112 protein-coding genes, 1 tRNA gene and 5 pseudogenes (1 of these 118 cut by a window edge) are annotated in these 109,021 nt (G+C 63.5%); 50 read left to right on the top strand and 68 right to left on the bottom strand.

The window, feature by feature from the left end:
• Positions 1-149 carry the 5' end (the start) of a methyl-accepting chemotaxis protein gene (locus GWQ44_RS09510; protein ID WP_275927131.1) on the bottom strand. It extends 1,492 nt beyond the left edge of the window, so only the first 149 of its 1,641 coding nucleotides appear in the window; the start codon lies at positions 147-149; its stop codon lies off the left edge, out of view.
• A gap of 398 nt (positions 150-547) precedes the next feature.
• Here GWQ44_RS09510 and GWQ44_RS09505 point away from each other — a divergent pair, with 398 nt between their 5' ends.
• Positions 548-2,053, top strand: coding sequence for a diguanylate cyclase (locus GWQ44_RS09505; protein WP_275927130.1), 1,506 nt, complete (start codon positions 548-550; stop codon positions 2,051-2,053).
• Positions 2,054-2,076: 23 nt separating this feature from the next.
• Here GWQ44_RS09505 and GWQ44_RS09500 read toward each other — a convergent pair whose 3' ends face one another.
• Positions 2,077-2,238 carry a DUF2986 domain-containing protein gene (locus tag GWQ44_RS09500; protein WP_080963102.1) on the bottom strand — a complete coding sequence of 54 codons (162 nt, stop codon included), beginning with the start codon at positions 2,236-2,238 and terminating at the stop codon, positions 2,077-2,079.
• 308 nt (positions 2,239-2,546) lie between these two features.
• On the opposite strand from GWQ44_RS09500, the gene GWQ44_RS09495 reads away from it, so the two are divergent.
• Positions 2,547-2,687: a hypothetical protein gene (locus tag GWQ44_RS09495; RefSeq protein WP_003083582.1), complete on the top strand. Its 141-nt coding sequence runs from the start codon at positions 2,547-2,549 to the stop codon at positions 2,685-2,687.
• Positions 2,688-2,748: 61 nt separating this feature from the next.
• Positions 2,749-2,886, top strand: a complete 138-nt coding sequence (locus GWQ44_RS09490) for a hypothetical protein (protein WP_016966878.1) — start codon at positions 2,749-2,751, stop codon at positions 2,884-2,886.
• 89 nt (positions 2,887-2,975) lie between these two features.
• On the opposite strand, the gene GWQ44_RS09485 is transcribed toward GWQ44_RS09490, so the two are convergent.
• Entirely contained in the window at positions 2,976-3,449 is a 474-nt protein-coding gene (locus GWQ44_RS09485) for a hypothetical protein (protein ID WP_275927129.1), read from the bottom strand.
• A 239-nt stretch (positions 3,450-3,688) separates the two neighbouring features.
• On the opposite strand from GWQ44_RS09485, the gene GWQ44_RS09480 reads away from it, so the two are divergent.
• Both GWQ44_RS09480 and GWQ44_RS09475 read left to right on the top strand, forming a co-directional pair.
• Complete coding sequence (locus GWQ44_RS09480; protein WP_103741523.1) at positions 3,689-4,657, top strand: pyridoxal-phosphate dependent enzyme; 969 nt, start codon at positions 3,689-3,691, stop codon at positions 4,655-4,657.
• 122 nt (positions 4,658-4,779) lie between these two features.
• Positions 4,780-5,073 carry a hypothetical protein gene (locus GWQ44_RS09475; protein WP_275927128.1) on the top strand — a complete coding sequence of 98 codons (294 nt, stop codon included), beginning with the start codon at positions 4,780-4,782 and terminating at the stop codon, positions 5,071-5,073.
• Positions 5,074-5,171: 98 nt separating this feature from the next.
• Here GWQ44_RS09475 and GWQ44_RS09470 read toward each other — a convergent pair whose 3' ends face one another.
• Positions 5,172-5,417: a hypothetical protein gene (locus GWQ44_RS09470; RefSeq protein ID WP_016966874.1), complete on the bottom strand. Its 246-nt coding sequence runs from the start codon at positions 5,415-5,417 to the stop codon at positions 5,172-5,174.
• A 384-nt stretch (positions 5,418-5,801) separates the two neighbouring features.
• Here GWQ44_RS09470 and GWQ44_RS09465 point away from each other — a divergent pair, with 384 nt between their 5' ends.
• Entirely contained in the window at positions 5,802-6,035 is a 234-nt protein-coding gene (locus GWQ44_RS09465; protein ID WP_016966873.1) for a YceK/YidQ family lipoprotein, read from the top strand.
• 94 nt (positions 6,036-6,129) lie between these two features.
• Here the strand turns inward: GWQ44_RS09465 and fabF are convergent, their stop codons facing one another.
• Positions 6,130-7,398, bottom strand: a complete 1,269-nt coding sequence (gene fabF / locus GWQ44_RS09460) for a beta-ketoacyl-ACP synthase II (RefSeq protein ID WP_275927127.1) — start codon at positions 7,396-7,398, stop codon at positions 6,130-6,132.
• 113 nt (positions 7,399-7,511) lie between these two features.
• On the opposite strand from fabF, the gene GWQ44_RS09455 reads away from it, so the two are divergent.
• Positions 7,512-7,997, top strand: a complete 486-nt coding sequence (locus tag GWQ44_RS09455) for a helix-turn-helix domain-containing protein (RefSeq protein ID WP_016966872.1) — start codon at positions 7,512-7,514, stop codon at positions 7,995-7,997.
• Here GWQ44_RS09455 and GWQ44_RS09450 read toward each other — a convergent pair.
• From GWQ44_RS09450 to GWQ44_RS09440, 3 genes are all read right to left on the bottom strand, one after another.
• A complete protein-coding gene (locus GWQ44_RS09450) occupies positions 7,984-8,898 on the bottom strand; it encodes a hypothetical protein (protein ID WP_275927126.1) in 915 nt (304 codons plus the stop codon). The two genes, GWQ44_RS09455 and GWQ44_RS09450, sit on opposite strands and share 14 nt — an antisense overlap.
• Before the next feature lie 161 nt (positions 8,899-9,059).
• Complete coding sequence (locus GWQ44_RS09445; protein ID WP_047304857.1) at positions 9,060-9,752, bottom strand: HAD family hydrolase; 693 nt, start codon at positions 9,750-9,752, stop codon at positions 9,060-9,062.
• Between the two features lie 125 nt (positions 9,753-9,877).
• Positions 9,878-10,510 (bottom strand): TetR/AcrR family transcriptional regulator, encoded by a 633-nt coding sequence (locus GWQ44_RS09440; RefSeq protein ID WP_042941816.1) that lies wholly within the window; start codon positions 10,508-10,510, stop codon positions 9,878-9,880.
• A gap of 94 nt (positions 10,511-10,604) precedes the next feature.
• On the opposite strand from GWQ44_RS09440, the gene GWQ44_RS09435 reads away from it, so the two are divergent.
• Complete coding sequence (locus GWQ44_RS09435; RefSeq protein ID WP_016966868.1) at positions 10,605-11,213, top strand: NAD(P)H-dependent oxidoreductase; 609 nt, start codon at positions 10,605-10,607, stop codon at positions 11,211-11,213.
• A 642-nt stretch (positions 11,214-11,855) separates the two neighbouring features.
• Here the strand turns inward: GWQ44_RS09435 and GWQ44_RS09430 are convergent.
• Positions 11,856-11,978: pseudogene (locus tag GWQ44_RS09430) on the bottom strand (ATP-binding protein); the annotation flags it as partial.
• Positions 11,979-12,346: 368 nt separating this feature from the next.
• Here GWQ44_RS09430 and GWQ44_RS09425 point away from each other — a divergent pair.
• Positions 12,347-12,610 (top strand): DUF1652 domain-containing protein, encoded by a 264-nt coding sequence (locus GWQ44_RS09425; RefSeq protein ID WP_016966866.1) that lies wholly within the window; start codon positions 12,347-12,349, stop codon positions 12,608-12,610.
• 247 nt (positions 12,611-12,857) lie between these two features.
• Positions 12,858-13,076 carry a hypothetical protein gene (locus tag GWQ44_RS09420; protein WP_016966865.1) on the top strand — a complete coding sequence of 73 codons (219 nt, stop codon included), beginning with the start codon at positions 12,858-12,860 and terminating at the stop codon, positions 13,074-13,076.
• Positions 13,077-13,106: 30 nt separating this feature from the next.
• Here the strand turns inward: GWQ44_RS09420 and GWQ44_RS09415 are convergent, their stop codons facing one another.
• Positions 13,107-13,295 (bottom strand): hypothetical protein, encoded by a 189-nt coding sequence (locus GWQ44_RS09415; RefSeq protein WP_128573243.1) that lies wholly within the window; start codon positions 13,293-13,295, stop codon positions 13,107-13,109.
• A 145-nt stretch (positions 13,296-13,440) separates the two neighbouring features.
• On the opposite strand from GWQ44_RS09415, the gene GWQ44_RS09410 reads away from it, so the two are divergent.
• Positions 13,441-13,527: transfer RNA gene (locus GWQ44_RS09410), tRNA-Leu, on the top strand.
• A gap of 80 nt (positions 13,528-13,607) precedes the next feature.
• Here the strand turns inward: GWQ44_RS09410 and GWQ44_RS09405 are convergent.
• Positions 13,608-13,976, bottom strand: a pseudogene (locus tag GWQ44_RS09405) (tyrosine-type recombinase/integrase); the annotation flags it as partial.
• A 133-nt stretch (positions 13,977-14,109) separates the two neighbouring features.
• On the opposite strand from GWQ44_RS09405, the gene GWQ44_RS09400 reads away from it, so the two are divergent.
• From GWQ44_RS09400 to GWQ44_RS09365, 8 genes and pseudogenes are all read left to right on the top strand, one after another.
• Complete coding sequence (locus tag GWQ44_RS09400; protein WP_275927124.1) at positions 14,110-14,358, top strand: DUF1799 domain-containing protein; 249 nt, start codon at positions 14,110-14,112, stop codon at positions 14,356-14,358.
• 159 nt (positions 14,359-14,517) lie between these two features.
• A complete protein-coding gene (locus GWQ44_RS09395; RefSeq protein WP_181957013.1) occupies positions 14,518-15,048 on the top strand; it encodes a UDP-N-acetylglucosamine acyltransferase in 531 nt (176 codons plus the stop codon).
• Positions 15,049-15,253: 205 nt separating this feature from the next.
• A pseudogene (locus GWQ44_RS09390) lies at positions 15,254-15,585 on the top strand (phage holin family protein).
• A 329-nt stretch (positions 15,586-15,914) separates the two neighbouring features.
• Positions 15,915-16,331, top strand: a pseudogene (locus tag GWQ44_RS09385) (RHS repeat-associated core domain-containing protein); the annotation flags it as partial.
• 361 nt (positions 16,332-16,692) lie between these two features.
• A complete protein-coding gene (locus GWQ44_RS09380) occupies positions 16,693-17,049 on the top strand; it encodes a hypothetical protein (RefSeq protein ID WP_275927123.1) in 357 nt (118 codons plus the stop codon).
• Positions 17,050-17,058: 9 nt separating this feature from the next.
• A complete protein-coding gene (locus GWQ44_RS09375) occupies positions 17,059-17,292 on the top strand; it encodes a hypothetical protein (RefSeq protein WP_275927474.1) in 234 nt (77 codons plus the stop codon).
• Positions 17,293-18,161: 869 nt separating this feature from the next.
• Complete coding sequence (locus GWQ44_RS09370) at positions 18,162-18,410, top strand: hypothetical protein (protein WP_275927122.1); 249 nt, start codon at positions 18,162-18,164, stop codon at positions 18,408-18,410.
• An 880-nt stretch (positions 18,411-19,290) separates the two neighbouring features.
• Positions 19,291-19,587, top strand: a pseudogene (locus GWQ44_RS09365) (phage head morphogenesis protein); the annotation flags it as partial.
• Between the two features lie 13 nt (positions 19,588-19,600).
• Here GWQ44_RS09365 and GWQ44_RS09360 read toward each other — a convergent pair.
• Entirely contained in the window at positions 19,601-20,068 is a 468-nt protein-coding gene (locus tag GWQ44_RS09360; RefSeq protein ID WP_042941814.1) for a hypothetical protein, read from the bottom strand.
• Positions 20,069-20,176: 108 nt separating this feature from the next.
• Here GWQ44_RS09360 and GWQ44_RS09355 point away from each other — a divergent pair, with 108 nt between their 5' ends.
• Together GWQ44_RS09355 and GWQ44_RS09350 are read left to right on the top strand one after the other, a co-directional pair.
• Entirely contained in the window at positions 20,177-20,305 is a 129-nt protein-coding gene (locus tag GWQ44_RS09355; protein WP_275927473.1) for a hypothetical protein, read from the top strand.
• A 72-nt stretch (positions 20,306-20,377) separates the two neighbouring features.
• Positions 20,378-20,518 carry a hypothetical protein gene (locus GWQ44_RS09350; RefSeq protein ID WP_345894540.1) on the top strand — a complete coding sequence of 47 codons (141 nt, stop codon included), beginning with the start codon at positions 20,378-20,380 and terminating at the stop codon, positions 20,516-20,518.
• Positions 20,519-20,778: 260 nt separating this feature from the next.
• On the opposite strand, the gene GWQ44_RS09345 is transcribed toward GWQ44_RS09350, so the two are convergent.
• The 6 genes from GWQ44_RS09345 to GWQ44_RS09320 form a co-directional block, all read right to left on the bottom strand.
• Complete coding sequence (locus GWQ44_RS09345; protein WP_275927121.1) at positions 20,779-21,123, bottom strand: hypothetical protein; 345 nt, start codon at positions 21,121-21,123, stop codon at positions 20,779-20,781.
• 564 nt (positions 21,124-21,687) lie between these two features.
• The gene (locus GWQ44_RS09340; RefSeq protein ID WP_275927120.1) at positions 21,688-22,710 is read right to left on the bottom strand and encodes an XdhC family protein; all 1,023 of its coding nucleotides are present in this window, start codon (positions 22,708-22,710) and stop codon (positions 21,688-21,690) included.
• Positions 22,711-22,721: 11 nt separating this feature from the next.
• Positions 22,722-24,074: a cytochrome c gene (locus GWQ44_RS09335; protein WP_275927119.1), complete on the bottom strand. Its 1,353-nt coding sequence runs from the start codon at positions 24,072-24,074 to the stop codon at positions 22,722-22,724.
• A gap of 17 nt (positions 24,075-24,091) precedes the next feature.
• Positions 24,092-26,335, bottom strand: coding sequence for a molybdopterin cofactor-binding domain-containing protein (locus GWQ44_RS09330; protein WP_275927118.1), 2,244 nt, complete (start codon positions 26,333-26,335; stop codon positions 24,092-24,094).
• The gene (locus GWQ44_RS09325; RefSeq protein ID WP_016967300.1) at positions 26,332-26,790 is read right to left on the bottom strand and encodes a (2Fe-2S)-binding protein; all 459 of its coding nucleotides are present in this window, start codon (positions 26,788-26,790) and stop codon (positions 26,332-26,334) included. Before GWQ44_RS09325 ends, GWQ44_RS09330 begins: the two co-directional genes overlap by 4 nt.
• A gap of 88 nt (positions 26,791-26,878) precedes the next feature.
• Positions 26,879-27,811: an AraC family transcriptional regulator gene (locus GWQ44_RS09320; protein ID WP_047304841.1), complete on the bottom strand. Its 933-nt coding sequence runs from the start codon at positions 27,809-27,811 to the stop codon at positions 26,879-26,881.
• Between the two features lie 160 nt (positions 27,812-27,971).
• On the opposite strand from GWQ44_RS09320, the gene GWQ44_RS09315 reads away from it, so the two are divergent.
• The 3 genes from GWQ44_RS09315 to GWQ44_RS09305 all read left to right on the top strand — a co-directional run bounded on the left by GWQ44_RS09315 (position 27,972) and on the right by GWQ44_RS09305 (position 30,912).
• A complete protein-coding gene (locus GWQ44_RS09315) occupies positions 27,972-29,042 on the top strand; it encodes an NAD(P)-dependent alcohol dehydrogenase (protein ID WP_275927117.1) in 1,071 nt (356 codons plus the stop codon).
• Positions 29,043-29,059: 17 nt separating this feature from the next.
• Positions 29,060-30,256 carry an MFS transporter gene (locus GWQ44_RS09310; protein ID WP_275927116.1) on the top strand — a complete coding sequence of 399 codons (1,197 nt, stop codon included), beginning with the start codon at positions 29,060-29,062 and terminating at the stop codon, positions 30,254-30,256.
• Positions 30,257-30,528: 272 nt separating this feature from the next.
• On the top strand, positions 30,529-30,912 hold the full coding sequence (locus GWQ44_RS09305; RefSeq protein WP_275927466.1) for a cytochrome c: 384 nt from the start codon (positions 30,529-30,531) through the stop codon (positions 30,910-30,912).
• 85 nt (positions 30,913-30,997) lie between these two features.
• On the opposite strand, the gene GWQ44_RS09300 is transcribed toward GWQ44_RS09305, so the two are convergent.
• Positions 30,998-31,207, bottom strand: coding sequence for a hypothetical protein (locus GWQ44_RS09300; RefSeq protein WP_275927115.1), 210 nt, complete (start codon positions 31,205-31,207; stop codon positions 30,998-31,000).
• Between the two features lie 381 nt (positions 31,208-31,588).
• Between GWQ44_RS09300 and GWQ44_RS09295 the strand changes: the two genes are divergently transcribed.
• From GWQ44_RS09295 to GWQ44_RS09285, 3 genes are all read left to right on the top strand, one after another.
• Positions 31,589-32,188 (top strand): GNAT family N-acetyltransferase, encoded by a 600-nt coding sequence (locus GWQ44_RS09295; RefSeq protein WP_275927114.1) that lies wholly within the window; start codon positions 31,589-31,591, stop codon positions 32,186-32,188.
• A 194-nt stretch (positions 32,189-32,382) separates the two neighbouring features.
• On the top strand, positions 32,383-32,775 hold the full coding sequence (locus GWQ44_RS09290) for an MliC family protein (protein ID WP_103741538.1): 393 nt from the start codon (positions 32,383-32,385) through the stop codon (positions 32,773-32,775).
• Between the two features lie 224 nt (positions 32,776-32,999).
• Positions 33,000-33,158: a hypothetical protein gene (locus GWQ44_RS09285; RefSeq protein WP_177435124.1), complete on the top strand. Its 159-nt coding sequence runs from the start codon at positions 33,000-33,002 to the stop codon at positions 33,156-33,158.
• A 134-nt stretch (positions 33,159-33,292) separates the two neighbouring features.
• On the opposite strand, the gene GWQ44_RS09280 is transcribed toward GWQ44_RS09285, so the two are convergent.
• The 5 genes from GWQ44_RS09280 to GWQ44_RS09260 all read right to left on the bottom strand — a co-directional run bounded on the left by GWQ44_RS09280 (position 33,293) and on the right by GWQ44_RS09260 (position 38,873).
• Positions 33,293-34,933 carry an ATP-binding cassette domain-containing protein gene (locus GWQ44_RS09280; RefSeq protein ID WP_275927113.1) on the bottom strand — a complete coding sequence of 547 codons (1,641 nt, stop codon included), beginning with the start codon at positions 34,931-34,933 and terminating at the stop codon, positions 33,293-33,295.
• Between the two features lie 167 nt (positions 34,934-35,100).
• Complete coding sequence (modC, locus tag GWQ44_RS09275; protein ID WP_275927112.1) at positions 35,101-36,183, bottom strand: molybdenum ABC transporter ATP-binding protein; 1,083 nt, start codon at positions 36,181-36,183, stop codon at positions 35,101-35,103.
• Positions 36,184-36,186: 3 nt separating this feature from the next.
• Positions 36,187-36,867, bottom strand: coding sequence for a molybdate ABC transporter permease subunit (modB, locus tag GWQ44_RS09270; RefSeq protein WP_016965820.1), 681 nt, complete (start codon positions 36,865-36,867; stop codon positions 36,187-36,189).
• Entirely contained in the window at positions 36,868-37,635 is a 768-nt protein-coding gene (modA, locus tag GWQ44_RS09265) for a molybdate ABC transporter substrate-binding protein (protein WP_275927111.1), read from the bottom strand. It abuts the gene before it with no gap.
• A gap of 173 nt (positions 37,636-37,808) precedes the next feature.
• Entirely contained in the window at positions 37,809-38,873 is a 1,065-nt protein-coding gene (locus tag GWQ44_RS09260) for a nitronate monooxygenase (protein ID WP_275927110.1), read from the bottom strand.
• Between the two features lie 223 nt (positions 38,874-39,096).
• On the opposite strand from GWQ44_RS09260, the gene GWQ44_RS09255 reads away from it, so the two are divergent.
• A complete protein-coding gene (locus tag GWQ44_RS09255; protein ID WP_275927109.1) occupies positions 39,097-39,585 on the top strand; it encodes a GyrI-like domain-containing protein in 489 nt (162 codons plus the stop codon).
• On the opposite strand, the gene ada is transcribed toward GWQ44_RS09255, so the two are convergent.
• From ada to GWQ44_RS09230, 5 genes are all read right to left on the bottom strand, one after another.
• Positions 39,549-40,622 (bottom strand): bifunctional DNA-binding transcriptional regulator/O6-methylguanine-DNA methyltransferase Ada, encoded by a 1,074-nt coding sequence (gene ada / locus GWQ44_RS09250; protein ID WP_103741545.1) that lies wholly within the window; start codon positions 40,620-40,622, stop codon positions 39,549-39,551. The genes GWQ44_RS09255 and ada overlap by 37 nt on opposite strands.
• An 85-nt stretch (positions 40,623-40,707) precedes the next feature.
• Positions 40,708-41,388, bottom strand: a complete 681-nt coding sequence (gene alkB / locus GWQ44_RS09245) for a DNA oxidative demethylase AlkB (protein WP_103741546.1) — start codon at positions 41,386-41,388, stop codon at positions 40,708-40,710.
• The gene (locus tag GWQ44_RS09240; RefSeq protein ID WP_275927108.1) at positions 41,378-42,094 is read right to left on the bottom strand and encodes a 2OG-Fe(II) oxygenase; all 717 of its coding nucleotides are present in this window, start codon (positions 42,092-42,094) and stop codon (positions 41,378-41,380) included. The genes alkB and GWQ44_RS09240 overlap by 11 nt, the downstream gene beginning before the upstream one ends.
• Before the next feature lie 97 nt (positions 42,095-42,191).
• Positions 42,192-42,362 carry a hypothetical protein gene (locus GWQ44_RS09235; protein WP_016964154.1) on the bottom strand — a complete coding sequence of 57 codons (171 nt, stop codon included), beginning with the start codon at positions 42,360-42,362 and terminating at the stop codon, positions 42,192-42,194.
• A 32-nt stretch (positions 42,363-42,394) separates the two neighbouring features.
• Complete coding sequence (locus GWQ44_RS09230; protein ID WP_016964155.1) at positions 42,395-42,697, bottom strand: DUF1883 domain-containing protein; 303 nt, start codon at positions 42,695-42,697, stop codon at positions 42,395-42,397.
• A gap of 211 nt (positions 42,698-42,908) precedes the next feature.
• Between GWQ44_RS09230 and GWQ44_RS09225 the strand changes: the two genes are divergently transcribed.
• The 4 genes from GWQ44_RS09225 (at position 42,909) to GWQ44_RS09210 (ending at position 45,349) form a co-directional block, all read left to right on the top strand.
• On the top strand, positions 42,909-43,259 hold the full coding sequence (locus tag GWQ44_RS09225) for a hypothetical protein (protein WP_016964156.1): 351 nt from the start codon (positions 42,909-42,911) through the stop codon (positions 43,257-43,259).
• A 222-nt stretch (positions 43,260-43,481) separates the two neighbouring features.
• A complete protein-coding gene (locus GWQ44_RS09220) occupies positions 43,482-44,132 on the top strand; it encodes a c-type cytochrome (RefSeq protein WP_275927107.1) in 651 nt (216 codons plus the stop codon).
• Positions 44,129-45,049 (top strand): c-type cytochrome, encoded by a 921-nt coding sequence (locus tag GWQ44_RS09215; protein WP_016964158.1) that lies wholly within the window; start codon positions 44,129-44,131, stop codon positions 45,047-45,049. Before GWQ44_RS09220 ends, GWQ44_RS09215 begins: the two co-directional genes overlap by 4 nt.
• A gap of 69 nt (positions 45,050-45,118) precedes the next feature.
• Positions 45,119-45,349 carry a hypothetical protein gene (locus GWQ44_RS09210; RefSeq protein WP_016964159.1) on the top strand — a complete coding sequence of 77 codons (231 nt, stop codon included), beginning with the start codon at positions 45,119-45,121 and terminating at the stop codon, positions 45,347-45,349.
• 14 nt (positions 45,350-45,363) lie between these two features.
• On the opposite strand, the gene GWQ44_RS09205 is transcribed toward GWQ44_RS09210, so the two are convergent.
• Positions 45,364-45,645 carry a hypothetical protein gene (locus tag GWQ44_RS09205; RefSeq protein WP_253129916.1) on the bottom strand — a complete coding sequence of 94 codons (282 nt, stop codon included), beginning with the start codon at positions 45,643-45,645 and terminating at the stop codon, positions 45,364-45,366.
• Positions 45,646-46,111: 466 nt separating this feature from the next.
• Here GWQ44_RS09205 and galU point away from each other — a divergent pair, with 466 nt between their 5' ends.
• Both galU and gorA read left to right on the top strand, forming a co-directional pair.
• Entirely contained in the window at positions 46,112-46,951 is an 840-nt protein-coding gene (gene galU, locus GWQ44_RS09200; RefSeq protein WP_003182953.1) for a UTP--glucose-1-phosphate uridylyltransferase GalU, read from the top strand.
• Between the two features lie 132 nt (positions 46,952-47,083).
• Positions 47,084-48,442 carry a glutathione-disulfide reductase gene (gene gorA, locus GWQ44_RS09195; protein ID WP_275927106.1) on the top strand — a complete coding sequence of 453 codons (1,359 nt, stop codon included), beginning with the start codon at positions 47,084-47,086 and terminating at the stop codon, positions 48,440-48,442.
• On the opposite strand, the gene GWQ44_RS09190 is transcribed toward gorA, so the two are convergent.
• A complete protein-coding gene (locus GWQ44_RS09190; RefSeq protein ID WP_275927105.1) occupies positions 48,443-49,450 on the bottom strand; it encodes a DNA-binding protein in 1,008 nt (335 codons plus the stop codon). It lies immediately after the preceding gene.
• 180 nt (positions 49,451-49,630) lie between these two features.
• Between GWQ44_RS09190 and GWQ44_RS09185 the strand changes: the two genes are divergently transcribed.
• From GWQ44_RS09185 to ahpF, 3 genes are all read left to right on the top strand, one after another.
• Positions 49,631-50,569, top strand: a complete 939-nt coding sequence (locus tag GWQ44_RS09185) for a site-specific integrase (RefSeq protein WP_275927104.1) — start codon at positions 49,631-49,633, stop codon at positions 50,567-50,569.
• A gap of 151 nt (positions 50,570-50,720) precedes the next feature.
• A complete protein-coding gene (ahpC, locus tag GWQ44_RS09180; protein WP_011061677.1) occupies positions 50,721-51,284 on the top strand; it encodes an alkyl hydroperoxide reductase subunit C in 564 nt (187 codons plus the stop codon).
• A gap of 122 nt (positions 51,285-51,406) precedes the next feature.
• Positions 51,407-52,972, top strand: coding sequence for an alkyl hydroperoxide reductase subunit F (ahpF, locus tag GWQ44_RS09175; RefSeq protein WP_275927103.1), 1,566 nt, complete (start codon positions 51,407-51,409; stop codon positions 52,970-52,972).
• Between the two features lie 107 nt (positions 52,973-53,079).
• Here ahpF and gloA read toward each other — a convergent pair whose 3' ends face one another.
• Positions 53,080-53,601: a lactoylglutathione lyase gene (gloA, locus tag GWQ44_RS09170; RefSeq protein ID WP_016968669.1), complete on the bottom strand. Its 522-nt coding sequence runs from the start codon at positions 53,599-53,601 to the stop codon at positions 53,080-53,082.
• A 199-nt stretch (positions 53,602-53,800) separates the two neighbouring features.
• Between gloA and GWQ44_RS09165 the strand changes: the two genes are divergently transcribed.
• Complete coding sequence (locus GWQ44_RS09165; RefSeq protein WP_016968668.1) at positions 53,801-54,328, top strand: DUF4946 domain-containing protein; 528 nt, start codon at positions 53,801-53,803, stop codon at positions 54,326-54,328.
• A gap of 250 nt (positions 54,329-54,578) precedes the next feature.
• Here the strand turns inward: GWQ44_RS09165 and GWQ44_RS09160 are convergent, their stop codons facing one another.
• The 3 genes from GWQ44_RS09160 to GWQ44_RS09150 all read right to left on the bottom strand — a co-directional run bounded on the left by GWQ44_RS09160 (position 54,579) and on the right by GWQ44_RS09150 (position 57,702).
• Positions 54,579-54,944: a histone-like nucleoid-structuring protein, MvaT/MvaU family gene (locus tag GWQ44_RS09160; protein ID WP_047304821.1), complete on the bottom strand. Its 366-nt coding sequence runs from the start codon at positions 54,942-54,944 to the stop codon at positions 54,579-54,581.
• A 244-nt stretch (positions 54,945-55,188) separates the two neighbouring features.
• On the bottom strand, positions 55,189-56,727 hold the full coding sequence (locus tag GWQ44_RS09155) for an EAL domain-containing protein (RefSeq protein WP_275927102.1): 1,539 nt from the start codon (positions 56,725-56,727) through the stop codon (positions 55,189-55,191).
• 81 nt (positions 56,728-56,808) lie between these two features.
• Positions 56,809-57,702, bottom strand: a complete 894-nt coding sequence (locus GWQ44_RS09150; RefSeq protein ID WP_047304819.1) for a LysR family transcriptional regulator — start codon at positions 57,700-57,702, stop codon at positions 56,809-56,811.
• Positions 57,703-57,787: 85 nt separating this feature from the next.
• Here GWQ44_RS09150 and GWQ44_RS09145 point away from each other — a divergent pair, with 85 nt between their 5' ends.
• The 3 genes from GWQ44_RS09145 (at position 57,788) to hpaR (ending at position 60,624) form a co-directional block, all read left to right on the top strand.
• Complete coding sequence (locus tag GWQ44_RS09145; RefSeq protein ID WP_275927101.1) at positions 57,788-58,744, top strand: EamA family transporter; 957 nt, start codon at positions 57,788-57,790, stop codon at positions 58,742-58,744.
• A gap of 251 nt (positions 58,745-58,995) precedes the next feature.
• Complete coding sequence (hppD, locus tag GWQ44_RS09140; protein ID WP_016968663.1) at positions 58,996-60,072, top strand: 4-hydroxyphenylpyruvate dioxygenase; 1,077 nt, start codon at positions 58,996-58,998, stop codon at positions 60,070-60,072.
• A gap of 129 nt (positions 60,073-60,201) precedes the next feature.
• The gene (hpaR, locus tag GWQ44_RS09135) at positions 60,202-60,624 is read left to right on the top strand and encodes a homoprotocatechuate degradation operon regulator HpaR (protein WP_011061668.1); all 423 of its coding nucleotides are present in this window, start codon (positions 60,202-60,204) and stop codon (positions 60,622-60,624) included.
• Positions 60,625-60,675: 51 nt separating this feature from the next.
• On the opposite strand, the gene rarD is transcribed toward hpaR, so the two are convergent.
• The 3 genes from rarD to GWQ44_RS09120 form a co-directional block, all read right to left on the bottom strand.
• A complete protein-coding gene (rarD, locus tag GWQ44_RS09130) occupies positions 60,676-61,557 on the bottom strand; it encodes an EamA family transporter RarD (RefSeq protein ID WP_199011646.1) in 882 nt (293 codons plus the stop codon).
• 202 nt (positions 61,558-61,759) lie between these two features.
• On the bottom strand, positions 61,760-62,773 hold the full coding sequence (locus GWQ44_RS09125; protein WP_275927100.1) for an aldo/keto reductase: 1,014 nt from the start codon (positions 62,771-62,773) through the stop codon (positions 61,760-61,762).
• A gap of 226 nt (positions 62,774-62,999) precedes the next feature.
• Positions 63,000-63,899 carry a LysR family transcriptional regulator gene (locus tag GWQ44_RS09120; RefSeq protein ID WP_103741554.1) on the bottom strand — a complete coding sequence of 300 codons (900 nt, stop codon included), beginning with the start codon at positions 63,897-63,899 and terminating at the stop codon, positions 63,000-63,002.
• 100 nt (positions 63,900-63,999) lie between these two features.
• Between GWQ44_RS09120 and GWQ44_RS09115 the strand changes: the two genes are divergently transcribed.
• Both GWQ44_RS09115 and GWQ44_RS09110 read left to right on the top strand, forming a co-directional pair.
• The gene (locus GWQ44_RS09115; RefSeq protein WP_275927099.1) at positions 64,000-64,737 is read left to right on the top strand and encodes an SDR family oxidoreductase; all 738 of its coding nucleotides are present in this window, start codon (positions 64,000-64,002) and stop codon (positions 64,735-64,737) included.
• Positions 64,734-65,144, top strand: coding sequence for a hypothetical protein (locus GWQ44_RS09110; protein ID WP_016968659.1), 411 nt, complete (start codon positions 64,734-64,736; stop codon positions 65,142-65,144). The genes GWQ44_RS09115 and GWQ44_RS09110 overlap by 4 nt, the downstream gene beginning before the upstream one ends.
• A gap of 78 nt (positions 65,145-65,222) precedes the next feature.
• Here the strand turns inward: GWQ44_RS09110 and GWQ44_RS09105 are convergent, their stop codons facing one another.
• Complete coding sequence (locus GWQ44_RS09105) at positions 65,223-66,533, bottom strand: MFS transporter (RefSeq protein ID WP_275927098.1); 1,311 nt, start codon at positions 66,531-66,533, stop codon at positions 65,223-65,225.
• A 156-nt stretch (positions 66,534-66,689) separates the two neighbouring features.
• Here GWQ44_RS09105 and GWQ44_RS09100 point away from each other — a divergent pair, with 156 nt between their 5' ends.
• Together GWQ44_RS09100 and GWQ44_RS09095 are read left to right on the top strand one after the other, a co-directional pair.
• A complete protein-coding gene (locus GWQ44_RS09100; RefSeq protein WP_275927097.1) occupies positions 66,690-67,820 on the top strand; it encodes a sugar diacid recognition domain-containing protein in 1,131 nt (376 codons plus the stop codon).
• Positions 67,821-68,401: 581 nt separating this feature from the next.
• Entirely contained in the window at positions 68,402-69,544 is a 1,143-nt protein-coding gene (locus GWQ44_RS09095; protein WP_275927096.1) for a glycerate kinase, read from the top strand.
• A gap of 466 nt (positions 69,545-70,010) precedes the next feature.
• On the opposite strand, the gene hpaI is transcribed toward GWQ44_RS09095, so the two are convergent.
• The 8 genes from hpaI to GWQ44_RS09055 all read right to left on the bottom strand — a co-directional run bounded on the left by hpaI (position 70,011) and on the right by GWQ44_RS09055 (position 77,459).
• Entirely contained in the window at positions 70,011-70,811 is an 801-nt protein-coding gene (hpaI, locus tag GWQ44_RS09090) for a 4-hydroxy-2-oxoheptanedioate aldolase (RefSeq protein WP_047304809.1), read from the bottom strand.
• A gap of 10 nt (positions 70,812-70,821) precedes the next feature.
• A complete protein-coding gene (gene hpaH, locus GWQ44_RS09085; protein WP_275927095.1) occupies positions 70,822-71,625 on the bottom strand; it encodes a 2-oxo-hept-4-ene-1,7-dioate hydratase in 804 nt (267 codons plus the stop codon).
• A gap of 2 nt (positions 71,626-71,627) precedes the next feature.
• Entirely contained in the window at positions 71,628-72,935 is a 1,308-nt protein-coding gene (locus GWQ44_RS09080; RefSeq protein ID WP_275927094.1) for an MFS transporter, read from the bottom strand.
• 162 nt (positions 72,936-73,097) lie between these two features.
• The gene (locus GWQ44_RS09075; protein ID WP_275927093.1) at positions 73,098-73,487 is read right to left on the bottom strand and encodes a 5-carboxymethyl-2-hydroxymuconate isomerase; all 390 of its coding nucleotides are present in this window, start codon (positions 73,485-73,487) and stop codon (positions 73,098-73,100) included.
• Positions 73,488-73,622: 135 nt separating this feature from the next.
• Positions 73,623-74,474 carry a 3,4-dihydroxyphenylacetate 2,3-dioxygenase gene (gene hpaD, locus GWQ44_RS09070; protein WP_275927092.1) on the bottom strand — a complete coding sequence of 284 codons (852 nt, stop codon included), beginning with the start codon at positions 74,472-74,474 and terminating at the stop codon, positions 73,623-73,625.
• Between the two features lie 54 nt (positions 74,475-74,528).
• Positions 74,529-75,989 (bottom strand): 5-carboxymethyl-2-hydroxymuconate semialdehyde dehydrogenase, encoded by a 1,461-nt coding sequence (gene hpaE / locus GWQ44_RS09065; protein WP_275927091.1) that lies wholly within the window; start codon positions 75,987-75,989, stop codon positions 74,529-74,531.
• Entirely contained in the window at positions 75,990-76,790 is an 801-nt protein-coding gene (locus GWQ44_RS09060) for a fumarylacetoacetate hydrolase family protein (RefSeq protein ID WP_275927090.1), read from the bottom strand.
• 9 nt (positions 76,791-76,799) lie between these two features.
• The gene (locus GWQ44_RS09055; RefSeq protein WP_275927089.1) at positions 76,800-77,459 is read right to left on the bottom strand and encodes a fumarylacetoacetate hydrolase family protein; all 660 of its coding nucleotides are present in this window, start codon (positions 77,457-77,459) and stop codon (positions 76,800-76,802) included.
• 199 nt (positions 77,460-77,658) lie between these two features.
• On the opposite strand from GWQ44_RS09055, the gene hpaA reads away from it, so the two are divergent.
• Together hpaA and GWQ44_RS09045 are read left to right on the top strand one after the other, a co-directional pair.
• Entirely contained in the window at positions 77,659-78,588 is a 930-nt protein-coding gene (gene hpaA / locus GWQ44_RS09050; protein ID WP_275927088.1) for a 4-hydroxyphenylacetate catabolism regulatory protein HpaA, read from the top strand.
• Positions 78,589-78,702: 114 nt separating this feature from the next.
• Positions 78,703-79,794: a DUF1176 domain-containing protein gene (locus GWQ44_RS09045; protein WP_275927087.1), complete on the top strand. Its 1,092-nt coding sequence runs from the start codon at positions 78,703-78,705 to the stop codon at positions 79,792-79,794.
• Between the two features lie 9 nt (positions 79,795-79,803).
• Here the strand turns inward: GWQ44_RS09045 and GWQ44_RS09040 are convergent, their stop codons facing one another.
• The 5 genes from GWQ44_RS09040 to GWQ44_RS09020 are packed head-to-tail and all read right to left on the bottom strand — an operon-like array spanning position 79,804 to position 85,754.
• Entirely contained in the window at positions 79,804-81,465 is a 1,662-nt protein-coding gene (locus GWQ44_RS09040; protein WP_275927086.1) for a GMC family oxidoreductase N-terminal domain-containing protein, read from the bottom strand.
• A gap of 35 nt (positions 81,466-81,500) precedes the next feature.
• Positions 81,501-82,802 carry a carbohydrate porin gene (locus tag GWQ44_RS09035; protein ID WP_275927085.1) on the bottom strand — a complete coding sequence of 434 codons (1,302 nt, stop codon included), beginning with the start codon at positions 82,800-82,802 and terminating at the stop codon, positions 81,501-81,503.
• 51 nt (positions 82,803-82,853) lie between these two features.
• Positions 82,854-83,918: a 2,3-butanediol dehydrogenase gene (locus GWQ44_RS09030; protein ID WP_275927084.1), complete on the bottom strand. Its 1,065-nt coding sequence runs from the start codon at positions 83,916-83,918 to the stop codon at positions 82,854-82,856.
• A complete protein-coding gene (locus GWQ44_RS09025; RefSeq protein ID WP_275927083.1) occupies positions 83,915-85,186 on the bottom strand; it encodes an MFS transporter in 1,272 nt (423 codons plus the stop codon). Before GWQ44_RS09025 ends, GWQ44_RS09030 begins: the two co-directional genes overlap by 4 nt.
• Positions 85,187-85,220: 34 nt before the next feature.
• Entirely contained in the window at positions 85,221-85,754 is a 534-nt protein-coding gene (locus GWQ44_RS09020) for a 2,4'-dihydroxyacetophenone dioxygenase family protein (protein WP_016963327.1), read from the bottom strand.
• Between the two features lie 307 nt (positions 85,755-86,061).
• Here GWQ44_RS09020 and GWQ44_RS09015 point away from each other — a divergent pair, with 307 nt between their 5' ends.
• The gene (locus GWQ44_RS09015) at positions 86,062-87,030 is read left to right on the top strand and encodes an AraC family transcriptional regulator (protein WP_103741163.1); all 969 of its coding nucleotides are present in this window, start codon (positions 86,062-86,064) and stop codon (positions 87,028-87,030) included.
• Positions 87,031-87,052: 22 nt separating this feature from the next.
• On the opposite strand, the gene GWQ44_RS09010 is transcribed toward GWQ44_RS09015, so the two are convergent.
• From GWQ44_RS09010 to hpaB, 7 genes are all read right to left on the bottom strand, one after another.
• Complete coding sequence (locus tag GWQ44_RS09010; RefSeq protein ID WP_047304795.1) at positions 87,053-87,313, bottom strand: hypothetical protein; 261 nt, start codon at positions 87,311-87,313, stop codon at positions 87,053-87,055.
• Between the two features lie 444 nt (positions 87,314-87,757).
• Positions 87,758-88,879: a class II histone deacetylase gene (locus GWQ44_RS09005; protein WP_275927082.1), complete on the bottom strand. Its 1,122-nt coding sequence runs from the start codon at positions 88,877-88,879 to the stop codon at positions 87,758-87,760.
• A 67-nt stretch (positions 88,880-88,946) separates the two neighbouring features.
• Positions 88,947-90,110: an MFS transporter gene (locus GWQ44_RS09000; RefSeq protein ID WP_275927081.1), complete on the bottom strand. Its 1,164-nt coding sequence runs from the start codon at positions 90,108-90,110 to the stop codon at positions 88,947-88,949.
• A gap of 24 nt (positions 90,111-90,134) precedes the next feature.
• Entirely contained in the window at positions 90,135-91,007 is an 873-nt protein-coding gene (locus GWQ44_RS08995; protein WP_275927080.1) for a transporter, read from the bottom strand.
• Between the two features lie 136 nt (positions 91,008-91,143).
• Complete coding sequence (locus tag GWQ44_RS08990) at positions 91,144-92,121, bottom strand: helix-turn-helix transcriptional regulator (protein ID WP_047304791.1); 978 nt, start codon at positions 92,119-92,121, stop codon at positions 91,144-91,146.
• A gap of 203 nt (positions 92,122-92,324) precedes the next feature.
• Complete coding sequence (gene hpaC, locus GWQ44_RS08985) at positions 92,325-92,837, bottom strand: 4-hydroxyphenylacetate 3-monooxygenase, reductase component (RefSeq protein ID WP_042941747.1); 513 nt, start codon at positions 92,835-92,837, stop codon at positions 92,325-92,327.
• 203 nt (positions 92,838-93,040) lie between these two features.
• Positions 93,041-94,603: a 4-hydroxyphenylacetate 3-monooxygenase, oxygenase component gene (gene hpaB / locus GWQ44_RS08980; protein WP_275927079.1), complete on the bottom strand. Its 1,563-nt coding sequence runs from the start codon at positions 94,601-94,603 to the stop codon at positions 93,041-93,043.
• A gap of 366 nt (positions 94,604-94,969) precedes the next feature.
• On the opposite strand from hpaB, the gene GWQ44_RS08975 reads away from it, so the two are divergent.
• Together GWQ44_RS08975 and GWQ44_RS08970 are read left to right on the top strand one after the other, a co-directional pair.
• Positions 94,970-96,595, top strand: coding sequence for a methyl-accepting chemotaxis protein (locus GWQ44_RS08975; RefSeq protein WP_103741159.1), 1,626 nt, complete (start codon positions 94,970-94,972; stop codon positions 96,593-96,595).
• An 85-nt stretch (positions 96,596-96,680) separates the two neighbouring features.
• Positions 96,681-97,880, top strand: a complete 1,200-nt coding sequence (locus tag GWQ44_RS08970; RefSeq protein ID WP_275927078.1) for an aminotransferase class I/II-fold pyridoxal phosphate-dependent enzyme — start codon at positions 96,681-96,683, stop codon at positions 97,878-97,880.
• A gap of 138 nt (positions 97,881-98,018) precedes the next feature.
• Here the strand turns inward: GWQ44_RS08970 and GWQ44_RS08965 are convergent, their stop codons facing one another.
• The 9 genes from GWQ44_RS08965 to GWQ44_RS08925 form a co-directional block, all read right to left on the bottom strand.
• A complete protein-coding gene (locus tag GWQ44_RS08965) occupies positions 98,019-99,014 on the bottom strand; it encodes a D-glycerate dehydrogenase (RefSeq protein ID WP_275927077.1) in 996 nt (331 codons plus the stop codon).
• Positions 99,015-99,033: 19 nt separating this feature from the next.
• Positions 99,034-100,329 (bottom strand): MFS transporter, encoded by a 1,296-nt coding sequence (locus GWQ44_RS08960; protein ID WP_275927076.1) that lies wholly within the window; start codon positions 100,327-100,329, stop codon positions 99,034-99,036.
• A 78-nt stretch (positions 100,330-100,407) separates the two neighbouring features.
• Complete coding sequence (locus GWQ44_RS08955) at positions 100,408-101,370, bottom strand: sugar kinase (RefSeq protein ID WP_275927075.1); 963 nt, start codon at positions 101,368-101,370, stop codon at positions 100,408-100,410.
• Positions 101,363-102,145 carry a TIM barrel protein gene (locus GWQ44_RS08950; RefSeq protein WP_275927074.1) on the bottom strand — a complete coding sequence of 261 codons (783 nt, stop codon included), beginning with the start codon at positions 102,143-102,145 and terminating at the stop codon, positions 101,363-101,365. Before GWQ44_RS08950 ends, GWQ44_RS08955 begins: the two co-directional genes overlap by 8 nt.
• A 66-nt stretch (positions 102,146-102,211) precedes the next feature.
• Positions 102,212-103,228: a LacI family DNA-binding transcriptional regulator gene (locus GWQ44_RS08945; RefSeq protein WP_275927073.1), complete on the bottom strand. Its 1,017-nt coding sequence runs from the start codon at positions 103,226-103,228 to the stop codon at positions 102,212-102,214.
• Between the two features lie 156 nt (positions 103,229-103,384).
• Entirely contained in the window at positions 103,385-104,317 is a 933-nt protein-coding gene (locus GWQ44_RS08940) for an alpha/beta hydrolase (RefSeq protein ID WP_275927072.1), read from the bottom strand.
• An 87-nt stretch (positions 104,318-104,404) separates the two neighbouring features.
• A complete protein-coding gene (locus GWQ44_RS08935; RefSeq protein ID WP_275927071.1) occupies positions 104,405-105,346 on the bottom strand; it encodes a choline ABC transporter substrate-binding protein in 942 nt (313 codons plus the stop codon).
• A 280-nt stretch (positions 105,347-105,626) separates the two neighbouring features.
• Positions 105,627-107,471 carry an HAF repeat-containing protein gene (locus GWQ44_RS08930; RefSeq protein ID WP_275927070.1) on the bottom strand — a complete coding sequence of 615 codons (1,845 nt, stop codon included), beginning with the start codon at positions 107,469-107,471 and terminating at the stop codon, positions 105,627-105,629.
• Between the two features lie 621 nt (positions 107,472-108,092).
• Positions 108,093-108,734, bottom strand: a complete 642-nt coding sequence (locus tag GWQ44_RS08925) for a DUF1345 domain-containing protein (RefSeq protein ID WP_275927069.1) — start codon at positions 108,732-108,734, stop codon at positions 108,093-108,095.
• Positions 108,735-109,021: the final 287 nt, after the last annotated feature.

The raw sequence follows: 109,021 nt of genomic DNA, 5'->3' as shown, positions 1-109,021 counted from the left end.
AGGTTGTTGCTAACAATTGCGTTTATTGTTGTCTTTAGCGATGCGATACCCGAGCGCCCCAAGAGCCCCACTCCCAGTGTGATGATGGCGCACACCACAAATGCAGAGATTAATCGCGTGGAAAGCTTGATGTTACGTAATGCGTCCATAGGACCCTCGACGAACTCTTAGTTGGCTGACCCAAGCTGGCCTGGGTTTCAATGTATCCGCCGGGGGATCTATTAACTTTAACGGTTAGCCGATTTTTTAAGCGTATTCATTAACTAGCTAAGTGTTTTTTGCTGCAGTGCGTCAGAGGTTTAATTTGGAACTAACGTACCGTATTAACAGCAAGATTCCGCGGAGGGGGAACCTTGTTGGCGTCATGGGCGATGTCCAAAGGGGCGCCAATTAAGGTCTGGTGATGAGAACCGCGATGGTGCGGTCTGTACTTACCGCTAGTTGGTCTGACATGGACTTTTGATCCAATACGACGGGTTTAAGTTTCTAGCCATCTATTACAACCGCTACACTAGAACTTGAACCGTACTATCCATAAGGTGGGAATGTGAAGCGTGATACACGCTTGGTTGTGCTGTTACTGTTGGTCGTAGGTTGTTCCCTGGCTTCATTGACTGTTTGGAAAGTGTTGGCATCTCGAGAGCAGGTATTGAGGGATGTGAATGTCCATAGCTTGAACCTGACCCAGGCGCTAGCGACCTACTCCGAAGGTATTGTTCGTCAGAGCTCGGCGCTGTTGCTCGGGCTCGTCGAGCGCCTGGAAACCGAAGGTAGCGGCCCCACACAAATTCAGCGCCTGAGTAAGCTGATCCAGCGACAGGAGCCGCTGATGCCACAGCTCAGTGGCGTCACCATCTACGATAATCAGGGCCGTTGGCTGATGTCTTCCAATCGGCCCATGCCTGTCGGGGCGAACAGCAGTGATCGGGCTTATTTCATTCATCATCGCGACGATCCATCCCGTGAGACCTTTATAGGGCCGCCAATTCAGAGCCGCTCCAATCAGGAGTGGGTGATTACCCTCAGTCGGCGTTTCAATGATCCTCGCGGCGAGTTTGCCGGAGTGGTAGCGGTGACCTTGGGGATCGAAAACTTCCTGCGGTTGTTTGGCAAGATCGATGTTGGGCAGGAGGGGGCCATTGGCTTGTCCAATACCGACGGTACGTTGCTGGTTCGCTATCCCTTCCGTGAGCAGGATATGGGGCGCAATTTTTTGAAGTCGCCGATCTATGCCAAGTACCTGGTCGATCGAACTGTCGGTACCGCGTCGTTTACCTCCAGCCTGGACGGTGTCGAGCGCCTTTATGCTTTTCGCAAGAGTGACCGGCTGCCTCTGATCACGACCGTTGCACTCGGCAAGCGAGAGGCCCTCGCTGCCTGGCGTATGGAAGCGCTGTTGTCGACGGTCGTGGTGGCGGGGCTGTTGGGGCTGACCGCTCTTATCGGTTGCTTCTTGATTCTGGATATTCGCCGGCGAACTGAGGTCGAGGGGCAGTTGCGCGGCGCCCAGCAGCAATTGCTCTCATCCAATCGCCAGCTGGAGTTGCTGGCAATGAAGGATCCCCTGACGGGGCTGGCCAATCGGCGCTGTTTCGACGAGACCCTCGCCACGGAGGCGCGACGGGCACAACGTGCCAACACCTCGTTGGTGTTGATGATGATTGATATCGACTATTTCAAACTGTTTAACGATTCGCTCGGGCATGTAGCCGGAGACGCCTGCCTGCAAGCGGTTGGCCGAATCCTGGAGGCATGTGTGCGACGGCCATCGGACCTGGTGGCACGTTATGGCGGAGAAGAGATGGGCGTCATCATGCCGGACACCGACAGTGACGGTGCCAGGACAGTGGCGCAACTGATTCTGCGTTGCTTGGAACAGGAGAACATTGCACACACCTCCAGCCCGTTGGGACGTGTGAGCGTAAGCATCGGGATTGCGGCAGCCACGGGCGCGGGACTGAACTATCTGCCGGGGCTGATCGAGGCGGCAGATCAGGCGCTGTACAGTGCCAAGGCATCGGGACGTAACCAGTTTGCCGAGGCAAGGGTGTAGTGGGCGTGCGCAGGCGTGCAGGATCAGTTGTCGGGGACGATGGCCGGGTCTTGAGCGGCTTGCGCCTCCAGCTTCAATCGGTCGGCCTTGCTGATGTAGGTCGACTTCTTTTTCGGCGCCAGTTTGGCGCTGGCCTTCTTGGCGTTGGCCTTCAGCAGTTGGTTGATTTTCTTGCGGCGATTCATCGTTGTTACTCGGCGGATAAGTTGCCGGATGATATCAGCTCAGGTGATTGGGCCGCTCACCTGTGCTGAGCACAGCCCGGATCGGGTCATCGCTTCTTGTTCTTGCAGTCGACCATGTGGGCTCTGGTGATGATGTCGTGACAGCGTGCCGCACTGGCGCAATCGCAAACTTTGGTCTTTGCTGTTTCGGGCCCGGCGACGGGAGTGCTGGCGGAGCTTGCAGCAAGCCCGGCCATGGGCGTGTATCCGCCCCCGACGACAAGGGGAAAGCGCGGATCTTGATCATTGTCTGGACCAAGGAGGTCAGGTTGAAAAGAAAAATGCTGGCGGCTTCATTGCTGCTGTGGATGTTCTCGCTGACAGCGCAGGCGGACTGCGCAGTGCTCGGGCCCGGGGAAGATCCCTGTGCCGGTCCGGTGCTCGGCCCGACGGTCTGCGAGTGCCCTTGATGACTGTCCGTGCCCTCGCCAGGGCACGTGGACTATTGGAAGACTGACCAGGAGGTCGCAAATGAAGAAAGTGCTGTTGGCGGTATTGCTGCTGTGGGGGTTCTCCCTGACTGCCCAGGCCTCGTGCCCGGTGTTCGGCCCATCCAAGGATCCGTGCAGCGGTCCGGTATTTGGGCCATCGACCTGCGAATGCCCTTGAGATAGTGGCTATGGCAGGCCCGGCTCAGCTCGGGTCTGCTTGCCCGTCTGGCAGACGCGGCCAGTGCCGCGGCGTCTGCGGCAAGGGCTTCACAGGTGGGCAATCAATTGCTGGTGGTATCCACTTTCATCGCTCGGGGCCGGGTATCGGCTTTCATCGATCAGCGAGCGCAACTGCTGCGAGTGACTGGACTGCCTGAAGGCGACCTGGCATTCGGCAGCGTCGAAAAAACCGCGCAGCAATGGCAGGGCCAGAGGTAGCAGCGCAGGCTCTATCTTCAACGAGACGCTGACGATATCCAGTTGGTCGGTGGGATCTCGGTACAGGTCGATGACCAGCAGGCTCTGACTCCCAGTACTCGGATAGACATGCACATCACCCATACCGACTGGGGTGTCATCGAAGTAGCGGGTGTATAGCTGGCTAATGTCGAGGGCGATGCCCAGGGTACTCAATGCTGCTGCCAGGTCGGCGTTGGGCAGGTGCCGGTCTTCGGCCCAGGTGACGAAGTCGGGCATCGAGACACAGATATCGAACTCATTGGCGCAGATGATGGGCGTCACTGGAAAAGGTTCCGGGTGGTGGAGGGCGGCCAGCCTACCACCTGGGCATGGGGCCTTTGCAAACGTCGCGAATGAGCGATGGTTCGTTGCTGACCGAGCGGCCGAAGCCGCTCAAGGTCTGGCGCGCAGCCAGGGTTGTCCTGTAGTTTTCACCAGGGCCGGCGACAGTCTGCAACCTAGCTGGCCAGGCGCGGGCGTTGGAAGTCCTGTGCATCTCAACCCAAGGAAAGTGGCCCCAGATGACTCAGTTAATTGATTTCAAATCCATCGTTGCGGCGGCGCAACGGATAGATGGATCGGTAACTCGCACGCCGACGGTCAACAGTTCAGTGCTCAGTGACAAGGCCCAGCGGCCGGTCTTTCTCAAGCTAGAAAACATGCAGGTCGGGGGCTCGTTCAAGGCCCGTGGCGTGCTCAACAAGTTTTCCGCGTGTGCCGAGAACCTTGGCAACAGTCATTTCGTGGCCGTCAGCGGCGGAAATTTCGGGATTGCCATCGGCGAAGCGGCCAAGAGCTTTGGCGCCAGGGTCACGGTCATCATGCCCGAGAGCGCGCCGTCATCATCGGTCGAGCGAATTCGCGCCAGTGGCAGTTCGGTGATCATCGAAAAGGACGTTCATGGCGCATTTGCCCGGGCCAAAGCGCTTGAGGAAGAAGGCTATGTGGTTATCGACGATTGTGCCGACACCCTGATCGCCGAGGGACATGGAACCCTGGCGCTTGAGTTCATTGCCGATTGCCCGTCCCTGACCGACGTATTCCTCGCGGTGGGCGGCGGGGCGATGCTGGCGGGAGTGGCCACGGCGTTGAAGGCGATCAAGCCCGGGATCCGTGTCTGGGGTGTCGAGACCGCCGGCGCCAGCTCCATGCACCAGGCATTGCAGGCAGGCAAGCCGGTGGACGTGGAGATCAGTTCGGTCGTCTCGACCCTGGGCGTTCCCATCATCGATGAGTTGATGTTTGCCCACGCTCGCCACTATCTGGAAGACATGGTTGTGGTTTCTGACCATGACGCGATCAAGGGCATGCTGTGCTTCGCCCAGGACGCCAGGCAATGGGTTGAGCTGGCGTGCGGAGCGCTGGTCCCGGCCGTGCTGGCCACCGCGCCGAAGCTGCCGGAGGACGCGGTCATTGGTCTGGTGGTCTGTGGTGGGAACATATCCCTTCAAGACATGACGAAATGGGCCGCCTACGCGGGAATATCCTGACCCTTCCCGAGGTGTTTTTCCTTGCATCAGGAACGGCGTTTCGGGCCATTTATGGCCCGTCGGGCCGATCCTGTGGCGTCAAGCTCATCCCGGCCAAAGAAAAGAACTGAAAGCACAGCACCATGGACAACCGAACCGACGTACAGCGCGTAATCGTTGCCTTCTTGATCATCATCGTGACGCTGGGCGGCATCGCCTTCGTGGGCTGCCTGGCGAGCCCCGCAGGGTTCTTCCCGAGCCTTGGCAAAGTCCTGGCGATCATGGCGCTGGGGATCACCTGCCTGCTGTGCTACCCGCTGGTCTTCGCCTACTGGATGGTCAGCGGCAGGACAACTGGAATGCGCGACCTGTTGATTCTCCATAGCGTGGTGTCAGCAGGCTTTGTCATCTGGTACCTGATGATGGCATTCGGCTGAAGGGCGGGGGGTGTCCCGACAGGGTGCCGGGGCTCTCCCAGCGTTGCGTTGTGGCGCCGAGAGGATGGCCAGAGCGGCCATCCACGGCTTGTGACGAATCAGCAAAGACTATCGGTGGCACTGGGCATGGGCAGCGCCGGCAGACTCGTGTCACGAATGGCCGCTTCGAGCTTGTCTTGATAGAGGCTCAGAATGGAGTAGTCGAGTTTCTGAGTGATGCTCGCGCCGCTTGCGCAATTTTGCAGCAGCTCCTCCAGCGCGCCGGCCACCAGGTCCGCGGTGACTTGCAGGACATTCAAGCCAAACGGGCTATCGACAACGACCAGATTCGTTAAATCGTACATACAACCCCTGCAGTCACTGTGATCAAAGATAATGGCTATGAGCCACTACTAGTTTAACTAAAGCGCTGCTGGGCTGTCACTGGGGTAGCCCGTTGGCGAACGGGCTTTTGTACGCTGAATTTCCTGCACTCGGAGGCCGCGCTGTGTACCATTCGGGCCCGCGTCACCACCCGCTTTGTTCTGTGCGCTGCAGACTGACAAAGGGTGATCTCCAGCGTCAGGCGCGTGCTCAAGCAAGCCTTGAGACGATGCTGCTCCCGGATCCATCGCCACCCTGCGCACAGCCTGCATATCCATTGCGATGACAAGGCTTGAAATGGTGCGCTGGCGCCTCGGTCAGGCAACGCTCAGGGCGTTTGCCGATGACAGTCATAAGGATGTTACGTGTTGCGAAATCTGTTGTTGCTGGCCCTGGCCCTGGGGCTGAATGGATGCACGGCCTTGATGACCCGAACCACCCCCTACACCTGCCCCTATATCGGTGTGCGCATGGACTGGGCCCTGGCGAAGGAAAACAACGGCGTGCTCTGGCCATTGCTGGCGCTGGATGCACCGTTTTCCGGCGTGGTGGATACGCTGATGTTTCCTTTTGAATATCAGTACAGCTGCTCGCTTTGATGCTCGGCGCGCCTATGTCCGGCTTGGGCCAGACAGGCGGGGTTGCAGCCCAGGGCGACTGCAACCCCGACACAGAGTCTGTCGACTGGCAGCACTATTCCCAGCGCTTGAACAGCACGCTGGCATTGACCCCGCCAAAACCGAAGCCGTTGGACAGGGCGTATTGCATGGCCACCTGGCGTGCCTGGCCGCTGACCAGATCAAGCCCCGCGGCATCGTGGTCGGGGTTCTCCAGGTTGAGCGTGGCCGGGGCGATCTGGTCGCGCAAGGCAAGGATGGTAAAGATCGCCTCGATCCCGCCGGCCGCGCCCAGCAAATGGCCGGTGGCGGATTTGGTCGCGCTGATGGCCGGGCCGCGGCCGCTGCCAAATACGCTCCTGATCGCCGCCAGTTCGCCTTTGTCGCCCACGGGGGTGGAAGTGGCATGGGCGTTCAGATGCTCTACCTGGGCCGGCTGGACCCCGGCCTGACTCAGTGCCTGCTGCATGGCACGCCGGGCGCCGTCGCCATCTTCCGGGCCGGCAGTCATGTGGTAGGCATCGGCGCTGGTGCCATAGCCCACCAGTTCGGCGATGGGTTGCGCGCCCCGGGCCAGGGCATGCTCCAGCTCCTCGATGACCAGCAGACCGGCGCCTTCGCCCATGACAAACCCGTCTCGGGCCTGGTCGAAGGGGCGCGAGGCGCGCTGCGGTGTGTCGTTGTAATCGCTGGACAAGGCGCGTGCGGCGGCGAAGCCAGCCAGGCTGACTTGGTGAATCGCCGCTTCCGCTCCGCCACAGACGGCGATGTCGATTTCTCCGGCGCGGATCATTCGCGCCGCGTCACCGATGGCCTGGACCCCGGCTGCGCAGGCAGTCACAGGCGCCCCCAGTGGCCCCTTGAGGCCGTGGCGAATCGAAACGTGGCCGGCGGCCATATTGCTCAGGAAGGACGGAATGGTGAATGGCGACAGGCGCCGCGGGCCTTTGCTGTCGGTGGTGCGCACGGCATCGGCAATGGCCGGGAAGCCTCCGACTCCCGAAGCAATGATGGTGGCGGTGCGTTCCTGGGCGGCAGCGTTGTCGGGCTTCCACCGCGCCTGGGCCAGGGCTTCTTCCGCCGCGGCCAGGGCAAAGAGAATGAAGCGATCCATCTTGCGCTGTTCCTTGGGCGCCAGCAGGCGGTCCGGATCGAAGCCGGCCTGGGGATCCTGTTGCGAGTCGGGCACCTGGCCGCCAATGGTGGTGGACAGGCCCTGGATGAACTCCTCCGGCAGTTGACGGATGCCGGACTGCCCCGCCAGCAGGCGTTGCCAGACCTGCTCGACGCCACAGCCCAGTGGAGTGATTGCGCCCATGCCGGTGACTACGATGCGTTTACTCATACGGGTCCTGCTCCTTCGCTTGTTTGGGGGAAACAACGAAACGTGGACGATACTATCATCATGAAAGTAACATTCGGATCCACAAAAACCGAGATGCGCTGCAGGAGCCCGTCATGCAACGAAAAAGTCTGATCGAAGCCGAATGTCCGATTGCCCGGAGCCTGGAGCGGGTTGGCGAATGGTGGAGCATCTTGATCATGCGCGACGCCTTGCATGGCTTGAAGCGTTTCGACGAGTTCTCCCGCAGCCTGCAGATCGCCCCGAACATGCTGACTCGGCGCCTGAACGCGCTGGTGGAGGACGGGTTGCTGGAGCGTCGTGTCTACAGCGAGCGGCCCTTGCGCCATGAATATGTGCCCACCGCCAAGGGCGAGGACTTTCGCGTGGTGTTGCTGGCGTTCGTCGCGTGGGGCAACCGCCACTTCGCTCCCGAAGGCGAGAGCGTGCAACTGATCGAGCGTGAAAGCGGGCGACCGGTGCAGCCGGTCATGGCGGACATGGCCGACGGGCGCCTGGTGCCGTTGCAGGACTGCACCGTGCAGGCAGGGCCCGCCGCCAGTGCCAGCATGCGCCAGCGCTTTGCGACTATGGCGGATTGAGCGCGCCGGGGGCCGGCTGATTCTGCACCACCCCCGCGCCAGCTGGCCCAGGCTGCTGGGACTCAATGGCCGGCATCGGGCCGCTCGCGGCAGGGTTCAGGCTCGTGGGGATCAGTTTGCCGACCACGTAGCCGCTGTGGCTGATCAGGGCCAGCAACAGCAGCGTGGTGTGCAGTTTCGGCAGGTCCTGCAGCACCCAGTAGCCCGACCCCAGGCTATGACCAACGGCTGCCCCGTAAACCAGGATCACCAGCAGGGTGATCAACAGCATCTGCAGGCGCGGCAGGTCGACGATGGTGCCGTTGGTCACGTCCTCACCGCGAATCAGATCGGCCAGTCGCGCGTCCTTGGGATCACCTTTCATCAACACCTGGCCATTGGCCGAAGGCCTGGCGGCGAGGTTCTGGCTGTCGAGCAACTGTTGGCCGGTGCTGGCCAGCGCGCGGCTGTCGGTGGGTTGCTCGGCTTTGCGACTCAGGGCCATGGGCGCGCTGACAAAACTGGCCAGGCTGAACCCCATCAATGCGATCAGGTTGTAATCCAGGTCCACTGTCAGCGCCGTGGTGGCATCGCCGCGGACAATGTTGGCGATGTACACCGTGTACAAGGTGGCCAGCACCAGCAGGGTCCACAGGCTCATCTGCAGACGTGACAGCGAGTAGCGATTGCGCTCGTCGATCAGCACCCCGAGCACCCGCCCGCGAATGCGCAGGCCGGCCAGCACGAACAGCGCCGCCAGGCCCAGCAGGCTGCAAGCCCAGGCGCTCAGCCGAGGCCAGTCGAGGTGGGGGGCAAACGGCGGGTAGGTGGTGGGACGGGTATGCCCCAGGAGGATGACCGCGGGAACGATGACCGCCAGCAGCACGGCCAGGGTACGCAGCAGATAAGCATGAGCTTTCATCGTGGCAGGCCCTCTCCTTGTTGGGCGGCTGATGTCCTGAGTCTGCGTGAGCCGCTTCTGCGCGCGGGCGCTCGGCGTGTTGGCGAGCGTTCCGGCGCTTGCTCTTGGGTATAGCGAATCCTGGCCCGGGCGACCGGCCGTTGGTCGGGCGCCCGGAGGCGTCAGCGAGGGGGTTGCCCGCGGCGCCAGCTCGGGTGGAAGTGTCGCCAGTGAGGGTCCTGGGCCGCCGCCAGCAGCTCGTGATCGCCCCGGGTATCGCCCCAGGCCCGGACACGGTACTGGCTCAATGGACCGTAGACGCTTTCCAGGCGCAGTACCTTGTTCTGGCAACGGCAATTGTGACCTGCGATATGTCCGGTCAGCACGCCGTCGACCACCTCCAGTTCGGTGCCGATCAACTGGATGCCCAGGCGCGTGGCGAAAGGTTGCAGGACCAGGGCCGGCGAGGCCGAGCACAGGGTCACCCGCGCGCCGGAGCGCAGCTCGTCGGCCACGGCCTGCAGGCCGTTTGGACGCATCAGCCGGCTCCAGGACCGCCGGCAGAAGGCTTCGGCCTGTTGTTGCACCCATGTCGCCTCGACACCGCTCAGAAAGGTGCGGATCAGTTGCGCCTTGAGCTGGTCGCGGTCCATTCGCCGAGCCAGATACTCCAGGCTGGGCAAGGCCAGCCTGAGTATTTGCCGGTTGAAGCGCTGCTTGCCAAAGGCAAACCGCAGAAAGGGCACGAAGCTGTCATGGCGGGTGAGGGTGCCGTCAAAGTCGAATACCGAGAGCACCTGGGCGGCGTTGGCGTCCACTGCCAGGGTGTCCAGGCTGGGCGCAGGCGTTTGGCCGTCTGCCGTCGAGGGAGTCATGGGCGTGGGCGCAGGGGAGTGGGGCGACATGCTGTTCTCGGTGGTGGGGGCGGCCTCTTGGTGGGACCGCCGGGAGGGCCAGGGTTGGTAGCAGTTTACGCCTTGCTGCCTGGGCGATGACGCTCTTAGTTCGCAGTGGCGGCGCGGCTGCGCGCTCTTTCAACCATGGCGACGATGGTGATGCGCAGTTCTTCCTGGGCTTGTTCAGGGCTGATTTCCCCCAGAGCCGCCGCGTGGGAGAGCGCTTCGGCGGCACCGAGCATCGCCCGTAAGCCGGCCGTGGTCAGCACCGCGCCGGCAGCGAAGGGCTCCAGGTTGGCGCGGCATTTTTCCAGGAATAGCCGCTGGTAGTCGCGCTTGATGTTCTCAAGCTCCGGTGAGCTGGCCAGGGCCGCGATGACCCCCGGGATTTCCCGGCCCTGCAGCAGCACGCACTCCACATAAGAGCTGGCAATGACCGCGGAACGGGCGGCCAGGGTTGGTTCACAGGCTTGCAGGGCCCGATCCATCAGCGCGGTCTGGCGCTGGTCGAAATCCTCATAGAGCGTCGCCAGCAGCACGGCCCGAGTGGCGAAATGGTCGTAGACCACCGGCTTGGTGACCTCGGCCTGTTCCGCCAGGTGGCCCAAGGTCAGGGCTTCGGTGCCATGCTCGCGGACAATCTGCCAGGCCACGGCGATCAACTGTTGCAGGCGCTGTTCCCGGGACAGGCGACGCCGCGGCACGGCAGCAGGGGCGGATTTCTGACGGCTTGACATGCGTATATACCAAAGGTAACTTAAAAATCGTAACTTACTAAAAGTATATAGATGCCGGTTCATCCGGCGCAATCCATCCTTTGGAGTACTCGTCATGCACGCTCTCATCGTTGTCGCTCATCACGACCGCAAATCCCTGACCCACAGTCTCGCGCGGCAGATTGCCGAGGGGCTGGGGCGCTCTTGCGAACACTCCTGCGAGATCGCCGACCTGTGGGCTGAGGGATTTGACCCGCGTTTCGCCGCCGCCGATATCGCGGTGCATCGCACCCAGGCGCCACCTCCCGCGGATGTGCTGGCCGAACAGGCGCGTATCGAGCGTGCCGACGCCCTGGTGCTGGTCTATCCAGTGTACTGGTGGTCCATGCCGGCGTTGCTCAAGGGTTGGATCGATCGGGTTTTCGCCAATGGCTGGGCCTTCGACTTTCGAGCGGACGCCAAGCTGGTGAAAAAACTCGGGCAGTTGCAGGTGCACCTGTTGGGCGTGGCTGGAGCCGATGCCGGTACCTATGAACGGCATGGTTATCGGCAAGCGATGCAGACCCAGATCGATCACGGCATCTTTGATTACTGCGGAGCCCGAGTGCTGAGTTCGCAATTGCTCTTTGATTCTGAGGGTGGCGAGGTGGCCCCGGCTCTGGAACAGGCGCATGCGCTCGGACAGACATTGTTCAGCGTCAGCCAGGAAAGCGAGTCGGCGTGAGGGCGATAAGGCTGCGGCGGGGGAGGGACGGTGCAGGGGGCGTGGTCAATGGGATTGGCGTCTTTCAGCCCCAGCAGCACCAGGCAAAGGTGGTCAGGCAGAGCACCAGGGGCAGGGCGTCGAGAAATTCATTCATACCAGCGCACACCATTGAGAAAGGTGCCGGCAATTTATGATGGGCAGGCACGTCTGTCTGTTGCGATTCTGTGAATTTTCAGCGCACTTTTGTTTAAGCCTGATGAGGCTTGCGCGCAGCCACCTCACGCTCGGAAAAACGCTTGAAGAGCGCGCCTTCAAAAAATCAAAGACTCAAAAAAAGTGTGGATATTTAATGGCTTAGGTGATTATATTTACGTTTTTTTCTCAAAATATCTTGTTACAGGATGTACTGTTCCGTTACTATAGCTCCGCGTTCACCTACCACGGTTTATGCATTTTTAGTCCCAAGTGTCCATCAGCTACTTGGGCTTTTTTTTGCCTGAAATTTGACTTCGCCGCCCCTTGGCACTGCACATCTTCGTTACTTAGCTGATAGCCGGGCCCCTTGCGGAGCCCGTTGGTAGAACTTCAGGCGACCGGGTGAACGACGATGTGCAGTCCTTCATCCGCCTGCGGAGCCACGAAGTAGCGGCAGATCAACGCGAACTGCTCCTCGCTGATCAATACACTGCCGCCAGCCTTTGCCAGATGACTGGCCAAGGTGGACTTGCCCGAGGCGATCTTGTCGCATAACAGGTGCAGCGTGGTGGGGGACGACGGGGTCATATTGTGTCTCCTGGGGTGGCTTGCCTCAGAAGAGCGGTGATGAACCCGCCTTCGAGGCGGGTTGGTGGCGGGTTGGTGGCGGTTTGGACAGCCGCTAACCCACCTGGCTGATGCAGGTGGTAATAATCGCGGTGCGCAGTTGCCAGGGATTCAGGCTCATGGGCTGAAATCTACACAATCGAAGGCCGTAAACACAGAAAATCTTCGTGCCAATCCGTCGGTGATTGAAGGCTCGGCAGCAGGTGGCAACTGTATCGAGGAACTGTGAGGCAGTTATCGTTTTTTGTGTGTTTTTCGACACACAAGCTCAGATGCTGACCTATCCTGATCGGGAAAAGTCCACCCAATCTCACACAGGCGAGACGGCCATGCTCTCCACCAGCGAGCTTTGTCACATACTGGAGTCCGGCTTTCTCCCGCTTTCCTGCACCTGCAGCCTGACTGCCAATGGTGTCTTGACCATCAAGATCTACGACGCCGAGACGGGGCGAGTGGACCTGCTGTTGCCGGGGGTTTCCACCGCCGAACTCACCAGCGTGCGAGATATCTCCAATCTGATCGGCGAGTTGCGCACCGAACTTCGGGCCGGGCGCAGGGCCTTTGCCGGTGGCTTCACCCACCATGCCGGCTAGTGATTGCTGACAGTTGAACATGTTATTGCGAACGCATATCGTTATGCGGTTCGCCCGGTATCATATGACTCTTTACCGGTTCATGGATGGCGAGGTCATGTGTACTGGGCGAACTCCATCGGCAATCGGCGTTTTTTTCGGCGGCATTTCTCCCTTGTTTGCGACATCAGGCAGCATGCCCGGGTTTTCCTAGGTTGCTGGTCATCGCAGGCATTAGCGGATTGATTCGATATCAAGGATGACCTTCATGAACATAGGCAATACGCGCCCTGGCAATTACACCTACGCCCAACTGTCCAAAGTGTTGGAGCGCAATCGCGGCGTTGCGCAGGTCAAGGGCGCTGAAGTCCGCGATACGCCAGTGGTAACGCAAGCATTTTCCACCCAGTTGGAGCGCGAACAGACCGCAATCAAGGACGAAGCGCTCAAGCTCAAGTTATCGCTGAGTTTTTCGGCCCAGGCCTGACCCTTGATTGCCCTGCCACGCCCGGTGCGCTCATCCGCGCTGCCCGACGCCCGCTTCAAATGCGCTGTCGCTTGATAATAAGTCGTTAAAAATCATTTGGTTAGCCGTGGATGCCATGTTAGTCTTGCCGCCGCCGACGCAGGTGCCGAGATGCATGGTGGTCTTCTTGTCGGCAAATGAACGGATGCTGTAGATCCCTGATTTAGCGTGCTTTTTCACTGGGTTTTAGTGAGCGCAGAAGCGGTTTTTTTGCAGACTCCGTTCTTGCTTCACCTGGGCTGGATGTATATATTCCTCTCCCTGCTTCAAGCACTGGACGGGCTGATGCCTATATACAGCTCCAGTGCCGCGTGATCGCGCTACCGCCCGAATGGCGAAACTGGTAGACGCATGGGACTTAAAATCCCCCGCTCGTAAGGGCGTGCCGGTTCGATTCCGGCTTCGGGCACCATATATATCAAGGGGTTAGGCTTCTTTCATTGCTCCTTAGACAGAAAGCAAATTGCCGCAATCCTACAATGTTGCCGCAATCTACTTTGTTGGCGAGACCTTCTTACCTATCCGATTGCGAATGTAGTGCTCGGTCATGACGACAGTTGTGTGCCCAAGCTGGTCGCGTGCCTGCAGAATATCTCCGCTAGCTTCGAACTTGTCCGTGCCTGCTTTTGCGCGCAGATCCCTCATTTGAAAATCAGCCTTTTTAACCTCGGCCGCCTCTCGAGCAAGGTCGAATCTTCTTCGTAGCATTGCCACCGTCAATGGTGTGCCATCTTCCAAAACGATCAGCCGCGTCGAGCGGAACTGGTGGGAGTCCTTCCTCGCCATTATTCGATCAAGAACAATCTTCAGTTCGCCAGTGATTTCAATGCGGCGTTTTGCCTTGGTCTTTCCTTGCTGAACAGCTACCCAGCGCGGTATTGGCTGCATATTCCGAGGTGTTCAATCAGGCCCGCCTGGGAAACTCCTAAGCGCCGCGCGCGCACTCTACGAGCAAGGGCCTTCGGCTGAAGAACTGAAGACCTTTGGCTTTCGGGTGGGTGATCTCACGGGCGATTGTGAGGTCTGGCCAGACAACTGGCCGGCCTTCACCGTTTTCGAAGCGATGAGCACCCAGTGGCGGGTCGGCGCGTGCGGCGCTACCGGTTTGGACTACGGCGTCCTGCCGAGCGTCATCCGAATGTGTGGCGTGCCGGCTGGCTCCAGGCAAAGCATTTTCAGTGACGTCCGGCAGATGGAGGCTGAGGCCCTGGCCGTAATGGCTGAACAGAGAGGCAGTGGTTGAAGCGCTTGGTCCTCAGTGTTGAAGGAGGTTCGGTGTTCCTGTGGCTCCAACCGTATCAGCCAATCGCATCTCCATCTGCGCAATACCTCGTCTGGGAGGGGGTTTAGTACTTCCCACATGCGATGTTAGAGTCTCGCCAAATCACGATGAGGGATCAGCATGAGAGTTTTGATTGGAGCTCTGGCCATAGCTTTTTTGGCAGGTTGCGCGTCACCGCCGCCGCTGAATTTTTCCGTTCAGGGGCTCGAGCCTTCCACCCGGAAAATTGATGCGGACTTAAAGTCTATATCTGTCTCGTTTGCGGGGCCGTCGGAAACGCGTGGAGAAATACCGTCAAGTGGAGAGGGTGTTCCTGGGCTGTGGGAGAGTTCGCTGAGAGAGGGAGTCAACCGAATCGCGGTCTTTGATGATGATTCGGCGAGGAAGGTGAATGTTTTTGTGAAGATCACGGAATTGGATATTCCTGGTGGCGGTGCGTCTATGACCACCAAGGCGAGTGCCATCTATCAAATCGTGAACAGAAAAACAGGAAAGGTCATTTATGAAAGGGAGGTCTCAAATATTGGCACTGTGTCTGGTACCTATGCATTCTATGGTGTGACCAGACTCAAAGAGTCCATAAATAGAGCTGTCCAGGAAAATATTCGCATTTTTCTTGAGGCAATTAGCACTGTTAAGTTGGATGCTTGATTTAACTATCAACGAGCTGCTGTCTGTGACAGCATCTATCTGAAACCCATTTTCAGCAGCTTGTAAAGAAAGTTTCTGGATGTACTTCTGTAAAAAGCCCGCCTTGAGCGGGTTTTTTATTGCCTACCGAAAAGTACCTGCTTGTGGGGCACCCACCACCTGACCCGGCCAATGCGCCGGGTCTTTTTGTTTAAGGGGCAGGGCAATGACGAACGAGCAACAGGCACTGGCAGAGATGCCGATCTGGTTGGTGATTGCGCTGTCCCTGGTTGGCGGAGTGTCTGGCGAGATGTGGCGCGTACACAAGGACGGGGCGCGAGGCTGGGCGTTGTTGCGCCGCCTCGCACTTCGCTCCGGCGCCTGCATTGTCTGCGGCGTGTCAGCGATGATGTTGCTGTTCGGTGCGGGTCTGTCGATCTGGACAGCGGGCGCCTTGGGTGCATGACCGCGATGGCCGGCGCTGATGTCGCCATCGGCTTGTACGAACGCTGGGTGGCCAAGCGGCTGGACCTGAGCGGGGCCGAGCCGAAGGTATGAGTCGGGCAGGCCGGGCAGGGCGCCGATTTTTACCGGTCCTCCCTGAGGGCAGCCCCATGCACGGGTTATCGAACTCGCGGATTCTCTCTAGCTGAAACCTTCGCAGGGATGTCCGTCTTTCCAACGGGATGGGGGCAGGGCATGGCAGTCGGATGTCGGTTCGACCGACCGGACCAGGCAGAAAACCGCCGGGGACCCTGGGGACTTTCAAAGGACACGGGGTCGGAAATCCGCGGGATCTTGTTAGTGGCTGGGTTTGAAAGTTAGTTGACCCCAGTTGACTGGTTGACCAGTTGACCGGGCTTGGAAATAGGGGGCTTCATGGCATTGTGCATTACGTCTTTGAACCGGGCACTTTTGTCCCTGTTGCACAGGCTGTACGGCATGCGCCGATCAATCTGATGGGGCAGCCGGATTACAGTGGCGAATACAACCTTGATGACGATCCAATATGGAACCACCAGGCCACGGCATTACCGTTTGATGCGTTGGCCTGGTACCAGTGCGACCACCTGGGAACACCGCAGGAACTGACGGACTCACAAGGCAACATGGCTTGGACCGCGCAGTACAAGGCGTGGGGGCAGTATCACGATCATGAGACAGGGCTGCACTACAATCGGTATCGGTACTATGGTCCGAAGATCGGTCGGTTTATTTCGCATGACCCAATCAGTTATTTTGGAGGCATAAACCTCTATCAATATGCTTCTAAACCAGTGAGCTGGATTGACCCTTTGGGACTCAATCACTTCAAACCTAAGACCTTGACGACGGGCCGTGTGTTTAGAGGTGGATCCAGTACGGCGAGCAGCATGACACCTCATCCGAACAAAGATGATGTTCGTAAAGGACGTAACGCTCCGGGTTTGTCAGCCGATATGTCAGTGGACAATATGGGGCCTGGAAAATATGTCGAACTCGATGTTGAAGCGCTTTGCTCTTGTGGTATTGATGTAATTAATGACAAAGAGAGCGGGCACGTGACTATTCGTCCATCTGACGATCCTGATGATTCAAGGCATGGGCAAATACCCGTGGAGCAGAATCCAATCACGCCCTGACTGACGGTGTGTTGAAATCAATAAGCCGCAAAGGGGTGAAGTAATGACTGAAAAACTAAAATGCGTTGATCTTCTTCAGGATTTTTTAGACAGGGTTTATGGACAGGCGTCGAGAGAGCATGACGGTGTATTAAGTAGAAACTGTGGTCATTACGATTATGCGGGTGACAAGTTTTCTGTATATGTTACGGTTTTTCCCGAGGAAGTTGAGCTTGTTTTTGAAGGTGAGCAAGTAGAGGGCGGAAGTTTTGTTGTGAGTCTGGATATATGTACTCCTGAAGGGGGAATATTGAAGGGCAAGGTGGTGTCTGCAAAAGGCGGTTGTGACGAAATCAGGAAAGCTTTGGAGCGTTCAGAGGCCTCAGTACTTGCAGAATTTTTGAGGTTTCTCAACGGATGAAGTCAATGCATGCTTGGTTCCAATAATTGGGACGGATTTATTTTTGCAATGAGTTATGAATGCAAGCTGGTGTCCGACGACACCACTGTTAGTGGTTTTTACCAAGCGCTTCACTTCGGGCATTTAATGGAAGAGTTTCCGGAGGTAGTGAAATGTCTTTACCTACCTGAAGGTGCAAAATTCATTATTGACAGAGAGGGTTACGAGGATGTCTGGATGGCTGAGCTGAATCCAGCCGAATGAGTGATTTCTCTTAACTCTCCCCGGAAAGACCATGTTTTCATGGTTTTATTTAAACATGATTTGGTCCTTGAGATTTTCCTAGAGTCCATAGGGAAGTTGTGTCCAATTAGCTGGAGTCTTTGGGGCCGAGGCCGAAGAATGATAAATGCGCAATAAACCAGGCACACACTATTTCGCTTCGAGTAGCGCGGGTCGTATACAATCACAGTTGATAATTTACATAATCTACTGAAAGCGTTTCATTTAACGGCTTCTATTGGGTGTTGGATGTTCCACCATCCTGAACCCCGATGTTCTGGCCAGGTTTTGACTTTGCTAGGTATTCATCAACGATATAAATGGTATCAAGCAAGAGACGCTCCTTATCAATGCGCATTGATCAACTTCAAGTGGTGCGATATTGAAAAAATTGAATAGCACACCACTATCGGCGGCCGATAGCTTGTCTTTAGTTGTCTCGCGTTCAACGGAAAGACACGCGCACCTATTCAGGATCTCGCTATTGTGTGAGGTTTTTTCGCTTGCGGCCCCACCGCACCCTTCGCTCTGAGCTGGGAGTGCTACTGGGGCTGATCAATTTCAAACATGCCCCACGGAGCGAGCGCATGGTGTTTCTGTTACGCCAGCTCAATAGGCTGGATACCTAGTTTACCGTAGGGTTGGTTGGCGTGTTCGCCGCGAGTTGATGGCACCGCGACGACCTGGTGGACCGAGAGGTCTGGGCCGTCTTAATCTTCTCGGATGTCGTCTGCGCCCATTACCTGACTGGACTGGTTAGCGCTTACCTGGGCCTCCCGTAAAGAGCGTATGCTTCGACAAAAATCCACCCTGGAACTACTGTGATTGAAAGTGGCAAGGGTGGCCTCATCATGTTCAATCAATATCCACATCAAAAATCTGCTCGGCGGCTGTTCTTTCTAATGGGGCTATTGATGCTGGGCGTAGCGATCGCGGTCTTTGTTAGTACTGATTGGACTGGGTTTTTATTAACTGTTGTGGTTTCGAGCATCTTTTTCATACCCGCATTCATTCTTAGCGAAAAGGCTTTTGACCGCTTTGTAAAATCGGTGGACAAGATCAGCTTCCTGGCTCCTGTCATTCGATTTTTCAGCGGCTGAGTTAGATGAGCGTTCGGTTTTTACGGGTGGAGTACAAAAGTACTCCTGGCGGGATTTCTTGCCTCGGAGCTGCTTGTCCAGCTTCATCAGCGCATCCGTGACGTTGCCAAAGCCCATGCCGCCGGCCTTCTGGCATCCGGTGCGCCATATGCTAATCGTTATCCCAGAAACAGCCATCAGCGGCACCCCAGCCGGTTACGCTCTGGATGCTCGTGGCTTCTGGGGAGTTGACGTTGTGAGGCTCGCCGGATCTGCCGCAGCCCTTTGTAAAAGGGATGAACTCATGCGTGCAGCGTTTTGCCGGCTTGCGCTTCAGGATGTCGCGCTCTACCAGCGGCGATTGCCGATCAAGCCGGCAGTCTCTGCGCAACTACCGCAGGCGCCGCAGGACTCGGCAGGCTCCGCGCTGGCGGATGGGGCGGCGCGTGCAACTTCCCCATCTTCGATAAACCATGGTTCATCTTCATGCCAAAGAATGTTGGACGTTTCGCCCGAGCAAGTGTCCCTGGCATCCATTTTGTCCGGTGCCAAGTGGTCACGATTCGCACAAAACAGCAACGCGGTGTGCTGACATGATTGCACTCCAGAGTGGCGGGTGCTGGTCCAACAAAACTCGGCTGCACTCATCTCCGCTACTGGCCGATGGTCGCGGGGGGGAGTGCAGAACGTTTGAGTAGGGGAGTGGGGTTGCTGTTGAATCCGGTGATTGTTAAAAAACCGGCCCCAATTGTCGCCAATGACTGCAATCAATGTTTTTGCTAATGATGGTTCTCTCGTTCTGGACGGAGGATCCCGCCTATGTCGTTAACGATGAAAACTGCACATTTGGGCATTTTGTTGAGCTACTGAACGACAACAGGCAGAGGTGACTGACTAAGGCGTGCCGGTTACCAGGTTCAGCAGACTGTTCGCTGAGGGTGCCACGCGAGTATCTGTCGGTGAGGATGGCCCGTAGCAGGTAAGGGCCGACCTTGGCTATTACGACTGGCTGGCGCAGCAGCCGAGCGCGTTTCAGGTTAAGGCAATAGGCCCTAGCCGCGCCAAGCTGCTGCGTGATGGTGGGTTAAGCGTCGTGCGATTTAGCGAGCTTCAGCTGGGCCGAAATTTCTCATCCCTAACCCTTGAGCAAATGAAAGCCCTTGAGCCGCTTGCCTTTGAAAAGGCAGGGCTGAGATAGCCCGCTTGGCTGGTTAGTCGACCAGTTCAATCGCGTTGACGGCGCGAGTAAATACGCCTTCGTAGCGTTGCTTGCAACGGCGAAACTTTCCAGTCGATACCAATGCATCAATCACTTCGGTCGTTGCCTGCATGGTGTTTTTGTAGCGCAGGTCATCAATGAATTCGCGACGGATGATCGGGTCCAGGGTCATGAGCTGGTTCTCCGGATAAGCCGTATAGACCTGAGCTCGTTGGTTGATAGCAAGGTGCTTGATGCCGTGCTTTTGCAAATAGTTCACCAGGTCAGGCACATGCAGATAAGCATTAAGACCTCCATAAGGAAGTTTGATCATGGTTTGATCCTCATTAACAAGTGGGTGGGTTTGAGCCGCTGGCTCTAAAGCTGACCTACCCGCTACGAGATCCCGATACACAGCGATTGGCATCACTGCAAAGATCGCTTCTCCGTTTTCACCATGAATAAATTGTACCGAGTTCATTTACCGCTCCTTTCTCTTTGTTGTGACTCCAATGTAATTACAATGTAGAGATAAATCAAGTTTTTCTTCGCGGGCGGGGGCTGCATCTACGTCTCCGGGAGACGCCCAATGCTGAAATTCCAACGGGATACCCTGGAAGGGGTAGTCGAATCCGTGCGCGCTTTTTACATCAAGAAGGATGGCAAGTGCGTCCTGGGTATTGAAGGCTTTCCTCAACCTGAAGATGTACCCGCGTGAGTGCTGCGGTTGGGTGATTCGTGAGGGGCGAAAGGAGGTTTATGTGGCTTGCCGCAACACGGCCTCGCCCAGGTGCTGGCGGTCGTGCACAGCCACTTAGACCAGCCCGCAGCGCCCAGTGAGGCAGATCACGTTTCCTGCGAGGCATTCGGGCTTACCTTGCACATCCTTGAGGTCCGCAAGGACGATGACGAAAAGGTGCGCTCAGGCTAGCTTGTGAGCTTCGCGTCCTAGGGCTACCAGGCCCTACTGATCGACCGCAAGTTCGCCCACGGCGTGCACGACTGCCTGAGCATCATCCTCGACTTCAACTGTCGCGAAATGGGCATCGGCCTAGGCCAGTACGAGCGAGAGGACGGCTGGTGGGAGAAGGGCGGGAACCTGTACTTGGCGACTCAACAAACGCGGCGTAGCGGAAGCCACTAGAAAGATGGCCGTCTTAAACAGGGAGATAACTCTTCCTTTCTGTCGCGTTATCCCTTCAACGAGTACATTTTATTCAACTGTGTCGGTGTCAGTGGAGGAAGTTTCTGCGTCCGCCGGACCCCGATCCGTTTATTTTCGGTACGCACGTCGAGCGGATAATAACTCGCGCCATACTCAAAATTGCCTTCACAGGTTTGCACAAGCCATGCGCCTAAGCGTACACCGTTGCTTCCAAAGGTGGACAGGTATTCGTCCAACCGGCTCACACAGCCGTCTTGAAAATCCGCTTTTATCAGACGCGCCCATTCCTGGGAGATTTCGTCATTAGCAGCGCCGGCAGTTGACGCCAGCATAAAGATGAGGGCAAGAGCCACTCGGCTCAGTGAGAGCATGACTGCAAGTCCTTTGCGTCTGCAGGGTGGGGGAGCCTATTTAACATCAGGTTTTCAGTAGCGCAAAGCCTGAGTCGTACGTTTGGTGGCGGTTAACCTCGCGATCCAAGTTGGATCCTTGAGCAGATAGAGGGATAACGTCACCATTTTTAATATGAGGATTGAACTTGAGACAGTTTGTCGTGGTGCTGGCGATTTTATTCATGGCTGGGTGTTTCCACGCACCACCTCCGGAGTATCGCGATCCTTGTCTTGACGCTGGCCCGGTTCAGAGTTCTGCATTCAATAACTGTGTGGCGGAACGAGATGTACGCAAAGCCAAGGCCCTGAAGAATCTTTTGGAGGGCGGTTCTGGGGATAGATACCCACTCGCCCCCATAGGAAGTGAACCTTGAATTGCCGATGATTTTTTAGGTTTATGGTCACCTGAATGGCGTGGGGTCATCCGACTTTGGTATCCGCCTAGCTCCCGCCCCCGAGCAGATCCAACTGCCAGTCGTGCTGATCAAAGAGCGAAGGACCTGAGCCCCGGACAGGGTTCGACGCAGCAGCGGGCCGCGGGTGCTAGGGCGACAAGGCTACGGATTCAATGGCGTGTTTGGCCTGGGCGATGCTGAAGGCGCTCGGCAAGCTGGCGCCGTTCTTGGCGGCAAGGATCTCGGCCATCACGCTGACGGCGATTTCCGCAGGTGTCTTGCTGCCAATGTAGATGCCGATCGGTCCGTGCAGGCGCTCGAGTGAGGCCGGGGTTTCACCAAAATGCTCGATCAGGCGTTCGCGGCGCAGTTGGCTGTTGCGTCGCGAACCGATGGCGCCGATGTAGAACGCCGGGCCGTGGAGGGCTTCGAGGAGCGCGAGATCGTCGAGCTTGGGGTCGTGGCTCAAGGCGACGATGCAGGTTCGGAGGTCGACGGCGAAGTCGCGGACCACGTCATCGGGCATGCCGATGATGCAGTCCACACCCTGTACCCCCCAGGTTTCGATGTATTGCGGACGGGGGTCGCAAACCGCGACCCTGAAGCCGTTGAACAAGGCCATGGTGGCCAGGTATTCGGCCAGTGCGCCGGCGCCGATCATGAGCAGCCGATACGCCGGCCCCAGGGTATTGAACATCTGCTGGCCGTCGAAACTGAACTGCTCGGGTGTCGCCGTGGCGGTCAGTGTCACCTCATTGCTGGCCAGAGTCAGGCCGCGGCGTATCAGGCGTCCGCTGTCGAGTGCGGCGACCAGTTCCGCCAGCGCTGGCCCCGACGGGTTGAACTCGAGAACCAGCTGCAGGGTGCCGCCGCAAGGCAAGCCGAAGCGATGGGCGTCGTCGGCGCTGACGCCATACTGCACCACCTCAGGCAGACCCTCCGTGAATCCGGCGCCGCCATGGGCGGTGCAATAGCGGTGGATCAAGTCGTCCTCGATGCAGCCGCCGGACACGCTGCCCACCACTCGCCCATCCCCGCGCAGGGCCATCATCGACCCCACCGGGCGCGGTGAAGAGCCCCAGGTGCGCGCCACCGTGACCAGCAGCACCGGCTCTGCGGCGGCGCGCCAGTCCCGCGCGGTACGCAGGACTTGCAAATCGATGCTTTCCATCCGGCTCTCCTCTAGCGCATGTGCAGGATGATCGGGCTGCTGCTGGCCGGATCGGTGCGTTGCCGCAACTGGCTCACTGCCCGGGCTTCGACGGCGCCGCCATGATTGCCCCAGGCGCCGCGTACGAAGGTCAGGACCTCGGCGATCTGCTGATCGGACAACTGTTCACGCAAGGCCGGCATGCGATAGGCGTCCGGCACCCCCGCGGCCACGACACGCTGCGCAGCGTTCAGGGTGATGTTGATCGCCGAGGCGCTGTCCTTGGCCAGGGCAGAGGTAGCCCCCGCCAGCGGCGGCATCCATTCGCCTTGTCCCTTGCCGTCCAGGCCGTGGCACGAGGCGCAATGCGTCATGTAGATGTGGGCGCCAGGCGCCTCGGGCCCGGTCGCGGTCCGCAGCTCTTGATACTGCCAGGGCGGGCCGTCGCGCCCGGGGTCCCCAGGCAGCGATTTGAGGTAACGGGCAATGGCCATCAGGTCTGGGTCGGTCATGAACTGGGTGGAATTGTTGAATGCCTCGGTCATCGAGCCGTAGACCACCGCGTGCTGGTTGCGGCCGGTCTTGAGGAACTGCACGATCTGCGCTTCGCTCCAGCGGCCCAGGCCGGTGTTGTGGTCGGCACGCAGGCTCGGCGCATACCAGCCATCGAGCAAGGCACCCGCGAGGAACGGCGCTGCCGACTCATCCAGCGCCTTCTCGTTGAACGCCAGGCCGCGGGGTGTATGACAACTGCCGCAGTGCCCGGGGCCCTGAACGAGGTAAGCGCCGCGGTTCCACACAGCATCCTGGGTCGGTTTGGCCACGTAGGGCTCGGCGTCGACGAACACAGCGTTCCACAGTGCAATCGGCCAGCGCAGGTTCAGGGGCCAGGGAATGGCTCTCGGGATGTTCGCCTGTCTGACCGGCGCCACGTCTTTCATGAAGAACGCGTACAGCGCCCGCACGTCGTCATCACTGAGCTTGGCGTAGGACGGGTAGGGCATCGCCGGGTACAAGCGGCGGGCGCCGGGGGCCACACCGTGGCGCACGGCCCGGTCGAAGTCCGCCAGGCTGTAGCGGCCGATGCCGGTGTCCGTGTCCGGCGTGATATTGGTCGCATGGATCGCGCCCAGCGGCGTGGCCATTTCCAGGCCCCCGGCGAACGGCGCGCCGCCCGGTACGCTGTGGCAAGCCACGCAATCGCTGAGCCGGGCGACGTATTCACCGCGGGCGACCAGCGCCGGGTCGATGTCGGCCAGGGTGGTCGGGGGGCTGGCAAGCGCCGAGGCGGGCTCGCGCGTGACGTACCAGGCCAGCAGGCCGGCCACGACCAGGCACGGCACGGTCAGCCAGCCAACGGTTGTTGCGAATCGACGCTTATTCATGGGCGCTCCAGCGCTGATCAGGTGAAGGTGTGGCGGCTCATGGGCAGGCTGCGGACCCGCTGTCCCGTCAGCGCCGCCACCGCGTTCACGACGGCCGGCGCCACCGCGGGCAACGGCGGCTCGCCGATACCGCCCATCTTTTCCCCGCTCTCGACCACTCGCACGTGCACCCGCGCCATCCGCGCAGGCGGCAGGATCGGATACAAGTCGTAGTTGCGAGCCCGAGGCCGGCCATCGACCCACACCGATTCCTCCACCAGTGTCTGCGACAGCCCCAGCGCCACGGCGCCGTTGACTTGGGCCTCGACAATCGCCGGGTTGACGATGCTGCCGGGGTCGATCGCCTGCCAGATGTCGTGCACCTTGACTTGCCCGTTCTCGATGGAGACTTCGGCAATCACCGCGGTCTGGGTGCCGAACGGCGACGCCATGGCCACGCCCCGCGCGCGCCGGGTGCCGTCCTCGGCGGTAAAGGGTCCGCGCTTCCAGCCTCCCGACAGATCACCCACCGCCTGCAGCAGTGTGGTCAGGCGCTGATTGTCCCGCAGCAGATGCAGGCGCAGTTCGAACGGGTCCTTGCCTCCCTTGTCGGCCAACTCGTCGAGGAAGGACTCATAGAAAAAGTCGTTGAGGGAATTACCCACCGAACGCCAGTAACCCAACATGGCCGGGCCCTTGACGTAGATCTGCGCGATCCTCTTGTGGGGAATCGCGTAGGACTTGCCCGATAAGCCTTCCAGCGCCGTGGGGTCGAGCTTTTCACCCTGGCGGCCGGCCAGGGCCTCGGTCGGCCCCTCGGTGGCGCTGATCGCTTCGATTGCCAGCGGCCAGCCGTCGTTATCCAGCGCGGCGCGGAAATTCACCGCGGCCACCGGACGCAGCACGTCACGCAGGAACTCTTCCTCCCGGCTCCAGATCAGTTTCACCGGGCGGCCAACCGCCTTGGCCAGCTCGATCGCCTGGGGATAGGGACTGGCCGCGTCGTAGAGGAAATGCCGGCCGAAGAATCCCCCCAGCAGTGGCGAATGCAAGGTGATGCGCGACGGATCCAGCCCGGTGCGCTTGGCGATGTCGGCAAGGAACATGTCCGGCGCCTGGTTCGGCAGCCAGACCTCCAGCGAACCGTCGGGGTTGAATCTGGCCAGCGCCGAAGGCGGTTCCAGCTGCCCGTGGTTCAGGTACTGGTTGTGGTACGTGGCGTCGATCCGGGTCTTGGCGCTGGCCAGAATCGACGCCGCGTCGCCCAGGTTTTCGTCGTCCCTGGCCGGGCCCTTTTCCTTGGCAAGGCGCTGGATCCAGCCGTCGCTGGAAAAGTCTTTGGGCATCGGCCGCACCTTGCTGTCGGGCGCCGGCTCCAGCCAGTCGACCTGAATCGCCTCCACCGCGCGTTTGGCGTGCCACCAGCGTTCGGCGACCACCGCCACGGCGCCCGGCAGACGATGCACCGAGTGCACGCCTTTCATCGCCTTGACCTGCTCTTCGTTGCGCAAACCGCCCACGGTCATGCCCAGGCGGGGCGCATGCTGAACAGCGGCATGCAGCATGCCCTCGACCTGTAGGTCGATGCTGTAGAGCGCCTTGCCCGTGGACTTGTCATAGGCATCGACGCGCTTGACCGGCTTGCCGATCCAGCGGAACCGGCTCGGGTCGCGCAGTGGCACCGAGGCCGGATCGGGAACCGGCAGGTCCATCGCCCGCTCGGCCAGCTCACCGTAGGTCAAGGCGCGGCCCGACGCGGCATGCAGCACCTTGCCAGGCTCGGTGCTCAACTCGCTCACCGCCACCCCCAGCTGCAATGCGCCCGCCTGCAGCAGCATGGCGCGGGCCAGGGCGCCGAGGCGGCGCATCACCGGGTAGCTCATGCGCACCGACATGCTGCCGCCGGTGATGCGCATGCCGTTGTCCATGACCACATAGGCCTCGCCGGGTGGCGCGGCCTCCACCAGGAAGCTCGCCGGGTCGGCGTCCAGTTCTTCACCGACGATCTGCGCCATCGCGGTGAAGGTGCCCTGACCCCCTTCCATGAACGGGCACAGCAGGCGCACGCGGTTGTCCGGGCGGATTTCCAGGAACGCCGGGACCTGGGTGCCGCGCGCGGCAGGCGTCGCCGCTTGCACCCGGGGCGAACCCAGCGGCAGGCCGAAGCCCAGCACCAGCGCGCCGACGGCGGTGCCGGTCAAAAAGCGCCGGCGCGACACATTGACCGGATCGTGCAGGGCCAGCGCCGAGGCCTCCAGGGCAGGATCGATAGTGGGCTTCATGACAGGTTCCTCTTGCCGGCCAGCTCATGCAGGGCGGCATGAATGGCGTTGTAAGTCCCGCAGCGGCACAGATTGACCATCGCCGCCCGGATCTGCGCGTCGCTCGGCTCGGGGTTCTGTTTGAGCAGCGCTGTGGCCGCCATCACCTGTCCGGACTGGCAGTAGCCGCACTGGGCGACCTGCAGATCGACCCAGGTGGCAACGACCCGCTTGCCCACCTCATCGGCTTCGATGGCCTCGATGGTGGTGACCTCCCGGCCGACCACCCCGGCCACCGGCGTCACGCACGAACGCACCACATTGCCGTCCACCAGCACGGAACAGGCGCCGCATTGCGCCAGCCCGCAGCCGTACTTGGTGCCGGTCATGCCCAGCTCATCGCGGATCACCCACAGCAAGGGCGTATCGGCGTCGGCATCGACCTGATAGGTCTTCTGGTTGATTCTCAGTTCCATGGCTCACCCGCTGGATCATCGGTTGAAGGGCATTGTCATAAGGGCTGACACGCAGCAAGGCGCATCAGCGGTAAAGCTGCTGCTCGGCTCAACCTGCCCGGTTGCCGAGCGCGTCTGCCGCAACCGGCGCTCCACGCAGCAGCCCAATGTCACGACTGGGCGCGGCGCCGAACAGGCGGCCATATTCACGGCTGAACTGCGAAGGGCTCTCATAGCCGACGGCGAACGCCGCCCGCGAAACGTCCAGACGCTCCATCAACATTAGCCGACGGGCCTCGTTCAGCCGCAGCCACTTCTGGTAGCGCAGCGGGCTCATGCCGGTGAGCTGGCGGAAGTGGTGGTGAAAAGTCGGGGCGCTCATCTGTACCCGCGCCGCCAGCTCATCGATGCGCAGCGCCGTGGTGTAGTTGACCTTGAGCCAGTCGATGGCTTTGGCAATGCGGTAACCCTGGCCATCGACAGCAATGATCTGCCGCAGCCGCGGCCCCTGATCGGTATTGAGCAGCCGGTAGTGGATCTCCCGCAGAATCAGCGGCGCCAGCACCGGGATCGCCTCGGGTTCATCGAGCAGGGCCAGCAGACGATCAAGCGCGTCTTCCAGAGCACACGACAAGGTGCCAATGCCAACGCCGCTGCCCGAGGAGGGTTGGCGCTGCGCCGGCAAGCCGCACTGGCTGATCACCTCGGCGAGCAGGCTGACGTCGAGTTTGAGCACCAGCCCGACGCAGGGTTGCTCGGGGCTGGCGAGCATCACTTCGGAGTTGGCCGGCAGGTCCAGCGAGGTGAGCAGAAACCGCGAAGGGTCATAGCTGTAGCCTTCGCCGCCGACCCACAAGCGCTTTTCCCCACGCCCCACCAGCACCAGGCTCGGCTCGATCATGCACACGGCAGGGGGCGCCGGCCGGTCGCGACGAAACAGCGACAGGCCGGGGAGGGCGGTGGCGAAGTCTCCGGGCGCGCTGACGCGCGGGTCGATGTTCAGCGCCAGAGGCGATGGGGCGCGCGAATTGCTGTGGCTCATGGCGGATGGCTCCTGTTGAGCGAACTCTAATCCGCGCCATCGGGGTTTCCTATCCATCCCCCTGCATCCCCATAGGATTAGGCAAGTATTCAAGAGCAATGCACTAGGGCAGGGGCGGGCCGAGCGGGAGAATGCGGCGAACGGTTAGCGGAGAGCCTCCATGCATGTCTTAGCTTATGGCGCCCAGGCGGGCGACCAACCCCTTGAATCCCTGTGTATCGAGCGGCGCCATCCCGGCCCGGACGATGTGCTGATCGAGATTGCCTATTGCGGCATCTGCCACTCGGACTTGCACCAGGTGCGCGGCGAATGGGCCGGGACGAAGTTTCCCTGTGTGCCCGGTCACGAGATCGTCGGCCGGGTCGCCGCCGTGGGCCGCCAGGTCATCGGCTTCGCCCCGGGCGATCGGGTCGGCGTGGGCTGCATCGTCGACAGCTGCAAGCAATGCCAGGAGTGCGCCGAAGGCCTTGAGAACTACTGCGACGGCATGATCGGCACCTACAACTTCGCCACGCCCGACGCGCCGGGCTGGACGCTCGGTGGCTACTCCCAGGCGATCGTCGTGCATCAGCGCTACGTGCTGCGTATTCGCCACCCCGAGGCGCAGTTGGCGGCCGTGGCGCCGCTGCTCTGTGCTGGCATCACCACCTGGTCGCCGCTGCGGCACTGGCAGGCCGGGCCCGGGAAAAAAGTCGGCGTGGTGGGCATCGGTGGCCTGGGCCACATGGGCATCAAACTGGCCCACGCGTTGGGCGCGCAGGTGGTGGCTTTCACCACCTCCCAGTCCAAGCGCGAGGCGGCCAAAAGCCTCGGCGCCGATGACGTGGTGATCTCAAGCGATGCCGGGCAGATGGCCGCGCACCTGCAAAGCTTCGACCTGATCATCAACACCGTCGCCGCGCCCCACGACCTGGATGCCTTGCTGGTGCTGCTCAAGCGCGATGGCGCGATGGTCCTGGTGGGCGCGCCGGCCTCGCCGCACCCCGCGCCCAACGTGTTCAACCTGATCATGAAGCGCCGCACCCTGGCCGGATCGATGATCGGCGGTATCGCGCAAACCCAGGAGATGCTCGATTTCTGCGCCGAGCACGGCATCGTCGCGGACATCGAGCTGATCGCTGCGCAACACATCAATCAGGCTTACGAGCGGATGCTCCGGGGCGACGTCCAGTACCGTTTCGTGATCGATAACGCGACGCTGGCGCCAACCGCCACACCCACCCGCCCTTAGCTGCACAGGTAGAGTCAATGACCTTTCGTTCCGCAGAAAAGACCGGCTGGAGCGCCGTGCTGGCCATGTCCCTGGCCGCATTCGCCCTGGTCGCTTCAGAGTTCATGCCCGTCAGCCTGCTGACGCCCATCGCCGCAGACCTGCACATCACCGAAGGCCAGGCCGGGCAGGGCATTTCCGTGTCCGGGGCCTTTGCCCTGGTCACCAGCCTGGTGATTGCCGCGATTGCCGCTCGGGTCGAGCGCAAGAGGCTGCTGCTGTGCCTGACCCTGCTGATGATGGTGTCGGGCACGCTGGTCGCCCTTGCGCCGGGCTACCTCTGGTTCATGTTCGGACGTGCCCTGATCGGCATCGCCATCGGCGGTTTCTGGTCACTGTCGGCGGCCACCGCCATGCGCCTGGTGCGGCCTGATCAGGTTCCCCGGGCGCTGGCCATGGTCAACGGGGGCAATGCTCTGGCCACGGTCATCGCCGCCCCGGCGGGCAGCTTCCTGGGCTCGCTGATAGGCTGGCGCGGCGCATTTTTCTGCGTGGTGCCTGTCGCGACGCTGGCCGCCGTGTGGCTGCTGATCAGCCTTCCGTCCTTCAAGGTCGAGCGCCGGGCGGCGAGCGGTAACGTCTTGCGGCTGATGAAGCAGTCGCCGGTCGCCCTGGGCATGCTTGCCGTCAGCGTGTTTTTCATGGGGCAGTTCATGCTGTTCACTTACCTGCGGCCATTTCTGGAGGTCGTCACCGGCGTCAGCGTGTCCACCTTGTCCTTCATGCTGCTGGGGCTGGGAGTGGCAGGTTTCATCGGCACCTGTGTGATCGAAAGATTCATGGGCAACGGCCTCTACCGCACCCTGACGCTCATCCCCCTGGGCATGGCGGTCATCGCACTGGCGCTGGTGAACTTCGGCGCATCGCCGCTGCTGACCGCGTTGCTGCTCGGGGCATGGGGGCTGGTCGCCACGGCTGCTCCCGTTGGCTGGTGGACCTGGCTGGCGCAAACGCTGCCCGATGATGCCGAAGCCGGAGGCGGCTTGCTGGTGGCCATTGTGCAACTGGCTATCGCCGGTGGGGCGATCATTGGCGGCCTGGCCTTTGATCTGAGCGGCTATCGCGCCACCTTCGAGCTGAGCGCAGTGGTGCTGGTCGGCGCTTCGGTGCTGGCTTGGCTGGCCGGGCGCAGCGCCACTGAAATGAGCCTGGCCGGGGCGAACGCCAGGGGCTGACGAGATCGGGGCAGGTCCAGGGCCTGGGCGCATGCACCCAGGCTGGCGGGCAACGGCCTGGGGCGAGATTGGCGTGGCAAGTATGGATCCGGTGCCGTTCATGAGCCCCGAGCAAGACCGTTGCAAGCCAGGGTGTGTCGAAAGAGAATGGCCGGCTTTCAGGCGGCGGCAGCGCTTGCTCGGTGAAATCCATGGGTTGCTTTCATGGGCGCGGAGCACTGCCGTGTTTGCCCTCGATACAGCACTGTTTTATTCAACAAGGCCATATGGAAATGAGTATAAAAATACTGTTTATCGCCTCACTCGGGTTCCTGTCGCTCATTCAAACCCCGCTGTCGGTGGCGGAGAACGCCAATGGCAAAAGCCTCTATCTGCAGCGATGCGCGGTGTGCCACGGAGCGGACATCAAGGGCACGGGCCCGTTGGCGCATAAAAGCAACCCGCCGACACCGGATCTGACCACCGCCGCGTTCAAAAAACGCCTTAATGATTATCCGGGCGTGATTGTCTCTTCAGTGATCCTGCGTCCCAATGGCGACTTGATCCCCAGAACCTTGCGCGAGAACGGGGTAAAGATCCCGCCGCACCCTTGGAGCGTTAAGGACTTTCGCGACTTGAATCAGTACATGAGCGAGGTCATCGCCAAAAGCCGCTGATGGTGTCGGGGCGACGATAGCGTACCCCTTGAGGTCAACGCCCCGGCCACTCAAGGTTGATCAGGACAGTGGCGCTGGTTACGCCTCAATGCAGGGTGACAACCTTGCGGCTCTCTCCAATCCTGATCCGATCCAGTGCCCGGTTTAATCCGTCCAGGGCATTGATCAGGGCCTGGGCCTCCGCTTCTCGGCCCTCTCCCCACAGGCGCTCAGCCATTTTGTTGAGGGCCTGTATGGATCGCTCGATATCGGCAGCAGTCACGGCGCTGCTCTGTGCCGGCTGTTTCTTGGTCATTCGATCGGTTTCCACGGCGCTTGAGAATCAGCGCGAAGGCTACCACGCTCTGGATGTCGCAAGAGCACCCGCGCACGCGCTGATAGATCAACCGAGCGCACAAGAGCCGGCAGCCGCGGCATCGTGTCGATGAGGCGGGCGATCTCTCCTGCTTCCTCCATCAGCATGACGGCTTTCTGGATCAGCGAGGCATTGTGGTCCTGGGGCTCACTGGGGGCGAATCGACGGGCTCATCCCACAGCTCGCCATGAAAATCCAGATGCAGGCCACCACGGACGTTATACATTTTTTCAACAAATTGACCATGTCGCCGGTTGCGCAGGGAGCGCTAGGATCGCCTTTTCATGCACGGGTCTTGTGGCCCTTTCGGAGCGTTACTCGATGCAACAAGGACCATTGCCTCATTCATCCACTGGACTGCTGGTCAGGGAGATCAGCCTGTCAGATGTCGAGCGGTTGCAGGCGTTCTTCGTTGAGAGTCCGGACTACTTCCACATTGTTCACGGCTGTGCGCCGCAGCCGGACGAAGCCCGCGATGAAATCGATGACTGCTTGCCAGAGGGCTGGTCCTTCACTCGCAAGTGGAAGATCGGTTACTTCGACGGGACAGGTGCGCTGGTGGCCATGGTCAGTATCGTCAGCGATCTGCTGGCGCCCGGGGTTTGGCACATTGGTCTGTTCATGCTGGCCGGCTCGCTGCAGGGCCGGGGCATTGCCCGGCAGTTGCATCGCGAGCTTGAAGACTGGGCGGCCGGTCTGGGCGCGCGCTGGCTGCGCCTGAGCGTGGTGTTCGATAACGTCCGGGCCGAGGGCTTCTGGAGAGCCTGCGGCTATGTTGAGGCTCGTACCCGTGACGGGATCGAGCTAGGCCGGCTGCGGCACCGGGTGCGCATCATGATCAAGCCGCTGTCCTCGGATTCTCTTGAGGACTACCTGACCCTGATGCCCCGCGATCGGGTCGAGCCTCCGGTGTCAGTCTGAGAAAAAGATTGGCAGTAGCGCGCTGTGTGCCGGGTGGGGTGGGGCGTCCAAACCCGGGGGCGCGAGCGCCCGTCCGGCACCTGAGCCAGCGCTGTGCTGGAACGCTCGGCAGCCCGGGGCGAAGCCTTTCGGGCATGAACTAAAATCGCTGTCACCAGTCCCATGGGGCATCTTTGACCATCCGGGGAAACACCATGAAAACTCGTCTCGCAACGCTCTGCGCCGTGGCTTTGGCTTCGGCCTTGCCGATTCTGACCGAGGCTGCCCAGGCTCAGTCACCCACCCCTGAGCCGACCTATCAGAGCCAGGTGGCGCGCTATCGGTGCGAGGGCAATGTGCGCATCGAGGCGGCCTATCTGAACATCGACAATGGCACCTCGTTCGCCACGCTCCACTACAAGGACCAATTGATTCCCATGCACATCGCCCGTTCGGGTTCCGGGGCGCTGTATATCGCCGATGACGAGCAGAACAGCTTCCGCTGGCATACCAAGGGCAAGCAGGGCGTCTTGTCGTTCCTTGAGGCCGACCACACCGCCGAGGAAGAGACACTGCTCAAGGACTGCCAGGAGATCGACCCGCAGTGAGCCTTTGCCGGCGTTTGTGGCCGGCAAAAAAAAGCCCGCGGGAGAGGGCGGGCGAACGTAGTTGCTTGAATGAGCAAAGCGACTATACACAGGCGCGTTCGGCCCTTGGGTGAAGGAAATTTCATCTTGACCGGCGGTGGTCCGCTCGACGAAAGCGGGTGCTCGCCGGATCTGTTCTAACCTGAACAGGGCAGTGAAAAATCCCTTCAGGAAGAGAGGTGGGCATGACAACGCCAGAGCAACGCCCTTACGAGCATGAACGCAGCGATGAAGCGCAGCAGCACGAAGTCGAACACCGCGAGCCGCCACCGCAGACCTGGAAACACCCGGACGACGGCAAGAGCCTCTCCGAGCTGGATGAAGAGCGTCCCTTGAAGCCCTAAGCCCAAGCCCCGCCAGAGAGCGGGGCTTTTTGTGCCGGGTGGTCAACCGCGCATGGCCGGCGCCGGGTCTTGGCGGCTGGCAGGCGCTTGGCGTTTGGTACAGGGCGGGCGACGCGCTGGCGGGCAGCGCTGGTTCACGGCCGACACTCGCGCAGCTGCCAGCCGCGGGCTGACCATTGCCACTCATGGGTCGGCGCCAGGGCCCGGAGAAAGGCCTCATCATGGGACGCCACCAGTAGCGCGCCGGGAAAGTCCCGCAGCGCTTGCTCAAAGGCCTGTACCGACTCCAGGTCCAGGTGGTTGGTGGGCTCATCGAGCAGCAACAGCTGCGCCGGGTTGCCGGCCCACAACGCCAGCGCCAGGGCCGCCTTCAAGCGTTCGCCGCCGCTGAGCAGGGCGCAGGGTTGCTGCACCCGACGGGCATCGAGCTGCAACCGCGCCAGCCAGGTGCGCAAGGTGCTTTCCTCCAGGGGCGTGGCGCCGCCATGCAACTGCGCGAGCAGCGAGCGCTCGGCGGCCAATTGCCGCAGGTGCTGATCCAGATAGGCGCTGGCCACCGCCACCCGGCAGTGGCCACTGAGCGGCTGCAGGTGCCCGGCCAGCATCTTCAGCAAGGTGGATTTTCCGCAACCGTTGGGACCGACCAGGGCGATGCGTGCCGGACCGCTGAGGTTGGCGGTGAGATAGGTCGCCGGCGACCCGCTGTCCAGCCAGGGCAGTTGCGCCCGCTGCAGGTTGAACAACGTCTGGCCGGCCGCCAGGCGGGTTTCGGGCAGGCTGAGCAGGGTCGGCTGCTCCGGGGCGACCCGGGCGTAGGCCTCGCGAACCTGTTGGTCGAGGGCGCTTTTGTGGCCCTGATGCTGGTGCCGCACCTGACCCATGATGTCGCGGGCGGCGCCGAGTATCTTGGCCCGTTCAAAGCTGGAGATATTGGCGGTCTTGGCGTGCTTGCGCGAAGCCGCGGCATGGCGCTGGATGGTGTCGTGCTCGCGCTGCAGGCGCTTGTGCTCGCGACTGCGCTGGGTGCGCGCCTGTTCCAGGGTCGCCTGGGCAGCATGTTCATGGGCCTGGCGCTGGGCCTGGAACAGGGCGTAGTTGCCGCCGTAGACCCGGGCGCCCTGAGGGCCGAGTTCGACGATGCGCTGCACCTGCATCAGCAACGGGCGGTCATGGCTGACCAGAATCAGTCCGCCGCGCCAGTGTTGCAGTTGCTCCATCAGCCAATGGCGTCCGGCCCGGTCCAGGTGGTTGCTGGGTTCGTCAAGCAACAGCAAGTCGGCGTCGCTGAGCAGAGCGCCGATCAGCACCACCCGGGCCAGTTGCCCGCCGCTCAAGGTCGTGGCCGGATCTTCCGGTTGCAGTCGTTCCAGACCGGCTTGATCCAGGGCCTGACGCAGGCGCTCGGCCAGGTCCCAGCGGCCATCGACGTGTTGCCAATCCTCCGCGGTCGCGGTGCCGGCCGCCAGGCGTTGTAGGGCGTGCAGGGCTTTGGCCAGCCCGGCGACCTCGGCCAGCGTCTGCCGCGCTGCCGGTCGCGGGTCCTGGGGCACATAGGTCAGGCGGGCCGAGCACTGGACGCTGCCCGAAGAGGGTTGCAGTTCGCCGGCGATCAGGCGCAGCAGCAGGGATTTGCCCACGCCATTGCGCCCGACTATGGCCGTGGGCAGGCCATCGAAACTCAGGCTCAGGGCATCGAACAGGGTGTCGCCATGGGCGAATTGATAAGTCAGCCGGTTCAGTGAAACCAGCGCAGGCAGCCGTTTGACGTGAGTCATCAGCACCTCCGAAAAATGTGGCAACAGACCAACGAGCGCGATTGAAGGGCTCGTCGCGAATACATTTTGGAAGGCTTAGTTGTTCACGTCGGCAATCGTCCTGGGACGGCAAGGAAGGCGCGCAGCCTAACGCCGGACCCGGGGCCCTGGCAAGGGCACTGATGGCTTCAAGCCAGAACCGCCACCGCCTTGATCTGGGCCCAGAGCTGCTGGCCGGGATGCAGGTCGAGCTGATCCCGGGAGTAACGGGTGATGCGCGCCAGCAGCGGCGTGCCTGCCGCGTCCAGGCGCACCAGGACGTGGGCGGCGTTGTCCGCGGGGATCTCTTCGCGCACGGTCACCGGCAGGCGGTTGAGGATACTGCTGCGTTCGCCGGCCTGCAGGCTCAGGCTGACGTCCCGGGCCTGGATCTTGAAGCGCAGGGCCTTGCCCTGGGCCAGCGGACCGTGGGTCACGCGTACCTGCAATGGGCTGTCGGGCAGTTGCAGGGTCAGCAGTTGATAGCTCGGGTCGTAGTGGTTGACCCGGCCCTCGACCACCACGCCGGCATCGTCGCCCAGGGCCAGGGGCAGGTCCAGGCGTGCCAGGGTCTGGCCGATGGGGCCGCTGGCCAGGGCGCGGCCCGCGCTGAGCAGGACGATGTAGTCGGCCAGGCGCGCCACTTCGTCCTGGGAGTGACTGACGTAGAGCACCGGGATATCCAGTTCGTCGTGCAGGCGCTCCAGGTAAGGCAGGATTTCGCCCTTGCGTTTGGAGTCCAGGGCCGCCAGGGGCTCGTCCATCAGCAGCAGGCGCGGGCTGGTGAGCAAGGCCCGGGCGATGCCGATGCGCTGGCGCTCGCCGCCCGAGAGGTGCTGTGGATGGCGCTGCAGCAAATGGCCGATGCCCAGCAGCTCGGTGGCCTGGGCCATGTCCACCCGGCGCTGCGCCTTGGGGATGCGGCGCAGGCCGAACTCCAGGTTGGCCTGCACCGACAGGTGGGCAAACAGACTGGCCTCCTGGAACACATAGCCCAGGGAGCGCTTGTGCGGTGGGACGAACAGCCGTTGCCGGCTGTCCTGCCAGACTTCGTCGTTGATCTGGATGCGCCCGCGCCCGGCCTTTTCCAGGCCGGCGATGCAGCGCAGGCAGGTGGTCTTGCCGGATCCGGAGTGGCCATAGAGCGCGGTGACCCCACGGCCCGGCAGTTGCAGGTCCAGGTCCAGGTCGAAGTCCTGGTAGTCCAGGTGCAGCTTGATGTGCAGGCTCATGGCTCAGCTCCAGCCGGCTTTGGTCTTGCGGCTGGAATACAGCGCCAGCAGCACCAGGAACGAGAACGCCAGCATGGCTCCGGCCAGCCAGTGGGCCTGGGCATACTCCATGGCCTCGACGTGGTCGTAGATCTGCACCGACACCACCCGGGTCTTGTCGGGAATGTTGCCGCCGATCATCAGCACCACGCCGAACTCGCCGACGGTGTGGGCAAAGCCGAGGATCGAGGCGGTGATGAAGCCCGGCCGCGCCAGGGGCAGGATCACCGTGAAAAAACTGTCCCAAGGGCCGGCGCGCAAGGTGGCGGCGACCTCCAACGGGCGACTGCCGATGGCGGAAAAGGCGTTTTGCAGCGGTTGCACGACGAAGGGCATGGAATAGATCACCGAGCCCAGCACCAGGCCGCTGAAACTGAAGGTCAGGGTGCCCAATCCCAGGGATTGGGTGAGCTGGCCGAAAAAGCCGTTGGGCCCCAGGGCCAGCAGCAGGTAGAAACCGATCACCGTGGGGGGCAGCACCAGGGGCAGGGCCACCACCGCACCGACCGGCCCGCGCAGCCAGGAACGGGTGCGCGACAGCCACAGGGCAATCGGAGTGCCGACCACCAGCAGGATCAGCGTGGTCAGGGACGCCAGCTTCAGGGTCAGCCAGATGGCGGAAAAATCGGCACTCGACAGGCTCATTTACAGTTGATAACCGTAGGACTTGATGATGGCGGCGGCTTTCGGGCCCTTGAGGTAGTCGACCAGCGCCTGGGCGGCCGGGTTGTCCTTGCCCTTGTTGAGGATCACTGCATCCTGCTTGATCGGGTCATGCATCTGGGCAGGCACTATCCAGGCCGAACCGCTGCTGACTTTGCCGTCCTTGTAGATCTGTGACAAGGCGACAAAGCCCAGTTCGGCGTTGCCGGTGGAGACGAACTGGTAGGCCTGGGTGATGTTCTGGCCTTCGACGATCTTGTCCTTGACCTGATCGCTCAGGCCCAGCTTGGCCAGGACCTGGGTCGCGGCCAGGCCGTATGGCGCGGCCTTGGGATTGGCGATGGACAGGTGCTGGTACTGGTTGTCCTTGAGTACCTGGCCCTTGCTGTCGACATATCCCTGCTTGGCCGACCACAGGGCCAGGGTGCCGATGGCATAGGTGAAGCGCGAGCCCTTGACCGTATCGCCTTCGCTTTCGAGCTTCTGCGGGGCGCTGTCGTCGGCCGAGAGAAAGACTTCAAAGGGCGCGCCATTCTTGATCTGGGTATAGAACTGCCCGGTGGCCCCGTAGGCCGCCACCAGTTTGTGGCCGGTGTCTTTTTCGAAGTCGGCGGCAATCGCCTGGATCGGCGCGGTGAAGTTGGCGGCCACCGCCACCTGGACTTCAGCGGCCTGGGCTGAACCCAAAGCGAAGACGGCAAACAGGGCGGCAAGGCCGGTCGAGGCAAAACCTGAGGCGCGAAGGTTCATCAAACAGCTCCATTGGGGGGAAGGAAGGACGGGCGCCAGCGCTGATTGCAGGGCCTGTGCAGCCAGGCGAGGAGAAGCGCTGTATAGCGGAATATATAGCGAATCGCCAGCCAGCGGAACTGCGAAACGGTCACCCATGCACAGGGCCGCGACCGAAGTCGCGGCCCTGTTCCTCAGCGTCTGTTCAACTGGGCCAGCGTCTGTTCGGCCAGGCGCAGGGTCAGCTCGTAGGCCGGCAGCTCGATGCCCAGGCGCAGGGCCTGGCCGGACCACAGGTTGGCAAAGTCCGCCTCGTCCTTGGCCTTGAGCGGCAGCAAGGCGCCACCGGCTCGGGGAAAGGCCGGAGCCAGCGGGCTGATGGGGCCGATTTCGCGCATCACCCGGTTGACGATGCCCCGGGCCGGGCGGCCGGTGAACAGGTTGGTCAGGGCGGTCTGGCTTTCCTTGGCGGTGCGCAGGGCCCGGTGGTGGGCCGCGCTGATCTTGGCTTCCGGGGTGAACAGGTAGGCGGTGCCCAGCTGTACCGCCGAGGCGCCCAGGGCCAGGGCGGCGACGATGCCCCGGGCGTCGCCGATACCGCCGGCAGCGATGACCGGCACCTTCACGGCATCGACGATCTGCGGCACCAGGGCCATGGTGCCGACCTGGGTGTCGAGGTCATCGCTGAGGAAGATCGCCCGATGGCCGCCGGCTTCGTAGCCCATGGCGATGATCGCGTCGCAACCGTGGGCTTGCAGCCACAGCGCCTCATCCACGGTGCTGGCCGAAGACAGCACCTTGGCGCCTGTGGCCTTGACCCGAGCCAGTAGCGCCGGCTCCGGCAGGCCGAAGTGAAAACTCACCACTTCGGGTCGCAGTTCCTCCACCAGCTGGCAACTGGCGTCATCGAAGGGCGCACGGTTGCTGACGGGCGTCGGGGCGTCGAAATCCGCTCCCAGCTCCTGGTAGTAGGGTTTCAGGGCCTCTTTCCAGCGGGCCTCCTGCTCGGGGTCGACGGCGGACATCGAGTGGCAGAAGAAGTTCAGGTTCAGCGGGTGGCGGGTGGCGGCCCGGATGGTCTGCACCTCCAGGCGAATCTGCTCGGGGCTGAGCATGGCGCAGGGCAGCGAGCCCAGGGCGCCGGCGCGGCTGGCGCCGATCACCATGGCGCCGCCGGTGGCCCCGGCCATGGGGGCTTGGATGATGGGCAGTTCGATGCCCAGCAGGTCGAGGAGGCGGCGATCAGTCCAGTGGCTCATGTGCAAGGGTTCTCCGTCGGCAGGATTGGGCGAAGCGCCCCGGGGTTTTATCAGGCCAGGGCGTTGCGCGGCCAGCTGACTTTTCACTCCGGGCTCAATCGGGCACCTCGACAACTGATTCAACCGCCGTGTCGACCACTGTCGGCGGCGTCTATCCGAGGCTAGACTGCGGCGGATATTTTTCCTCACCGCCCCCCCCCCAAAAAAAAAAGGAATGCCGACCATGGATGTAAAACTGCGCGAAGTCCTGCCCTTTAGCGTTGCCGGCCTGCAAGTACGGACCTGCAACGCGGCGGAGCAACAGGCGGACAGCGCCCGGATCGGGCCGATGTGGCAACGTTTTTATGTCGAAGACCTGTTCAACCAGATCACCTCGCGGCAAGCGGACTCGTTTGTCTATGGCGTGTATTCCAACTACGAGTCCGATGCCTCCGGGGCCTTCGACGTGATGGCCGGGGTGGCGGTCAGTGGCGCCAGCGCCGATTACCCCAGTGTGCAGGTCCAGGGCGGTGACTACCTGGTGTTCAGAGCCCGGGGCGCGATGCCCGATTGCGTGATCCAGACCTGGGGCCTGATCTGGGCCTACTTTCAGGACAATCCCCAGGTCCGTCGTGCCTTCGCCACGGATTTCGAGGTCTATACCAGCCCTGACTCGGTGGCCATCTACATCGGCATTCAAGACTCGGGCAGCGCTTCGCGTTCCAGCAACTGACGCTTGCGCTCCACTCCCCAGCGGTAGCCGGAAAGGCTGCCGTCGCTGCGCACCACCCGGTGGCAGGGGATCGCCACCGCCAGGCTGTTGGCCGCGCAGGCCTGGGCCACCGCACGCATGGACTTGGGCGCGCCGATGCGCTGGGCGATCTCGGCGTAGCTGGCGGTGCTGCCGGCGGGAATGCTCTTGAGGGCCTGCCATACCCGTTCCTGGAACGCGGTACCGCGCAGGTCCAGGGGCAGATCCAGGCCGATGGCCGGCGCTTCGACAAAGCCCACCACCTGGGCCACCAGGCGCTCGAAATCCGCGTCGGCGCCCAACAGGTTGGCCCGGGGAAACTTGTCCTGCAGTTGCTCCACCAGCTGATTGGGGTCGTCCCCCAGGAGGATGGCGCAGACCCCGCGCTCGCTCCGGGCCACCAGGATCGCACCCAGGGAGCACTGGCCCACGGCAAAGCGGATATCGGTGTTGGGGCCGCCGGCACGGTAATCGCTGGGTTTCATGCCCAGTAATTGGTCGGCCGCCTCATAGAAGCGGCTGTTGGAATTGAAGCCGGCGTCGTACAAGGCGTCGGTCACCGAGTGGCCGTTCTCCAGGTGATGGCGGACTCTGCGCGAGCGCTGGGCGTTGGCGTAGCCTCGGGGCGTGAGTCCGGTGGCGGCCTTGAACACCCGGTGGAAGTGGTAGCTGCTCATGCCCGCGTGCTGTGCCAGTTGCTCCAGGCTGGGGACCGATTCGGCGCGCTCGATCTGCCGACAAGCCTCGGCCACCATCGCCGCATGCTGCGCCGCGATCTGGGTCTGGTCGCTGGCCTGGCGTTTGCTCGGCCGATAGCCTGCGGCTTCGGCCTGTTCGGCGCTGTCGAAGAACTCGACGTTTTCTGCCTTCGGCAGTCGCGACAGGCTGCTGGGGCGGCAGTACACGCCGGTGGTGCGCACGGCGTAGACGAAGCTGGCATCGGCGCTGGCGTCGCGCTTGAGCACGGCCTGCCAGCGTGGGTCCTGTTCGATGCGCTGTTTGCGCGATGGGGCATTCATGATCGGTCCTCGGCTGGGCGTGGCGGCCAGATTAGCCGCCCGGGGGCGGCCCGGCACTCCGTGGCTTGCGCTGGAATTCCCGCGCTCACCCGGCATGGCGAAAGGTCAGGTTGATCCGCTGTCGGCCAAGCTCTGGGTGAGTACCGTCCTTGAGCGGCAGCACCCCGTGATAGCGCAGGCGGTCCACGCCGCCCCAGACCACCACGTCAGCGTGCAGCAGTGGCACTCGCTGGCTCCGGTCGCTGCGCTGCTGGCCGCCAAACAGGAAGATCGCCGGCAGCCCCAGGGACAGGGAAACGATGGGGGCGTTGAAGTCGCGTTCGTTCTTGTCCTGGTGCAGGGACATCTTGGCGCCGGGGCGGTAGCAGTTGATCAGGCAGGAGTCGGGATTGAAGTCGTTGAAGCCGGCGGCTTGCGCCGCGTGCTCGGCCAGTTGCCGGAACACTTCCGGCATCGCCGGCCAGGGCCGCAGGCTCTGCGGGTCGATGGCGCTGTAGCGGTAGCCATGGCGGTCGGTGGTCCAGCCCAGCGCGCCGCAACTGCTCAAGCCGACGGACATGGTATGGCCGCCCGGCGTCAGCATCTGGCGAAAGGGCGCTGCCGCCAGCACTTCGTCGAGCCTAGGCAGCAGGCGCTCGATCCAGGGCAGGGCAAAGCCGCGCAGGACCAGGGCCTGGGGGCCCAGTACCTCGGTGCGTGGCGGCTGCTGCAGGTCGCTTTCGGCAAAGAGCCCGAGATTGGCCGGGGCGTCTGGGTTACAAGGCATCGTGAAAGATCACTCCAAGGGTGTGGCGCTGGCCGCTGTGCACGCGGCTGACCCCGTGGCGCAGGGTCACCCGATAATGCCCGCGCGCACCTTTTACCGGCCGATGATGCACGGCGAAAAGCAGCCCATCACCTTGCTTCAGACCAATGACCTGTGGCCGCGATTGCATGCGCGGGCGCTGCTCGGTGAGCACCAGTTCGCCGCCGGTGAAGTCGGTTCCCGGCCGGGACAGCATGAACACCGCCTGCAGGGGAAACACCTGCTCGCCATACAGATCCTGATGCAGGCAGTTGTAGTCCTCGGGGCCGTATTGCAGCAACAGCGGCGTAGGGCGCGACTGGCCGGCGGCGTGACAGCGCTGGATGAATGCCGAATGTTCTGCCGGGTAGCGCACGTCGATGTTCATGCTCTGGTTCCAGCGGTTGGCCTGCTCCACCAGATGGGGATAGAGCTGCTGGCGCAGTTGAGCCACCGGCTCGGGCAGCGGATAGCCAAAGTACTGGTACTGACCGCGACCGAAACCATGGCGGGCCATCAGCACTTTTGAGCGGAACAGTTCGGGCTGTGGATACAGCGCGCTGAGGGCCTGGCACTGCTGGGGCGTCAGCAGGCCTTCGAGGCGGGCGCAGCCGTCCTGGTCCAGGGCCTGCGCGATGCGGGCCCAGTCCAGTTGTTGCAGACGCAGGTGCAGCGAGGAAGCGGGCATGGCGCAAGTGTCCTGGGGCAGTAAGATCCCGGGCAGTCTGGGGCTCGGCTGTCCAGTACGCACTCCGCTGCTTGCGCTCGAATCCGGGGTGGGGGAGTTACAGGGCCTTGCTGACGTTGACGTCGCTGATCACGTCGTCGGACTGACCATGCAGGGCTTCCAGGGCGGCCAGGGCTTCTTCCTGGGTGCCGTTTTCCAGCTGGGCGAATTCGAAGCGGCGCTCGCCGTTGAGCTTGTATTTGATGACGTACTTGGTGGTCTGGGGCACGGGATTACCTGTTGTCGCAGAGGGGCGGTGGCTTAACGCAGTTTCGAGCTGGAACGGCGAATGATGCGGATCGAGTGGCTCAGGTTCGGCTTGCGGGTCACGCTGATCGGGCGCCGGTTGACGGTGTCGATGGTGATGTTCCAGAAGCCAGTGCTGGGTGCGGTGATCTTCGCCGGAAATTTGTCGAAAGCGCCGCCGTGATAAGTGTGGCGGCCGCCATTCTTGAAGCTGCGGAAGTTGGCGTCGCTCATCAGGCGAATGTTGCAGACCTGGGAGCATTCGATGACGACGATATCGTCTTCGTTCAGGTGCTCGCGCTGGTGGATGAATTTCATGGGCGCCTCCAGAAGGGCTATAGCTACAAAAAAACAAAACAGGTGCGTGGGCGATGGCGCAGTTTATCAGGCCCAACGGGGTATTATTCGGCCCCCGCGTCGCGGTTTGACAATTTAAAACAGTTATTTGGATTTTTATCGGCGATAAAGCCGTGCCTCCGGAGAAAAACAGCGCCGTTGCTGTCGGAGGGGCATTTATTGGAGGTTTGCTATGAAACGCTGGGTGTGGATTGTGCTGCTGGCCATCAGTGGCTGCGCGACGGTTTCGGACATCAACCAGACGCCGCCGACCCTGAACGTCATCTCCGGCAAGAAGCCCCAGGAGTACGTCCAGTGCCTGAGCGGCAAGCTCTCCGGCAGTCGCGGTGCGTTACAGGTCGAGCCGCACAAGAACGGTTATCGAGTGCTAGTGCCCCAGAGCCTGTCGTCGGCCCCGGCGGCGGTGTTCTACATCGATGAACGCTCCGGGGGCAGCAGCATCAAGCTGCATGAGCAGATGTCCAACAACCCCTTGCGGCCTCAGGACGTACGCAAGGCGGGGGAGGCCTGCATCTCCGGTTGAGCCTCCAGGCCCAGGCGCGTCCTGGCGTCCCTTGCGCGGATGCCGCAGGCGCTGGCCGGTGCAAACCTCCTCCCTGCCGGGCCGCGTCCGTCCAGTGCGACAGCGGCCAGCGTGCAGTGGCACAGGCAGCCATTTCGCATTGTCGCTGTGGATCTATTGCCCTACTATTTGTGTGCTTATACCGGCTGGGTCTAAGCATATAACTAGAATAATGGAGTGCATATGATCCCACTGGATCGAATGTTATTGAGCGGCCTGATGCTGCTGTTTGTGCAATCTGCCTCTGCCGTCGACGGCCAGAAGGTGTTCACCCAGGGTGGTGCCCTGCCAGGGGCAACGGCCTGCCTGGCCTGTCACGGTGCTGATGCAATGGGGCTGGCGCCTGCCGGCTTTCCGCGTCTGGCGGGGTTGCCGGCGGGCTACCTGGCCAAGCAGTTGCACGACTTTCGCAGCGGCGCCCGCAGCAACCCGGTGATGCAGCCCCTGGCCAAGGCCTTGAGCGAAGAGGAAATCACCGCGGTCACCGCGACCCTGGCGGCCATGCCCGGGCCACAGACCCCGCAGACCCTGCGCAGCCAGAGCACCAGCGGCGTCGGCGAACGCCTGGCCCTGCGCGGTGCCTGGGAGCGTCAGGTGCCCGAGTGCGTCAGTTGTCACGGGCCGGGTGGCGTCGGTGTGGGCGTGGCCTTTCCACCGCTTGCCGGACAGCCCGCCGCTTACCTGGTGGCTCAGTTGAACGCCTGGCGCGACGGCACTCGTCACAACGATCCCAATGACCTGATGGGGCATGTCGCCAAATCCCTGAGTGCCGACGAGGTCACGGCCGTGGCGGACTACTTTGCCCAACTGAAATCCCAGGAGGCGCGGCCATGAAACTATTGATTGCCGGGCCGTTGCTGGCATTGCTCGCCGCCCAGGTACAAGCCGCCGGCATTGCCATGGAAGACCAGTCGCAGATACCGGCGCCAAGCGCTTCGGCCCAGGCCCAGTACTTCAAGCCGCCCGCCGAAAGCGAGTTGCCGGACAACGCCTACGGCAAGCTGGTGCGCGAGGGCCATGCGCTGTTCGTTGACACCAAGCGCCGCGCGCCGCAATACGTGGGCAATGGGCTCAATTGCAGCAACTGCCACCTCGATCAGGGGCGTCTGGCCAACTCTGCGCCGCTGTGGGGCGCCTATCCGATGTACCCCGCCTACCGCAAGAAGAACGACAAGGTGAACACCTTCGCCGAACGCTTGCAGGGCTGCTTTCAGTTCAGCATGAACGGTGGTCAGCCGCCGGCGGCCGACAGCCCGGAGATCACCGCGCTGTCGGTGTATGCCTACTGGTTGGCGAGCAAGGCGCCACTGGGCGTCGAACTGCCGGGCCGGGGGTATCCCGACGTGGCTCAGCCAGCCAAGGGTTATGACTTGAAGCAGGGCGCGGCGGTGTACCAGGCGCAATGCGCGGTCTGCCATGGTGAACAAGGGCAGGGGCAGAAGGTCGGGGCCGATTACGTGATGCCGCCGCTGTGGGGCAAGGATTCCTACAACTGGGGGGCGGGGATGCACCGGATCAATACCGCGGCGTCCTTTATCAAGCACAACATGCCCCTGGGCAAGGGCGGCAGCTTGAGCGATCAGCAGGCTTGGGACGTGGCGGCCTTCGTCAACAGCCATGAGCGGCCGCAGGATCCGCGTCTGGTGGAGGGCTCGATCGAGAAGACCCGGGTCAAGTTTCACGCCAATGACGGGGTAAATTTGTACGGTCAGACCGTAGAAGGCGTGCTGATCGGCCAGGGCATCCGATAAACTAGCGCCTGTCGTTACCGATGCCGCCTGGGCTCACGCCTTGGCGGCATCGCTTTTTTGGGAGAGAGCATGAAGCGGGAACACGTCAGGGAAAAGCATGCAGAGGGCTCGATCTCTGCCACCCATGTGATCCAGAACCCGGCCAATTCCGGGGAGTGGATCGTGTTCTTCAAGAAAAGCGCCGGGCGCAGCTATTTTCTGGTGGATGACAGTGACGAGGTGGAGTCTTTCGCTCGCCTCGACGACCTGATCGAAACCATTCGCGGCCTGGGCATCAAGTTCGCCGAAATTCATATGTAGCGGGCGTCCGTGCGCTACTTGCAGACCACCACCACGCTGCGGCTCTTGTAGTTGCCGACATCGACGCCCAGGGTCTTGTCGCTTTCCTTGGGGGCCGGGGTGCCGTCGGTGCTGACGATCCGATAGCCGGTACCGGCGCACGAGGCGTCGGCCTTTTCATAGCAGCTGGCCCAGGAGCCGGCCTCTCCGGAGCAATCGATGCTCAGGCCCTGCTCGCCATTGGCCAGGTAAGTATTGGAGGCGGTGGCGCATCCGGTCAGAGCCAGTACCGCGGTGACTGCGAGAAGTTTGTTCATGGGGGGATTTCGTCGTCTGCAGAGGAGGGGGGAGCTTGGGGCCATGCGTCAGCGTTGCGATGCTATAGCTAATGGCCATTTCGGTACAGCGCATCCCCTTAGTCCGCCGCCGCTGCGCAAAAGTGCCGCTGCTCGATAGACGGAATATTCCGCGAACTGCCCAGAGGTGGCCGAATGCCGTGAACGGTGCCATCAGTCGCGCCTGGCAGAGGCGCTGCGAGGGCGTTTGGGATGGCTGCGGCGGCGTGTCCGCTCGATGCTTGTGTCCGGCGCGCAGGCGGCGGATTTCAAGGCCTGCGGGGTCGTGGTCGTTTACCTTGAGCGCTAACTGATGAATGCTACGGAACTATATGGCGCTTTATTTCTCTATGATGGCAGCGGTTAGCCAGCGCGGGGCATTGTAAGGTGCACGCCGCCTGATTAGACTGCGCCGAAACTCGCACGCACAGCCTTTTTAAGGACTCATATGATCAAGAAATGCTTGTTCCCAGCAGCCGGTTACGGTACTCGCTTCCTGCCAGCGACTAAAGCCATGCCTAAAGAAATGCTGCCGGTGGTGAACAAGCCACTGATCCAGTACGGCGTTGAAGAAGCGCTGGATGCCGGATTGACTGAAATCTCCATCGTGACCGGCCGTGGCAAGCGCGCCCTCGAAGACCACTTCGACATCAGTTACGAGCTGGAAAACCAGATCAAGGGCACCGACAAGGAGAAATACCTGGTTGGTATCCGCAAACTGCTGGACGAGTGCTCGTTCTCCTACACTCGCCAGACTGAAATGAAAGGCCTGGGTCACGCGATCCTGACCGGCCGCCCGCTGATCGGTGACGAACCCTTCGCCGTGGTACTGGCGGACGACCTGTGCGTCAACCTTGAAGGCGACGGCGTCCTGACCCAGATGGTCAAGCTGTACAAGCAGTTCCGCTGCTCGATCGTGGCCATCCAGGAAGTCGACCCGCAGGAAACTAACAAGTACGGCGTGATCGCCGGCGAGATGATCCGCGACGACATCTACCGCGTTCACAGCATGGTCGAGAAGCCGAAGCCGGAAGATGCGCCGTCGAACCTGGCGATCATCGGTCGTTACATCCTGACGCCGGACATCTTCGACCTGATCGAGCAGACCGAGCCGGGCAAGGGTGGCGAAATCCAGATCACTGACGCCCTGATGAAGCAGGCGCAGAACGGCTGTGTAATGGCCTACAAGTTCAAGGGCAAGCGTTTCGACTGCGGTGGCGCCGAAGGCTACATCGACGCGACCAACTTCTGCTTCGAGAACTTCTACAAGACCGGCAAGGCTTACTGATAGCAGCCGCGCGGGTTTGTCGGAAAAAGCCACCTTCGGGTGGCTTTTTCATTGGTTGCCCTTATGTCAATCCTCTGCGCTGACCCGATCGCCATCTGCGGTTATGCTTGTCAGCCTGCCTGGGAGAGTGAAATGGCCTACGATTTTGATCTTTATGTAATTGGCGCCGGTTCCGGCGGTGTACGTTGCGCACGCTTTGCGGCGGGCTTCGGCGCGAAAGTCGCGGTCGCCGAGAGCCGCTATCTGGGCGGTACCTGCGTCAACGTCGGTTGTGTACCGAAAAAGCTGCTGGTGTACGGCGCGCACTTTGCCGAAGACTTCGAGCAGGCGTCGGGTTTCGGCTGGTCCCTTGACGAGGCCCATTTCGATTGGGCGACCTTGATCGCCAACAAGGACCGTGAAATCAATCGTCTCAACGGCATCTACCGCAATCTGCTGGTCAACAGTGGTGTGACCCTGCATGAAGGCCACGCCAAGCTAATCGATCCGCATCAGGTCGAGGTCAATGGCCAGCGCTACACCGCCAAGCACATCCTGATTGCCACCGGCGGCTGGCCGCAGATTCCGGACATTCCGGGGCGCGAGCATGCCATCAGCTCCAATGAGGCGTTCTTCCTCAAGGAGCTGCCCAAGCGCGTGCTGGTGGTCGGCGGCGGCTACATTGCGGTGGAGTTTGCCGGGATCTTCCACGGTCTGGGCGCCGACACCCGGTTGCTGTATCGCGGCGATCTGTTCCTGCGCGGCTTTGACGGCGCGGTGCGCAAGCATCTGCAGGAAGAGCTGACCAAGCGCGGGCTGGACCTGCAATTCAATGCCGACATCGAGCGCATCGACAAGCAGGCCGATGGCAGCCTGCTTGTCACCCTCAAGGATGGCCGCACGCTGCTGACCGATTGTGTGTTCTACGCCACTGGGCGTCGGCCGATGCTCGACAACCTGGGCCTGGAGAACACCGGGGTCAAACTCGACAAGCGTGGCTTTATCGAGGTGGATGAGCAGTACCAGAGCAGCGAGCCATCGATCCTGGCGATTGGCGATGTGATCGGCCGGGTACAGCTGACCCCGGTGGCTCTGGCTGAAGGCATGGCCGTGGCCCGGCGCCTGTTCAAGCCCGAGCAGTACCGCCCGGTGGATTACCGGATGATTCCCACGGCGGTGTTCAGCCTGCCGAATATCGGCACTGTTGGCCTGACCGAAGAGCAGGCGCGGGAAGCGGGGCACAAGGTGCAGATCTTCGAAAGCCGGTTCCGGCCGATGAAGCTGACCCTGACCGATTGCCAGGAACGAACCCTGATGAAGCTGGTGGTGGACGCCGACAGCGACAAAGTGCTGGGCTGCCACATGGTCGGTCCGGACGCTGGTGAAATCGTCCAGGGGCTGGCGATTGCCCTGAAGGCCGGGGCGACCAAGCGTGATTTCGATGAAACCATCGGCGTGCACCCGACCGCCGCCGAAGAGTTCGTCACCATGCGCACACCTGTCGCCGACTGATCAGGCGTCGGCTTTCTTGCCAGCCTTCGCCTTGCTGGCGGAGGCCAGGCGCAGCGCCTCAAGGCCGGCCTCGGCCTTGGCGGCGCGCAACTCCATCTCCTTGCTCAGGCGAGTCTGCTCGTCGGCTCTTTCCCTGAGTGCCTGCATCTCCTCCGAAGCCACACGCAAGCGTTCCTGCAGCAGGGTGCTGGCGCTGTCCAGGCGTGTCAGCTGTTCGCGCAGCTGTGCCTGCAGGGCGGCGCTCTGGCTGGCGGCATCCTGGGCGTGCTTGAGCTCCTTGTGGCTGGCCCGTTGTTCGCTGAGCAGGCGCTCGTTGTCGCGATGCAACTGAGTGATTTCATCCTGGCGAACCAGGGCGCTCTGCTGGGCTTGGCGCAGTTCGGCCTGCAACTGCTGCAGCTGGCCTTCGTGGCGGCGCTGCTCCTGCTCGCGCTGTTCCTTGCTGGCGGCGCGGTAGTGTTCCAGGGCATCCCGGGCGTGCAGGTGCTTGTCTTCCAGGGATCGAATCTGCTGCTCCTTGTCTTCCAGGCGCAGGTCGTAGTCCTTTAGCGCCTGGTTGAGCTCGGCATTGCGGGTCTGTTCGCTTTGCAGCATCGAGCGAGTGTCTTGCAGCGCGGCGCTTTCACCGGCCAGGGCGCTGGCCTGGATCTGCAGTTGCTGTTGCAGCTGCTCCTGGGTGCGTCGGGCTTGCTCCAGCTGTTGCTCGAATGCCTGCTTCTGTTGCTCGGAGAGGGCGAGGGCCTGCTCCAGGGGCTCCTGGGCTTGCTCCTGCAGGCGCTGCGCCAGGCGCCCGACCAGTTCGCTCAGTTCCTCATCCAGGGCCACCGGGCCGGCCTCCCGGCGAGTGCTGCCATCGTCGAGCTCCTTCAGGTAGCGGTGGATGGTGGTTTTTGAGCCGGTATTGCCCATTTCAATGCGTACTGCATCGATGCTCGGGTGTTCGCCGCGGGCGAGAATCGCCTGGCGCGCCTTTTTCACCACCGCTTTGTTAATGCCTCCGCGAGCCATGTGTCCTCCGCCGATTTAATACTGTGATACGTAGTATGTAATTATCGATAATTGTACAGGTATAAAGGCGCAATCGATAGCGTAAATTTGACATGGGATATTGTAGTATTACCCCGTGTGATAGACGCAGCGGCCGGTTTTCGCCCTTGGTCGCCGTACATTTGCTTCAGTGGAGTTGCAATGAGTGAGCTGGATCGTTACCTGCAAGCCGCCACCCGCGATAACACCCGTCGCAGCTATCGGGCGGCCATCGAGCACTTCGAGGTGCAGTGGGGCGGATTCCTGCCGGCCACCGCCGACAGCGTGGCCCGTTATCTGGTGGCCTATGCCGGTGAGCTGTCGATCAACACCTTGAAGTTGCGCCTCTCGGCCCTGGCCCAATGGCACAACAGCCAGGGCTTTGCCGACCCGACCAAGGCACCGGTGGTGCGCCAGGTGTTCAAGGGCATTCGCGCGGTGCACCCGGTTCGTGAAAAACAGGCCGAGCCATTGCAGTTGCAGCATCTGGAGCGGGTGATTGCCTGGCTCGATGGCGAGGCAGCAGCGGCTCGTGGCGAAGGACGCCAGGCCGACCTGCTGCGGGCGCTGCGCGATCGGGCGTTGATCCTGCTGGGTTTCTGGCGAGGGTTTCGCAGTGACGAGCTGTGTCGCCTGCAGATCGAGCATGTGCAGGCCAGCGCCGGATCCGGCATCAGCCTGTATGTCCCGCGCAGCAAGGGCGACCGCGACAACCTGGGGCGCACCTATCACACGCCGGCCTTGCAACGCCTGTGTCCGGTGCAGGCCTATATCGAATGGGTCAATGCCGCGGCCCTGGTTCGCGGACCGGTGTTTCGCGCGATCGATCGCTGGGGCCACCTGAGTGAGCAGGGCTTGCATGCCAACAGCGTGATTCCCCTGTTGCGCCAGGCCCTGGCGCGCGCCGGTATCGCCGCCGAACACTACACCAGCCATTCCCTGCGCCGGGGTTTTGCCACCTGGGCGCATCGCAGCGGTTGGGACCTGAAGTCGCTGATGAGCTATGTCGGCTGGAAGGACATGAAGTCGGCCATGCGTTACCTGGAGGTCAATCCGTTCATGGGCATGGCGCGGATCGACGAGAAGCCTGTGCGCCAGTGATCAAAGGTTTCTTCTATCAATAGGCTGGCCTTATAGCCAAAACCAATCGTCAGCATCAGGTTTGCCAATGAGCCAAGCGGCGACTGATTGGCTAGGATTCTCCCCATCAAGTTTTCACCCAACGTTTTCAACCACTGATGGAGAGTCAACGATGCCTATCATCAACAGCCAAGTTAAACCGTTCAAAGCCACTGCATTCAAAAACGGCGCATTCGTCGAAGTGTCGGACGCGGATCTGAAAGGCAAATGGTCCGTCGTATTCTTCTACCCGGCTGACTTCACCTTCGTCTGCCCGACCGAGCTGGAAGACCTGGCCGACAACTACGCCGAATTCCAGAAACTGGGCGTTGAGATCTACAGCGTTTCCACCGACACCCACTTTGCCCACGCAGCCTGGCACAACACTTCGCCAGCCATCGGCAAAATCCAGTACACCATGATCGGCGACCCGACCCTGGCCATCTCGCGCAACTTCGACGTGCTGATCGAAGAAGCCGGTCTGGCTGACCGCGGCACCTTCGTGATCAACCCTGAAGGCCAGATCAAGATCGTTGAAATCAACGACGGCGGTGTCGGTCGTGACGCTTCCGAGCTGCTGCGCAAGATCAAGGCCGCTCAGTACGTTGCCGCGCACCCCGGCGAAGTCTGCCCAGCCAAGTGGAAAGAAGGCGAGGCCACCCTGGCTCCGTCCCTGGACCTGGTTGGCAAGATCTAAGTCCATGTTTTATCCAAGGGCGGTCATCCGCACTTAAGTCAGCCGCACCGCCCTCAAATAACGCCCGGGCGAGATTCGCCCGGGCGTTGTTTTTTATACCGAATCAATAGGAAATCGCCCGTATGTTGGACGCCAATCTTAAAGCTCAGTTGAAGTCTTACCTGGAACGGGTCACCCAGCCGATCGAGATCGTCGCTTCCCTCGACGACGGTGCGAAATCCCAGGAAATGCTTGCGTTACTCAAAGACATTGTCAGTCTTTCCAACCAGATTACCTTGCTCGACAACGGCATCGATGCGCGCAAGCCGTCGTTCTCGTTGAATCGCCCGGGCGGTGATATCAGCCTGCGTTTCGCCGGTATCCCCATGGGCCACGAATTCACCTCCCTGGTGCTGGCCCTGCTGCAAGTCGGTGGTCACCCCTCCAAAGCCAGTGCCGAGGTGATCGAGCAGATCCGCTCGCTCAAGGGCGAGTTCAATTTTGAAACCTACTTCTCGCTGTCCTGCCAGAACTGCCCGGACGTGGTCCAGGCGCTGAACCTGATGGCGGTGCTCAACCCCAATATCCGCCACGTGGCCATTGACGGCGCGCTGTTCCAGGCCGAAGTCGATGAGCGCAAGGTGATGGCGGTGCCAAGCATCTACCTCAACGGCGTGAACTTCGGTCAGGGCCGCATGGGCCTGGAGGAAATCCTCGCCAAGCTCGACACCGGTGCGGTGCACAAGCAGGCGCAGAAGCTCAACGCCAAAGAGGCCTTTGATGTGCTGGTGGTCGGCGGTGGTCCGGCCGGGGCTTCGGCAGCCATCTACGCCGCTCGCAAAGGCATTCGTACCGGGGTCGCCGCCGAACGTTTCGGCGGTCAGGTGCTGGACACCATGGCCATCGAGAACTTTGTCTCGGTGCAAGAGACCGAGGGACCGAAACTGGCCGCGGCGCTGGAGGAACACGTCAAGCAGTACGACGTCGACATCATGAACCTGCAGCGTGCCAGCGCCCTGGTGCCGGCCAAGGAGGTCGGCGGCCTGCACGAGATCCAGTTCGAAAGCGGTGCCAGCCTCAAGGCCAAGTCGGTGATCCTGGCCACCGGTGCCCGCTGGCGTGAAATGGGTGTGCCCGGCGAGCAGGAATACAAGGCCAAGGGCGTGTGCTTCTGCCCGCACTGCGACGGCCCGCTGTTTAAAGGCAAGCGCGTGGCGGTGATCGGCGGCGGCAACTCCGGCGTCGAAGCGGCCATCGACCTGGCGGGTATCGTCAGCCACGTGACCCTGCTTGAGTTCGACAGCAAGCTGCGGGCCGATGCGGTGTTGCAGCGCAAGCTGTACAGCCTGCCCAACGTCAAGGTCATCACCAGTGCCCTGACCAGTGAAGTGAAGGGCGACGGGCAGAAGGTCACCGGCCTGGCCTACAAGGATCGCGACTCGGGTGAGTTCCACACGGTGGACCTGGAAGGCATCTTTGTGCAGATCGGTCTGTTGCCCAACACCGATTGGCTCAAGGGCACGGTGGAATTGTCGCCCCGTGGCGAGATCATCGTCGATGCCCGTGGCGAGACGTCGCTGCCGGGTGTGTTCGCCGCCGGCGACGTGACCACGGTGCCGTACAAGCAGATCGTGATCGCGGTGGGCGAGGGCGCCAAGGCTTCCCTGAGCGCGTTCGATCACTTGATCCGCACTTCAGCCCCGGCATAACCGGCACTTGAAAAACAAAACCCCATGAGCCTGCGCTCATGGGGTTTTTTATTGCCGTTTTGCAGGGGGTGCGCTGTGTCGGGGAGCGGGCTCCTGCGCAAACCGGGTTACAGCGGGGCCGGCTGGATGATCTCGACCCAGTAGCCGTCCGGGTCCTTGATGAAGGCCAGGCTCTTCATGCGGCCGTCGTTCAGGCGTTTTTGAAAGTCGCAGCCCAGGGCTTCGAAACGTTCGCAGGCGGCAACGATGTCCGGCACCGAGATGCAGATGTGGCCAAAGCCCCGTGGGTCGCTGTTGCCGTTGTGGTAGGCGAAGTCCGGATCGTTTTCGGTGCCGTGGTTATGGGTCAGTTCGAGGATGCCGGGGATGGATTTCATCCATTCGGTACGGGCTGCGGCGTCCGTCGGGATCTGTGCCTTGTCCACCAGGGCGAGGAAGTACAGGCTGAACTCGGCTTCGGGAAAGTCGCGTTTCTCCACCAGGGAGAAGCCCAGGACCCGGGTGTAGAAGTCCAGGGAGCGGGTGATGTCCTTGACCCGCAACATGGTGTGGTTGAACACGAAGCGGGCGGTCGCCGCGTCCGGTTGGGCGGTCACGCCGGGGAAAGTGTTGAGTTGTTCGAGGCTCATGGGCCCTCCAGGAAAAAGTGCGGCAAAGGTTGTTCGCAAGAGCCAGCCGGCCCTTGGCTGGCAAGGGTTCAGGCGTCGTTGGGGTCGGCCAATGATACGCAACCGAAAGCCCTGACGCCAAACCCAAAGCTCCTGATCTATTGCCCATTCCTGGCGTCGGGCTCAGACTTCCAGGCCCATTTTCCTGGTGTGTCAATCCATGATCGAATCGCTCAATCCCCGGGTCGCGGCCCTGTTGCTGCTGGCGTTTGCCGGCTTTGCCCAGGCCGCGCCGCAAGTTGCCTGGCCGCAGGGTTGGACGGTGGAGCCGGTGCCTGTGCAAGAGGGCGATCAGGCAGCCGAGGTTTCCCGTCAACGGGCAGTGAAAAGCGATGCCGCCGGCAATCCGCAGATGGTCATGGAGTTGACCATGACGCAAGTCGACAGCGGGCATGTAGTCAATCTTCAGGGGGTATTACTGGAGATGCGCAAATCCGTGCAGAAGGACTTTGCCCGAGGCGGTTATCAGAGTGTCTGTAACAAGATTCATCCGGCGCAGTTGAGTCGGCTGGAGGCCCTGGAGACCACTTGCACCATTACTCAAAATGGCCGGCATGTGCTGTCGCAAACATTGGTGGCCGCTGTGGATGGAAATAAGGCTTATGTACTTTCATACGCCGGTCAGGCACAGGCTTATGCTGATAGTCGGGACGAAATACTGGCTGTGCGAAATAGCCTTAAACTTTGACGAAAAATCTGAAGCTGTCGGTTTGCTTTCCCATGTCGAGGGCGGGTTAACGCAGAGGTATTAAGCCCTAAGTTGTACTGGGGCTGTTGTTGCAAGACACAATCCCGGGTGGGCTTGCAGTCGTCGGGCGCGCTGAAAAATACCGGTTCTCCGTGCTGAAGGCGGTCTTAGATGCAGGCCGCAATAAGAATATTCTTATTAATGTAAAAAGCCCTGCATATGCAGGGCCTTTTTCAGGTGGCGGCTTTGTTCAAGCGCGCAGCCAGGAATCTACAGTGGCGGCGCCATATTGTTCTTTCCAGGCTTTCAGGCCGCGATGGTTGCCGCCTTTGGTTTCAATCAGTTCGCCGGTGTGCGGGTTCTGATAAACCTTGACCACCCGCGCGCGCCGCTGTTTAGGGGCGTTGGCCGGTGGCAGGCCGGTTTTGCCCAGGTTCGGATCAAGGATCGCGATGATGTCACGCAGGCTCTTGTCATAGGTTTTCATCAGGGCCTGGAGCTTCTCTTCGAACTCGATTTCCTTTTTGAGTCCGGCGTCATTCTTCAGGGATTCAAGCTGCGCGAGCTGTTCTTGAAGTGCTTTTTCTGCAGCACGAAATTCAGCAAGTCTGGACAATATCTTCACTCCAATAGTCTATTTTGGCTGATACAAACCACAAACAAAGCTATAAACCATGAGCCGATTAAGGTTCGATTAAGTGGCCTACCTGTGAATCTTGAACAGGCGTGAAAAATTGTAGTAGTTAATGGCGGCGGAGTAAATCAGGTTGTTCTTGTTTGCCTCGGTATGGGTCGATTGATTCAAATTGCTGCGCTTTCCGAGTTGTCGATTCGAGTACTTGTTGTTCTGACATGGCTATTTAATGGCGCGCTAGAACGGCAACAAATTCACTACTGGGCATCGGTCGGCCAAATAAATAACCCTGTAGGAAATCCACCCCTTGCGCGACCAGATAGTCGCGCTGTTCGGCGGTTTCTATGCCTTCGGCGACTATACCCAGATCGAGTTTGGCCGAGAGTTGGATAATGCTGTCGAGTATATGCAGGGACAGCGCATCGGCACCGATCATGGCGACGAAGCTTTGATCGATCTTCAAGTAGTCGACATTGAACTGACGCAGATAAGCCAGGCTGGAATGCCCGGTGCCGAAGTCGTCGATGGCGATCATCACGCCCAGTTCGTGCAGGGCGGCAAACAGCTGTTGGGTGATGGCCGTGGGTTCGATCAACTCGCGCTCGGTCAGCTCCAGCACCAGAATCACCTTGCCGGGCGCAAAGGCGGCGAGGAATTCCCGACAGTCGTCCAGCAACTGCAGATCGTGGCAGTGACTGGCCGTGATGTTGATGCCGATATGAAAGCCGTCGCTGAAGTGCCCGGCGTGGGGCGCCAGGGCTTGCCGGGTCTGCTGCATCAGCGAGCGGGTCATGGGCACGATCAGCCCGGAGTGCTCGGCAAAGGGAATGAACAGATCAGGACGCACCAGTCCCTCCTTGGGATGTTGCCAGCGCATCAGCACTTCAACCCCGGCCCATTGCAGGCTGTCGCCGCGCACCACGGGCTGGAAATAGGCAATGAACTCCTGGGCCTCCAACGCCCGGCGCAGCTCCTGGCTGGGGGAGGCGGAGCGCTTCTGCAGCCAGTGGGCGAGGACGCCGGTGGCGGCACCGAGGAACACCAGCAGGCCAAATAGCGCCGGGTACTGGCCTTTCATGTAGTGCCAGACATGCCCCTCGGCAAAGCCGGCGCTGACGCTGTAGGGATAGCGCGCCGAGTTCAGTTGCTGTCTGGCCACCGCCGCCTCGGGCGCCGCGCCATCGTGGACCTGGCCGTCGCTGGACAGCCAGTGCGCGCCCACCTGCAATTGCAGGTAGGCAAAGCGGCTGATCAGACGCAGCGCGTTGGCCAGGTGATAGCCGTCGATGGTGGCCAGGACCGCGCCATCGCCCTCACTCCAGCGGTAGACCAGCAACGCCGTATTGGGCGTGATGGGGTTGCCGTTCATCAGCCAGAGTCGGCCAGCCACATAATCCCGGGGATCGAGGGGCACCGCGTAACTGCCCAGCAACGAGCTGCAATAGTTGCTGTTGCGCCACACCAGGTTGGTCGAGCGCACGAAGGGCCGGCGGGTGACCTGATCGCGCAGGGCCAGTTGTCGCGTGGCGTCGCAATCCTGGCCCACCAGAGGCAGCAGGGCCCTGGCGGCGATATCGGTGTTGTCCAGCATCAGGTCGAACTGGCGAATGGCTTCTTCGGCGGTTTCCAGGCTGCTGCGTTCTAGGGCTCGTTCAGCCTGGGCATAGAGGATCACAGCCCCCAGCCCAATCGGCAGGACAATCGCCAGCAAGGTCCAGAGGGTACGGGTAGAGCGCTTCAGCGGACCTTTGGCGGTCAGGGGCATGGATCGGACCTGTGGCAGAGGAGGGGAGGCTTGGACATCCGACCGTGACCGCGTGCGCGACGGTCTTGTGGCGTGTTTCGATCACCGCAGGATAGACGGCTTTGTCCGACCATATAGGCGTTGCGCGTGGCGAATGAAGGCCAGGGTCGCCGGCGACGACTGGCGCTGATCGAGCACGGCAATCCCCACCTGGCGCCGCACCGGCGGCGATAGGGCTTTGCTGACATAGCGGGCATCCGTGCGCGGTGGCAGCGACAGTTCGGCCAGGATGCTCAGGGCCTCGCCCCGGGCCACGGTTTCCAGGGTGCTGAGCAACTGCGAGCTGCGGTAGCGGATGTTGGGGCGCAAGCCGGCACCGACGAACAAGCGTGACACCAGTTCCGCCGAGCCGGCCTCGGTCAGCACGAACGGGTCGTGGCACAGCTGATCCAGGCGCACCTGTGGCTCCCGAGCCAGGGCATGGGTCGCGGGAATCAGCGCCACCAGTTGGTCCTCCAGTAGGGCGAAGGTGTCGAAACGCTCCTCGGGCAGCACCACGAAACCCAGGTCGATCCGCCGTTCCTCCAGCCATTGCAGGACCTGGCGGTCCGGCCCCTCGTCGATGTGCACCTCGATCCCCGGGTACTCCTGGCGGTACTCCTCAAGGATGCGCGGCAGCAGGCGCGTGGAGGAGGTGGGGCCGAACGAGCCGATGCGCAGGGTGCCGCGCTTCATGCCCCGGGCGTCGGCGGCCTCCTGTTCCAGGGTCGCGGCCAGCCCCAGCATGGCCCGGGCCCGCAGCAGCAGCTGGCGCCCGATATCGGTGAGCTCGACCTGGGCCTGATGGCGGCGAAACAGCTCCACCCCCAACTCCTGCTCCAGGGACTTGATGGCGTGGGAAACCGCCGACTGGCTGATGCCCAGGCGCGTGGCGGCACTGGTGAAACCGGCAAGCTCGGCCACCCGGGAAAAGATTTCCAGTTGGGTCAGGGTCATGAGTAAAAGCTCATTTTACGATGATCGATCATTAGACAAAGAATAACCCGGCGGCACAAACCCACGGACCTAGAGCGTTACGACCATGAGCGACAGCAGTATCAACGGACCCTTGAACGCCAGGCACCAGGACCTGGCGGTCTATTGCAAATTGGCGGCGGTCACCATGATCTGGGGCGGCACCTTTGTCGCCGGGCGGTATCTGGCTGGCGGGCTCTCGCCATTGCTGCTGGCCAGCCTGCGCTTCGTTCTCGCCAGCCTGGCCTTGCTCGGCTTCATGGCCGTGGCGCGCATTCCTCTGGTACGTCCCAGCCTCCGCCAGTTCGGCCAGTTGGCGCTGCTGGGGTTCTGCGGGATTTTTTTCTACAACCTGTGTTTCTTCCTTGGCCTGCAACAGGTCAGCGCCTCACGCGCTTCGTTGATCGTGGCACTCAATCCGGCGGTGATTGCCCTGGGGGCCTGGGCGCTGTTCAAGGAGCGCCTGAGCCGGCGCCAACTGCTGGGTATCGTGCTGTGCCTGAGTGGCGCCGCATTGGTGATCTGCAGCCGTGATCCCGCAGCGCTGACGACCCGTTCCGGCGGTTGGCGCGGCGATCTGCTGATCCTCGGCTGTGTCCTGGGCTGGGGCCTGTACTCGCTGTTGTCCAGGGACCTCAATCGGCGTCTGGGGCCCTTGCAGACCGTCACCTACTCGATCCTGCTGGGCACCCTGATGCTGTGCAGCGCGACCTGGCTGCGTGGCGAGTTCGACCTGCCGGCCATCGCCCGGCTGAGCCCGGTCCAGGGCCTGAGCCTTTTGTACCTGGGCGTACTGGGCTCGGCGCTGGCCTATATCGGGTACTACGACGGGCTGCGGCGCATCGGCGCCACCCGTTCCGGGGTGTTCATCGCCCTCAATCCGCTGACCGCGCTGATGCTCGGCGCGCTGCTGCTGGGGGAGCAGTTGAGCCTGGTGATGGGGTTGGGCGCGGTGCTGATTCTGGGCGGCATCTACCAGTGCAACAAACCCCTTGCGGGCCGGGCAAAAAAGGCGATTTTATAGAGAATGCGGACAAAGGCTTTTACGCTGTGTAGAATCCGGTTACGCATACAATAATAAAGTCTTCTGGCAGCAGAAGCCTCGCCCCCCAGCCTGTAACACAGGGTCGACATGAAGATTCTCGGGTTTCAACTGATCTACGGTGACTTCCTCGCCCGCAGCGTGCGAGGCATCTCTTGCGCGCCACCTTCGTTCCTCAGCATTGATAGCAACTAACGATCCGTTAATTCTAAAAATATGATGAGGCGCCAACCATGGCAGATATCTTCGAAAACCCGATGGGCCTGATGGGCTTTGAATTCATCGAATTCGCATCGCCCACCCCCAACACCCTCGAACCGATCTTCGAGATCATGGGTTTCACCAAAGTCGCGACCCATCGTTCAAAAGACGTGCATCTGTATCGCCAGGGTGCGATCAACCTGATCCTCAACAACGAACCCCACAGCGTCGCCTCGTACTTCGCCGCCGAACACGGTCCGTCGGTGTGCGGCATGGCGTTCCGGGTCAAGGATTCGCAGAAGGCCTACAAGCGTGCCCTGGAACTGGGCGCCCAGCCGATCCACATTGAAACCGGCCCGATGGAACTCAACCTGCCGGCAATCAAGGGCATCGGCGGCGCGCCGCTGTACCTGATCGACCGTTTCGGCGAAGGCAGCTCGATCTACGACATCGACTTCGTGTTCCTCGAAGGCGTGGACCGCAACCCACAGGGCGCCGGCCTGAAGATCATTGACCACCTGACCCACAACGTGTACCGCGGGCGCATGGCCTACTGGGCCGGTTTCTACGAGAAGCTGTTCAACTTCCGCGAGATCCGCTACTTCGACATCAAGGGTGAATACACCGGCCTGACCTCCAAGGCCATGACCGCCCCGGACGGCATGATCCGCATCCCGCTGAACGAAGAATCGTCCAAGGGCGCCGGGCAGATCGAAGAGTTCCTGATGCAGTTCAACGGCGAGGGCATCCAGCACGTGGCCTTCCTCACCGACGACCTGGTCAAGACCTGGGACGCGCTGAAGAAGATCGGCATGCGCTTCATGACCGCGCCGCCGGACACCTACTACGAAATGCTCGAAGGCCGCCTGCCGAACCACGGCGAGCCGGTCAAGGAGCTGCAAGCCCGGGGCATCCTGCTGGACGGTTCCTCGGAGGCCGGCGACAAGCGCCTGCTGCTGCAGATCTTCTCGGAAACCCTGATGGGCCCGGTGTTCTTCGAATTCATCCAGCGCAAAGGTGACGACGGATTCGGCGAAGGCAACTTCAAGGCACTGTTCGAATCGATCGAACGCGACCAGGTGCGTCGCGGTGTACTGGCCACCGAGTAACCCTCGGCAGGCTTGAACCCAGAGCCCGATCAGGCCTCGCCTGATCGGGCTTTGTTTTGCCTGTCGGCTGGCGATAGTGAATGTGTTAATGTTCCCGCCTCTGTTTCCCAGCCCTCGACCGACGCCTTGATGAACACACCCAGACCTTCCCTGACCCTGACCCTGCTGCAGGCCCGTGAGGCCGCCATGGCGTTTTTCCGCCCCTCGCTGAACCAGCACGACCTGACCGAGCAGCAGTGGCGGGTGATCCGCATCCTGCGCCAGAACGGCGAGCTGGAGAGCCACCAGCTGGCGAAGATGGCCTGCATCCTGCCGCCGAGCATGACCGGGGTGCTGACCCGCCTGGAGCGCGACCAGTACGTCAGCCGGCGCAAATCCCCGGAAGACCAGCGCCGCCTGTTCATCACCCTGACCGACAAGGGCCAGGCCTGTTTCGAATCCATGAGCGGCGACATGGAAATCAACTACCAGAAAATCCAGCAGCAATTTGGCGAAGACAAGATGCAGGCCTTGCTGGCCCTGCTCAATGAACTCAAGCAAATCAAGCCCTGAACCCCATCCACGCCGGAACCTGTTGCATCTGTGCCCCTGCGGGCCCGTCGATCAGCTGCGGCGCTGGCGCAGCAGGTGCTTGACCCCTTCGAGCACCAGCACCAGCACCGCCAGCCACACCGGTATGTAGGTCAGCCATTCCCCGGCCTTGATGCTTTCCCCCAGCAGCAGCGCGACCAACAGCAGCAACACCGGCTCCACATAACTGAGCAGGCCGAACAGGCTGAAGGCCAGCAAGCGGCTGGCGATGACGTAGCACGCCAGCGCCGAGGCGCTGATCACCCCCAGCAGCGGAATCAGCAGGTACAGGCCGGGATGGCTGTCGACCACGGCAAATCCCTGTTCGCCGCCTTGCACGAACCACAATGCCGCCGGGATCAGCAGCGCCATGTCCAGCCACAGGCCGCCCAGGTGATCGGTGCCCAGGCGCCGGCGCAGGACGAAATACACCGGGTAACCCAAAGCCACCACCAGGGTCGCCCAGGAAAAACTGCCCACCTGATACAGCTCGTTGAGCACCCCGAGGCAGGCCAGCAGCGTGGCGACCTTCTGCAAGCGCGACAGACGCTCGCCATAGACGATGCGCCCGGTCAGGACCATGGTCAGCGGCAGCAGGAAATAGCCCAGGGACACATCCAGGCTGTAGCCGTTGAGCGGCGCCCACATGAACAGCCAGAGCTGCACCCCCACCAAGGCCGCCGACAGCAGCAGCGCCAGGCTCAGCAGCGGTTTACTTGCCACCTGGCGCAGCACCTGGCCGACCCGGTGCCACTCGCCGCTGAGGATCATGAACAGGGTCATGCACGGCAGGGTCAGCAGCATGCGCCAGCCGAAGATCTCCACCCCGGTCAGGGGCGCCAGCAGCGAGGTGTAGAAATACATGACGGCAAACAGCACCGACGCCAGGACCGATAACGCGATTCCTTTAGACACACTGTCCTCGTAATACCCGAACGCTCGGGACACCTAGAAATAGAGGGGAGAAGCGAGGGGGGAATATAGAGGGTTGAGCGCAAGAATTTTGCTCTGATTGCGCCATCGCAGCGGGAATTTTTCTCGATTATGGCCAACCTGCAGCACCACCGGTCGAGCCCGAGGCCGGTGGCGCGCCGCTTTGCGTCGCCACCGGCGCGGTTCAGCCCAGGTGCGGAAAACGACCTGAAACGAAGTGGCCGACATCATTGAAGCCCGGGGTCGAGGCATGCCCCGGACTCACCAGGGCGTCGATGAAGGCTTCGTCCTCGGCGCTGATCTGCACCGCCAGGGCCCGGGTGTAGGCATCCCACTGGGCTTCGGTGCGCGGGCCGACAATCGCCGAGCTCACCGCCTGGTTGTTCAATACCCAGGCGATGGCGAACTCGACGATATCGACCCCGCGACCCTGGGCGTAGGCCTGGATCTGCTGGGCGATGCGCAGGGATTCCACCCGCCACTCGGTTTCCAGGATGCGCTTGTCCTGGCGTCCGGCGCGGCTGCCGCTGTCCGGTGCCACGTCCGGCGCGTACTTGCCGCTGAGCACACCACGGGCCAGGGGGCTGTAGGGCACCACGCCCAGGCCATAGGCCTTGGCGGCGGTGATCTGCTCGGCCTCGGCCTGGCGGTTGACGATGTTGTACAGCGGCTGGCTGATCACCGGACGGTCCACCCCCAGCTGGTCGGCCACGCGAATGGCCTCGGCGATCCGCCAGCCCCGGTAGTTGGACAGGCCCCAGTAGCGGATCTTGCCCTGGCGCAGCAGGTCGCCGATGGCCGAGATGCTCACCTCCAGCGGGGTGTTGTGGTCCTCGCGGTGCAGGTAGTAGATGTCCAGGTAGTCGGTGCCCAGGCGGGTCAGGCTGGCCTCGATGCCGTTGAAGATGTGCTTGCGGCTCAAGCCGCTGCGGTTGGGCAGGCCGTCCACCGGGCCGAACCCCACCTTGGACGCCAGCACCCACTCATGGCGGTGGCGGGCGATGGCCTCGCCGACGATCTCCTCGGAGCGGCCCTGGGTGTAGACGTCGGCGGTGTCGATGAAATTGATCCCCTGGTCCCAAGCCTTGTCGATGATGCGCAGCGAGTCTTCGGTGCTGGTCTGCTCGCCGAACATCATGGTGCCCAGGGTCAGGATGGAAACCTTGAGACCGGAATGGCCGAGGATGCGATAGCTCATGGGCGAAATCCTTGTGCTAGAGGGGTGGCCGGGCATTTCCGGCCACGGGGGCGACCATCAAATACCACAACGCCGGGCTTGCGCAATGCCTGAATGGCGCCTCCTCGCCGGGGCCGGCTTTTCGCCGAAGAGGCCCATGAGATCGCCTGCCAGGACTTCGCGTAGGAGCCGGCTTGCCGGCGAACCGCGCAGCGGCCAGCCGCCAGCCGCCCCGGGCCGATGCTGGTCAGGGGCACAGCGCCCGACAGCGCTGCAGCACAAAGCTGTGCAGCAGGCGCACCCGCTCGGAAACCTGCAGGCGATGGGGGCACAGCAGATTGAACGGCGCCAGTTCCCCTTGCCAGTCGCCGAGCAGCGGCACCAGGCGCCCGGCGCGGATGTCCTCGGCCACGTCCAGCCGGGCCTTGTAGACGATGCCGTGGCCGGCCAGGGCCCAGCGCCGGGCCACTTCGCCGTCGTCGCACAGGTAGTCGCCGCGCACCGGCACCTCGCGGGTGTCGTCGCCGCGGCTGAAGCGCCAGCTGTCATAGGGCCGGTCGTTGCGCAGGTAGAGCAGGGCGCTGTGCTGCGACAGCTCCTCGGGCGACTGCGGGATGCCGCAACGGGCCAGATAAGCCGGGCTGGCGCAGGCCACGCGCCGATGCTCGGGCAGGATCGGCAGGGCCACCAGGCTTGAGTCTGCGGGCACGCCAAAGCGCAGGGCCACATCCACGGCCTCGCGGAACAGGTCGGCATGGCGATCGTTGAGCCGCAGTTGCAGGCGCAATTGCGGGTGTTCGGCCCTGAATTCATCGAGCCAGGGCAGCAGCGCGTTGCGCCCGAAATCCGAGGGCGCCGACAGTTGCAATACCCCGGCCAGGCCCTGGCTCTGCTGCTTGAGCGCCTGCTCGCCGTCCTCCAGGGTGGCCAGGGCCAGGCGCACGCTGTCCAGGTAGCGCCGGCCTTCCTCGGTCAGGCGCATGCTGCGGGTGGAGCGTGCCAGCAGGCGGCTGCCGAGGCGGGTTTCCAGGCGCTTGAGGGCGATGCTGGCCGCAGCGGCCGTCATGCCCAGGGAGCGGGCGGCGGCGGAAATGCTTCCGGAGTCGGCGGTGCGCACGAAGATTTCCAGATCGAGGATCGAGCTCATTAGTAAAAATCCTTTAAAGATCTTTGCGTTTTAGCGGGATTTTTCCTCGATTGGCAAGCTGGGAAGATGCAATCACTTTCAATCGCAGCAGGTGATCGCAATGACTTTTTCCAACTCAAGCTTGTCCCGGCAGACCGTGGTGGTGATCGGCGCCGGCAGCGGCATTGGCGCGGCGGTGGCGCGTCAGGCCGCCGCCCGCGGCGCCCGGGTGGTGCTGGCCGGGCGCAGCCTCGAAGCCCTGCAACGCCAGCAGGCGCAGTTGCCGGCATCGGTGTCGGCCCGCAGCCTAGCCGTGGACATCACCGATGCCGCCAGCGTCCGCGATCTGTTCGACGCCGTGGGCGCCTTTGACCATCTGGTGATCAGCGCCGGTCCGGCGATCAGCGCCAAGCCCCTGGCCGACACCGACCTGCTGGATGCCCAGCGGGCCTTCGAGGTGAAGTTCTGGGGCGTGTGGCGCGCGGTCCAGGCAGCGCTGCCGACGCTCGCGCCCCAGGGCAGCATCAGCCTGACCTCAGGCCTGCTGTCGCGCAAAATGGTCCCCGGGCAAGTGCTCAAGACCACCCTCAATGCCGCGCTGGAAGCCCTGGGCAAACACCTGGCCAAGGAACTGGCGCCACGCCGGGTGAATGTCATCAGCCCCGGGGTCACCGCTACCGAAGCCTATGCCGGAATGGCCGAGGAGGCGCGTCAGGCGATGTTCGCGCGCACCGCCGCCAGCCTGCCGGTGGGCCGTGTCGGCCAGCCGGACGACATCGCCGCGGCCTTTATCCTGGCCATGGAAAACGGCTTTATCAGCGGCAGCCTGATCGACGTCGATGGCGGTGGCCTGCTGTGAACTGGCGCTTCGACCATCTGGCGTTCAACGTCGCCGAGGGCGAGGCGCTGCAGGCGGCGTTCGCCGACTTGCTGGGGCTGCAAAGGGGGCGGCGCCCGCCGTTTCCCTTTCCCGGGCGCTGGCTGTATCAGGAGCGGCAGGCGCTGGTCCACGTCATCGAACAGGCCGATAGCCCCGAGCCGCAACTGAGCCACATCGCCTTCAGCACCCAGGAGGCGGCCGAAGCCGTGTTGCGGCGGGTGCAAGCCAGTGGCCTGGAGCATCAAGTGGCGCAGGTGCCGGAAGACGGCATCTGGCAGATCTTCGTCCGTCTGCCCGGCGGCCTGGTGCTGGAGCTGGATGCTCCGGCGGCGGGGGAGTTGAGCATCAGCCACGACTACGCCCGACAAGGAGGCGCGCCGGCCTGAGGCTCGCCATGAAAAAGCCCGTTGGAGCAGAGGCTCGAACGGGCTTTTGCCGTTGCCGGGGCGGTGTAGTGCCGGGGCTCAGCGGTTCAGGGTGCGGGTCATGCGCAGCGCCAGCAGGCTACCGCCGACAATCACCCCGGCCAGCAGGTACAGCGCGGCATCGGTGGAGCCGGTGCTGTCCTTGACCCAACCGACCAGGTAGGGGCTGAGGAAGCCGGCCATCTGGCCCATGGAGTTGATCAGCGCCAGGCCACCGGCCGCCGCGCCGGCGCTGAGCAGGGCGGTGGGCACCGGCCAGAACATCGGCAGGCCGGTGAGGGCGCCCATGGTGGCGAGGGTCAGGCCGAGGATGGCCAGGGCCGGGTTGGCGGCGAAGTTCACCGCGATCAGCAGGCCCACGGCGCCCATCAGCATCGGCACTACAAGGTGCCAGCGGCGCTCCTTGCGCAGGTCCGCCGAGCGGCCCACCAGCAGCATGAACACCGCCGCCAGCAGGTAGGGAATCGCACTCAGCCAGCCGATCACCAGATTGTCGGCAAAGCCCAGGTTCTTGATGATCGACGGCAGCCAGAAGTTGATCGCGTAGACCCCGCTCTGGATGCAGAAGTAGATCAGGCCGAAGGCCCAGATCGCCGGGTTCTTGAACACGGCCGTCAGGGAGTCGCTGGCGGTTTTCGGCTGGTTGGCAAGGTCCGTGGCCTGGTCCGCTTCCAGCACCGCGCGTTCAGCGGGGGACAGCCACTTGGCGTGGGCGAAGCTGTCGCTGAGCAGGAAGAACGCCAGGGCGCCGAGGATCACCGTGGGAATGCCCTGCAGCAGGAACATCCACTGCCAGCCGGCGAGGCCGCCTTGCCCGGCGGCGAAATGGTTGAGGATCCAGCCGGAAAACGGGCTGCCGAGCAAGCCGGACACCGGGATCGCCGACATGAACAGGGCCATGATCCGGCCCCGGCGGAAGGTCGGGAACCACTGCGAGAGGTACAGCACCACCCCGGGGAAGAAGCCGGCCTCGGCGGCCCCGGTGAACAGGCGCAAGGTATAGAACTGGGTCGGCGTGGTGACGAACAGCAGGCAGGTGGACAGGGTGCCCCAGGTGATCATCATCAGCGCGATCCAGCGCCGCGGGCCGAACCGGTTCAGCGCCAGGTTGCTCGGCACGCCGCACAGCACGTAGCCGATAAAGAAGATCCCGGCGCCCAGGCCGTAGACCGTTTCGCTGAACTTCAGGGCATCGAGCATCTGCAGCTTGGCAAAGCCGACGTTGACCCGGTCGAGGTAGTTGAACAGGTAGCAGACGAAAATGAAGGGGATCAGGCGCAGGGTGATGCGCTTGTAGACGGCGTTCTTGTCGTCAGCCTGGGCCAGTGTGGCAGCGGCGCTCTGTGACATGGTGTGTCTCTCTTTATTATGATTTTTCGCGGTGCAAGGGTAACGTTGACCGCCCCGAGAGTCTCGGTCACGCCGCGGTCGCTGTCTTTGTGCCGGCGCACAGCGATTGGCCGCCGCCCCTGTGCCACTGAACAATGTCCAAGGACCTTCCCCCCTATGTTCGAACTCGATCATGACCTGGCGCAGGACATCGTCGACCGCGCGATGGCCATCCTGCCCTACAACGTCAACGTCATGGACAGCCAGGGCCTGATCCTCGGCAGTGGCGAGCCGGAGCGCATCAACACCCGGCATGAAGGCGCGCAACTGGTGCTGGCCAACGGCCGGGTGGTGGAGATCGACGCGCCCACCGCGCAGCGGCTCAAGGGCGTGCAACCGGGGATCAACCTGCCGCTGCTGCACGACCAGCGGCTGATCGGCGTGCTGGGCATCACCGGTGATCCGGCCTTGCTGCGCACCTACGCCGAACTGGTGCGCATGACCGCCGAGATGCTGGTGGGCCAGCGTCATCAGCAGGCCGAGCAGCAATGGCGGCGCCAGCGTTGCGACGATCTGCTGGCCTTGCTCCTGAGCGACGACGGCGACTCCCCGCGCCTGGTGGACGAAGCCCGACAGATGGGCCTCAAGCCGCAGCTGGCGCGCACGCCTTACCTGTTCGAACTGGCCCTGGAACAGGCCGCGGGGCAGGGCGTCGAGACCCTCAGTGCCTGGCTGATGAGCCGTTACCCGGACAGCTGGTGCGTCAGTTCGTCAAAGACTTCCCTGCTCTGGTGTCGCCCGGCGAACCTCAACCTGGACAACCCGCGCCTGCTGGAAAAACTCGACGGCCAGGGCTGGAACATCCTGCGGGTCGCCGTGGGCGGACAGGCCGAGGGGCTGGCCGGCCTGCGCCGCTGCTATCGCCGGGTCAGCGACCTGCTGGCCTATGGGCGTGATCTGCTGCCGGACGCGCGCCTGCTGACCCTCAACCGCTACCGCCTGCCGGTGATGCTCTGGCGTCACCGCAACGACGACGCCCTGGACGAATTGCTCAGCCCCTTGCGCAAGGTGCTGGCCAAGGACAGCAACGGCCAGCTGCTGGCAACCCTGCGCAGCTGGTGCGACCACGATGGCCAGAGCCAGGCCTGCGCCGATGCCCTGGGCATCCACCGCAACAGCCTGCGCTACCGCATGGAGCGCATCGCCGAACTCAGCGGCGTCGACCCCCTGCGCCTGGACGGCATGCTGGCCCTGTACCTGGGGGTGCAATTGTTGCCCCGCAACACCACTCAACCCAATCCCCTGTAGCCGCTGCCGAGCTTCAGCGAGGCTGCGCAAAGGCCCGCAGGGCCTTGCTTGGCAATCCCCAGCCGAACCTGTATCGCCTTCAAGACCCTCGCGAGCGCTACGCACCCGTTCGCCGCCTGCGGCAGCGGCTACAGGGTCCAGGAGGATTTAACGGTTCTGTAGCCGCTGCCGAGCTTCAGCGAGGCTGCGCAAAGGCCCGCAGGGCCTTGCTTGGCAATCCCCAGCCGAACCTGTATCGCCTTCAAGTCCCTCGCGAGCGCTACGCGCCCGTTCGCAGCCTGCGGCAGCGGCTACAGGGTCCAGGAGGATTTAACGGTTCTGTAGCCGCTGCCGAGCTTCAGCGAGGCTGCGCAAAGGCCCGCAGGGCCTTGCTTGGCAAACCCCAGCCAAACCTGTATCGCCTTCAAGACCCTCGCGAGCGCTACGCACCCGTTCGCCGCCTGCGGCAGCGGTTTCAACGCCAGGCGAGGTTGCGCGGTTGTAGCAATGAACAATAAAGCGCCCTCGGACTTGTGCAGCGGCCCGGGGTCAGCGCCGGCGCCAAGTGGCAGCATGGCGGCACAAGAACCGGAGAACAGCCCATGAAGATCATCATCGCCCCCGACTCGTTCAAGGACAGCCTGAGTGCCGAAGGCGTGGCCCGGGCCATTGCCCAGGGGCTGGCCGAGGTCTGGCCCGACGCCGAGCTGTGCCAATGCCCGATGGCCGACGGCGGCGAAGGGACGGTTGAATCGATTCTCGCCGCCTGTGACGGGCAACTGCGCCGCCATCGGGTCCAGGGGCCGCTGGGGGCGACGGTCGAGGCGCGTTGGGGCTGGCTGCCGCAGAATCACACGGCGATCATCGAAATGGCCGAGGCCAGCGGCCTGCAACTGCTGGCGCTGGATCAGCGCGATGCCTGCAACAGCAGCACCTTCGGGACGGGAGAGCTGATCCTGGCCGCGCTGGATGCTGGCGCCCAACGGATCATCCTGGCCATCGGCGGCAGCGCCACCAACGACGGCGGCGCCGGGGCCCTGCAGGCCCTGGGCGTGAAGCTGCTGGACCCGCAGGGGCGGATGCTGCCCCGTGGCGGCCTGGCCCTGGCCGACCTGGCCAGCATCGAGCTGGACAGCATGGATCCGCGCCTGGCCCGGGTGCGCTTTGAAATCGCCGCCGACGTCAACAACCCGCTGTGCGGCGCACAGGGCGCTTCCGCGATCTTCGGTCCGCAGAAAGGCGCTTCGGCGCAGCAGGTGCAGCAGCTGGACCAGGCCCTGGGGCACTTTGCCGAACGCTGCGCCGAGGTGTTGCCCAGGGACGTGCGTGACGAACCCGGCAGCGGTGCGGCCGGTGGCCTGGGGTTTGCCGCCAAGGCCTTTCTTGCCGCGCAGTTTCGCCCGGGGGTGGAAGTGGTGGCGGAACTGGTGGGCCTGGAACAGGCCATGCAAGGCGCCGATCTGGTGATTACCGGTGAGGGCCGCTTTGACGCCCAGACCTTGCGTGGCAAGACCCCGTTTGGTGTGGCGCGGATTGCTCGGGAGCAGGGTGTTCCGGTGATCGTGATTGCCGGCACCCTGGGCGAGGGTTACCAGCAGATGTACGCCCACGGCGTGGACGCGGCCTTCGCCTTGACCAGCGGCCCCATGAGCCTGGAGCAGGCCTGCCGCGAGGCCCCGCGCCTGCTGCGCGAGCGGGCCAGCGATATCGCCCGGCTCTGGCGTCTGGCCAGTAACGCCCGCTAGAGACTCGCTGGAGCTGGCTGGCCAGTGAAGTTCGTTAACCTGCGCGGGTGGTGGGCATGTTTGTTGCCGTGGTAACGGCCACTGAGGGCTTCGCTCTTACAGCGAGTTTGACGGGGTACATATCCATTGCTGCGGTCACGGCTGCTTATGGTTTCGCTCTTACAGCGAGTCACTTTGGAAAGAGCCCAAAGTAACCAAAGGCTCTTGCCCCTCCACTCGGTGCCTCGCCTAGGCTCGGCATGCCCGAACTCCGGCATTGATCCGTGGGCCGCCGCCACAGGCCATCCATGGCCTGGGGCGGCTAACCCGGCGTCCTGCCGGGTTACCCACGGCTCAATGCCTGCGTTCGGCCATCGTGTCTAAAGGAGCAGGAAGATCAAAAGCCAGATCAAAGGCAAAATCTGACGGCGGCCTTGCGGCTGGCCTGGGGAGGGGCGGTGTGTACCGATCCTACAGCCTGCGCTCTTCAGTAGACCCCGCCGTCGCGGGTGGGGGCGTCCAGGGTCTTGTACTGCCCGACCAGGCTCTGCAAGCCCTTCATCAATACCGTGGTATCCACTCCCACGGCCACGAAGTTCGCCCCCAGCTCGATGCAACGCCGGGCCAGGCGCTGATCGGCGCTGAGAATCCCCGCCGCCTTGCCCGCTCGACGTATGCGCACGATGGCGTCTTCAATCGCCGCCACCACCTCTGGGTGCCCGGGGTTGCCCCGCTGGCCCATGGCCGCGGACAGGTCCGCCGGGCCGATGAACACGCCATCGACGCCGTCCACCGCGAGGATTTCATCCAGGTTGCGCAGACCTTCGAGGTTCTCGACCTGCACCAGCAGGCACATCTGTTCATCGGCCCGGTCCAGGTAGTCGGCGATGCTGTTCCAGCGCGACGCCCGGGCCAGGGCGCTGCCCACGCCACGCACTCCCTGCGGCGGATAGTGCATGGCGCGCACCAGTTGGCGCGCCTGCTCGGCGCTTTCCACCATGGGAATCAGCAGGGTCTGGGCGCCGATGTCCAGCAGTTGCTTGATCAGCGCGGTATCGCCGATCGGTGGGCGGATGATGCCCTGGGCGGCGTAGGGGGCGATGGCCTGCAACTGCGCCAGCAGGCTGCGCAGGTCGTTGGGGGCGTGTTCGCCGTCCAGCAGCAGCCAGTCGAAACCGGCGTTGGCCGCCAGCTCGGCGCAGTAGCCGTCGGCCAACCCCAGCCACAGGCCGATCTGCGGTTCGCTGTGCTGCAGGCGTTGTTTGAACAGGTTCAGGGGCATGTCCATGGCTGTCTCCTCAGACAAAGCGGCAGGCGATGCTGCCCAACTGATCGTAGTCGACGTGGAAGACATCCCCGGGACGGGCCGCCACCGGGCGGGTAAAGGAGCCGCCGAGAATGATCTGCCCGGCCTCCAGGACGACGTCGTAGGCCGCGAGCTTGTTGGCCAGCCAGGCCACGCCCTTGGCCGGGTGGTTGAGTACCGCGGCAGAGACTCCGGACTCCTCGATCACGCCATTGCGGTAGAGCACCGCCGGCACCTTGCGCAGGTCCACATCACCAGGGCGCACGGCGCGGCCGCCCATCACCACCCCGGCGTTGGCGGCGTTGTCGGAAATGGTGTCGAACACCTTGCGCGTGGCCTGGGTCTGCGGGTCCACCTGCTGGATGCGCGCGTCGATGATTTCCAGCGCCGGGATCACCCAGTCGGTGGCGTCCAGCACATCGAACAGCGTGCAGTGGGGGCCTTTCAAGGGCTTGCCGAGGATGAACGCCAGCTCCACCTCGACCCGCGGCACGATAAAGCGCTGAAAGGGAATGTCCGTGCCTTCATCGAACAGCATGTCGTCCAGCAGGGCGCCGAAATCCGGCTCGGTGATGTTCGACGACACCTGCATCGCCCGCGACGTCAGGCCGATCTTGTGGCCCACCAGCTTGCGCCCGTCGCGGATCTTCTGCTCCACCCAACGGCGCTGGATGGCGTAGGCATCCTCGATGCTGATGTCGGGGTATTGCAGGGACAGCTGGCCGATCTGTTCGCGGCTGCGTTCGGCGGCGTCGAGGCGCGCGGCGGCTTCTTGGATATCCGAGGTGCTGAGCATGGTTATTTCTCCCGAGGGTTGACGATATGGGCTGGCACCCGCAGTACCAGCCAGGCACCGAGGGCGATCAGCAGGGCCAGGGCATAGAGGGCGAGGCTGGCGCTTTGCGTGGCATCACGCACCACGCCGATCAGGTAGGGGGCAAGGAAGGCGGCCACACTGCCGAAGGAACTGATCAGGGCAATGCCCGCGGCCTGGGTGCTGCTGGCCAGAAAGGCCGGCGGCAATTGCCAGAACATCGGCAGCGCGGCGCTGGCGCCCATGCCCGCCACCAGCAGGCCGAACATCACCAGCCACGGATCGCCCGGGGCCAGCCCGGTGAGGATCAGGCCGAGGCTGGACATCAGCAGCGGTATCGCCAAATGCCAGCGGCGTTCGCGCAGGCGGTCCGAGGAACGGCCAACGCCGAGCATGAACAGGCAGCCGGCCAGATAGGGCAGGGCGCTGAGCAGGCCGACATTGCTGTCCCGGGCGATGCCGGCGTGGTGGATCAGGGTCGGCATCCAGAAGGCGATGGTGTTCACCGCCAGCATCACCGCGAAGTAGATGCACACCAGCAGCCAGACATGGCGCTCCTTGAGGATGCCGCTGAAGCGGGTGATGGATTTGCGCTGTTCTTCCTGTTGCAGGGCCTGCAGCAGCCGGGCTTTCTGCGCCGGGGTCAGCCAGTCCACCTGTTCGATGCTTTCCGGCAGGGCCTTGAGCACCACCAGCCCCAGCAACACCACCGGCAAGCCTTCGATCAGGAACATCCACTGCCAGCCGCGCAGGCCGCCGATGTCGTGGAAGCTTTCCAGGATCCACCCCGACAGCGGCCCGCCAATCACCCCGGCCATGGGCACGGCAATGGCGAACAGCGCGGTGACCTGACCGCGGCGGCTGGCCGGGAACCAGCGGTTGAGCAGCACCAGGATGCCGGGGAAGAACCCCGCCTCGGCGACCCCCAGCAGAAAGCGCAGCACGTAGAAGCCCCAGGCGCTGTCCACCAGCATCAGGGCACTGGACAGCAGGCCCCAGACCAGCATCAGCAAGGCGATCCAGCGCCGTGGGCCGACCCGTTCCAGGGCCAGGTTGCTGGGCACGCCGAACAGCGCATAGGCGACGAAGAACAGCCCGGCGCCGAGGCCGTAGACGCTGTCGCTGAAGCCCAGGTCCTGGGTCATCTGCAACTTGGCGAAGCCGATATTGATCCGGTCCAGGTGGGCGAAGATGTAGCAGACGAACAACAGTGGCATCAGCCGCCAGGTGATCTTGCGATAGCAGTCGTTGACCTCGGCCACAGGAGCCTTGGCGATTGCGGGATGGGACATGGGGAGATCTCGTTATTGTTCTTGTGTGGGTCGGCTTGCCGGCGAAGGCGGACTCAGGGCTGGCGCCTGGCTTGCGGGCCTGTTCGCTGGCAAGCCAGCTCCTACGGGTTGCATGGACGTTGTGTAGGAGCCGGCTTGCCGGCGAAAGGGCCGGCACAATGCTCAGGCCTGTCCGCGCAAAAACTCATGCACGTTGTTGTGCTTGAAGTTCAGCTCGGCATCCAGCTCGCTCATCTCGAACGACAGGGCCAGCAAGCGCTGGGCCTGCAGCGTGGCGAAGTGCGCCTTGATGATCTCGAACAGCCCTTCGGCCACTTGTCGTCGGGTCGCCAGGTCGCGCCCGGCACCCACTTGCAGGCGCATATGGACAAAGGCGTAGTCGTGCTTGCCGTCGGCCATGCGCCAGGTGTCCAGGCGTACCCCGCGGCTGCGAATGCCACCCAGGGGAAACACCCCAGTGGCGCCCAGGTAGTCATGAACCTTGGTGAACAGCCCCGGCAGATCGGCGGCCTGTTCGATGTTGTCGGTGTACTCAGCGATGAAATGCGGCACGGAGGCCTCCTTCGGAGGCAGCGGCAAGCGGCAAGCTACAAGCTGCAAGAGGGTTCTCTTGTGGCTGTAGATTGGCGACTTGCCGCTGCTGTCGATGTGGTCTTGCAGCTTGTAGCTGGAAACTTGCCGCTGCTTCTAGAAGATGGCGTTGATCTGCCCGGTGCCGGAGCTGCCGAACAGCGGCGTGATGATCTCGGCCGGACGGTTGTAGTCAGGTCCGCCCAAGAGCCCGAGGAGCATCGCCGTGTCGTGCATGCCGCCCTCGCCGTGACAGCTGGTGGCGTAGTCCGGGAGCATGGCGCAGAACTCGCGATAGCGACCTTGCTGCCACAGTTCCACCACCCGCTGGTCCACCTGCTTGTCGAACTCCCGGGTCCAGTTGTGGATGTTGGCTTCGGCTTCGCGGTCGTTGGAAAAACGATGGGACAGCGAGCCGGACGCCAGCACCAGGACCTTGCGCTCGCTCTTTTCGATGGCCCGGCGCACCGCGGCGCCGAAGGTGAAGCTGTCTTCCAGCTTGTGCCAGGCGCACCAGGCGGCGATCGATACCACCTTGAAGTGCTCGGCGGCGGGCACGTCCATATGCATGTAGCGCATCGGCACCAGGGTCCCGTACTCCAGCTCCAGGCTGGGGATGTTGTGGGCCAGGGTGCGCACGTCGGCGGCGTTGGCCTCGGCGGCGATCAGTTCCCCCAGCTCCGGGCAGCCCTGGTAGTCGTAGGTCATGTTCTTGATGAAATGCGGCAGCTCGTTGCTGGTGTAGGTGCCGTTGAAGGCTTCACCACAGTTGATGTGGTAGCCGCTGTTGACCAGCCAGTGCACATCGAACACCACCGCGGTGTCGGCCCCCAGCGCCCGGGCGCGGAGAGCAATTTCCTTGTGCCCGGCAATGGCCGCCTCGCGGCAGCCGTGGTGCTTGCCCGGCAGTTCGGACAGGTACATCGATGGAACGTGGCAGACCTTGGCGGCCATGACGACTTCGCCCATGGTGCTTCTCCTGAAACATCTTCTTGTTGGCGTGATCCGGGACGGTGCTAAACCTTACACGCCCCAGCGCGGGATGTGATGGCTGCCCATGGAGAGGCAGACGTTCTTGATCTCAGCAAACACTTCGAAGCTGTATTCGCCGCCTTCGCGGCCGGTGCCCGAGCCCTTGACCCCACCGAAGGGCTGGCGCAGGTCGCGCACGTTCTGGCTGTTGATGAACACCATGCCGGCCTCGATGCCCTGGGCCAGGCGATGGGCCTTGCCGATGTCCTGGGTCCAGATGTAGGAGGCCAGGCCGTACTCGGTATCGTTGGCCAGTTGCAGGGCCTGGGCCTCGTCCTTGAACGGGATCAGGCACACCACCGGGCCGAAGATCTCTTCCTGGGCGATGCGCATCTTGTTGTCCACGTCGGCGAACACCGTGGGCTGGATGAACTGCCCGCGAGCCAGGTGCGCCGGCAGGTTGGCCGGGCGTTCCAGGCCGCCGGCCAGCAGGGTCGCGCCTTCTTCCAGGCCGATGCGGATGTAGCCGGTGACCTTGTCGTAGTGGGCCTGGGTGATCATCGAGCCGACCTGGGTCTTGGGGTCCTGCGGATCACCGACGATCAGGCGCTTGGCCCGGGCGGCGAATTCCTTGACGAACTGCGGGTAGACGCTTTCCTGGATGAAGATCCGGCTACCGGCGGTGCAGCGTTCGCCGTTCAGGGAAAAGATGGTGAACAGCGCGGCGTCCAGGGCCCGCTCCAGGTCGGCGTCCTCGAAGATCAGCACCGGTGACTTGCCGCCCAGTTCCATGGAGTACTTCTTCAGGCCGGCGGTCTGCATGATCTTCTTGCCGGTGGCGGTGCCGCCGGTGAAGGAAATCGCCCGCACGTCCGGGTGGCGCACCAGGGCATCGCCGGCAGTGGCGCCGTAGCCCTGGACGATGTTCAGCACCCCGGCGGGAATCCCGGCTTCCAGCGCCAGCCGACCCAGCTCGTTGGCGGTCAGCGGCGACAGTTCGCTCATCTTCAGCACCGCGGTGTTGCCCAGGGCCAGGCACGGCGCGGTCTTCCAGGTGGCGGTCATGAACGGCACGTTCCATGGCGACACCAGGGCGCACACGCCCACCGGCTGGTACAGGGTGTAGTTGAGCATCTGGTCGTCCACCGGATAGCTGTGGCCATCCATGCGGGTGCAGACCTCGGCGAAGAAATCGAAGTTGTGCGAGGCCCGGGGAATCAGCACGTTGCGGGTCTGGTGGATCGGCAGGCCGGTGTCCAGGGTTTCCAGCTCTGCCAGATGCGGCACGTTCTCTTCGATCAGCGCGCCCAGGCGGCGCATCAGCCGGGCGCGCTCCTTGGCTGGGGTATTGGCCCATTTCGGGAAAGCTTCCTTGGCCGCGGCCACGGCCTGGGCGATTTCCTCGGCGCCGCCGCTGGCCACCTCGCCAATGGCTTCACCGGTGGCGGGGTTGTAGTTGGTGAAGACTTCACGGCTTTCGACTTCGCGGCCGTTGATCCAGTGCTTGATCATTTATGCGTGCTCCTTGGCCGCAGCGGTGGGTTCTGGTTGGGCGTAGTGGGCGAAGAATTCGCTTTCGCTGACGATGCGGTTGACCAGCCGGCCGACGCCTTCGATTTCCACCACCACCTCATCGCCGGGCACTACATCACTGAGGCCTTCGGGGGTGCCGGTGGCGATCATGTCCCCCGGTTGCAGGGTCATGAAGCTGGACAGGTATTCGATCAGGTAGGGGATGTCGAAGATCATGTCGGCGGTGCTGCCTTGCTGGCGCAGCTCGCCGTTGACCCAGGTGCGCAGGGTCAGCTTGTTGGGTTCCGGCACCTCGGCGGCATCGATGATCCACGGGCCGACCGGGGTGGTGGCGTCGCGGTTCTTCACCCGTAGGTTGGGCCGGTAGTAGTTCTCCAGGTAATCGCGGATCGCGTAGTCGTTGCACAGGGTGTAGCCGGCCAGGTAGTCCAGGGCCTCCTCGCGCTTGACGTTGCGCGCGGTCTTGCCGATCACCGCCACCAGCTCGCACTCGTAGTGCATATAAGCGACGTTGTCCGGGCGCCAGGTCACCTGCTTGTGCCCGGTGTAGGTGCCCGGCGACTTGATGAACACCAGGGGCTCGGTGGGCGGCGTGAAGGCCAGCTCGGCGGCGTGATCGGCGTAGTTCAGGCCCAGGGCGAACATGGTCCCGATGGCCGGGGGCAGCCACTGCACCTGGTCTTCGGCGAGAACTCGGCCGTCTTCCAGTTGCAGGGTGTTGGGGCCGGTGACCAGGGCCTGGTGGACCTGACCCTGATAACGAATGCGTGCATGTTTCATGTCGGTTCCTTATTCGGCAACGATGCTGTTGGCCAGACGGCCCAGGCCGCTGATCTGCACTTCGACCCGGTCGCCGGGGCGCACATCGACCCGGCCTTCGGGAGTGCCGGTGATCAGCACGTCGCCGGGGTGCAGGGTCATGAACTCGCTGATTTCGGCAATCAGCTGGGGAATGCTGCGCACCAGATTGGCGGTGCTGTTGTGCTGCACCCGCTCGCCGTTGACGAACAGCTCCAGGCTCAGGTCGTGGGGATCGCTGATCTGGGCGGCCGGCACCAGTTGCGGGCCGATGGCGCAGTAGCCGTCGCGGCACTTGGCCTTGACCGCGGGGCGGTAGTAGCTGTCTTCCGGCAGGCTGAACTCGTTGACGATGGTGTAGCCGGCCAAATGCTCCAGGGCGTTTTCCAGGCTCACCCGGCTGGCACGCTTGCCGATCACCACCCCCAGGGCCGGGCCCGGTTGCAGGCGTTGGACGTCCTTGGGGAAGACCACGGGCGCTTCATGGGAATTGCGGGTGTTGGGGGTCTTGATGAACAGCACCGGTTTCACCGGAGGCTTCTGGTAGGGCGGCTGGGTGAAGCTTTGCAGATGGCTCTGCAGCAACCCCTGGTAGTTCAGCGCAACGCCGAACAGGGTGCCGCCGGCGTGATCGTTCAGTGCACGGCTCATCGGGCTCTCCTGGTGTTGGTTCCCGTGGCGGCTTGCCGCTGGCGGGTCGAGTTCGTTAATGTATTAACGTTATATTTAATATGTTAACGATCGTCAAGCGCCAGCCTGATCGATTGCCTCGTGCCCTGGCGGGCACGCCGCGAATCGCGCAGGATGCCAACGCTCTGCGTGCTGAAAAAATAAAAAACAGAAGGGTGCCATGAACCCACGTCAACCCATTCCCAATATCAACATCGGCCAGGTCTACGATCAGCGCTACGCCGATGCCCAGGTGCACTACGACAAGCTGAGCAATCTCGCCGGCTTCTTCGGCCGCAACATGCCGGTGCATCGCCACGACCGCTTCTTTCAGGTGCATTACGTGCAAAGCGGCGCGGTGCGGGTTTATCTGGACGACCAGCAGTACCTGGAGTCTGGGCCGATGTTCTTTCTCACTCCGCCGACCATTCCCCACGCCTTCGTCACCGAGGCCGACAGCGAGGGCCACGTGCTCACCGTGCGCCAGCAACTGGTGTGGGAACTGATCGGCGCCGACCCGGCCCTGGCGCCGGCGCCGCTGGTGCCACCGGCCTGCGTGGCCCTGGCGCGGCTGGGGCCGCAGTTCGCCGGCGAGGTGCGGCGCCTGGAGTGCCTGTTCCAGGAGTTGCAGGAGGAAATCGCCGGACAGGACGCGGGACGCGAGCCGGCCCTGGAAGCCCTGACCCGGCTGCTGATGATCAGCCTGCTCAGGCTGTCGGCCAATTCCCTCAAGGCCCGTCCGGCACGGCATGAAGACCTGCAGATCTTCCATCGCTTCAACGAACTGATCGAGGCCCGCTATCTGGAGCACTGGCCCCTGGCGCGCTACGCCAGCACCCTGGGGGTCACCGAAGCGCGGCTCAACGACGTCTGCCGACGCATCGCCGACCTGCCGTCCAAGCGCCTGGTGTATGAACGCCTGATGCAGGAATCCAAGCGTTTGCTGCTGTTCACTGCCAGTTCGGTGAATGAAATCTGCTACCAGCTGGGCTTCAAGGACCCGGCCTATTTCAGCCGGTTTTTCCAGCGTTACGCCAAGACCGCGCCGGGGGAATACCGCTTGCGCCAGGGGCAGGCGCCTGCCCCTGGCGCAAATGCACCGGGTGCCTGATCGCTGGGGCAGGGCTGATGCCATGGAGCCGCGCCCAGGCAACTGACCCTGGCGGTATTCGCCGCCTGGCGGGCGTGGCAGAATCCGCGCCTTTGCCCGACAAGGAGCGTCGTCATGCTGCGTACCGTTGTGTTGCCCCTGCTGGTGCTTGGCGCCTTGCCGTGCCTGGCCCGGGAGCTGCCGGAGCTGACGCCGCTGTGGTTGCAGCAGGAGGGCTGGATCGGCGCGTGCGACAACCGCCGCGATTGCCAACTGCTCTACGCGCCGAACATCGACTTTGCCGAGCGGGTCAACCACCTGACCCTGAAAATCCGCAGCCAGGCCGGCCCCGAGGGCCTGCTGCAACTGCAACTGGAGCACCAGGGCGCGCCATTGGAACCCGGTGCATTGCGCCTGGATGGCCAGCCGCTGGAACCCGGCCTGCTGGCGGCGCTGGTCCAGGAAGAGGAAGCCCCCGACAGCACCCGTGAACAACAGTACTACCGGGTTGACGATCAGGCGCTGGCCCGGCAATGGCTGGCGCGGCTGCGGGCCGGGCAGGTGCTGGAACTGCCGGGAGAGGAGCCGGCCCAGGTGCTGCTCAAGGGGTTGCCGGATTTGCTGCAACGGGTGGACCAGGTGCAGCAGCGCCAGGGCACGGTCAGCGCCCTGGCGGCGCCCGGCGAACAGCCGGCCAGCGCGGTGCCCAGGGTCCAGGCGGCCAAGGCATTGCGGCCCTATCCCGGGGTGACGCCCCTCAGTGCCCGAGAGCGCAGCGGGCTGCTGGCGGCGGTGCGCAAAACCTTGCCGCCGGCAAAGACCGAAGACGCCGACGACTACGTCATGCCACCGAGGATCGAGGTCTATCCCCTGACCGCGCAGCAGGCGCTGGTGTTCGAGTTTTCCGACTGCGGCGCCTATATCTGCCTGTTCGATATCAGCAGCCGGTCGCGCACGGCGCCCTATGGGCTGCAACCCCTGCAGATTCAGGCATTGTCGGACGGCAGCGTCGACCATGCCGGGGGCCTCAATTATTACCCCGAGACCGGCGAGCTCAGCAGTTTCCTCATGGGCCGCGGGATGGGCGACTGCGGTGAAATGGCCAGTTGGCACTTCGACGGCCAGGCCTTCCAGCTCACCGACTATCGGCGCATGCCCACCTGCAGTGGCCTGGGCTACGAAGACTGGCCGGTGCTCTGGAGCGCCGAGGCACCCAAGCGCCCCTGAGCCCCGGCATCAGACGCAAGCCTGGTCCTGGGGCTCGGCGCAGGGTTGCGCCTTGGCCGCTCCCAGCAACAGGTCCGCGGCCTTTTCGCCGATCATGATTGCCGCCGCGTTGGTGTTGCCGGTGATCAGGCTCGGCATGATCGAGGCGTCCGCCACCCGCAGCCCCTGCAGGCCGTGGACCCGCAGTTGATCGTCGACCACCGCCAGTTCGTCATGGCCCATCTTGCAGCTGCCCACCGGGTGGAACACCGTGCCCAGGTGCTGGCGGATCCATTGCTCGATCTGTTCCTGGCTCTGCACCTGCGGGCCGGGCACCAGCTCGCCCTTGAGGCGCTGGGAGAAGGCCCGGGTCGCCGCCAGCTGGCGCACCAGGCGCAAGCCGGCCACCAGTTTGCGCAGGTCCTCCGGGTGGCTGAGGAAGTTGGCCTCGATCAGCGGTTTGTCGTGCGGGTCGGCGGAGTTCAGGCGCACCCGGCCGCGGCTTTGCGGGTGCATCACCGCCACATGCAGGCTGATGCCATGGCCCACCGGGATCAGGCGCTGGGGCTGGTTCTTCAGGGCCGGGGCGACGATCAGCCCCAGTTCCGGCACCGGGTCTTCGGGCGTAAGGCGCAGGAAGGCCCCGGACTCGACGGTGTTGGAGGTCAGCGGGCCCTGGCGCCGGGTCAGGTACTGCCAGGGCGAACGGGCCAGGGGCAGCAGGCCCTTGGGCGAAAGGCCATAGCCCAGCTCGGGATCGCTGCGGTACATCAGCACGATGTCCTGGTGGTCCTGCAGGTTCAGGCCGACCCCCGGCAACGGGTGACGCGGCAGGATGCCATGGGGCTTGAGTTCCTCCGCCGGGCCGATGCCGGAGAGCAGCAGCAACTGCGGCGAGTTGATCGCCCCGGCGCAGAGGATCACTTCGCGGCGCGCCTGCACCTGCCGGACCTGGCCGTTGTGGCTGATTTCCACGCCGCTGGCGCGAGTGCCTTGCAGCAGCACCCGATGGGTCAGGGTGCTGCTCAGCACGCTCAGGTTCGGCCGCTGCAGGATCGGGTGCAGGAAGGCCCGGGCCGCGCTGCAGCGTTCGCCGTTGATCTGGGTGACATGGAAGGGCCCGAAGCCTTCCTGTTCCGGGCCGTTGAAGTCCGGGTTGTAGTTCCAGCCCAGCTCCGTGGCCGCGTCATAGAACACCTGGTTGACCGGGCTCGGGCTGCGCTGTTCGGCGACGTTGAGCTCGCCGTGCTGGCCGTGCCACGGCGAGGCGCCCGGTTCGAAATGCTCCGAACGCTTGAAGTAGGGCAGCAGCTCGTCGTGGCTCCAGCCCTGGTTGCCGGCGGCGGCCCAGCGGTCGAAATCCTGGCGATGGCCGCGGATATAGATCATGCCGTTGATCGCGCTGGAGCCGCCCCAGACCCGGCCACGGGGGCAGGGGATCGGCACATCGCCACTGCTGGCCTGTGGGCTGAACCGGTGCATCCAGTTCCAGCGCGGGTTGGCGATCAGGCGGATGATCCCCGCCGGGGTGCGCACATAGGCGGCCGGCAGCAAGGTGCGGTCACTGGGCCCGGCCTCAATCAGGCACACCTGGACCTTGGGATCGGCGGACAGCCGGTTGGCCAGCACGCAACCGGCGGAGCCGGCGCCGACCACGATGTAGTCGAAGGTTTGCGTGGTGTGTTCAGTCATGGGGATACCTCTTTGGGCAGTCACAGAAATCCATCTCACAGCCCCAGCAGCGAGCCGACGTCGAGGGTCACTTGCAGGCCGACGACAAAGCCGTTGCCGCTCAGCTCGCGGGCCTCGGGGTTGTAGAAATTGTCTGGGTTGATCAGGTACTGGACGCTGGGCTCCAGGGCCAGTTGCCGGGTCAGGGCGATATGGGCGTTGGCTTCCAGGGCGTAGACATTGCGCTCGCCCAGACGCGGGTCGCCGCCGTTGGCGGTGCGGGCCTGTTGCTGGAAACGCAGCTGGTGATCGTTGAGGCGCAGGTAGCTGGCCTTGAGGTTGAGCTTGTCCTGGGGCCGGTCGAAGGGCGCCAGATAGCTCAGCCCGGCTTCGGCGAACTGGCTGAAGGGCTGCTTGTCGTCGGCCGCCGCCGACAGCGAGCCGAACAACAGTAGAGCCTGGGGCGCAGTGCCGGTGCCGGCGTCGGCGCGCCACAGCGCCTGCTGGAACTTGAAGAAGGCGCCGCCCGTGCCGAAGGCCGTGGCCCCGGTCAGCGGGTCCACCTGCTTGGCGGTGTTGTAGTAGCCGTTGAGCTCGTAGTGGGCGCTGTAGGCCTCTTGATTCCGGCTGCCGATGCCCAGCAGCAGGCTGGTGCCGCTGGCGTCGTCGGTACTGAAGTCCAGGCCCTTGCGCTCCTTCAGGTAGTCCACCGGGTTGGATTCGAAGGCGCCGCCGTGCAGGTACCACTGGGGCGTCAGCCGGTACTTCAGGTAGCCGCCCCAACTGCCGTAGGGCGGCGGCAGGATGCCGGTGGACGAATCGATGATCGGGTCGTTGCAGGTGATGGTGCTTTCACAGTTGTAGATATAGAAGTAGTGCCGGGCGTTGGTCCGCCCCAGGCTCAGGTCGACCCGGCCGTCGAGCCAGGTCTGCTGGTAGGTCAAAAGGCTCAGCTGGTTGCTGGTGAGGTCATTGTGGATCGGCGCGCCGCCAAAGTAGCTGCCGGCGGCGCCCTGCCAGTTGCGCGAAGTGGGCACGCCGGTCTGCTGGTCGAGGATGAACAGGGTCTGTTCGACGTGCAGGGCCGCGCCGTCGAGCCCGGCCAAGGTCCCAAGGTCGATATCGGCGCCGACGAACAGATCGCCGCTGTTGCCAAAGCTGTGGGGGCGGGGGCCGGTGTCGAGGTTCTTCATCGCCAGGCTGAGAAACTGCACATGGGGCGTGATGCCCTGGTCGGCCAAGTAGTCGCCCAGCCCGGACAGCGGCCCGCTACGGGTTGCGGGCGGCGTATCGGCAAGGCAATCCAGGGGCAGCAGCAAGGCGGCCAACAGCGGGCACAGCGCATAGGAAACATTCATGTCAGGTACTCGTTTCTTGTTGTTTTTGTCTTGAGTGTTGAAGCCGATGGGTCAGGCCTCGGCCAGGGCCGGCGTCGGGTTGACCAGCACCTTGATCTGACTCTTGTCTTGCAACAGCGCCTCAAAGCCCTGTTCCACCGCCTGCTCCAGGGCCAGGCAGCGGGTCACCACCCGGGACAGGTCCAGGCGTCCGCTGGCCAGCAGCTCGATCAGTTCGGGATACACCTGGCGGTAGCCGACGCTGCTGAGCAGGCGCAGTTCGTTGTTCACCAGATAAAAGGCATCGAATTGCACCTGGCCCATCAGGCCCACCAGTACCGCTTCACCGCCCTTGCGCAGGCAATGCAGGGCATGGCTCAGGGTCTGCTGGCTGCCGGCGGCCTCGAAGGCGGTGTCGAGGCCGCCAGCGCTCAGTTGCCGCAGGCGCTCCTGCAGGTGCGGATCGCGGCCGTCCAGGGCAGCCGAAGCGCCGAGCTCCAGGGCCAGGCGCCGGCGCTCGGGGTCCAGGTCCACGGCGTAGATGCGCTCCACGCCCCGCAGCCGGGCCAGCAGGATCAGCAGCAGGCCGATGGGCCCGAGGCCAAACACCACGCAACTGTCGCCGGCCATCAGGCTGCTCTGGTTCAGGGCGTGGTAGGCCACCGCCGCCGGCTCCAGCACCGCCGCTTGCTTGAAGCTCACGCCCGCCGGCAGGCGGTGCAGCATGTAGGCGGGCACCAGCGCCTGCTCGGCAAAACCGCCGTCGCCCATCAGGCCGATAAAACCCATGGATTCACAGAGGTTGTACTGGCCGATGCGGCAGTACTGGCATTCGCCGCAGCGGTACTCCGGCTCCACCGCCACCCGCTGCCCCAGCAGGCTCGGGTCGACGTCGGGGCCCAGGGCCGTGACCTGACCGCAGAACTCATGGCCCAGGGTCAGTGGCGCCCGACAGCCGGACAGCGGATGGACCTCGTGCTGGGGAATCGAGTGCGGCCCATCGGCGTATTCATGCAGGTCGCTGCCGCAGATACCGCAGTAGGCCACCTGCAGCAGGACTTCCCCGGGGCCGGGTTGGCGCAGTTGCACCTGGCTCAGGCGCAGGTCGCGGGCGGCGTGCCATTGCAGTGCTTTCATGGCTGGTTTCCTTGCAGGACAGAAGAGGCGCTGGCGTGCTGGCGTTGTTGTCGCGCCAGCACGGCGGGAGCGGTTTCCTTGAGGAACAGCGCCAGTACCGCTGCCAGCAGGGCACCGCCACAGGACATCCACATGACGATGGACAGGCCGAAGCGGTCGGCGGCGAACCCGGCGATGGTCGGGGCGACGAAGCCGCCCACCAGTTCACCGATGCCCATGATCAGGCCCAGGGCGGTGGCCATGACTTCACGGGGCACGGTCTCTGCCGGAATGGTGGCCATGAACAGGGTGAAGCAGCCCAGGCCGGTGTAGGTCAGCAGCATCAGGACCCCGAGCATCCACGGCGAAGACGCGTAGAGCAGGGCGATCGGGCAGCAGGCGGCGATCAGCGAGAACAGCACCAGGGTCGGGCGTCGGCCGATGCGGTCGGAGATCGCCGGCACGCCGAAGCCCCACAGCACCCAGGCGCCGCCCAGGCAGCTCATCACCGTGCCCATGCTGGCCGGGCTGTAGTCGCGGACCTTGACCAGAAAGGTCGGGGTGAAGGAAATCAGAATGATGAACCAGGTCAGGAACACGCAGCTGATCAGGGTGCAGAGCACGATGTTGCGGCTTTTCAAAAGAGCCAGCCGATGCCCGCCGCCGTTGCCCGCTACCACCTCGACGCGAGGCTCGCGGTGGGGGCGGTCGGCTTGCACGTAGCGCCAGATCAGCAGGGCAATCAGCAGCCCGGGAAGCAGCGAGACGATAAAGGCGTGGCGCCAGCCATAGGCTTCGGCCAGGCCGATCAGCACCGGCGGGCCGATCACCGCCCCCAGCAAACCGGCGGCCGAGCCTTGCAGCAGACCCATGTTCAAGCCCCGACGCTGGGGCGAGGAGGCCTCGACCATCAAGGATTGCGAGAGCGGCAGGATCGGTCCTTCCGCCAGGCCCATGATGGCGCGAAACAGCAGCAGGCTGAGGAAGCCGGTGACCAGCCCGGACAGGGCCGAGCACAGGGAAAACAGCAGCACCGCGACGATCAGCAGCGGCTTGCGCACCCCGCGGCGGTCCGACCAGGCGCCCACCAGGGCCCCGGACACGGCCCAGGCCAGGGCCAGCACCGACGACAGCATGCCCAGGTGGCGGTTGCTCAGTTGCAGTTCGTCGGCCATGAACGGAAACAGGAAGGACAGCGCCAGACGATCGAAAAAGACAAAGCCGAAGGTCAGGAACAGCACCCCGAGCAAGGTGTTCTCGTAACTGGCCTTGTTGTTTTTATAAGCCATGGTGGTTCTCCAAAGGAGGTGTGAGCGGCCCAGGTCAGCGAAACAGGGTGTCGATATGGGCCGCGCCGAGGCCGATCTTTTCGTAGTGTTCGCGGCACAGGGCGATGTAGGAGTGCACATCGAAATAGCCGTCCGGCTCGCCTTGTTGGTCGAGCCAGATCAGCGGGCCCTTGACGATGAAGAACACCCGCATCGGCTGCTCGTGTTCATAGGCCACCAGGGTGTGGCCTTCGCCCGGGGTTTCGTAGACAAAATCCCCGGCGCTGGCCGTCCATTCGTGCTCCAGGTAGCCCCACTTGCCGGACAGGGTGTAGGCGAAGACTTCGTGGGGGTGGTAGTGGCGGTTGACCAGCCCGGCGCTGCGGGCCATGAGGATGTCGCACCAGCGGTTCTCGCTGGGGGAAATCCACAGCGGTCGCGACGACACGGTGTCGGTGAAGGGCACGTACAGGCTCAGGTCGTCGCTGGCGGCGTTGGGCAGGTAGACCTCGGGCTTGGCGTCGGGCTTGAAGCAGTCGGCGATGGGCTGCAGGTCTTTCCAGAATTCACGGGTGGCGGCTTCAGGCATGGTCGACCTCGATTGTTGTTATAGGGGGCGTCATGGGGATGACTGAGGCGACTTTAGGCCCACGGGTAAGGGCCGGTTTGATCGAATCGGACCGGTTTGTTGTCTGTTTCGGACGGGGATTTTTCCCAGCGCAAACAGCGATGGGATGAGCTCGTTCCGGCGAACGGCTGTCACTGCGTTTCAAGTTGACAGCGCATATAGTTCAGATGTTAATGAATGGCCGCGAGCCGCAGATCATGCGGTCCCTGGTGCCCGGACGCGGCCTTGCCGTCCGGGGAATATCCCGCCGCCCATGAGAAGAACAACAATGTCTCCATGCGCCTTGCTCGAAACCCGACACGCCAGCACCCAGGCCGTCGAACTGGATCAACGCCTGAGGTTCTGGGAGGACTACAACGCCAGCACCCTGGTGGGCCTCAAGTGCAATTCCTACGCCGAGAGCGGCTTTCGCGCGCGCCAGGACAACCTGCAACTGAGCGCCATGCGCCTGGCCTGCATCGTCGGCAACCAGCATGTGGTGGAGCGCGACAGCTCGATGATCCGCGGCGTGCCCAAGGAGTCGATCTTCGTCTCCCTGGTCAGCGGCAGCGGCTCGTTCTTCTATCAGGATGGCGCCTGCCAGGTGCTGGAGCCGGGCGAGCTGGTGGTCTATCGCACCGACAAGCCCTACCTGTTCGGCTTCTCCGGGGCGATGCGCCAGTTCATCTTCGACATCCCCCAGGTGCAGTTCGCCGAGCGCTGCCTGAAACGTTTCGACCGGCCCCTGAAGATCGGTGTGCACAGCGGCGTGCAGCGCCTGCTGCTGCGCACCCTGGGCGAACGTACCCGGGCCTTCTTCCAGCAGCCACTGTGTGGCGAGGCCGAGGCCTACCAGGAACAGGCCTTCGAACTGCTGGCCAGCCTGATTGCCGGGCAAGTGGGCGAGCGGCCGATCAACGCCTTGAGCGGGGCCTATCTGCTGGCCGCCAAACAGTGCATCCAGGAGCAACTGGCCGACCCGTCCCTGAGTTGCGAGCGGGTGGCGGCCCAGACCGGTATCTCCCCCCGGCATCTGGCCCGGCTGTTTGCCCTGGAAGGCACGCTGCCCAGCCGCTTCATCCTGGAAAAACGCCTGCACCTGGCCCGCCAACTGCTGGGCAGCCCCCAGGGAGCGGGCCTGGACATCAGCGAGATTGCCTATCGCCATGGCTTTGCCAGCCAGGCGCACTTTGCCCGGGCGTTCAAGGCCCGTTATCAGCTGACCCCCAGTGAGGCCCGGGCGCGAAAGTCGTCATAGCCGGGGCGTTGCCCGCGCGGTTTCAGTCCGCCGTATCCGTCGGCGGCGTGCTCCCGGCGGCCCCGGGGTCGGCTGGCGCCGCCTGTTCGGAGCCGCGACGCAGCGCGTCGAGGCCGCAGCTGTGCAACAGATCGTCCAGCGGCTCCTTGGCGGGATTCGCCAGCGCCGGTTCCAGCGGGCCAGGGGGAGGTTCGCGCAATTGTGCCGCGAGTTCCAACAGGCGCGCGCGAGCCTTCTGCCAGAAGTAGATTTCGTCGAGGTATTGCTGGGTCTTGCGGTCCATGGACATCTCCTTTGTCTCAGCGGATAGGCAAGCCCCCGATCAGTGGCAAATCCTGACAATCGGGGAGGGCGGGCAAGCAGACGGACAGGCCCCGGCGCGCGACACACCCGCTCCCGAAGGCAAGGGCGCGTTGCTGCAGCACGCGAGGGTTCTTCCAGGGGTGAACGGCGAGGAATCGGACCTGTGGGTCAGGTTATTGAGGAGAGAATAGAAAACCTTTGGCCATCGTCAGAGCGAATGTGCCGTGGTCGTACACAAGGCGGCCGGGCGAGGAGCGGCGGCCGGGCATCGGCATCGGGCCGCGCACGCCGCTCAAGCGGCGCCGCTCGCCACCCAGTGGCGCGAGGATGCGGAGAAGGGGTTGTCAGGCAGGGGGAAGGCAGGCGGTGGCTGATGCCCGGCGTCACGCCGCTGAACATCAGCCCCGCCAGGAAGCCGGGCGGGTCAGCCAGCGGCAGCCGCTATGGCCGCGGCTTGACGGTCCAGCAACTGGCGCTGAAAGGCCGCGAAGTCCGGTTTGGGCTGCTGCTGGCGGACGAATTCCAGCATCGGGTCCTGGACCGCAGTACGGATGCCCGACAGTGCCTCCAGGGTCGCCAGCCCGCAAAACGGCACGTAGGCCTCGGAGTAGCCACCTTCATGCACCAGCACCAGGCGCCCCTGGCACAGGCGCTCGGCGGCGTCGCGCAGGCACTGGGTCATCTCGCGGAACGAATCGCTGTGCAGCAGCATCCGCGCCAGCGGGTCCACGGCGTTGGCGTCATAGCCGCAGGCAACGATGATCAGCTCGGGTTCGAAGCGCTCCAGGGCCGGCACCACGATCTGTCGCATGGCGTACAGGTAGGCGTCATGGCCGCCACCGGGCAGCAGCGGGACGTTGATGTTGCAGCCCAGGCCGGCGCCGCGCCCGCGTTCGTGTTCACCGCCGTAACCCGGCGGAAAGCAGCCGTCCTGGTGCAGGGACAGGGTCAGTACGTCGGCCCGTTCCTCGAAGATCGACTGGGTGCCGTTGCCGTGGTGCACGTCCCAGTCGATGACTGCCACCTTGGCCAGTCCGTGGCGGGCCTTGGCGGCTTCGATGGCGATGGCGATGTTGGCCAGGAAGCAGAAGCCCATGGCCTGGTCGGCGCTGCAGTGGTGTCCCGGTGGCCGCGACAGGGCATAGGCATTGTCGGCTTCGCCACTGAGCACCGCGTCCACCGCGGCCAGGGCCAGACCGGCGGACAGCTTGGCGATTTCATAGCTGCCCGGGCCCACCGGTGCTTCATCCCCCAGGTGGCCGCCGCCGGCATCGCTCAGGGCCTTGAAGCGTTGCAGGTAGTCGGCCGGGTGCACCCGCAGCAGGTCCGTTTCGCTGGCCGGTGGAGCGCTGCGCACCTGCAGTTGCCGGGTCAGGCCGCAGACGTCCATCAGGCTTTTCAGGCGGCGCTTGGTTTCCGGTGATTCGGCGTGTCCGGCGGCGGACGGCGGTTGCACCCAGCCGCCTACCGGCAGGGTCAGCACATGGGGGCCGCCGCTGTGCCACAGGCAGAGTTCATCGAAGAAGAACGCGGTTTTACAGGTCATGGTGATGTCCATTTTTCAGGGAAAAGGGTGAGGGCAGCCCCGGCAAGCCCTGGCTGCCCGGGGCTGGCTAGGGCGCGGGACGGCAACCGAGCACCAGCGCCAGGGAAACCAGGGTGACCACCGCGCCCCCCAGCAACAGGCCCTGGAAGCCGCCGCTGCTTTCGATCAGGCGCCCGGCGAGGCTCGGGCCTATGGCCAGGCCGGCACTGATCACCAGGTTGGAGGCATTCATCAGCCGGCCGCTGCGATCCATCTCGGCCATGCGCGCCAGGATCAGCGGCAGGATGAAGGTCCAGGTGAACTTGAACACCAGCGCCGCCAGGGCGAAACGCGCCAGTTGCGGCTGGTCCAGAAGCAGCAGCACCGAGCCTGCCATCAGGCCGTAGCCCAGCAGGAGCAGGGCGCTGCGGGGCAGGCGGTCGCCGAACAGGGTGGCGCACAGCGCCCCGACGATGCCCATCAGGGTGGCGATGGCCAGGATGTCGCCAGAGGTCTGGGCCGAGAGGCCGGACTGGCTGCCGATGGCGCCGATAAAGGTCCAGACCCCGCTGAGGCTGATGTAGAAGGTGAGGATGCCGAGGATCCCCAGCCCCGCCTTGAGCCGGGAGATCGCCGGAGCCGGCGGCGCGTCGGCGCCCGGGCGCGTGGCCCCCGCCGGAAAGCAGCGGACCAGGGGCAGGCACAGGGTCATCAGCAGCGCCAGGATCAGGTAGCAGGCGCCCAGGCCGAAGCGTTGGAAGAGCATGGGCAGCAGGCTCAGGCCGATGGCCCCCAGCACCAGTTGGCCCATCACCCAGAAACCGTAGGCACGGCTGGGCGTGGGGCTGGCGGCGGCGCTGGCCAGGCAGATGATCATCAGCGAGCCGCCGGCCAGGGCGCTGCCAAAGCGCGCCATCAGCAGCAGCGAATAGTCGTGGGCCAGCATCGACAGCAGGTTGGCGACGATGAACAGCAGGGCGCTGCACAGGGCGGCGCGGCGCCAGTCGATGTGTTTCAGCCACCAGATGGCCGGCAGCGTGGCCAGGCTCATGGCCCCCAGCTCGGCGGAAAACAGGTCGCCGATCTGGGTGGGACTCAACTGCCATTGACTGGCCAGTTGCGCGGCAATGGCCGGGGCCGTCAGCAGCACCGCGGGGGTGATGGCGGCGAACAGCACGATGGCCGCCAGCAGCCCCAGAGACGGGTGACACAGGTGTGAGGTGACGCTCAAGGTGGGGTTCCGGGTGTTCATGGACAGGCTCCGCAGGCAAGGGGTTCAGAACACGTGGACCAGGCGCAGCAGGGCGTCGGTGCCGGCAAAACCGTTCTCGGTGGCGACGTTCTGCGACAGGCTGAACAGCAGCTGGTTCTGCTTGTCCAGCCAGTGCCCGAGCTCGAAGCCGACCTGGGTGTAGCGCTTGTGGGTGTCGTCGATGCGCCGGTCGTTGATCCGCAGTTCGCCGCCATCGGCGTGGATGAGGCGCAGGGCGCCGTAGGTCGAGGGGGTGAAGTCGTAGGAGGCGAAGGCCTGCAGGCGATAGAGCGGGTCCTGCTTCAGGTCGCTGCCGAAATAGTCGTCGTTGGTGCCATAGAGCTGGGCTTCGAGGTTGGCCTCCAGCACCCATTTCTGCCCCAGGCCCTGGGTGTAGTTGTAGACAAAGGTCGTGCCCCAGCGGTTGGCCCCGGGGGACACGTCCGGGTTGCGCCCGTGGTACTCGCCCAGCGGCAGCGTGACCAGGGTCAGCAGGCCGCTGTAGGTGCGGGTTTCTGGCTGGTTGATGAAGAACAGCGTGCCGCCCACCTGGGGATCGCCGAAGCCGCTTTCGCCGCTGCGGCGCTCGGCGCCGGGCAAGCGGGCGCTGATGTCGGCGAAGGGCACGATGAACTGCGGGGTGCACAGGGTGCCGCACAGGTCGCTGAAGAACACCTGGCGGTAGGCCATGGCGTTGATCCGCAGATCGGCCTTGCCGCTGCTGTCGGCCGGGCCGTGGAAATCGCCGGCGCGGGTGGCGGGCAGGTAGAGCACGCCGAGGCTGGTGCCCGCGGGGGCGGCGAAGAAGTCGCGGGCGTTGAGGTCCGCGGCGTTGAGCGACAGGCTGGCCAGGCAGCCAGCCAGGGCCAGGGCGGTACGGGTCGGAATCCTTGTCATGGTCGGTGCGTCTCTTGTAGGTGTTGTTATTCGGCGAACGGCTCGCCGGCACGCGGCAGTGGGGCAAAAAACAGGCAAAGGCTGCCCGTGGCCGTCAAACGCGACGGCGCAAGTCAGTGCGGATTAACGGTCTGGATCAGTCGGGCGGGGCGTGGAGCAACTGGGCGATGCGCGCCTTGTCCTTGACTCCGAGCTTGCTGTAGATGGCGCGGATGTGGTGGCGCACGGTGTTGGGCGACATGCCCAGCTCCCGGGCCACTTCCTTGTAGGTCTTGCCGTCGCCGAAGCCCTGGGCGACGGCGTTTTCCCGGGGGCTGAGCTTGGGCAGCAGGGCGCGGCTGCGGGCCGCCAGCAGGTACAGGTCGCCCACGGCCGAGCAGTCGATCTGCAGGCGCTTGCCCTCGAAACCGTTGCTGTCCAGGGCCATGGGCAGTTGCGGGCCGTTCCACCGTGGCCATTCATTGAGCAGCAGGTCGACAAATCCCCGTTCGGCGCACTGCAGCACCCCACGCTGATCGCACACCGCCAGGGCCAGGTTGCGCGGGCGACTGAGCTGTTCGCGCATCGCCACCAGGGTGCGGATCTGATTGGCCGACACCGCCGCCACCAGGTGCAGCATCAGGTTGTTCAGCAGGTGGCAGTCGTCCTGGGTGAAACGCGGCGCGCCCGGGGCGCGGTACAGCGCCAGGTGGTTGCTCAGTTGGGTATGAGGGTCGATGTGCACCACGCACAGCAGTTCGCCGATCTGGTACTGGCGGCCCAGCCAGTTGAGGCCCGGGCCGTTGTCCGGATCGGTCATGTCGACGATCACTGCCCGTCCCGGCACCTCGTGCACCCGGCGCACGGTGACATCGGTGTGGCGGATCGATTGCCAGTCCGTCAGGTAGCTCGGCGGCAGGCGGTACAGGTAGCAGCTGTGCTCGTCCGGCAGGCCGTCCACCAGGGCGGCGCGGCCCCACCAGGCGCTGTCGAAGGGCAAGAGTCTGCCGATGCGCGCCAGGGCATGGGGGTGAAGGCTTTCGATGTCCTTGTGCTGCGCCAGTTGCTGCAGGTCCAGGGTCAGCTCGCTGAAGGCCTGCAACAGACTGGCCGGAGCCTGATCGGGTCGGTTCATGGGTCTGTACCTCTGTGCGACGTTGTTATTGTTTTCGTCACGGAAGGGGTTGAGGACCGTACGCCTGGGGGACGTGGGCAGGGCCTGGTGCGAGTATCGATGGCTGGGGCGGCCACCGCCATCCTACAGATGCAGGAGGTGGCCCATGGCCTGGAGGCAGAGGGTGCAACCAGGCCGGGACAAGCGAGGAAGGGGGGCGGCGCTCAGGCCGCCGGGCAGGGGTGCTGCAAACGGTGGAAACAGCGGCTGAAATACACCAGCGAGTCGCCTTGCTCGCGCACGCTGATTTCATCCAGTTCCACCAGCATCACCGAGTGGGTGCCGATTTCCTGGACCTCGGTGATGCGCCCCTGGAGGCTGGCCAGGGCGTCTTCCAGCACCGGCAGGGCCTGCCGGCCGTCGCGCCAGGGGTGCAGGCCGAAGCGCTGGTCCATGGCCACCCCGGTCATGCCGGCAAAATGCCGGGCGACGTCTTCGTGCTCGCCGCCGAGGACGTTGATGCACAGCTGGCCGTTGCCCTTGAACACCGGGTTCAGGGCGCTGTTGCGGTTGACGCAGACCATCAGGGTCGGCGGGCTGTCGGTGACCGAGCAGACCGCGGTGGCGGTGATGCCGCAACGCCCGGCGGGGCCGTTGCTGGTGATGACGTTGACCGCAGCGGTCATGTGCGCCATGGCGTTGCGAAAGGCAAGTTGCTTGGGATCGAGTACAGGCATGACGAATTCCTCGTGGACGCAGGGCAGCCGGGTGTCTGGCTGCCAACGCGGGGCTGACGGCGGGCTTGGCCTTTAGGAGCCGGCTTGCCGGCGAAGCGGGCCTGGAGGCTTGTGGTGCCCTGGCGGGCGTCTTCGCTGGCAAGCCAGCTCCTACACAAGCCAGCTCCTACATGAGCTAGTTCCTACACACGCTGGCTTCGTGGCTATTGGCGGATGCGGTCCAGCATGTTGATGTCGTCGGGGTTGCTCAGGTGCGGCACGGTCCAGCCGTCGAGGTCGTAGTCGCCCAGGCACCGGTCCACCAGGTCGGTCATGGCCTTCATCGAGCCGCTGGCCTGGGCGTGGCGCAGGCACTGCATGCGGATCTCGTCCTGGCTGCCGGCGTAGTTGATCTCGTACAGCTCGTGGCGGCCACCGAACTCGGTGCCGATGGCGTCCCAGAGCAATTTGAGGATCTTGATCCGCTCTTCGTGGTCCATGCCAGCGGAACCCCGGCAGTAGGTACTGAGGTACTGGTTGAGCACCGGGTCCTTGAGGTCGCGGGAGCCGGACGGCAGGTAGATCAGGCCGCTGGCCACCACCTGCTCGATGATCTTCTTGATGTCGGTGTAGGCCTGGGGCGCCAGCACCCGGTAGGCTTGCAGGGCCTGGGTGCTGGGCAGGTAGACGCCGTTCATCCATTCGCTGGCGTTGCCGTGCATGGCGTCGGTCAGCGACCAGAACAGGTTGCGCCAGGCCACCACTTCGCCGACCTGGGCCTGGACCCCGCGAAACTCCAGGGAGCCGGTGCATTGCAACGCCTTGACCAGCAGACCGGTGATGAAATCGAGCTTGACCGCCAGCCGGGTGCAGCCCTGCATCGGGAACAGGCGGCCGAAACCGCCTTGCGGGAACCACTGGCGGCAGCGCTCGAAGTCGCGGTAGATCAGCACGTTCTCCCAGGGGATGAACACCTTGTCCATGATCAGGATCGCGTCGTTCTCGTCGAAGCGGCTGGACAGCGGGTAGTCGAAGGGCGAGCCGGTCATGCCGGCCTGCAGTTCGTAGGACGGGCGGCAGATCAGCTTCATGCCGCGGGTGTTCATCGGGGCGATGAACATCAGGGCGAAGTCGGTGTTGTCGCCCAACAGTTGGGCCGAGCCCTGGCCGACGAAGTTGTAGTGGGTCAGGGCCGAGTTGGTGGCCACCACCTTGGCGCCGCTGACGATGATCCCGCCCTCGACTTCCTGGTCCACCGAGATGAACACGTCCTTGACCTGATCCACCGGTTTGTCGCGGTCGATGGGCGGATTGACGATGGCGTGGTTGAGGTACAGGCAGGCTTCCTGGATGCGCTTGTACCAGGTGCGGGCGTTGTCGGCGAAGCGCCCGTAGAACTCCGGGTTGGCCCCCAGGGCGCTGCCGAAGGCGGCCTTGTAGTCGGGGCTGCGGCCCATCCAGCCATAGGTCAGGCGCGACCAGTCGGCGATGGCGTCGCGCTGCTGGCGCAGTTCATCGGGGCTTTTCGCCGAGCGGAAGAATTTGTGGGTGTAGCCGCCGTTGCCGGTGTCGGTGTCCCAGCACAGTTGTGACTGGGTGGCCGGGTCGTGCAGGGCGTCGTACAGGCGGGCCATGGAAGCCGCCGAATTGCGGAAGGCCGGGTGGCTGGTGACGTCCTTGACCCGGTCGCCATAGATGTAGATTTCACGGTCATCGCGCAGGCTGGCCAGGTATTCGGCACCGGTCAGCGGGCGGTGGGTTGCGGCACGAAAGTCTTCAGGTTTCATATCCAGTCTCTGCGTTGTTGTTATGGACTGGGCCCATGATGGGCAGGCGCCGACCCTGAAAAAATGGCTTTTCCGGCGAATGACTTGCACTTTCCATGGCACCAAGGCGCCAGGCGCGAGGCATTCGATACTGGCCCTTGGCTGCTTTATCGATTCACTTCCAGCGCAGCTGTATCAGGCTTGAAACACTTGTCACATTCAGAAATATTTTTGCGAATCAGCCGTATAAAAGCTCAAGTTCGGCCGATATCTCATACAGGCCCACGGGTTTTGCGTGCGTGGTGCCCCTGTCGGTGCAGCCCCTGATGCGCCAGACGGTCAATGGCATGGATGCACGCCGCCCCGTTCTCCTTCGAGAGTCGCCCTATGTCCCTGCGTAACCTGAATATCGCCCCTCGTGCTTTTCTCGGTTTTGCCTTCATTGCCCTGCTGGTCGTGGTGCTGGGGGTGTTTGCAGTCAATCGCATGTCGATCATCCGTGAGGCGTCGCTCGACATGGAAAGCAACCAGCTGCCCAGCGTCGGTTTTCTCGGCAACCTCACCGAGAACGTGCTGCGCCTGCGGATTCTTTCGTTCCGGGTGCTGGTCAACCGCGATCCGGCGGGCCTGGCCGAAGCCCAGACGCGCATCGGTGTGCTGGTGGACAAGGTCCGGCAGGCCCAGTCCGGTTACGCGGCGCTGCCCATGGTTGGGGAGGAGGCCGACCTCTACAAAACCTTCGCCCTGACCCTGGAAAACTACCTGCAGGCGCAGAAGGAAATGCTCGAACTGTCGCGCCAGGACAAACTGGATGAGCTGCGCAACCTGATCAACACCCGGATCAAGGACGGCACCGACCAGATGGGCGAGCAGTTGAACAAACTCATCGCCATCAACGCCGCCGGCGCCAGGAGCGCTTCCCAGGCCGCCGGCGAGCACTACAGCGGGGCCATTACCGGGATCGTCATCGTCGCGGTGATCGCCGCCTTGCTGACCATCGTCCTGGCGCTGTTGCTGACCCGCAGCATCGTCACTCCCCTGAACAAGGCGCTGAGCGCCGCCCAGGTCATCGCCGGGGGCGACCTGCGGCAGGTCATCGAGGTCGACGGCAAGGACGAACCGGCGCGACTGCTGCGCGCCTTGTCCGAGATGCAGGCCAGCCTGCGCCGGACCATCGAACAGATCGCCGGCTCGGCGACCCAGCTGGCCTCGGCCTCGGAAGAACTCAGCGCGGTCACCGAAGAAGCCTCCCGCGGGGTGCAGCAGCAGAACACCGAGATCGAGCAAGCGGCCACCGCGGTCAATGAAATGACCGCGGCGGTGGAGGAGGTGGCGCGCAACGCGGTGTCCACGTCCGAGGCTTCCCAGCAGTCGACCCAGACGGCCCGCGAAGGCCGTGACCGGGTGGTGCAGACCGTCGAGGCGATCCAGACCATGGCCCAGGACGTGCAAAGCACCTCGGTGATGATCGAAGGGCTGGCGACCCAGGGCCGGGACATCGGCAAGGTGCTGGACGTGATCCGCGCCATCGCCGAGCAGACCAACCTGCTGGCGCTCAACGCCGCCATCGAGGCGGCCCGGGCCGGCGAGGCCGGGCGCGGCTTTGCCGTGGTGGCCGACGAGGTGCGGGCCCTGGCCCATCGCACCGCCCAGTCGACCCAGGAAATCGAGAAGATGGTGGCCGGCATCCAGAACGGCACCGGCGAGGCCGTGGAGTCCATGCAGCAGAGCAACCAGCGCACCCAGAGCACCCTGCAACTGGCCCGCGCCGCCGGCGAATCCCTGGAGCAGATCGCCCAGTCCATCCATCAGATCAACGAGCGCAACCTGGTGATCGCCAGCGCCTCGGAAGAGCAGGCCCAGGTGTCCCGTGAAGTGGACCGCAACCTGATCAACATCCGTGACCTGGCCACCCAGTCGGCGGCCGGTGCCGACCAGACCAGCGCCGCCAGCCACGAGCTGTCGCGCTTGGCGGTGGACCTCAACACCCTGGTGGGGCGTTTCGTGATCTAGGAGCACCAACGGTGGTGCCGGACGCTCGACGAGCGCCCCGGCAGCACCTAGGGTTTTGCCTGAGGCATCTTTCATGGAGAAAGCGATGCGCTACTCAGCCCTGACCCAACGGATCGCCGGTGAAGGTTCCGCGGCCTGGAACATCCATTACCGGGCCCTGGCCCTGCGTGAGCAAGGCCGGGACGTGTTGCTGCTGACCGTCGGCGACCCGGATTTCGACACCCCCAGGCCGGTGGTCCAGGCGGCGATCGACAGCCTGCTGGCCGGGGACACCCACTATTCGGACGTGCGCGGCAATCTGGCGCTGCGCCGCTGCATTGCCCGGCACCACCAGCAGCGCAGCGGACAGATCGTCGACGCCGAACACGTGGTGGTCCTGCCCGGGGCGCAATGCGCGGTGTTCTCCGTGGCCCAGTGCCTGCTCGATCCGGGGGACGAGGTGCTGGTGGCCGAGCCCATGTACGTCACCTACGAAGGCGTGTTCGGTGCCTGCGCAGCGCGCATCGTGCCGGTGCCGGTGCGCGCCGAGCAGGGCTTTCGCGTCGACCCGCGGGACGTGGCGGCGCGGATCACCCCGCGCACCCGGGCCATGCTGCTCAACAGCCCCAACAACCCCTCGGGCGCCAGCCTGTCCCTGGACGACTGGCAAGCCCTGGCGCGGCTGTGCTTTGCCCATGACTTGTGGCTGATTTCCGATGAGGTGTATTGCGACCTGCTGTACGAGGGCCGGCACTTCAGCCCGGGCAGCCTGCCGCGCATGGGCGAGCGCACCGCCACCATCAACAGCCTGTCCAAGTCCCACGCCATGAGCGGCTGGCGGGTGGGCTGGGTGATTGCCCCGCCGACCCTGGCCGGGCACCTGGGCAACCTGTCCCTGTGCATGCTCTACGGCCTGCCGGATTTTGTGCAGAACGCCGCGGTGGTCGCCCTGGACCGCGAGCTGCCGGAAGTGGCGCAGATGCGCGAAGAGTACCGGCGCCGCCGGGATCTGGTGTGTTCGCTGCTGGGCCAGTGCCCGGGCCTGACCCCGATCCGCCCGGACGGCGGCATGTTCGTCATGGTGGATGTGCGCAGCACCGGGCTGGACGCCCAATCCTTCGCCGACTGCCTGCTGGAGAGCCACGGCGTCTCGGTGCTGGCCGGCGAAGCCTTCGGCCCCAGCGCCGCGGGGCACATCCGCATCGGCCTGGTGCTGGACTGCGAGCGCCTGGCCGAAGCCTGCCGGCGCATTGCCCTTTGCACCGGCGAACTCCTCGAACGCCGCCCGCCAAGCCGCCAGCCGTAGACGCCGGCGAGGCGGCGTGCCGTTGGCCCTGACCCGGGCGATCTTCCCGTAGGAGCCGGCTTGCCGGCGAATTGGCCATCAGCCTCGCATCGCCCTGGTGGACGCCTTCGCTGGCAAGCCAGCGCCGTGGTCAATCCGTCAGCCGGTCTGTCGTGTCCTGAGGTTCCAGGCGGCGCTATTGACCAGGTTCGGCGGGCGCTGGCCGGACAGCGCCGCCAGCAGGTTGTCCACCGCGCAGCGGGCCATGGCTTCGCGGGTTTCGTGGGTGGCCGAGCCCATGTGCGGGGTGGCCACGACATTGGGCAGTTGCAGCAGCGGCGAGTCCGGGTCCAGCGGTTCGCGCTCGAACACGTCCAGCCCGGCGCCGCGAATCCGTCGCGCCTGCAAGGCTTCGATCAAGGCCGCTTCGTCCACCACCTTGCCCCGGGAAATATTGATGAAGATGCTTTCCGGGCGCATCAGCGCCAGTTCACGGCGGCCGATCAGCCCCTGGGTCTTATCGGTCAAGGGCAGGGTCAGGCAGATGAAGTCGGCCTCTTGCAGCAGTTGCTCCAGGCTCCGGTAGCGGGCATTGAAGCGTTGCTCCACCGCCGGCTTGGGGCTGTTGCTGTGGTAGATCAGCGGCATGCCGAAGCCGAAATGCCCGCGCTGGGCCAAGGCCTCGCCAATGCGCCCCATGCCGATGATGCCCAGGGTCTTGCCGTGCACGTCGCTGCCGAAATGCAACGGACCGATGTTGCGCTGCCATTGCCCGGCGCGCACCAGGTTGGCCAGTTCCACCACCCGCCGGGCGGTGGCCAGGATCAGCGCGAAGCCGGTGTCGGCGGTGGTTTCGGTGAGCACGTCCGGGGTGTTGCTGAGCAGGATGCCGCGTTGGGTCAGGTAGTCGATGTCGTAGTTGTCGACCCCCACCGAGACACTGGCCACCGCTTGCAGGCGCGGCGCCAGGTCCAGCAGTTCGGCGTCCAGGCGCAGGCTCGCGCCCAGCAGCCCGTCGGCGCTGGGCAGGGCCTGGCGCAGGGCCGCAAGGCCACTGGGGCCGAGGTCTTCGATCAGGGTGACCGCGGTCTGTTCCTGCAGGCGCGCCATCAGCGACGGCGAGAGTTTCTTGTACAGCACCAGGTGTTTTTTCATCACGGTTCTCTGTGGCGATTCAGGAGTGGGCCAGGCGGCGTGGCAGGGGCAGGCCCTTGGCCCGAGGCGCGCCGGCGCCGGGTGTCAGCAACAGGGTCAGCAGCACCGAGAGCAGCAGCGCGCCGCTCATCAGCAGGTAGGAGGCCCCCGGCGAGCCGGTGCTGCTGTTCAGGTAACCCACCAGGTAGGAGCCGCCGAAGGAGCCCAGGGCGCCCATGCTGTTGATCAGGGCCATGGCGCCGCCGGCCACGTTGGCCGGGAGAATCTCCGGAACGATGGCGAAGAACGGCCCATAGGGCGCGTACATGCAGGCCCCGGCGATCACCAGCAGGCCGTAGGACCACCAGAAGTGCTCGGCCCCCAGCAGGTAGGAAGCGTAGAAGGCGATGGCCGCCACCAGCAGCGGCGGCCAGACGAAGCGCTTGCGCTGCTGGGTGCGGTCCGAACCCCAGGACACCGCGAGCATGGCGAACACCGCCGCCAGGTAGGGCAGGGCCGAGAGCCAGCCGGCCTCGACCATGTCCATTTGTGCGCCGTGCTTGAGGATCGACGGCAGCCACAGGACGAAACCGTAGACCCCGATGCTCCAGCAGAAAAACTGCAGCGCGAGGAGGATCACCTTGGGCGAGCGGAAGGCCTCGGCGTAGTTCTTCACCGCCTTGATGCCTTGCTGTTCGGCGGCCAGGGCGTTTTCCAGGTCCTGCTTCTCCTGGGCGCCGAGCCACTGGGCCTGGCTGGGCCGGTCATCGGCCAGGCGCCACCAGATAAAGGCCCAGAGCACCGCCGGCAAGCCTTCGACGATGAACATCCAGCGCCAGCTGAAGTGCTCCACCAGGTAGCCGGAGACCACCGACATCCAGAGCATGGTCACCGGGTTGCCGAGGATCAGGAAGGTGTTGGCCCGGGAGCGTTCGGCGCGGGTGAACCAGTGGCACAGGTACACCAGCATCGCCGGCATCACCGCCGCTTCCACCACCCCGAGCATGAAGCGGATGGCGATCAGCATGTAGGCGTTGGCGACGATCCCGGTGAGGGTGGCCAGGCCGCCCCAGAGGATCAGGCTGACGAAGATCAGCTTCTTCACGCTGCGTTTTTGCGCGTAGATCGCCCCCGGCACCTGGAAGAAGAAATAGCCGAGGAAGAACAGCGCCCCCAGCAGCGATGACAGCCCCGGGGTGATCTGCAAGTCGTCGGCCATCCCCGAGGCGGCGGCAAAGCCATAGTTGGCGCGGTCCAGGTAGGCCAGGCTGTAGGTGATGAAGACCATCGGCATGATGTACCACCAGCGGCGGGCGGCGAGTTTGAGGCTGTCCATGAAAGTTCTCCTGAGCTTGTTGTTTTTGTCGCAACAGGTGGTTCTGGGGTTTTGTTCGCATGTGCGCGATGCCGGCGCCTACAGGGCGCAGGCGGTTTTCAGGGGCGCTGCCGGGTCCGGCAGTTCGTGGCGTCGGGGCAGGCCTTCCATGTCGCCACGGCTCTGTATCGCGCGGCTGCCGATCCAGTTGGCCCGCTGCACCGCTTCGATCACGCTGCGGCTTTCCAGCAGGGCGCTGATCAGGCCCACGGCGAAGGCATCGCCGGCGCCGACGGTGTCCACCACCTGGGGCACCGGCACGCCAGCGACGAAGCCGGCGTCCAGATGGGTGCGGTAGTAGGCGCCATGGGCCCCGAGCTTGATCACCACGGCTTCGGCGCCCTGGTCCAGGTAGAACGCGGCAATGTCCGCCGGGTCGTCACGGCCGGTGAGCAGGCGGCCCTCGCCGAGGCCCGGCAGCACCCAGTGGGCCAGGGCCGCGAGGCGGTTGATCTCGCGGATCATCAGCGCTTCGCTGGCCCACAGGGCCGGGCGCAGATTGGGATCGAACGACACGCTGCGGCCGTTGGCGCGCTGGGTGCGCATCAGGTGGCCGGACAGCTCCCGGGCCGAGTCCGAGAGGGCCGGGGGAATCCCGGTGGCGTGCAGGTGGCGGGCCTGGAGCAGGGCCGGGGCCAGGTCGTCGAGGCTCAGGTGGCTGGCGGCCGAACTGCGGCGGAAGTACTCGACCCGCGGGTCATCGCCGGTTTCTTCCCGGGACTTGAGCTGAAAGCCGGTAGGGTGCAGCGGGTCGCGGCGCACGAAGCGGCAGTCCAGGCCCTCCGCCTGCAAGGTGTCGAGCACGAACTGCCCGAGGGAATCGTTGCCGACCCGGCTCAGCCACGCCACCTTGAAACCCAGGCGCGACAGGCCGATGGCGACGTTGCTGTCGGCCCCGGCAATGCGCTTGTGAAAGTGTTCGACCCGGGCCAGGTCGCCGCTGTGTTCGGCGACGAACATGGCCATGGTTTCACCGAAGGACAGAATATCGATCTCAGACATGGGCAGGCTCCAGTCGCGACTGGCCCAGGCCCGCCAGCAGGCCGACCTGCTCGGCGCTCACCTGCAGCAGGTCGGCGCCTTGCAGCGGGTATTCCACGGCCCGGGTCAGCCCTTGAGTCATGTGCCGCAGCAGGTGTTCCCACTGCTGCAACTCCGAGGCCTGTGGCGCTACGGCCACCCGCTTGCCATCGGCGCGCAGGCGCACGGCCTTGCAGTGCACGTAGGCCACGTGCCGGCCCAGCAGGCGCGCGGCATCGAGCGCCGACTGCGCCTGCCACTGCCAGTTGCCGATATCGAAGGTCATGCGCAGCGGCAGGTTCAGCGCCTCCACGGCGCTGAAAAAACGCTGGAAGGGTTCGATGCGGCCACCGTGTGCGGTCTGGTCGTTCTCCACCAGCAGCCGCACCGGCTGATCCGCCAGCAGGCTGGCGAGGCTGCGCAGGTCGTGATGCGCGCCGAAGTGACCGAGGGACACCTTGAGGTCGCGGGCGCCGAACGCCCGGGCCCGTTGCAAGGCGGCGGCGAGTTCGAGGTTGGGTTCGCGGCGCTCGGCCTGCCACAGCTCCAGGGGCGAGGAATACACGCTTTCCAGGCCATGCTCCACGGCGCTTTGCGCCAGCTGCGCGGGGTCTTCGTCGCTCAGCAGCTCTTCGCGCCATTCAATGCAGGACGCGCCAGCGGCGGCCACCAGGGGGATGAAATGCGCCTGGCCGTGCTCGCGCACAAGGTCCGCGCCGTAGCTGGACAGGCTGATGGAAACGGGGGATCGCTGCATGTCTATGACCTCTGAAACCGGTTTCATTTTTGTTCGAAAAAAGCCGCGGGGTGCTTGCCCCCGCCGTTACAACGCGGTGGAGCCGCGCACGATCAATTGCGTCGGAAAATCCACCACCCGCGGCGCGGCGTCGTCGCCCTGCAGGCGCTTGAGCAGGCAGTGGAAGGCGCTGGCGCCGATGGCGGCGGTGGGCTGGGCCAGGGCCGTGATGCCGCTGCCCACCAGGGGGTACCAGTCCAGGTCGTCGAGGGCGATCAGGCCGACGCCCTCGAACAGCGGGCACTGCAACTCGCGCAGGGCACGGGTCGCCGCCAGGGTCGCCACGCCGTTGGCGCAGAACAGCGCCTTGGGCCCGGGCCCGGGGGTGTCGAGAAAGTCTTTCAGGTGACGGGCCAGGGCCTCGCCGGTTTCCAGGGACTGGCCGCGCAAGGCCGGGCGCCGGGCGATCTCGGCCTGGAACGCGGCGCTGCGTTCGAGCCGCGAGCTGGTGCCGTCATGGGGTTCGCTGACCAGCAGCAGGTCGCGGTAGCCCTGGTGTTCCAGGTGGTCGATGGCGCTGTGCACCGCCGCCGGGTTGTCCAGGCCCACCAGATCGGCGTGCAGGGGATCGAGCTTGCGGTCCACCAGCACCAGGGGCATTTCCTGCTGCAATTCCAGCAACTGCTCCAGGTGGTGGCCCAGGGTGTTCACGATCAGGCCTTCGATGTTGTAGGCCCGCAGGTTGGCCAGGTGCCGGGCTTCCTGTTCGTCGTCGCGGTCGGTGTTGCACACCACCAGGCTGTAGCCGTGCTGGCGGCAGGCGGTTTCCACGCCGTGCATCACGGCAATCGAATAGGGGTTGCGGATATCCGCCACCAGCATGCCGATCAGCCGCGTGCGCCCGCGCTTGAGGCCGCGGGCCATCTGGTTCGGGCGGTAGCCCAGCGCGTTGATGGCTTGCTCGATGCGCAAGGCGGTGGCAGCGGAAAGCAGGGCGCGGTCTTCGCCGATAAAGCGCGACACGCTGGCCTTGGAGACTCCGGCATGACGGGCGACATCGAGCATGGTGACGCGATTGCGCTGGGCGGCGGAAAACGGATTCACGGGCGACGACCTTATTCTTGGAATGATCGGTTTGCAGTCTTTCCGAGGATGGCGCTGAAACCGGTTTCAGGAAACCGCAAAACCCATTCTGCCGTCAAGGGCGCAACGTCGATAAATCTGCATCAGGACCGCAGGTGGCTGACCAACGGCAGGGGCTCAGGGCTGCTCAAGGAACTGGCGCAGGGCGCGCAGCAGGGCGGCATACAGCGCATCGACTTCCGCCGCCAGTCCCCTGGCCCGCAGGCAGCCATGCACCAGGCCCAGGCCCGGGTACAGCTGGCTGGCGACGCCGGCCAGCAACAGGCGCTGGTGATAGCACTGGCCGTCGTCGCGCAAGGGGTCGAACTCAGCCTGCGCGATAAAGGCCGCTGGCAGGTGACGCAAATCCTCTGCCAGCAGCGGCCGGGCATAGGGCGAGGTGGGTTCGGGCTCCGGCAGGTACAGCGCCTGGAAACAGTCCAGGTCGCTGCTGCTGAGCAGGGGCGCGTCGGCGCACTGGCTGCGCGAGGGCAGGTTGGCCGCGCCACCCAGCCCGGGGTAGACCAGCACCTGGGCGGCGGGCAAGGGTTCGGCGGCGTCGCGCAGGGCCAGGCACAGGGCCGCGGCCAGATTGCCCCCGGCGCTGTCGCCCATCACCAGTCGACGACGGCGATCCAGCGGCACCGGGCCCAGGCCCTGTTCCAGGGCGCGCCATACTGCCAGGCAATCGTTGAAGGCGGCCGGGAACGGGTGTTCCGGGGCCAGCCGGTAATCCACTGCGATCACCAGCACCTGCAGTTCGCTGGCCAGATGGGCGGTGATGAAATCGTGGGAGTCCAGGCTGCCCAGCACCCAGCCACCGCCGTGCAGGTACAGCAGCCAGGGCCAGCCGCATTCCGGGGCGGCGCGCTCCGGGTGATAGAAACGCAGCGGCACCTGGGCCCGTTGTCCGTGATGCACGGCGAGGCCGGGCGGATGGGCCGGAGTGAAATCCCGGCACATGCGCTCATAGCTGGCGCGCAGTCCCTGGAGGCTGCTGTCGGTGCTGGTGTAACTCAGGGTGCGCTGGACGAAGGCCGCCAGCTCGGCAGAAAGCGGGTAATGGCTCATGGATAGCCTCACAGGGGTAGGAACTGTCTTGCCAGCGAAGGTCCGTGAGGCCTCCTTCGCCGGCAAGCCGGCTCCTACGGAGGGCGGTTATAGGTTGGCTTTGACCGCGGCCACGCCATCGCCGCCGTCGAAGGTGGTCACCCCCGTCAACCAGCGCTGCAGGTCCTCGGGGTATTCGCGCAGCCACTGTCGGGCCACGTCCTGGGGCGTCTTGCGCTGCATGATCGGCACCATCAACTGGCTTTCCTGGGCCGCGCTGAAGCTCAGGTTCTGCAGCAGTCGATACACATTGGGGCAGCGCTCGGCGTAGTCCGGCGCGGTCACCGTGGACACCGTGGCCGCCCCCTCGTTGGGCCCGTACACGTCTTCGCTGCCGCTGAGGTAGGTGATGGCCATGTTGATGTTCATCGGGTGCGGGGTCCAGCCGACGAACACCACGAATTCCTTGCGATTGATCGCCCGCTGCACCGCCGCCAGCATCCCGGCCTCGCCGGATTCGATCAGCTTGAAGCCCTTGAGGCCGAAGTGGTCGGTGTCGATCATGGTTTTGATGGTGGTGTTGGCGCCGCTGCCGGGCTCGATGCCGTAGATCTTGCCCCCCAGCTGGTCCTTGAAACGAGCAATGTCGGCGAAGGTTTTCAGGCCCGCTTGCGCCACGTAGTCCGGCACCGCCAGGGTCGCCTGGGCGTCGGTGAGGCTGGGCCGGTCCATGACCTTGACCTGCCCGGCCTCAAGGAAGGGCGCGATGTTCTGGTCCATGGCCGGCTTCCAGTAGCCGAGGAAGATGTCCAGGCGCTTGTCGCGGATGCCGGCGAAGATGATCTGCTGCACGGCGCTGGTCTGCTTGCTGTCGTAGCCCAGCCCGTTGAGCAGGACATCGGCCACGGCGCTGGTGGCGATCACGTCGGTCCAGTTGACCACCCCCATGCGCACGGCCTTGCAGGATGGGGGCTCGGCGGCCCAGGTGGAGGCACTGAGCAGTGCAGTGGCGCAGAGGAGCAGGAAACCACGCTTGAACGGTGTTTTCATCAGAGGATCTCTTGCGGCAGGTGGCTTGTTGTTCAGAGCGGCGTCTTGTTGCGCCGTGCTGGCCACCTTACGTGGCCCTGATGGTCCGGGAAACGCTCTGCGGCGACCGGCTTTTGCCCTGTGGCGACTGCCCGGGCGCACTTCACGCCCGCAGGCTCATCCAGGTCGCGATCAGCAACAGCCCTGGCGGTTGGCCGTAGTGCCAGGGCTGGGGTGTTGCAGTGTGGTGCAGCCTCGGTTGGGCTGATCGGCAATAGCGCGAAACAGGGCAGGGTCGCTATCAGAACCGATAGGTAAAGGCGGTTTGAATACCGGTCGTGTCGTTGCCGCCCGGTTCCTGTGTCCAGAACACACCGGCATGCACGGCGCTGTGCTGGTCCAAGGTGTAGCTTGCCCCGGTGCTCGCGGCAAAACGGGTGTAGTGCTGTTTATCGGCCTGGTAGGTATAGCGTCCCAAGTCATCCATGCGGGCTTGAAAGGCATCCTGGTCTTTGTTCAGGTCCTGGATCAGGCCCAGGTTGGCATTGAGTTCCAGCTGTTTTGTCAGGCGCTTGGCGGTCCGTACGCCGGCGTTCAGGCTGGTCACCGAACGGGCCATTTTTGCGTAGCTGGCCGCCATGACGGCGCCGCTGTGCTCGCTATAGCCTTGGCGGCTGACTTGAGTCTGGCTGAGGCCGATGTAAGGGGTCACGGTCAGGCTATCGAGCCGCAGGCCATAGCCACCCTCGATGCTGAAGGCCTTGCCACGCAGGCTCGAACGCCCTTTACCGGCTTCGGTATAAGCCAGTTGTTCACGGCGGATATCGACCTTGGACGACAGGTAGGCCGCCGCCAGACGCCCCTGCCAACCCAGGCCCTGGCCCGATTCGTCCACGGCAACGAACATCGCCACTGCGGGTGCGCTGGACCCTGCCTTGGTGTAGTTGTCCGGCAACTGTTGATCGAGGTTCTGATCCAGGGTGATGCCCAGACGCAGATGTTCGCCCGGGCGGGCGCCCAGGGTCAGGCTCGTGGAGGTTTGGCGAGTCTCGCGGTTTCTGCTGTAGCTGGGGCCAACCCCGATGCAGAACGCGCCGCTGTCGATCTGGCACTCCTGGCTCATCAAACGATCCAGTTGCGCACTGCGCAGGTCCAGGACTCCCCATGCCTGATGGGCGCTTTTGGCCATCGCGGTCCGGGTGTTGTCCAGATCAAGCAGGTGAGTGCCGGTTTCCGTGATCTTCCACAGCGCGGCGTGCAGGGCGCCATTCGCCGTTTGGCTCATGCCGACGGCAATATTGCCGTCGGCGGACACGGCAGTCGCTGCCGACTGTTGGCCGCCCAACGTGCCCAGATCGATCATGCCGTCGGCATCGGTGTGTCTGAAGGCGTGGCTATCGCCCTCTGCAGTGATGGCAAACCCGACGACAACGCGGCCGTCGGCGGACACCGCGTGAGCACTGGAGTCGCCCCCCCAGGAACCGAGCCCGACCATGCCGTTCTCGTCAGTGTGTTTAAACGCTTGAGTAGCGCCGGTGATTGTTTCTGAACTGCCCACCACCACCAGGCCGTTGGCGGATACTCCCCAGGCCCCGGAGGCTGTTCCGCCAAGCGTGCCCAGGTCGGTCATGCCGTTGGCGTCGGTGTGCTTGAACGCGTGTTGTACGTTCGAAGCGGAATCGATGTCCGCCAGCCCCACGACAACGCTACCGTCACCGGACACCGCAGTTGCCAGGGCGTCGCCACTGTTGTCTGCCTTCAAGGTCCCCAGATCGATCATGCCGGTCGCCTCCGTGTGTTTGAAGGCACGAGTCCTCCCTTGGAGATTCAAGGAGTCGCCAACCACCACGGCGCCGTCAGCGGATACGCCATTGGCGCTGGATGACGCGCCGCCCAATGTGCCCAGATCGATCATGCCGGTCGCATCGGAGTGCTTGAAGGCATGAGCCGAGTCCGGGGTAGCCGCTTTTCCCACGACCACACTGCCGTCGGCGGAGATGGCATAGGCCAAGGAATAATCTCCGCCCAAAGTGCCCAGATCGACCATGCCAGTCGCATCGCTGTATTTGAAGGCGCGATCTTCGTTTGTGTCTGATGTTGTGTTTACCGCGATTACACGACCGTCAGCGGATACGCCGAGGGCCATGGAGTAGTCGTTACTTGAAGAACTTAAATCAATACTTTCGATGGTAGTGAGTGCATGGGACTGCGCTGAATAAGCAACGCTGTATAGCAGGGCGATAGCTGTTACTGCGGATGGGTATTTCAACGTTTTAACCTTTTTGACGAAGCAGAAAACACAACAGCCCGTAGAAGTTACAGGCTGCTTTTGCTGGTGGCTGATTGCTATAGGGTCTATGGGGTGGGCGTGCGGGAGCTCTATTACAGGTGCTTTGGTCTTTTGCGCATGGCGAGGTCGGCGAATTTCAGGCGTTCAGCAGGGGGAGTTACTTTAAAGCGAGGAACTAACGCCACGTGGTTAGTTGGTTAAGCCCAGGGTTTTAAAAGCCGGCCATTCTATTTTTAGTATGGGGACGGGTCTTTAAGATAAATCTGAAAATGAGTTTGAAGTGGTGGGGCGATTTATTGGGGAGTTGGATCAGTGCAACTGATGTTAGTTGATTGGCGCTGCAGGCCGTTCGCATTGGATCAATTGCGGTTGCCCAGCCTGGCACTCGCTATGCGGCATTCCGGACGACGCCGTCGCGATTCTCACGGACGATCCCGCGAAGCGGCCAGGATCGGGTTCAAGTTGTCTTGGACTGGTTCAGCCGAACAGCCCGGCGGCGATATTGATGGAGAAACCCAGGATCGCGGTATTGAACAGAAAGCCGATCAGCGACTGGGCCAGGACGATCCGCCGCAACTCGCGAGTGGCCACGCCGACGTCCGAGGTCTGCACCGCGACGCCGATGGTGAAGGAGAAATACAGAAAGTCCCAATAGTCCGGATCGGTCAGGCCCTCGGCGAAGCGCAGCGCCGGTTCCTTGCCGTTCCAGGTGTAGTACAGGCGCGCATAGTGCACGCTGAAAATCACCCCCACCAACAGCCAGGAGCCGATCACGGTGAAACCGGTGAAGGCGTAGTGCAGCAGGCGTCGGGTGGTGTCCAGGTCCTTGCTGCCGGCCAGTTCCAGGGTGATGGTCACCAGACTGGCGATGGCCGCGACACAGACGATCAACAGCACCAGCCCGGCGTTTTCGTCCTCGGCTTCGGCGATGCGTTTGACCTGATCGGCCCGGGCTCGCACGGTGAGCCAGAACATCAGCGCCAGGTAAGTCCAGACGGCGGCGTTCCAGCCGATGAGGATCTTGCTGATCAGGGTCTCGGCAGGGGCCAGAAAGCCCACGGCGCAGCCGATCAGCACGCCGATGGTCAGGCGGGGGTGGGTGCGGATGACGATGGACATGGTGGCTCGCAGCTTGGGGAAGAAGGGGGGAACAGTAGCATTGGGGACGGGGGGCGGTTTAGGGTTTTGCTGTTGCGGCGAGTGGGATGGGGTACATATCTGTTGCTGCGGTTATGGCCGCTGGTGGTTTTGCCTTTATGGCTGGGGAGTGGTGTACATATCCGTTGCTGCGGTCACGGCCACTTAGGGTTTCGCCCTTACGGCGAGTCCCTTTTGTCAAACGCCACAAAAGGAACCAAAAGGGCTTGCCGGTATGACTCACCCACATAGGTAACAAACCAGTTCAA

Origin of the sequence: Pseudomonas sp. 3MA1, assembly GCF_029237275.1 — a bacterium.
Classification (GTDB): domain Bacteria; phylum Pseudomonadota; class Gammaproteobacteria; order Pseudomonadales; family Pseudomonadaceae; genus Aquipseudomonas; species Aquipseudomonas fluorescens_AP.
The sequence above is the reverse complement of the archived record's forward strand: the minus strand, read 5'-3'. Positions and strand labels throughout refer to the sequence as shown.

What these genes read in the sequence shown, in the direction of transcription:
- ahpC (WP_011061677.1), top strand. Translation starts at nt 50,721, where the DNA reads ATGCCTATCATCAACAGCCAAGTTAAACCGTTCAAAGCCACTGCATTC.
- GWQ44_RS09380 (WP_275927123.1), top strand. Translation starts at nt 16,693, where the DNA reads ATGACTGAAAAACTAAAATGCGTTGATCTTCTTCAGGATTTTTTAGAC.
- GWQ44_RS09335 (WP_275927119.1), bottom strand. Translation starts at nt 24,074, where the DNA reads ATGAATAAGCGTCGATTCGCAACAACCGTTGGCTGGCTGACCGTGCCG.
- GWQ44_RS09125 (WP_275927100.1), bottom strand. Translation starts at nt 62,773, where the DNA reads ATGAGCTATCGCATCCTCGGCCATTCCGGTCTCAAGGTTTCCATCCTG.
- GWQ44_RS08990 (WP_047304791.1), bottom strand. Translation starts at nt 92,121, where the DNA reads ATGAACCGACCCGATCAGGCTCCGGCCAGTCTGTTGCAGGCCTTCAGC.
- GWQ44_RS08955 (WP_275927075.1), bottom strand. Translation starts at nt 101,370, where the DNA reads ATGTCTGAGATCGATATTCTGTCCTTCGGTGAAACCATGGCCATGTTC.
- GWQ44_RS09115 (WP_275927099.1), top strand. Translation starts at nt 64,000, where the DNA reads ATGACTTTTTCCAACTCAAGCTTGTCCCGGCAGACCGTGGTGGTGATC.
- GWQ44_RS09295 (WP_275927114.1), top strand. Translation starts at nt 31,589, where the DNA reads ATGCAACAAGGACCATTGCCTCATTCATCCACTGGACTGCTGGTCAGG.
- GWQ44_RS09190 (WP_275927105.1), bottom strand. Translation starts at nt 49,450, where the DNA reads ATGGCTCGCGGAGGCATTAACAAAGCGGTGGTGAAAAAGGCGCGCCAG.
- ahpF (WP_275927103.1), top strand. Translation starts at nt 51,407, where the DNA reads ATGTTGGACGCCAATCTTAAAGCTCAGTTGAAGTCTTACCTGGAACGG.
- GWQ44_RS09260 (WP_275927110.1), bottom strand. Translation starts at nt 38,873, where the DNA reads ATGAGCCACTGGACTGATCGCCGCCTCCTCGACCTGCTGGGCATCGAA.
- GWQ44_RS09240 (WP_275927108.1), bottom strand. Translation starts at nt 42,094, where the DNA reads ATGCCCGCTTCCTCGCTGCACCTGCGTCTGCAACAACTGGACTGGGCC.
- GWQ44_RS09420 (WP_016966865.1), top strand. Translation starts at nt 12,858, where the DNA reads ATGAACATAGGCAATACGCGCCCTGGCAATTACACCTACGCCCAACTG.
- GWQ44_RS09455 (WP_016966872.1), top strand. Translation starts at nt 7,512, where the DNA reads ATGCAACGAAAAAGTCTGATCGAAGCCGAATGTCCGATTGCCCGGAGC.
- GWQ44_RS09155 (WP_275927102.1), bottom strand. Translation starts at nt 56,727, where the DNA reads ATGCCCCTGACCGCCAAAGGTCCGCTGAAGCGCTCTACCCGTACCCTC.
- GWQ44_RS09105 (WP_275927098.1), bottom strand. Translation starts at nt 66,533, where the DNA reads ATGTCACAGAGCGCCGCTGCCACACTGGCCCAGGCTGACGACAAGAAC.
- hpaH (WP_275927095.1), bottom strand. Translation starts at nt 71,625, where the DNA reads ATGCTCAGCACCTCGGATATCCAAGAAGCCGCCGCGCGCCTCGACGCC.
- GWQ44_RS09370 (WP_275927122.1), top strand. Translation starts at nt 18,162, where the DNA reads ATGTTCAATCAATATCCACATCAAAAATCTGCTCGGCGGCTGTTCTTT.
- GWQ44_RS09450 (WP_275927126.1), bottom strand. Translation starts at nt 8,898, where the DNA reads ATGAAAGCTCATGCTTATCTGCTGCGTACCCTGGCCGTGCTGCTGGCG.
- GWQ44_RS09330 (WP_275927118.1), bottom strand. Translation starts at nt 26,335, where the DNA reads ATGAAGCCCACTATCGATCCTGCCCTGGAGGCCTCGGCGCTGGCCCTG.
- GWQ44_RS09340 (WP_275927120.1), bottom strand. Translation starts at nt 22,710, where the DNA reads ATGGAAAGCATCGATTTGCAAGTCCTGCGTACCGCGCGGGACTGGCGC.
- GWQ44_RS09395 (WP_181957013.1), top strand. Translation starts at nt 14,518, where the DNA reads ATGAGAGTTTTGATTGGAGCTCTGGCCATAGCTTTTTTGGCAGGTTGC.
- modB (WP_016965820.1), bottom strand. Translation starts at nt 36,867, where the DNA reads ATGAGCCTGTCGAGTGCCGATTTTTCCGCCATCTGGCTGACCCTGAAG.
- GWQ44_RS09470 (WP_016966874.1), bottom strand. Translation starts at nt 5,417, where the DNA reads ATGTACGATTTAACGAATCTGGTCGTTGTCGATAGCCCGTTTGGCTTG.
- GWQ44_RS09305 (WP_275927466.1), top strand. Translation starts at nt 30,529, where the DNA reads ATGAGTATAAAAATACTGTTTATCGCCTCACTCGGGTTCCTGTCGCTC.
- GWQ44_RS08930 (WP_275927070.1), bottom strand. Translation starts at nt 107,471, where the DNA reads ATGGCCCTCGGCGTATCCGCTGACGGTCGTGTAATCGCGGTAAACACA.
- GWQ44_RS09055 (WP_275927089.1), bottom strand. Translation starts at nt 77,459, where the DNA reads ATGAGCCGTGCACTGAACGATCACGCCGGCGGCACCCTGTTCGGCGTT.
- hpaR (WP_011061668.1), top strand. Translation starts at nt 60,202, where the DNA reads ATGAACACACCCAGACCTTCCCTGACCCTGACCCTGCTGCAGGCCCGT.
- GWQ44_RS09120 (WP_103741554.1), bottom strand. Translation starts at nt 63,899, where the DNA reads ATGAGCTCGATCCTCGATCTGGAAATCTTCGTGCGCACCGCCGACTCC.
- GWQ44_RS09205 (WP_253129916.1), bottom strand. Translation starts at nt 45,645, where the DNA reads ATGAACAAACTTCTCGCAGTCACCGCGGTACTGGCTCTGACCGGATGC.
- GWQ44_RS08970 (WP_275927078.1), top strand. Translation starts at nt 96,681, where the DNA reads ATGCGCTACTCAGCCCTGACCCAACGGATCGCCGGTGAAGGTTCCGCG.
- GWQ44_RS09475 (WP_275927128.1), top strand. Translation starts at nt 4,780, where the DNA reads ATGGACAACCGAACCGACGTACAGCGCGTAATCGTTGCCTTCTTGATC.
- GWQ44_RS09320 (WP_047304841.1), bottom strand. Translation starts at nt 27,811, where the DNA reads ATGAGCCACAGCAATTCGCGCGCCCCATCGCCTCTGGCGCTGAACATC.
- GWQ44_RS08965 (WP_275927077.1), bottom strand. Translation starts at nt 99,014, where the DNA reads ATGAAAAAACACCTGGTGCTGTACAAGAAACTCTCGCCGTCGCTGATG.
- GWQ44_RS09355 (WP_275927473.1), top strand. Translation starts at nt 20,177, where the DNA reads ATGCTGAAATTCCAACGGGATACCCTGGAAGGGGTAGTCGAATCCGTG.
- GWQ44_RS08995 (WP_275927080.1), bottom strand. Translation starts at nt 91,007, where the DNA reads ATGACAAGGATTCCGACCCGTACCGCCCTGGCCCTGGCTGGCTGCCTG.
- GWQ44_RS09440 (WP_042941816.1), bottom strand. Translation starts at nt 10,510, where the DNA reads ATGTCAAGCCGTCAGAAATCCGCCCCTGCTGCCGTGCCGCGGCGTCGC.
- modC (WP_275927112.1), bottom strand. Translation starts at nt 36,183, where the DNA reads ATGAGCCTGCACATCAAGCTGCACCTGGACTACCAGGACTTCGACCTG.
- GWQ44_RS09285 (WP_177435124.1), top strand. Translation starts at nt 33,000, where the DNA reads ATGACAACGCCAGAGCAACGCCCTTACGAGCATGAACGCAGCGATGAA.
- GWQ44_RS09325 (WP_016967300.1), bottom strand. Translation starts at nt 26,790, where the DNA reads ATGGAACTGAGAATCAACCAGAAGACCTATCAGGTCGATGCCGACGCC.
- GWQ44_RS09490 (WP_016966878.1), top strand. Translation starts at nt 2,749, where the DNA reads ATGAAGAAAGTGCTGTTGGCGGTATTGCTGCTGTGGGGGTTCTCCCTG.
- GWQ44_RS09005 (WP_275927082.1), bottom strand. Translation starts at nt 88,879, where the DNA reads ATGACCTGTAAAACCGCGTTCTTCTTCGATGAACTCTGCCTGTGGCAC.
- GWQ44_RS09290 (WP_103741538.1), top strand. Translation starts at nt 32,383, where the DNA reads ATGAAAACTCGTCTCGCAACGCTCTGCGCCGTGGCTTTGGCTTCGGCC.
- hpaC (WP_042941747.1), bottom strand. Translation starts at nt 92,837, where the DNA reads ATGCCTGTACTCGATCCCAAGCAACTTGCCTTTCGCAACGCCATGGCG.
- GWQ44_RS09425 (WP_016966866.1), top strand. Translation starts at nt 12,347, where the DNA reads ATGCTCTCCACCAGCGAGCTTTGTCACATACTGGAGTCCGGCTTTCTC.
- GWQ44_RS09345 (WP_275927121.1), bottom strand. Translation starts at nt 21,123, where the DNA reads ATGCTCTCACTGAGCCGAGTGGCTCTTGCCCTCATCTTTATGCTGGCG.
- GWQ44_RS09080 (WP_275927094.1), bottom strand. Translation starts at nt 72,935, where the DNA reads ATGTCCCATCCCGCAATCGCCAAGGCTCCTGTGGCCGAGGTCAACGAC.
- GWQ44_RS09230 (WP_016964155.1), bottom strand. Translation starts at nt 42,697, where the DNA reads ATGAAATTCATCCACCAGCGCGAGCACCTGAACGAAGACGATATCGTC.
- GWQ44_RS09255 (WP_275927109.1), top strand. Translation starts at nt 39,097, where the DNA reads ATGGATGTAAAACTGCGCGAAGTCCTGCCCTTTAGCGTTGCCGGCCTG.
- GWQ44_RS09035 (WP_275927085.1), bottom strand. Translation starts at nt 82,802, where the DNA reads ATGAATGTTTCCTATGCGCTGTGCCCGCTGTTGGCCGCCTTGCTGCTG.
- hpaA (WP_275927088.1), top strand. Translation starts at nt 77,659, where the DNA reads ATGAACCCACGTCAACCCATTCCCAATATCAACATCGGCCAGGTCTAC.
- GWQ44_RS08925 (WP_275927069.1), bottom strand. Translation starts at nt 108,734, where the DNA reads ATGTCCATCGTCATCCGCACCCACCCCCGCCTGACCATCGGCGTGCTG.
- ada (WP_103741545.1), bottom strand. Translation starts at nt 40,622, where the DNA reads ATGAATGCCCCATCGCGCAAACAGCGCATCGAACAGGACCCACGCTGG.
- GWQ44_RS08950 (WP_275927074.1), bottom strand. Translation starts at nt 102,145, where the DNA reads ATGCAGCGATCCCCCGTTTCCATCAGCCTGTCCAGCTACGGCGCGGAC.
- GWQ44_RS09060 (WP_275927090.1), bottom strand. Translation starts at nt 76,790, where the DNA reads ATGAAACATGCACGCATTCGTTATCAGGGTCAGGTCCACCAGGCCCTG.
- GWQ44_RS09280 (WP_275927113.1), bottom strand. Translation starts at nt 34,933, where the DNA reads ATGACTCACGTCAAACGGCTGCCTGCGCTGGTTTCACTGAACCGGCTG.
- fabF (WP_275927127.1), bottom strand. Translation starts at nt 7,398, where the DNA reads ATGAGTAAACGCATCGTAGTCACCGGCATGGGCGCAATCACTCCACTG.
- hppD (WP_016968663.1), top strand. Translation starts at nt 58,996, where the DNA reads ATGGCAGATATCTTCGAAAACCCGATGGGCCTGATGGGCTTTGAATTC.
- GWQ44_RS09095 (WP_275927096.1), top strand. Translation starts at nt 68,402, where the DNA reads ATGAAGATCATCATCGCCCCCGACTCGTTCAAGGACAGCCTGAGTGCC.
- GWQ44_RS09310 (WP_275927116.1), top strand. Translation starts at nt 29,060, where the DNA reads ATGACCTTTCGTTCCGCAGAAAAGACCGGCTGGAGCGCCGTGCTGGCC.
- GWQ44_RS08960 (WP_275927076.1), bottom strand. Translation starts at nt 100,329, where the DNA reads ATGGACAGCCTCAAACTCGCCGCCCGCCGCTGGTGGTACATCATGCCG.
- GWQ44_RS09025 (WP_275927083.1), bottom strand. Translation starts at nt 85,186, where the DNA reads ATGGCTTATAAAAACAACAAGGCCAGTTACGAGAACACCTTGCTCGGG.
- GWQ44_RS09165 (WP_016968668.1), top strand. Translation starts at nt 53,801, where the DNA reads ATGATCGAATCGCTCAATCCCCGGGTCGCGGCCCTGTTGCTGCTGGCG.
- GWQ44_RS09000 (WP_275927081.1), bottom strand. Translation starts at nt 90,110, where the DNA reads ATGAACACCCGGAACCCCACCTTGAGCGTCACCTCACACCTGTGTCAC.
- hpaE (WP_275927091.1), bottom strand. Translation starts at nt 75,989, where the DNA reads ATGATCAAGCACTGGATCAACGGCCGCGAAGTCGAAAGCCGTGAAGTC.
- hpaB (WP_275927079.1), bottom strand. Translation starts at nt 94,603, where the DNA reads ATGAAACCTGAAGACTTTCGTGCCGCAACCCACCGCCCGCTGACCGGT.
- hpaD (WP_275927092.1), bottom strand. Translation starts at nt 74,474, where the DNA reads ATGGGCGAAGTCGTCATGGCCGCCAAGGTCTGCCACGTTCCATCGATG.
- GWQ44_RS09220 (WP_275927107.1), top strand. Translation starts at nt 43,482, where the DNA reads ATGATCCCACTGGATCGAATGTTATTGAGCGGCCTGATGCTGCTGTTT.
- gloA (WP_016968669.1), bottom strand. Translation starts at nt 53,601, where the DNA reads ATGAGCCTCGAACAACTCAACACTTTCCCCGGCGTGACCGCCCAACCG.
- GWQ44_RS09150 (WP_047304819.1), bottom strand. Translation starts at nt 57,702, where the DNA reads ATGACCCTGACCCAACTGGAAATCTTTTCCCGGGTGGCCGAGCTTGCC.
- GWQ44_RS09100 (WP_275927097.1), top strand. Translation starts at nt 66,690, where the DNA reads ATGTTCGAACTCGATCATGACCTGGCGCAGGACATCGTCGACCGCGCG.
- GWQ44_RS09185 (WP_275927104.1), top strand. Translation starts at nt 49,631, where the DNA reads ATGAGTGAGCTGGATCGTTACCTGCAAGCCGCCACCCGCGATAACACC.
- GWQ44_RS09145 (WP_275927101.1), top strand. Translation starts at nt 57,788, where the DNA reads ATGAGCGACAGCAGTATCAACGGACCCTTGAACGCCAGGCACCAGGAC.
- GWQ44_RS09300 (WP_275927115.1), bottom strand. Translation starts at nt 31,207, where the DNA reads ATGACCAAGAAACAGCCGGCACAGAGCAGCGCCGTGACTGCTGCCGAT.
- GWQ44_RS09435 (WP_016966868.1), top strand. Translation starts at nt 10,605, where the DNA reads ATGCACGCTCTCATCGTTGTCGCTCATCACGACCGCAAATCCCTGACC.
- gorA (WP_275927106.1), top strand. Translation starts at nt 47,084, where the DNA reads ATGGCCTACGATTTTGATCTTTATGTAATTGGCGCCGGTTCCGGCGGT.
- GWQ44_RS09445 (WP_047304857.1), bottom strand. Translation starts at nt 9,752, where the DNA reads ATGACTCCCTCGACGGCAGACGGCCAAACGCCTGCGCCCAGCCTGGAC.
- hpaI (WP_047304809.1), bottom strand. Translation starts at nt 70,811, where the DNA reads ATGGACATGCCCCTGAACCTGTTCAAACAACGCCTGCAGCACAGCGAA.
- GWQ44_RS09020 (WP_016963327.1), bottom strand. Translation starts at nt 85,754, where the DNA reads ATGCCTGAAGCCGCCACCCGTGAATTCTGGAAAGACCTGCAGCCCATC.
- GWQ44_RS09010 (WP_047304795.1), bottom strand. Translation starts at nt 87,313, where the DNA reads ATGGACCGCAAGACCCAGCAATACCTCGACGAAATCTACTTCTGGCAG.
- GWQ44_RS09225 (WP_016964156.1), top strand. Translation starts at nt 42,909, where the DNA reads ATGAAACGCTGGGTGTGGATTGTGCTGCTGGCCATCAGTGGCTGCGCG.
- GWQ44_RS09215 (WP_016964158.1), top strand. Translation starts at nt 44,129, where the DNA reads ATGAAACTATTGATTGCCGGGCCGTTGCTGGCATTGCTCGCCGCCCAG.
- modA (WP_275927111.1), bottom strand. Translation starts at nt 37,635, where the DNA reads ATGAACCTTCGCGCCTCAGGTTTTGCCTCGACCGGCCTTGCCGCCCTG.
- GWQ44_RS09210 (WP_016964159.1), top strand. Translation starts at nt 45,119, where the DNA reads ATGAAGCGGGAACACGTCAGGGAAAAGCATGCAGAGGGCTCGATCTCT.
- GWQ44_RS08975 (WP_103741159.1), top strand. Translation starts at nt 94,970, where the DNA reads ATGTCCCTGCGTAACCTGAATATCGCCCCTCGTGCTTTTCTCGGTTTT.
- GWQ44_RS09315 (WP_275927117.1), top strand. Translation starts at nt 27,972, where the DNA reads ATGCATGTCTTAGCTTATGGCGCCCAGGCGGGCGACCAACCCCTTGAA.
- GWQ44_RS09030 (WP_275927084.1), bottom strand. Translation starts at nt 83,918, where the DNA reads ATGAAAGCACTGCAATGGCACGCCGCCCGCGACCTGCGCCTGAGCCAG.
- galU (WP_003182953.1), top strand. Translation starts at nt 46,112, where the DNA reads ATGATCAAGAAATGCTTGTTCCCAGCAGCCGGTTACGGTACTCGCTTC.
- GWQ44_RS08935 (WP_275927071.1), bottom strand. Translation starts at nt 105,346, where the DNA reads ATGAAAACACCGTTCAAGCGTGGTTTCCTGCTCCTCTGCGCCACTGCA.
- GWQ44_RS09045 (WP_275927087.1), top strand. Translation starts at nt 78,703, where the DNA reads ATGCTGCGTACCGTTGTGTTGCCCCTGCTGGTGCTTGGCGCCTTGCCG.
- GWQ44_RS09480 (WP_103741523.1), top strand. Translation starts at nt 3,689, where the DNA reads ATGACTCAGTTAATTGATTTCAAATCCATCGTTGCGGCGGCGCAACGG.
- GWQ44_RS09040 (WP_275927086.1), bottom strand. Translation starts at nt 81,465, where the DNA reads ATGACTGAACACACCACGCAAACCTTCGACTACATCGTGGTCGGCGCC.
- alkB (WP_103741546.1), bottom strand. Translation starts at nt 41,388, where the DNA reads ATGCCTTGTAACCCAGACGCCCCGGCCAATCTCGGGCTCTTTGCCGAA.
- GWQ44_RS09500 (WP_080963102.1), bottom strand. Translation starts at nt 2,238, where the DNA reads ATGAATCGCCGCAAGAAAATCAACCAACTGCTGAAGGCCAACGCCAAG.
- GWQ44_RS09375 (WP_275927474.1), top strand. Translation starts at nt 17,059, where the DNA reads ATGCTTGGTTCCAATAATTGGGACGGATTTATTTTTGCAATGAGTTAT.
- GWQ44_RS09015 (WP_103741163.1), top strand. Translation starts at nt 86,062, where the DNA reads ATGTCTCCATGCGCCTTGCTCGAAACCCGACACGCCAGCACCCAGGCC.
- GWQ44_RS08940 (WP_275927072.1), bottom strand. Translation starts at nt 104,317, where the DNA reads ATGAGCCATTACCCGCTTTCTGCCGAGCTGGCGGCCTTCGTCCAGCGC.
- GWQ44_RS09360 (WP_042941814.1), bottom strand. Translation starts at nt 20,068, where the DNA reads ATGAACTCGGTACAATTTATTCATGGTGAAAACGGAGAAGCGATCTTT.